This window comes from Pseudoduganella sp. RAF19, assembly GCF_052114165.1.
Classification (GTDB): Bacteria; Pseudomonadota; Gammaproteobacteria; order Burkholderiales; family Burkholderiaceae_D; genus Rugamonas.
Genome location: NZ_JBFREF010000002.1, coordinates 224,903 through 340,245, shown reverse-complemented (window position 1 = coordinate 340,245; position 115,343 = coordinate 224,903). Strand labels below are relative to the sequence as shown.

Annotated in this window: 97 protein-coding genes and 1 tRNA gene (2 of these 98 running past the window's edge); 46 read left to right on the top strand and 52 right to left on the bottom strand. The window is 62.0% G+C overall.

Annotated elements, in window-relative coordinates; translation table 11 throughout:
- Positions 1-105, top strand: partial view of a helix-turn-helix domain-containing protein gene (locus tag AB4Z19_RS06180; RefSeq protein ID WP_442026938.1) — the 3' end only. It extends 471 nt beyond the left edge of the window; only the last 105 of its 576 coding nucleotides appear in the window; its start codon lies off the left edge, out of view; the stop codon is at positions 103-105.
- 60 nt (positions 106-165) lie between these two features.
- On the opposite strand, the gene AB4Z19_RS06175 is transcribed toward AB4Z19_RS06180, so the two are convergent.
- From AB4Z19_RS06175 to AB4Z19_RS06160, 4 genes are all read right to left on the bottom strand, one after another.
- Positions 166-2,634, bottom strand: coding sequence for a zinc-dependent metalloprotease (locus AB4Z19_RS06175; RefSeq protein WP_442034673.1), 2,469 nt, complete (start codon positions 2,632-2,634; stop codon positions 166-168).
- Positions 2,634-4,868 (bottom strand): prolyl oligopeptidase family serine peptidase, encoded by a 2,235-nt coding sequence (locus AB4Z19_RS06170; protein WP_442034671.1) that lies wholly within the window; start codon positions 4,866-4,868, stop codon positions 2,634-2,636. The genes AB4Z19_RS06175 and AB4Z19_RS06170 overlap by 1 nt, the downstream gene beginning before the upstream one ends.
- A gap of 118 nt (positions 4,869-4,986) precedes the next feature.
- Positions 4,987-7,371, bottom strand: a complete 2,385-nt coding sequence (locus AB4Z19_RS06165) for an EAL domain-containing protein (RefSeq protein ID WP_442034669.1) — start codon at positions 7,369-7,371, stop codon at positions 4,987-4,989.
- Between the two features lie 8 nt (positions 7,372-7,379).
- A complete protein-coding gene (locus AB4Z19_RS06160; protein ID WP_442024432.1) occupies positions 7,380-8,012 on the bottom strand; it encodes a methylamine utilization protein in 633 nt (210 codons plus the stop codon).
- 119 nt (positions 8,013-8,131) lie between these two features.
- Between AB4Z19_RS06160 and AB4Z19_RS06155 the strand changes: the two genes are divergently transcribed.
- On the top strand, positions 8,132-9,958 hold the full coding sequence (locus AB4Z19_RS06155) for a GGDEF domain-containing protein (RefSeq protein ID WP_442024430.1): 1,827 nt from the start codon (positions 8,132-8,134) through the stop codon (positions 9,956-9,958).
- Here the strand turns inward: AB4Z19_RS06155 and AB4Z19_RS06150 are convergent.
- The 6 genes from AB4Z19_RS06150 to AB4Z19_RS06125 all read right to left on the bottom strand — a co-directional run bounded on the left by AB4Z19_RS06150 (position 9,955) and on the right by AB4Z19_RS06125 (position 15,752).
- Positions 9,955-10,311 carry a hypothetical protein gene (locus AB4Z19_RS06150; protein ID WP_442024428.1) on the bottom strand — a complete coding sequence of 119 codons (357 nt, stop codon included), beginning with the start codon at positions 10,309-10,311 and terminating at the stop codon, positions 9,955-9,957. The two genes, AB4Z19_RS06155 and AB4Z19_RS06150, sit on opposite strands and share 4 nt — an antisense overlap.
- A gap of 70 nt (positions 10,312-10,381) precedes the next feature.
- Positions 10,382-11,308 (bottom strand): SEL1-like repeat protein, encoded by a 927-nt coding sequence (locus AB4Z19_RS06145; RefSeq protein ID WP_442024426.1) that lies wholly within the window; start codon positions 11,306-11,308, stop codon positions 10,382-10,384.
- An 87-nt stretch (positions 11,309-11,395) separates the two neighbouring features.
- Positions 11,396-13,387, bottom strand: coding sequence for a TonB-dependent receptor (locus tag AB4Z19_RS06140; protein WP_442024424.1), 1,992 nt, complete (start codon positions 13,385-13,387; stop codon positions 11,396-11,398).
- A 90-nt stretch (positions 13,388-13,477) separates the two neighbouring features.
- Positions 13,478-13,828: a DUF2946 family protein gene (locus AB4Z19_RS06135; protein WP_442024422.1), complete on the bottom strand. Its 351-nt coding sequence runs from the start codon at positions 13,826-13,828 to the stop codon at positions 13,478-13,480.
- A gap of 30 nt (positions 13,829-13,858) precedes the next feature.
- A complete protein-coding gene (locus tag AB4Z19_RS06130) occupies positions 13,859-14,491 on the bottom strand; it encodes an exonuclease domain-containing protein (RefSeq protein ID WP_442024420.1) in 633 nt (210 codons plus the stop codon).
- Positions 14,492-14,501: 10 nt separating this feature from the next.
- Positions 14,502-15,752, bottom strand: coding sequence for an Hsp70 family protein (locus AB4Z19_RS06125; RefSeq protein WP_442024418.1), 1,251 nt, complete (start codon positions 15,750-15,752; stop codon positions 14,502-14,504).
- 151 nt (positions 15,753-15,903) lie between these two features.
- Between AB4Z19_RS06125 and AB4Z19_RS06120 the strand changes: the two genes are divergently transcribed.
- Positions 15,904-16,998 carry a LacI family DNA-binding transcriptional regulator gene (locus AB4Z19_RS06120; RefSeq protein ID WP_442024416.1) on the top strand — a complete coding sequence of 365 codons (1,095 nt, stop codon included), beginning with the start codon at positions 15,904-15,906 and terminating at the stop codon, positions 16,996-16,998.
- 51 nt (positions 16,999-17,049) lie between these two features.
- Here AB4Z19_RS06120 and cphA read toward each other — a convergent pair whose 3' ends face one another.
- Both cphA and AB4Z19_RS06110 read right to left on the bottom strand, forming a co-directional pair.
- Positions 17,050-19,623 (bottom strand): cyanophycin synthetase, encoded by a 2,574-nt coding sequence (gene cphA / locus AB4Z19_RS06115; protein ID WP_442034667.1) that lies wholly within the window; start codon positions 19,621-19,623, stop codon positions 17,050-17,052.
- A gap of 16 nt (positions 19,624-19,639) precedes the next feature.
- Positions 19,640-21,817 carry a cyanophycin synthetase gene (locus AB4Z19_RS06110; protein WP_442027621.1) on the bottom strand — a complete coding sequence of 726 codons (2,178 nt, stop codon included), beginning with the start codon at positions 21,815-21,817 and terminating at the stop codon, positions 19,640-19,642.
- A 107-nt stretch (positions 21,818-21,924) separates the two neighbouring features.
- Here AB4Z19_RS06110 and AB4Z19_RS06105 point away from each other — a divergent pair, with 107 nt between their 5' ends.
- Positions 21,925-24,210 carry a cyanophycin metabolism-associated ABC transporter gene (locus AB4Z19_RS06105; RefSeq protein WP_442034665.1) on the top strand — a complete coding sequence of 762 codons (2,286 nt, stop codon included), beginning with the start codon at positions 21,925-21,927 and terminating at the stop codon, positions 24,208-24,210.
- On the top strand, positions 24,197-24,667 hold the full coding sequence (locus tag AB4Z19_RS06100; RefSeq protein ID WP_442034663.1) for a cyanophycin metabolism-associated DUF1854 family protein: 471 nt from the start codon (positions 24,197-24,199) through the stop codon (positions 24,665-24,667). Before AB4Z19_RS06105 ends, AB4Z19_RS06100 begins: the two co-directional genes overlap by 14 nt.
- On the opposite strand, the gene AB4Z19_RS06095 is transcribed toward AB4Z19_RS06100, so the two are convergent.
- Positions 24,664-25,575, bottom strand: a complete 912-nt coding sequence (locus AB4Z19_RS06095) for a PhzF family isomerase (RefSeq protein ID WP_442028112.1) — start codon at positions 25,573-25,575, stop codon at positions 24,664-24,666. The two genes, AB4Z19_RS06100 and AB4Z19_RS06095, sit on opposite strands and share 4 nt — an antisense overlap.
- A 95-nt stretch (positions 25,576-25,670) precedes the next feature.
- Between AB4Z19_RS06095 and AB4Z19_RS06090 the strand changes: the two genes are divergently transcribed.
- On the top strand, positions 25,671-26,564 hold the full coding sequence (locus tag AB4Z19_RS06090; RefSeq protein WP_442028114.1) for a LysR family transcriptional regulator: 894 nt from the start codon (positions 25,671-25,673) through the stop codon (positions 26,562-26,564).
- On the opposite strand, the gene fnr is transcribed toward AB4Z19_RS06090, so the two are convergent.
- The 4 genes from fnr to AB4Z19_RS06070 form a co-directional block, all read right to left on the bottom strand.
- Positions 26,565-27,299 carry a fumarate/nitrate reduction transcriptional regulator Fnr gene (fnr, locus tag AB4Z19_RS06085; RefSeq protein ID WP_442028115.1) on the bottom strand — a complete coding sequence of 245 codons (735 nt, stop codon included), beginning with the start codon at positions 27,297-27,299 and terminating at the stop codon, positions 26,565-26,567.
- A 99-nt stretch (positions 27,300-27,398) separates the two neighbouring features.
- Entirely contained in the window at positions 27,399-28,034 is a 636-nt protein-coding gene (locus AB4Z19_RS06080; RefSeq protein ID WP_442034662.1) for a response regulator, read from the bottom strand.
- Positions 28,027-29,478, bottom strand: a complete 1,452-nt coding sequence (locus AB4Z19_RS06075) for a PAS domain-containing sensor histidine kinase (RefSeq protein WP_442034660.1) — start codon at positions 29,476-29,478, stop codon at positions 28,027-28,029. Before AB4Z19_RS06075 ends, AB4Z19_RS06080 begins: the two co-directional genes overlap by 8 nt.
- Before the next feature lie 41 nt (positions 29,479-29,519).
- A complete protein-coding gene (locus AB4Z19_RS06070) occupies positions 29,520-30,422 on the bottom strand; it encodes a hypothetical protein (RefSeq protein WP_442034658.1) in 903 nt (300 codons plus the stop codon).
- 164 nt (positions 30,423-30,586) lie between these two features.
- On the opposite strand from AB4Z19_RS06070, the gene AB4Z19_RS06065 reads away from it, so the two are divergent.
- Positions 30,587-31,063, top strand: a complete 477-nt coding sequence (locus tag AB4Z19_RS06065) for an outer membrane beta-barrel protein (protein ID WP_442029935.1) — start codon at positions 30,587-30,589, stop codon at positions 31,061-31,063.
- 123 nt (positions 31,064-31,186) lie between these two features.
- Here AB4Z19_RS06065 and AB4Z19_RS06060 read toward each other — a convergent pair.
- The 4 genes from AB4Z19_RS06060 to AB4Z19_RS06045 form a co-directional block, all read right to left on the bottom strand.
- Positions 31,187-31,261, bottom strand: a tRNA-Val gene (locus tag AB4Z19_RS06060).
- A gap of 36 nt (positions 31,262-31,297) precedes the next feature.
- Complete coding sequence (gene dnaQ / locus AB4Z19_RS06055; RefSeq protein WP_442034656.1) at positions 31,298-31,999, bottom strand: DNA polymerase III subunit epsilon; 702 nt, start codon at positions 31,997-31,999, stop codon at positions 31,298-31,300.
- A 46-nt stretch (positions 32,000-32,045) separates the two neighbouring features.
- Positions 32,046-32,486, bottom strand: coding sequence for a ribonuclease HI (gene rnhA / locus AB4Z19_RS06050; RefSeq protein WP_442030045.1), 441 nt, complete (start codon positions 32,484-32,486; stop codon positions 32,046-32,048).
- On the bottom strand, positions 32,473-33,258 hold the full coding sequence (locus AB4Z19_RS06045) for a class I SAM-dependent methyltransferase (protein ID WP_442030043.1): 786 nt from the start codon (positions 33,256-33,258) through the stop codon (positions 32,473-32,475). Before AB4Z19_RS06045 ends, rnhA begins: the two co-directional genes overlap by 14 nt.
- A 17-nt stretch (positions 33,259-33,275) precedes the next feature.
- Between AB4Z19_RS06045 and gloB the strand changes: the two genes are divergently transcribed.
- Positions 33,276-34,061, top strand: a complete 786-nt coding sequence (gene gloB / locus AB4Z19_RS06040) for a hydroxyacylglutathione hydrolase (protein WP_442029167.1) — start codon at positions 33,276-33,278, stop codon at positions 34,059-34,061.
- A 10-nt stretch (positions 34,062-34,071) separates the two neighbouring features.
- Positions 34,072-34,728, top strand: coding sequence for a 2-hydroxychromene-2-carboxylate isomerase (locus tag AB4Z19_RS06035; RefSeq protein ID WP_442029165.1), 657 nt, complete (start codon positions 34,072-34,074; stop codon positions 34,726-34,728).
- Here the strand turns inward: AB4Z19_RS06035 and aceB are convergent.
- On the bottom strand, positions 34,725-36,314 hold the full coding sequence (gene aceB, locus AB4Z19_RS06030) for a malate synthase A (protein ID WP_442034655.1): 1,590 nt from the start codon (positions 36,312-36,314) through the stop codon (positions 34,725-34,727). The genes AB4Z19_RS06035 and aceB overlap by 4 nt on opposite strands.
- Positions 36,315-36,426: 112 nt before the next feature.
- On the opposite strand from aceB, the gene AB4Z19_RS06025 reads away from it, so the two are divergent.
- On the top strand, positions 36,427-37,344 hold the full coding sequence (locus tag AB4Z19_RS06025; protein WP_442026286.1) for a LysR family transcriptional regulator: 918 nt from the start codon (positions 36,427-36,429) through the stop codon (positions 37,342-37,344).
- Between the two features lie 93 nt (positions 37,345-37,437).
- Here the strand turns inward: AB4Z19_RS06025 and AB4Z19_RS06020 are convergent, their stop codons facing one another.
- The 5 genes from AB4Z19_RS06020 to AB4Z19_RS06000 all read right to left on the bottom strand — a co-directional run bounded on the left by AB4Z19_RS06020 (position 37,438) and on the right by AB4Z19_RS06000 (position 41,184).
- Positions 37,438-37,641: a cold-shock protein gene (locus AB4Z19_RS06020; protein ID WP_442026287.1), complete on the bottom strand. Its 204-nt coding sequence runs from the start codon at positions 37,639-37,641 to the stop codon at positions 37,438-37,440.
- A gap of 208 nt (positions 37,642-37,849) precedes the next feature.
- On the bottom strand, positions 37,850-38,200 hold the full coding sequence (locus tag AB4Z19_RS06015) for an Hpt domain-containing protein (RefSeq protein ID WP_442026288.1): 351 nt from the start codon (positions 38,198-38,200) through the stop codon (positions 37,850-37,852).
- A gap of 4 nt (positions 38,201-38,204) precedes the next feature.
- Positions 38,205-38,855, bottom strand: coding sequence for a uracil phosphoribosyltransferase (upp, locus tag AB4Z19_RS06010; protein ID WP_442026289.1), 651 nt, complete (start codon positions 38,853-38,855; stop codon positions 38,205-38,207).
- Between the two features lie 62 nt (positions 38,856-38,917).
- Positions 38,918-39,502 (bottom strand): TetR/AcrR family transcriptional regulator, encoded by a 585-nt coding sequence (locus tag AB4Z19_RS06005; RefSeq protein WP_442026290.1) that lies wholly within the window; start codon positions 39,500-39,502, stop codon positions 38,918-38,920.
- Positions 39,499-41,184 (bottom strand): isovaleryl-CoA dehydrogenase, encoded by a 1,686-nt coding sequence (locus AB4Z19_RS06000; RefSeq protein ID WP_442026291.1) that lies wholly within the window; start codon positions 41,182-41,184, stop codon positions 39,499-39,501. The genes AB4Z19_RS06005 and AB4Z19_RS06000 overlap by 4 nt, the downstream gene beginning before the upstream one ends.
- A 294-nt stretch (positions 41,185-41,478) precedes the next feature.
- Here AB4Z19_RS06000 and AB4Z19_RS05995 point away from each other — a divergent pair, with 294 nt between their 5' ends.
- Both AB4Z19_RS05995 and AB4Z19_RS05990 read left to right on the top strand, forming a co-directional pair.
- The gene (locus AB4Z19_RS05995) at positions 41,479-43,164 is read left to right on the top strand and encodes a putative bifunctional diguanylate cyclase/phosphodiesterase (protein ID WP_442034653.1); all 1,686 of its coding nucleotides are present in this window, start codon (positions 41,479-41,481) and stop codon (positions 43,162-43,164) included.
- Positions 43,161-44,654, top strand: coding sequence for an HDOD domain-containing protein (locus tag AB4Z19_RS05990; protein ID WP_442034651.1), 1,494 nt, complete (start codon positions 43,161-43,163; stop codon positions 44,652-44,654). The genes AB4Z19_RS05995 and AB4Z19_RS05990 overlap by 4 nt, the downstream gene beginning before the upstream one ends.
- Here the strand turns inward: AB4Z19_RS05990 and AB4Z19_RS05985 are convergent.
- Both AB4Z19_RS05985 and aroC read right to left on the bottom strand, forming a co-directional pair.
- On the bottom strand, positions 44,621-45,799 hold the full coding sequence (locus tag AB4Z19_RS05985; protein ID WP_442025758.1) for an MFS transporter: 1,179 nt from the start codon (positions 45,797-45,799) through the stop codon (positions 44,621-44,623). The two genes, AB4Z19_RS05990 and AB4Z19_RS05985, sit on opposite strands and share 34 nt — an antisense overlap.
- On the bottom strand, positions 45,799-46,899 hold the full coding sequence (gene aroC, locus AB4Z19_RS05980) for a chorismate synthase (RefSeq protein WP_442025757.1): 1,101 nt from the start codon (positions 46,897-46,899) through the stop codon (positions 45,799-45,801). The genes AB4Z19_RS05985 and aroC overlap by 1 nt, the downstream gene beginning before the upstream one ends.
- A gap of 216 nt (positions 46,900-47,115) precedes the next feature.
- Between aroC and AB4Z19_RS05975 the strand changes: the two genes are divergently transcribed.
- Positions 47,116-49,377, top strand: a complete 2,262-nt coding sequence (locus AB4Z19_RS05975; RefSeq protein ID WP_442025756.1) for an EAL domain-containing response regulator — start codon at positions 47,116-47,118, stop codon at positions 49,375-49,377.
- Between the two features lie 63 nt (positions 49,378-49,440).
- On the opposite strand, the gene AB4Z19_RS05970 is transcribed toward AB4Z19_RS05975, so the two are convergent.
- Positions 49,441-49,899 carry a CBS domain-containing protein gene (locus AB4Z19_RS05970; RefSeq protein ID WP_442025755.1) on the bottom strand — a complete coding sequence of 153 codons (459 nt, stop codon included), beginning with the start codon at positions 49,897-49,899 and terminating at the stop codon, positions 49,441-49,443.
- Between the two features lie 175 nt (positions 49,900-50,074).
- Here AB4Z19_RS05970 and AB4Z19_RS05965 point away from each other — a divergent pair, with 175 nt between their 5' ends.
- Positions 50,075-51,385: an O-acetylhomoserine aminocarboxypropyltransferase gene (locus AB4Z19_RS05965; RefSeq protein ID WP_442025754.1), complete on the top strand. Its 1,311-nt coding sequence runs from the start codon at positions 50,075-50,077 to the stop codon at positions 51,383-51,385.
- Positions 51,386-51,387: 2 nt separating this feature from the next.
- The gene (locus tag AB4Z19_RS05960; RefSeq protein WP_442034929.1) at positions 51,388-52,179 is read left to right on the top strand and encodes an alpha/beta fold hydrolase; all 792 of its coding nucleotides are present in this window, start codon (positions 51,388-51,390) and stop codon (positions 52,177-52,179) included.
- Here AB4Z19_RS05960 and AB4Z19_RS05955 read toward each other — a convergent pair.
- Positions 52,176-53,525, bottom strand: coding sequence for a YihY family inner membrane protein (locus AB4Z19_RS05955; RefSeq protein WP_442034649.1), 1,350 nt, complete (start codon positions 53,523-53,525; stop codon positions 52,176-52,178). The genes AB4Z19_RS05960 and AB4Z19_RS05955 overlap by 4 nt on opposite strands.
- Before the next feature lie 58 nt (positions 53,526-53,583).
- On the opposite strand from AB4Z19_RS05955, the gene wrbA reads away from it, so the two are divergent.
- From wrbA to AB4Z19_RS05905, 10 genes are read left to right on the top strand one after another with little or no spacing between them, the layout of a single operon-like run.
- Positions 53,584-54,192, top strand: coding sequence for an NAD(P)H:quinone oxidoreductase (wrbA, locus tag AB4Z19_RS05950; protein WP_442034647.1), 609 nt, complete (start codon positions 53,584-53,586; stop codon positions 54,190-54,192).
- Positions 54,192-54,593, top strand: a complete 402-nt coding sequence (locus tag AB4Z19_RS05945; protein ID WP_442029144.1) for a DUF2069 domain-containing protein — start codon at positions 54,192-54,194, stop codon at positions 54,591-54,593. Before wrbA ends, AB4Z19_RS05945 begins: the two co-directional genes overlap by 1 nt.
- A complete protein-coding gene (locus AB4Z19_RS05940) occupies positions 54,593-56,002 on the top strand; it encodes an FAD-binding oxidoreductase (protein WP_442034927.1) in 1,410 nt (469 codons plus the stop codon). Before AB4Z19_RS05945 ends, AB4Z19_RS05940 begins: the two co-directional genes overlap by 1 nt.
- Entirely contained in the window at positions 55,999-56,421 is a 423-nt protein-coding gene (locus AB4Z19_RS05935) for a DUF4124 domain-containing protein (RefSeq protein ID WP_442029143.1), read from the top strand. The genes AB4Z19_RS05940 and AB4Z19_RS05935 overlap by 4 nt, the downstream gene beginning before the upstream one ends.
- Positions 56,409-58,973, top strand: a complete 2,565-nt coding sequence (locus AB4Z19_RS05930) for an FtsX-like permease family protein (RefSeq protein WP_442034645.1) — start codon at positions 56,409-56,411, stop codon at positions 58,971-58,973. The genes AB4Z19_RS05935 and AB4Z19_RS05930 overlap by 13 nt, the downstream gene beginning before the upstream one ends.
- A complete protein-coding gene (locus tag AB4Z19_RS05925) occupies positions 58,973-60,031 on the top strand; it encodes a lipocalin-like domain-containing protein (protein WP_442023386.1) in 1,059 nt (352 codons plus the stop codon). The genes AB4Z19_RS05930 and AB4Z19_RS05925 overlap by 1 nt, the downstream gene beginning before the upstream one ends.
- Positions 60,032-60,054: 23 nt before the next feature.
- Positions 60,055-61,896 (top strand): ABC transporter transmembrane domain-containing protein, encoded by a 1,842-nt coding sequence (locus tag AB4Z19_RS05920; RefSeq protein WP_442034926.1) that lies wholly within the window; start codon positions 60,055-60,057, stop codon positions 61,894-61,896.
- Positions 61,897-61,909: 13 nt separating this feature from the next.
- A complete protein-coding gene (locus AB4Z19_RS05915; protein WP_442023384.1) occupies positions 61,910-62,989 on the top strand; it encodes a threonine aldolase family protein in 1,080 nt (359 codons plus the stop codon).
- Positions 62,986-64,809 (top strand): DEAD/DEAH box helicase, encoded by a 1,824-nt coding sequence (locus AB4Z19_RS05910; protein WP_442023382.1) that lies wholly within the window; start codon positions 62,986-62,988, stop codon positions 64,807-64,809. The genes AB4Z19_RS05915 and AB4Z19_RS05910 overlap by 4 nt, the downstream gene beginning before the upstream one ends.
- A 56-nt stretch (positions 64,810-64,865) precedes the next feature.
- On the top strand, positions 64,866-65,837 hold the full coding sequence (locus tag AB4Z19_RS05905; protein WP_442023381.1) for a thymidylate synthase: 972 nt from the start codon (positions 64,866-64,868) through the stop codon (positions 65,835-65,837).
- On the opposite strand, the gene AB4Z19_RS05900 is transcribed toward AB4Z19_RS05905, so the two are convergent.
- Genes AB4Z19_RS05900 through carA form a run of 3 tightly spaced genes read right to left on the bottom strand, consistent with a single transcriptional unit; the run spans position 65,838 to position 72,523 of the window.
- A complete protein-coding gene (locus AB4Z19_RS05900; protein WP_442034643.1) occupies positions 65,838-67,589 on the bottom strand; it encodes a methyl-accepting chemotaxis protein in 1,752 nt (583 codons plus the stop codon).
- Between the two features lies 1 nt (position 67,590).
- The gene (gene carB, locus AB4Z19_RS05895; protein WP_442034641.1) at positions 67,591-71,403 is read right to left on the bottom strand and encodes a carbamoyl-phosphate synthase large subunit; all 3,813 of its coding nucleotides are present in this window, start codon (positions 71,401-71,403) and stop codon (positions 67,591-67,593) included.
- The gene (gene carA, locus AB4Z19_RS05890) at positions 71,396-72,523 is read right to left on the bottom strand and encodes a glutamine-hydrolyzing carbamoyl-phosphate synthase small subunit (protein ID WP_442034924.1); all 1,128 of its coding nucleotides are present in this window, start codon (positions 72,521-72,523) and stop codon (positions 71,396-71,398) included. Before carA ends, carB begins: the two co-directional genes overlap by 8 nt.
- A gap of 263 nt (positions 72,524-72,786) precedes the next feature.
- Here carA and AB4Z19_RS05885 point away from each other — a divergent pair, with 263 nt between their 5' ends.
- From AB4Z19_RS05885 to AB4Z19_RS05865, 5 genes are all read left to right on the top strand, one after another.
- Positions 72,787-73,275, top strand: coding sequence for a dihydrofolate reductase (locus AB4Z19_RS05885; protein WP_442029089.1), 489 nt, complete (start codon positions 72,787-72,789; stop codon positions 73,273-73,275).
- 25 nt (positions 73,276-73,300) lie between these two features.
- The gene (locus AB4Z19_RS05880; protein WP_442034639.1) at positions 73,301-73,903 is read left to right on the top strand and encodes a DUF4337 domain-containing protein; all 603 of its coding nucleotides are present in this window, start codon (positions 73,301-73,303) and stop codon (positions 73,901-73,903) included.
- A gap of 96 nt (positions 73,904-73,999) precedes the next feature.
- The gene (locus AB4Z19_RS05875) at positions 74,000-76,252 is read left to right on the top strand and encodes an Orn/Lys/Arg decarboxylase N-terminal domain-containing protein (protein ID WP_442034637.1); all 2,253 of its coding nucleotides are present in this window, start codon (positions 74,000-74,002) and stop codon (positions 76,250-76,252) included.
- A gap of 323 nt (positions 76,253-76,575) precedes the next feature.
- The gene (locus tag AB4Z19_RS05870; protein WP_442034635.1) at positions 76,576-78,279 is read left to right on the top strand and encodes a DUF1800 domain-containing protein; all 1,704 of its coding nucleotides are present in this window, start codon (positions 76,576-76,578) and stop codon (positions 78,277-78,279) included.
- An 11-nt stretch (positions 78,280-78,290) separates the two neighbouring features.
- Positions 78,291-79,712, top strand: coding sequence for a DUF1501 domain-containing protein (locus tag AB4Z19_RS05865; RefSeq protein WP_442034633.1), 1,422 nt, complete (start codon positions 78,291-78,293; stop codon positions 79,710-79,712).
- Here AB4Z19_RS05865 and AB4Z19_RS05860 read toward each other — a convergent pair whose 3' ends face one another.
- The 3 genes from AB4Z19_RS05860 to AB4Z19_RS05850 are packed head-to-tail and all read right to left on the bottom strand — an operon-like array spanning position 79,713 to position 81,898.
- Entirely contained in the window at positions 79,713-80,597 is an 885-nt protein-coding gene (locus AB4Z19_RS05860; protein ID WP_442025936.1) for an intradiol ring-cleavage dioxygenase, read from the bottom strand. It lies immediately after the preceding gene.
- A gap of 11 nt (positions 80,598-80,608) precedes the next feature.
- The gene (locus AB4Z19_RS05855; protein WP_442025935.1) at positions 80,609-81,283 is read right to left on the bottom strand and encodes a hypothetical protein; all 675 of its coding nucleotides are present in this window, start codon (positions 81,281-81,283) and stop codon (positions 80,609-80,611) included.
- A 45-nt stretch (positions 81,284-81,328) separates the two neighbouring features.
- Positions 81,329-81,898: a Spy/CpxP family protein refolding chaperone gene (locus AB4Z19_RS05850; protein WP_442025934.1), complete on the bottom strand. Its 570-nt coding sequence runs from the start codon at positions 81,896-81,898 to the stop codon at positions 81,329-81,331.
- Positions 81,899-82,056: 158 nt separating this feature from the next.
- Here AB4Z19_RS05850 and AB4Z19_RS05845 point away from each other — a divergent pair, with 158 nt between their 5' ends.
- Positions 82,057-82,746: a response regulator transcription factor gene (locus AB4Z19_RS05845; RefSeq protein ID WP_442025933.1), complete on the top strand. Its 690-nt coding sequence runs from the start codon at positions 82,057-82,059 to the stop codon at positions 82,744-82,746.
- Between the two features lie 4 nt (positions 82,747-82,750).
- Positions 82,751-84,472, top strand: coding sequence for a HAMP domain-containing sensor histidine kinase (locus AB4Z19_RS05840; RefSeq protein WP_442034631.1), 1,722 nt, complete (start codon positions 82,751-82,753; stop codon positions 84,470-84,472).
- 1 nt (position 84,473) lies between these two features.
- Here AB4Z19_RS05840 and dcd read toward each other — a convergent pair whose 3' ends face one another.
- From dcd to AB4Z19_RS05805, 7 genes are all read right to left on the bottom strand, one after another.
- Positions 84,474-85,040 carry a dCTP deaminase gene (gene dcd, locus AB4Z19_RS05835; RefSeq protein ID WP_442025931.1) on the bottom strand — a complete coding sequence of 189 codons (567 nt, stop codon included), beginning with the start codon at positions 85,038-85,040 and terminating at the stop codon, positions 84,474-84,476.
- 67 nt (positions 85,041-85,107) lie between these two features.
- The gene (locus tag AB4Z19_RS05830) at positions 85,108-85,944 is read right to left on the bottom strand and encodes an alpha/beta fold hydrolase (RefSeq protein ID WP_442034629.1); all 837 of its coding nucleotides are present in this window, start codon (positions 85,942-85,944) and stop codon (positions 85,108-85,110) included.
- A gap of 57 nt (positions 85,945-86,001) precedes the next feature.
- Complete coding sequence (locus AB4Z19_RS05825) at positions 86,002-88,686, bottom strand: DNA internalization-related competence protein ComEC/Rec2 (protein ID WP_442034627.1); 2,685 nt, start codon at positions 88,684-88,686, stop codon at positions 86,002-86,004.
- Between the two features lie 59 nt (positions 88,687-88,745).
- Positions 88,746-89,546 carry a TatD family hydrolase gene (locus tag AB4Z19_RS05820; protein ID WP_442028191.1) on the bottom strand — a complete coding sequence of 267 codons (801 nt, stop codon included), beginning with the start codon at positions 89,544-89,546 and terminating at the stop codon, positions 88,746-88,748.
- Positions 89,547-89,549: 3 nt separating this feature from the next.
- Complete coding sequence (gene lolD, locus AB4Z19_RS05815; RefSeq protein ID WP_442028192.1) at positions 89,550-90,230, bottom strand: lipoprotein-releasing ABC transporter ATP-binding protein LolD; 681 nt, start codon at positions 90,228-90,230, stop codon at positions 89,550-89,552.
- Positions 90,223-91,482 carry a lipoprotein-releasing ABC transporter permease subunit gene (locus tag AB4Z19_RS05810; protein WP_442034625.1) on the bottom strand — a complete coding sequence of 420 codons (1,260 nt, stop codon included), beginning with the start codon at positions 91,480-91,482 and terminating at the stop codon, positions 90,223-90,225. The genes lolD and AB4Z19_RS05810 overlap by 8 nt, the downstream gene beginning before the upstream one ends.
- 1 nt (position 91,483) lies before the next feature.
- On the bottom strand, positions 91,484-92,752 hold the full coding sequence (locus AB4Z19_RS05805) for a lipoprotein-releasing ABC transporter permease subunit (protein WP_442034623.1): 1,269 nt from the start codon (positions 92,750-92,752) through the stop codon (positions 91,484-91,486).
- An 88-nt stretch (positions 92,753-92,840) separates the two neighbouring features.
- Here AB4Z19_RS05805 and AB4Z19_RS05800 point away from each other — a divergent pair, with 88 nt between their 5' ends.
- Both AB4Z19_RS05800 and recJ read left to right on the top strand, forming a co-directional pair.
- Positions 92,841-93,845: a hypothetical protein gene (locus AB4Z19_RS05800; RefSeq protein WP_442034621.1), complete on the top strand. Its 1,005-nt coding sequence runs from the start codon at positions 92,841-92,843 to the stop codon at positions 93,843-93,845.
- Positions 93,842-95,536 carry a single-stranded-DNA-specific exonuclease RecJ gene (gene recJ / locus AB4Z19_RS05795; RefSeq protein WP_442027211.1) on the top strand — a complete coding sequence of 565 codons (1,695 nt, stop codon included), beginning with the start codon at positions 93,842-93,844 and terminating at the stop codon, positions 95,534-95,536. Before AB4Z19_RS05800 ends, recJ begins: the two co-directional genes overlap by 4 nt.
- Here the strand turns inward: recJ and AB4Z19_RS05790 are convergent, their stop codons facing one another.
- The 3 genes from AB4Z19_RS05790 to AB4Z19_RS05780 are packed head-to-tail and all read right to left on the bottom strand — an operon-like array spanning position 95,537 to position 98,451.
- Complete coding sequence (locus tag AB4Z19_RS05790) at positions 95,537-95,992, bottom strand: YybH family protein (RefSeq protein WP_442027209.1); 456 nt, start codon at positions 95,990-95,992, stop codon at positions 95,537-95,539.
- Between the two features lie 12 nt (positions 95,993-96,004).
- Positions 96,005-96,844 (bottom strand): type VI secretion system baseplate subunit TssG, encoded by an 840-nt coding sequence (gene tssG / locus AB4Z19_RS05785; protein WP_442027207.1) that lies wholly within the window; start codon positions 96,842-96,844, stop codon positions 96,005-96,007.
- Entirely contained in the window at positions 96,811-98,451 is a 1,641-nt protein-coding gene (locus AB4Z19_RS05780; RefSeq protein WP_442034619.1) for a type VI secretion system baseplate subunit TssF, read from the bottom strand. The genes tssG and AB4Z19_RS05780 overlap by 34 nt, the downstream gene beginning before the upstream one ends.
- A 134-nt stretch (positions 98,452-98,585) precedes the next feature.
- Here AB4Z19_RS05780 and AB4Z19_RS05775 point away from each other — a divergent pair, with 134 nt between their 5' ends.
- The 3 genes from AB4Z19_RS05775 to AB4Z19_RS05765 are packed head-to-tail and all read left to right on the top strand — an operon-like array spanning position 98,586 to position 100,047.
- Positions 98,586-99,023 (top strand): antitoxin Xre-like helix-turn-helix domain-containing protein, encoded by a 438-nt coding sequence (locus AB4Z19_RS05775; RefSeq protein WP_442029315.1) that lies wholly within the window; start codon positions 98,586-98,588, stop codon positions 99,021-99,023.
- The gene (locus AB4Z19_RS05770; RefSeq protein WP_442029314.1) at positions 99,024-99,707 is read left to right on the top strand and encodes an RES family NAD+ phosphorylase; all 684 of its coding nucleotides are present in this window, start codon (positions 99,024-99,026) and stop codon (positions 99,705-99,707) included.
- 19 nt (positions 99,708-99,726) lie between these two features.
- Positions 99,727-100,047, top strand: a complete 321-nt coding sequence (locus tag AB4Z19_RS05765) for a DUF2288 domain-containing protein (protein WP_442029313.1) — start codon at positions 99,727-99,729, stop codon at positions 100,045-100,047.
- Here the strand turns inward: AB4Z19_RS05765 and AB4Z19_RS05760 are convergent.
- Positions 100,044-102,002 (bottom strand): bifunctional 2',3'-cyclic-nucleotide 2'-phosphodiesterase/3'-nucleotidase, encoded by a 1,959-nt coding sequence (locus AB4Z19_RS05760; RefSeq protein ID WP_442034617.1) that lies wholly within the window; start codon positions 102,000-102,002, stop codon positions 100,044-100,046. The two genes, AB4Z19_RS05765 and AB4Z19_RS05760, sit on opposite strands and share 4 nt — an antisense overlap.
- A 234-nt stretch (positions 102,003-102,236) precedes the next feature.
- On the opposite strand from AB4Z19_RS05760, the gene AB4Z19_RS05755 reads away from it, so the two are divergent.
- From AB4Z19_RS05755 to lysS, 8 genes are all read left to right on the top strand, one after another.
- Positions 102,237-102,866 (top strand): PEP-CTERM sorting domain-containing protein, encoded by a 630-nt coding sequence (locus tag AB4Z19_RS05755; protein WP_442029303.1) that lies wholly within the window; start codon positions 102,237-102,239, stop codon positions 102,864-102,866.
- Positions 102,867-102,944: 78 nt separating this feature from the next.
- Positions 102,945-103,454, top strand: a complete 510-nt coding sequence (locus tag AB4Z19_RS05750) for a phage tail protein (RefSeq protein WP_442029304.1) — start codon at positions 102,945-102,947, stop codon at positions 103,452-103,454.
- 23 nt (positions 103,455-103,477) lie between these two features.
- Positions 103,478-104,014, top strand: coding sequence for a phage tail protein (locus AB4Z19_RS05745; RefSeq protein WP_442034615.1), 537 nt, complete (start codon positions 103,478-103,480; stop codon positions 104,012-104,014).
- 10 nt (positions 104,015-104,024) lie between these two features.
- Positions 104,025-104,546, top strand: coding sequence for a phage tail protein (locus AB4Z19_RS05740; RefSeq protein WP_442034613.1), 522 nt, complete (start codon positions 104,025-104,027; stop codon positions 104,544-104,546).
- 7 nt (positions 104,547-104,553) lie between these two features.
- Entirely contained in the window at positions 104,554-105,033 is a 480-nt protein-coding gene (locus AB4Z19_RS05735) for a GNAT family N-acetyltransferase (RefSeq protein WP_442030369.1), read from the top strand.
- A 39-nt stretch (positions 105,034-105,072) separates the two neighbouring features.
- A protein-coding gene (prfB, locus tag AB4Z19_RS05730) for a peptide chain release factor 2 (protein ID WP_442034611.1) occupies positions 105,073-106,177 on the top strand; the annotation gives its coding sequence in 2 pieces (ribosomal slippage) (positions 105,073-105,153 and positions 105,155-106,177; 1,104 coding nt in all).
- Entirely contained in the window at positions 106,177-106,857 is a 681-nt protein-coding gene (locus AB4Z19_RS05725) for an HAD family hydrolase (protein ID WP_442034609.1), read from the top strand. Before prfB ends, AB4Z19_RS05725 begins: the two co-directional genes overlap by 1 nt.
- A gap of 27 nt (positions 106,858-106,884) precedes the next feature.
- Complete coding sequence (lysS, locus tag AB4Z19_RS05720) at positions 106,885-108,420, top strand: lysine--tRNA ligase (protein ID WP_442034608.1); 1,536 nt, start codon at positions 106,885-106,887, stop codon at positions 108,418-108,420.
- Positions 108,421-108,510: 90 nt separating this feature from the next.
- On the opposite strand, the gene ppnN is transcribed toward lysS, so the two are convergent.
- Entirely contained in the window at positions 108,511-109,881 is a 1,371-nt protein-coding gene (ppnN, locus tag AB4Z19_RS05715) for a nucleotide 5'-monophosphate nucleosidase PpnN (protein ID WP_442034606.1), read from the bottom strand.
- A 184-nt stretch (positions 109,882-110,065) separates the two neighbouring features.
- Between ppnN and AB4Z19_RS05710 the strand changes: the two genes are divergently transcribed.
- Complete coding sequence (locus tag AB4Z19_RS05710) at positions 110,066-111,571, top strand: peptide MFS transporter (RefSeq protein ID WP_442028309.1); 1,506 nt, start codon at positions 110,066-110,068, stop codon at positions 111,569-111,571.
- Between the two features lie 78 nt (positions 111,572-111,649).
- On the opposite strand, the gene glpD is transcribed toward AB4Z19_RS05710, so the two are convergent.
- The 3 genes in view from glpD to AB4Z19_RS05695 are tightly spaced (at most 56 nt apart) and all read right to left on the bottom strand, a layout consistent with a single transcriptional unit that may run on beyond the window.
- The gene (gene glpD / locus AB4Z19_RS05705; protein ID WP_442034604.1) at positions 111,650-113,176 is read right to left on the bottom strand and encodes a glycerol-3-phosphate dehydrogenase; all 1,527 of its coding nucleotides are present in this window, start codon (positions 113,174-113,176) and stop codon (positions 111,650-111,652) included.
- 56 nt (positions 113,177-113,232) lie between these two features.
- A complete protein-coding gene (locus AB4Z19_RS05700) occupies positions 113,233-114,513 on the bottom strand; it encodes an amidohydrolase family protein (RefSeq protein WP_442034602.1) in 1,281 nt (426 codons plus the stop codon).
- 14 nt (positions 114,514-114,527) lie between these two features.
- Positions 114,528-115,343: the end of an OPT family oligopeptide transporter gene (locus AB4Z19_RS05695; RefSeq protein WP_442034600.1), read on the bottom strand. The gene runs 1,455 nt beyond the window's last position; only the last 816 of its 2,271 coding nucleotides appear in the window; its start codon lies off the right edge, out of view; it ends in the stop codon at positions 114,528-114,530.

Sequence of the window (115,343 nt, the reverse complement as noted above, 5' to 3'; positions counted from 1 at the left end):
ATCAAGCTTGGCTCCACCGCGCGTTATCCGGCGGACCAGCACCACGCTATCCGCAATCCCGCCAAGACCGAAGCCAAAGGGCTCCTGGTCGTCATCCACCGCTAAACCGTAACCCGAGTGGCAGGCACGATGTGCCTGCCACTCGCTTTTACCGGTTTTGGCTGATCAAATAGGCGCACCCGGCGGAATCGTCGGCAGCGCACGCAGTTTGACGCTGCGCGGATCAGCCAGATATCGCGTGATGTAGTCCGCCGCCTGCGCGCGGCTGTCCGCAGTCACGCCTTTGCCCGGATTTTTCTTCATCCAGACCGCCAGCTCGCGCAGCTGCGCACGCACCTCGGCTTCAACATTCGCGTGCAGCCCGCCGTCATCCACGACCTTGAGCAGCGTATCCAGCACCACCCAGTCCGACGCCAGCTGCACCGCCTCGCCGCCAGTCAGCGACGAAGGCACCGCATCGCGCTTCCAGGTCTTCGCCAGCGTGGCACTGAGGACCTCCTGCACACCCGGCTGCGCAGCGTCGCGTGCGTGCTGCCACGCCACGCGATTCATGCGCGTCGCATCGAACAGGAATTGCGCAGTCTGCGCGGCGCCCGTCTCCGCAGCGGACAAGGCATCAAACACGCTGTTCATGCGGGTGCCGAAATACTCCTTGCTGCGTTCGTATCCTTGCGCGGGCGGTGTCAGCATGTCCAGCACGGACTGCGGCAGCGCCAGATACTCGGCGCGCAGCGTATCAGCCATCCGCGTCAATGCGGCACGCTGCGTGGCCGCCGGCACCAGGCGCACGCCGGGCTGCGCACGGCCCGCTTTCACGTCACCGCTGGTGCTGTAATCGAACTCGCCGCCACCGATCAGGCGCGCGACAGCTTCACCCTGGTAACGCTGCAGAAGATACACCGGCACCAGACGCGCTTCGATTTCGCCGGTCTGGCGGTCATTCGGCAGCACGTCGAGCGAGAAGCTATCCAATGCTTTGCGCCGGATGGCGCCAAGCTGATCCCAGGTTTTCAGCGAGTCCGGCCCAAAGTCCCACAGCAGACCATTCGGATGCACAGATCCCGGCGAGCGCGCGTCCGCATCGCTCACGTACTGCATGCCTGCTGCATTCGCGTCGGCACGGAGCTTGGCCAGCGCAGTCTCTTCGTCGGCGTATTGGCCGTAGATGTATTTGACGATGTACTCGTCCCACGGACCGACACCGGTGCCATAAGCGTCACTTAGCTCGATGCGTCCATCGGCGCCAAGCTTCAGTACCGGATGCGGGTAGTCCATCACCGAACCATTGCCATGGCGGCTGGCGGCAAAGTTGTGCGCAAAGCCGAGCGTGTGCCCGACTTCGTGCGCCGCCAGCTGGCGCAGGCGTGCCAGCGCCATTTGTTCGGCGGCCCGCTTGCGCTCGGCCGGCGTCGATTTGCCATACGGCGCCAGCAGGCTTTCGGCGATCAGGATGTCCTGACGCACGCGCTGCGAGCCCAGCGTGACGGCGCCGCGGATGATCTGGCCGGTGCGCGGATCGGTCAGTGCGTTCCCGTAAGACCAGCCGCGCGTGGCGCGGTGCACCCAGGTGATGACGTTGTAGCGCACGTCCATCGGATCGGCGCCCTCGGGCATCAGCTCGACACGGAAGGCGTCCTTGAAGCCGGCCTTCTCGAAGGCTGCGGCCCACCAGCGGGCGCCATCCAGCAGCGCAGAGCGCACCGGTTCCGGCGCACCGCGATCAAGGTAATAGACGATAGGCTTTTTCACCGGACTGACGGCGGCCGCTGGATCGGTCTTTTCCAGCCGGTGGCGCACTTGCCAGCGCACGTCAAGGCTCGATGCCAGCGGTTGAGCGTAGTCGTAATAACCCGTATCGAAGCCACCGGATGCGGGATGGTAGCTGCGCGGCTGATAGCCCGCATCCGGCAGGTGCACCATGCTGATATGCTGGCGCAGCGTGAGGCTGGCCGGGTCGGCGGCGACCTGTTTGACGAACTCGCCCTGGCCAGGGCCAGCAAACGTCAGCAGCGCTTCCAGCTCGATGTTTTCGGGGAAGGCTTTGGCTTCCTGCGGCAGGATGGCGCTGCGCTTGCCGTCAACGCTGTATCCGCCCTGCTTCGCGTCCTGCAGGCGCTGCACGATGCCGTGCTGGTCGGCCAGCAGGAAGCTGGAGAAATCGACCAGCTGACGCTTGCCGTCGCTGGCCAGGATGTCGCCCGACCACAACACTGCGCTAGGGAAGGACTCTTCCACCGCGCGGCGCTCTTCCGCATCTTTCGAGTTGGCGATGAAGCGCGTGTTGACCTGCACCAGGAACAAGCGCTTGTCGTGCTTCTCGAAACGCACCAGTTTCATTTCGCCTGGCTGGCGGCGGTCCAGGCCGACGTCATTGCTGCCCAGCGCGTATGGCAGCGAACTGACCAGCAGGAAGGGCTGATCCAGCTGCGACACCGCCAGCAGCACCCTGCCCTTGTCGGCATCGCGCCACAGATCAATAAACCCGGGCTGCGCTTGCAGGGCCTTGGTTTGCTCGGCGAACGACGCTGGCGGCGCGTCAGCTGCATGCACGAACGGCGCGGCCAGCAGCGCGCCCACCAACGCCACGCCGTGCCACTGCGCGACGCGCGCCGGCGCGGCTGTGCGGGCGGCCATCAGTGCGCGCCCGCTGCGTTGCTCGCGCCTGCGGCGGAGGGAACGGACGGTGCCGCCGGCGCCGCGGAAGCAGGCACACTTCCGGCCATGCCGGAGGTACCCATGCCCAGCGTGCGGTACAGGAAGCCCCACTTGTCAGCCACTTCGTCGATCTGCTTGGACGTGGGCTTGCCAGCACCATGGCCAGCTTTAGTTTCGATGCGGATCAGGATCGGCGCCGGGCCGGCCTGGTCGGCCTGCGCGGTTGCGGCGAACTTGAAGCTGTGCGCCGGCACGACGCGGTCATCGTGGTCAGCGGTGGTGATCATGGTGGCCGGATAGCAGCTGCCTGGTTTCAAGTTATGCAGCGGCGAATACTTGACCAGCGCCTGGAACTCGTCCGCGTTGTCGGACGAACCGTAATCCGACGTCCACGCCCAGCCAATGGTGAACTTGTGGAAGCGCAGCATATCCATCACACCGACCGCAGGCAGCGCCGCTGCAAACAGGTCAGGACGCTGAGTCATGGTTGCGCCAACCAGCAAGCCGCCATTCGAGCCGCCGCCAATCGACAGCCTGGATGGCGACGTCACCTTGTTCGCGATCAGCCATTCCGCTGCACCGATGAAGTCATCGAACACATTCTGTTTCTGCAGCTTGGTGCCGGCCTTGTGCCATGCCTCGCCATACTCACCGCCACCGCGCAGATTCGCCATCACGTACACGCCGCCCATTTCAACCCAGGCCAGATTGGCCACGGAGAAGGAAGGCGTCAGCGAGATATTGAAACCACCATAGCCGTACAGATAAGTCGGATTGCTGCCGTCCAGCTTCAGGCCCTTCTTCGACACGATGAACAGTGGAACCCGGGTGCCGTCTTTGCTGGTGAAGAATTCCTGGCGCGTTTCATAGGCGCTCGGATCGAAGTCCACTTTCGGCTGGCGGAACACGCTGCTCTGGCCAGTCTTCATGTCATAGCGGTAGATGGTCGACGGGGTGGTGAAGCTGGCGTAAGAATAGAAAGTCTCCGTATCCGCGCGTTTGCCGCCAAAGCCACCCGCCGAGCCGATGCCCGGCAATGAAACTTCGCGCAACGGCTTGCCCTTCAGGTCAACGATCTTCACGGCGCTGTGTGCGTCGGTCAGATAATTCAGCACCAGCTCCTTGTTGACGATGCTTGCGCCAGTCAGCGTCTGCGGCGCTTCGGCCACAATTTCCTTCCAGTCAGCCGGCGCAGGCTTGCGCACGTCGACCGCGATGATGCGCGATTTCGGCGCATTCTTATCGGTGCGGAAGTAGAACACGGGACCGTCATTGTCGATGAAGTCGTAGTCCGCATCAAAGGCTTCCAGCAGGCCAACCACCTTCGCATTCTTTGCTTTCACATCCTTGTAGAAGATGCGCTTTTTAGGATCGGTGCCTTGCGAGGAGCTGATCACCAGATAGCGGCCATCGTCGGTCACGCTGGCGCCAAAGCCCCAGTCCTTCTGGTCCGGACGGTCGTACACCAGCACGTCCGCGCTCTGGTCGGTGCCCAGCTTATGGAAATACAGCTTCTGGAAGTAATTCACGCCTGCCAGCTTGGCCGCCTCGGTCGGCTCGTCATAGCGGCTGTAGTAGAAGCCGGAGCCGTCATGCGCCCAAGCCGTATTCGAGAATTTCACCCACTTGATATGGTCGGTACGATCCTGGCCGGATTCGATATCGCGCACCTTGATTTCATTCCAGTCCGAGCCGGAAGCAGCGATGCTGTAGGCGAGATATTTACCGTCCGGGCTCACGGCCAGGCCTGCCAGCGCCACGGTGCCGTCAGCAGCCAGGGCATTCGGGTCAAGCAGCATGCGCGGCGTGTCGCCCAGCGACTTCACCGTGTAGAGTACGGACTGATTCTGCAGCCCGTCGTTACGGCTGTAGAAATAGCGGCCGCCTTCCTTGAACGGCACGCTGAAGCGCTCGAAATTCCACAGCTTGGTCAGGCGCGTCTTGATCGCCTCGCGTTCGGGAATCTGCGACAGGTAAGCCTGCGTCACCTTGTTCTCGGCCTCCACCCAGGCCTTGGTGTCGGCGCTATTGGCGTCTTCCAGCCAGCGGTAAGGATCGGCGATGGTCGTGCCGTGGTAGTTGTCCTGCTGGTCGACCTTCTTGGTCAGCGGATACTGGAAGGCGGAAGCGCCACCAGGGCAATTTTGAGCGATGGCGCTGCCACCAAAGGCAGCAAGCAGGGACAGGGCGAGCGTGGCGCGGCGAATATGCATACTGTTTTAATCCTTATATGAAGGTCGTCGCAGCGGACGTCTCCTGCCGCTGCGGTCGAGCGATCATAGCGCGGATTTTGACAAATTTGAAAGCTTCCGCAGGGGCCTGCGGCGCTTTTTATTCGGCGAAAGTGGCCGTTGCGTGCACCGGCGAACGCCAGGCTTCAACCCAGCCCGCCAACTGATCGGCTGCGATCGGACGGCTCATGAAGTAGCCCTGGCCCTGGTCACAGCCCAGGCGGGCCAGCATGTCCCAGGCTTCCTGGCTTTCCACGCCTTCCGCCACCACACGCAGGCCCATATTGTGGCCAAGGTCGATGGTGGAGCGCACGATCTTGGCATCGCCCACGTCTTCCACCATATTCAGCACGAAGCTCTTGTCGATCTTGAGTTCATCGACCGGCAGGCGCTTCAGATAAGCCAGCGAAGAATATCCGGTACCGAAATCGTCAATCGACAAATCGCAGCCCATGGCGTGCAGGCGCTCCAGCGTTTGCTGCGCGCGCACCGGATCGTCCATGATCGCGCTTTCCGTGATCTCCAGGCAGAAGGAGCCCGGCGACACCTGATGGCGCGCGAAGATGCCTGCGAACTTGAAGGGCAGTTCCTGGTCCAGCAGGTCGCGGGTGGACAGATTCACCGAAATCTTGAGGTGGATGCCCTTCATCGCCAGTTCGTGGCACAGCTCCGCCGAACGCTCCAGCACCCACTGAGTAAGCACGCGAATGAAGCCGGTCTGCTCCGCGAACGGAATGAACTGGTCGGGGAAAACGTTGCCGCGTTCGGGATGCGCCCAGCGCACCAGCGCTTCCGCGCCCACCACGTGGCCGTTGCCAAGCGCGATCTTGGGCTGCACGAACAGGCGGAACTCGTTACGTTCGACTGCATGGCGCAGTTCCGTCATCAGCGACAGGCTTTGTTCACTGCCCTTGTCGATATCCGCGCTGTACACGACTGCACCATCGTGGCGCTGCTTGGCGGCGTACATCGCCACCTCGGCCATGCTTAGCAGCGTTTCGCCATCCTTGCCGTGATCAGGGAAGCCTGCAATACCAATGYCGGCGCCGATGTCCACCATCTGCTCGTCCAGCGACAGCGGCGTTTCCAGCGCGGTCAGGATTTCGGAGGCAATGACGATGGCATGATCCAGTTCCGCGCCCGGCAGCAGCACCGCGAATTCGTCCCCACCGAGTCGCGCCACTTGCGCCGCAGTGTGGCGGCGGTTGGCCAGTTGATGCAGCAGGCGGCCTGCCACCTGCTTCAGCAAGGCATCGCCGAAGCTGTGGCCCATGACGTCGTTCACGTGCTTGAAACGGTCCAGGTCCATCATCAGCACGTACAGCGATTCGCCGCGCTTGCGGGCCGCCGCGATGGAGTCGTTCAGCAACAGCAGGAATTGCGCGCGGTTCGGCAGATTGGTCAGCGTGTCCCAGTATGCGAGACGGCGAATCTCCTGCTCGCGCTTGGCGATACCGTCACGCATGCTGTTGAAGGCCGTGGCCAGGTCGCCGATTTCGTCCTCGCGCTTCACTTCAATCTGCGCCTTGTAATCGCCCTTCTCCAGCTTTTTGGCGGTGTCGGCCAATTCGGTCAGCGGCTGCGCAATGCGCTTCGCGGTCAGCACGCTCGCCACGGCGGATACCACCAGCCCGGCGATCGTCAGCGCAATCAGCCAGCGCTCCAGACGCGCGTATTCGGCGGTCGCTTCATCGATCGAGCGGCCCAGCACGACCACGGCGCGCTGGCCGTTGTCTTCGCCGATCGGCAGCAATCGTACCCGGAATTTGTCGCCGCCAATATCCAGGTCGAAGCTGTCGCCGTTGGCGCCCGCCATCTGGCGCGTCACATCGGCCACGCTGGCAGGCGGCAGCGTCGACGCCACCGGCAGCCAGCCACCTTTCTGGTCCATGGTCAGGATGGTCGTCTGCAGCGAAGTGATCTCGTGCATCTCGCGCGCCAGGCGTTCATCGATCGGGAAGGCCATGACGACCCAGCCGATCGTGATCGGTGCCTTCACCGGAATCACCACCACCTGGTAGGGACGCTGGTCCACCATGGCGATGCCGCTGGCGCCTTCGTCCTGTTCCGCCTTATCCAGCAGGCCGAGCACCATTTTTTCCAGCGCTGCGGATTGCGCATCGTTGGTCGACGCCACGATCTTGCGCTCCCCGCTGACCAGCATCGACAGCGATGCCTTGATGCGGCGGCCATGATTGGCCAGCGCCGACACAATGGTCGCGCGGTCGCTTYCATCCGTATTGCCGATGGCTGCCAGCAGACCCGCATCGCGCGTCAGCAGGCGCGCACCGAAGCGCAGGCTTTGCGCATTCTGGTCCATCAGGCGCGTGAACACCTTGGCGCCGTTACCCAGTTCGGCACTGATCGAATTGCGCGCATTGGTGTTGATGCCGCGCTGGATGACCAGCAGGCCCACCACCTGCACTACCACCAGCAGTACAAGGAACAGCGTAACAATCCGGCTCTCAAGGCTACGGAAGCGCATGGGCACTCTCAATAGTTGCTCGTTGTATCCGCGTCACGCACGGGCGGTTTAAGGGTGATTTTGAAGTTGGCACTGGATGCGCCGTCGGCTTTCACAGCCACTTGCTGCTCCAGCGGGTGTCCGCCGGTAATGTCGGGATGCCAGGCTTTCAGCACGTATCTGCCTGCTGGTGCATCGACCGTGGCCGAACCGCTTTCATCGGTCTTGGCGAAGTACGGCGTATCGACAACGCGCACATAAGCGACCATCTTGTCGTGGATATTGCAGCCCAGGACCACCGTGCCTGGCTTGTCGAAAGTCTGCGGATCGGCAGTCGTGCCGCTATACAGTTTCTGGTCGAATTTGTGCGCCGGCGAGAAAGAGTAAATGTGGTGGCGCACCTTGTCGTTATTCGGGAAGTAGATCTTGCTGCCAGTCTGAACCACGGTTACCAGCGGAATGAATTTCAGGCCCTTCTGGCTGATTTCGCCCGGCTTATGAGTGGCGGGCAGCGCCGCGCCGCCATCGGCTTCCGCATAGACCACGGCATCCTGCACTGGCTTGCCTGCGGCATCGGTCACCTGGACCACGATGTTTGCGCTGGCAGCAGCGCTCACGCCACAGAAAATTGCCATCGCAGCAACGTGTAACAATTTCGGCATCGGGATTTCCATCTGGTAAAGGATTTCCCTATTGTAGCGCCCCGCGCGCGGCTAAGGCAGGGAAATTCTCTTGCTGCAAGTCATTAAGTTGTCACATTCAGAAATTAACATTCTGCGCCATGACCCCGCCCTCTGCCCTTCTTCCGTCCAACGTGAGCTATCTGCGACCTACACCGGATGAGCAGCTGGGCCAGCATTTGCTGGACATTATCGCCCGCCGCCAGCTGACCGCCCTCTTCCAGCCTATCGTGGACATGAAGACGGGCGACATCATCGCTTACGAAGGCCTGATCCGCGGCCCGTCCGACAGCCCGCTGCACGCGCCGATCAATCTGTTCCGCGCCGCCCGTGCCAACAATCTGGCGCGTGAAGTCGAATATCTGTGCCGCCGCGTGGTGCTGGAGCGCTTTGCCGAGCTGAAGCTACCAGGCAAGCTGTTCCTCAACGTCAGCCCGGAAAGCCTGGTGCTGCAGGATGGCAGCAGCGGCGAAACTTTGGGCTACATCGAAGAAATCGGCATCAATCCGGCCAACGTCATCATCGAGCTGACCGAAAACCAGCCGACCTACGACTACGAGCTGATGCGCGAGGCGGTGCTGCACTACCGCAAAATGGGCTTCAAGATTGCGATTGATGATCTGGGCGAAGGCTTCTCCAGTCTGCGCCTGTGGTCCGAGCTGCGCCCGGAATACGTGAAGGTCGACATGCACTTCATCCAGGGCATCAATGCCGATCCGGTAAAGCTGCAGTTTGTGCGCTCCATTCAGGAGATTGCGGACAAATCCAACACCCTGGTCATCGCCGAGGGCATCGAAAAGCAGGCCGAGCTGCTGGTGCTGCGCGACCTGGGCGTGGCTTTTGCGCAGGGCTATCACCTGGGACGCCCCCACGCCGCACCTGCCAAAGCTGCGCCTGCCGAAGTGGTGAAGGCTTTGGCGCGTAATGGCGTCGCGGTCTATCCGCAGCGCCAGGCCAAGAACGCCGCCAGCATCCAGAAGCTGCTGCACCAGGTGGACGCTGTTCCGCCAAGCATGAACAATAATGAAGTCTACGAGATTTTCCTCGCCGATCCGAAGCTGCTCATTATTCCCGTGGTGGATCGCGATAAGCCAATGGGCCTGGTGTCGCGCTTCGAAATGATCGACCACTTCGCGCGTCCTTACCAGCGCGAGCTGTATGGCAAGAAGCCCTGCACCCTGTTCATGGACAGCAAGCCGATCATCGCCGACAAGGACACCAGCCTGCAGGATCTGTCCTGCCTGATGGCCGAGTCCGACGCCCACCACCTGTTCAACGGCTTCATCATCACCGAGCAAGGCCGCTATCTGGGCATGGGCACCGGCCACGATCTGATGCGCGAAATCACGCAGATGCAGATCAACGCGGCGCGCTACGCCAATCCGCTGACCCAGCTGCCGGGTAATGTGCCGATCAACGAACACATCGACCGCTTACTGGAAAGCGGTACGCGCTTCTGGGTCTGCTACGTGGACCTGGACCACTTCAAGCCCTTCAACGATGTGTACGGCTACCGCCGCGGCGACGATGTGATCCAGCTGACCGGACGCATCCTGACCCGCCATTGCGATCCCAACCGCGATTTCGTAGGCCACATCGGCGGCGACGATTTCATGATCCTGTTCCAGAGCGAAGACTGGGAAGAGCGCAGCCGCGCCGTGCTGGACGAGTTCGGCGCCGGCATCGGCGAGTTTTACAGCCTGGAGGATCAGGAACGCGGCGGCTATATCAGCGAAGACCGCCAGGGCAAGAAAGTGTTTTATTCGCTGATGAGCCTGTCACTGGGCGCAATCAAGGTCGAGCCGCATCAGTTCTACTCGCATCATCAGATCGCCACCTGCGCGGCCGAAGCAAAGAAGCAGGCCAAGAAAATCCACGGCAACAGCCTGTTCCTGGACCGCCGCCGCGAACCGCACAACGCACGCTAGCGCCCGGCGCTGCGGCCGGCCATCGTTTCCTCCAGCCGGCCGGTTTCGACCCAGCCATGCGATTCGCGCCCCGTTTTCGGGTGCGTGTACACGACTTCAGTGAAGGTGCCGTATTCGTAGAACGCCGTCAGCGCATCGCCCGGCACCACAAATAGCTCACGCTGGCGGCAGGCGCTGTCCGGCGCGGAATGAAAATACAGCCGCTCATGCCCCTTCACGCGACGGCCTGCCTGCCAGTCAGGCACCTTCACCTGCTCAGCTCGGCTGGCCACCAGCACCGCGCCACAATCCACCGGCGCAGCACTCACCACACCCGACGCAACCGCAAGCAATAAAAGTAGACGAAAAGACATTTCGCAATGCTGCCATGGAATGGACTGACTGGCAACGATTTAGTCATCGTTCCAACTGCCGGGAGCGCCTTCAGCTACGGGAACGCTCGTCGCTGGACTCGGCGGAGCGGGCGAGCCACATGCGGGAGCGGACAGGGTCGCGGCGGACGCCGCGGCCGCTGCCGTACATGCCGCCCAGGTTGTATTGGGCCAGCGGATGGCCCTGCTCGGCCGCTTTACGATACCAGCGCACCGCTTCGGCGTCGTCCTGGTTCACGCCCTGGCCGTTGGCGTACATGACGCCGAGATTGTTCTGGGCGCTGGCGTCGCCTTGTTCGGCGGCGCTGCGGTACCAGGCGACGGCTGCGGCTTCATCCTTCGGCACGCCATCGCCATTGGCGTACAGCACGCCCACGCTGAATTGGGCGTTAGGTGCACCCTGCTCCGCCGCCAGCCGATACCACGTCAGCGCTTGCGAAGGATCACGCTGCACGCCGGTGCCGCTCGCGTACATCGTCCCAAGCAGATATTGGGCCGCCACCTCGCCCTGCACAGCCGCCTTGCGCAGCCACGCCGCCGCCAGCTGCACATTGCGCACCACGCCGGTGCCATTGAGATAGGATTCGCCCAGCAAGGACTGGGCACTGGGCACCCCCTGCTCAGCCGAGCAGCTGAACCAGTTGGCGGCGATTTCGTCGTTCTGGGGCACGCCGCGGCCCTTGCGGTACATCTGCCCAAGATTCTGCTGCGCAGAGGCTTCACCCTGGCGCGCGGCACGGCGGAACCAGTGGACTGCCTCGGCGTCGTTGCGGCGGGTGCCACAACCGTTGTAGTACATCGCACCGAGGTGGTTTTGCGCGAAAGCGATGCCCTGATGGGCCGAGCGGCGCATCCACGTAAAGGCCTTGCGCTCGTCCTTCGCGACAGCCTGGCCCCGCTTGAAACACAGGGCCAGGTTGAACTGGGCGTAGGGATCGCCGCGTTCCGCTGCTTCCAGGAACCACGAATACGCACTCATGGCTGCCTCCCTTTAAACAACCAACAAAACGTTATCTAAAGTTTAATTTTGAAGCTCCGGCAGCCTTTGCGCGGCGTCAAACGTGGATCAGAACTTGGCTCTCACACCGAAAGAAACACCGCGGCCAGCCAGTGGCGACACATCCTTCAGCAGCGAAGTCGATACGCGAATCTCTTCGTTCAGCAAGTTCTTGCCGATCAGATAGTACGTCAGATCATAGTTGGCAAACTTCTGGGTGTAGCTGAAGTTGGCATCGAGCTTGTTATACGAAGGCGTCGGCGTGGTTTCCCAAACAGCCAGGCGGTCCTGCGACTGCGCGTGCGTGAGCGACATACCCGCACGCCACACGGCAGTGCGATAGCCAACGCTGGCGCCGACGCGGGTCGCTGGTTGCAGCGGCAGGCTGCCGCCCTGGTCCAGCGAGCCGTGCGAGTTGTCCGCAAACACGCGGCCGTTCCAGCCCATGCCGTGCGGGTTGTACTCCACCTCGCCTTCCGCGCCGCGCACGGTGGCATTGGCTTGCTCGAACAAACGCTGGCGGAAGTCGCCGCCCGGATTGCCTTCATCATCCAGCATCACATCGGTGATATGGCCATAGATGAAGTCATGCACCTTGTTCTGGAAGACGTTGAGCTTCCATTGAATCAGCCCGGTGTTCTTTTGCAGATCCAGTTCGACATTGTTCGAGGATTCCTTGCGCAGATTCGGATTGCCGATGTCGAAGGTGATGGTCGCATCGTGCGGGCCGCCGGAATACAGTTCTTCCGTTGCCGGTGCGCGCTCAGCGTGCGAGAAGGTCGCGCCGACGGCATAGCCGGGCATGAACTTCCACATCGCGCCCACCGAACCGGAATTCAGGTCAAACGAGCGCTCGATATTGTTGACCGGCGTGCGCTTCACGTTTTCAAAACGCAGGCCCGCGTTGACGCGCACAGGACCGAAGTCCTTCTCTTCAACGATAAAGCCCGCATACGATGTCGAATGCGTGGTCGGCACGGTATCGGGACCGCCGTCAACGCTCAGGGCGGAGAAATGGTTGTTCTCTGTCTGCGCACCGAACGTGCCGTGCCAACCCAGCACTTCCTTATGCGCCAGCTCAACGCGCGACTCCAGCGAACGGTTGGTGAACCTGGTGGCAGGCGTGCCGTCCGTCTCCAGTTCGGTGTGCTTATAGTCGGTGTAGCCCGCTTTTACGCGCACGGAATCGAAGCCGGCGAATGGCGACTTGACCAGGCTGTCGAAGTCATAGCGGTTCTGCTTCTGGTCGATCTTTGAACCTTCTTCGGTCGGAATGCCGTACAGGTTCTTCAGCGTGCTGACGGACACGCCGGCATAACCCCAGTCGTCAACATAGGAAGTGCCCAGGCCCGCAGTCTTCTCGCGCGTTTCGGAGTGCGGCAGGCGGCCGCTGCCCGAAGCCGGATCATTGGCGATGCGGTAGCCGGGAATCTCGTAATCGCTGGTGTAGCGGATGCTGCCATCGGCATGCAGTGCGAATTTGCCTGCGGTGCCATCGACCGTGCCATTCACGCTGCGGCCTTCATCGACCGTGCTGTAGCGGGTTTCGATCTGGCCGGTAGGCTTCGGTTCGAGATTGGTCGGAATGCGCTCATTGACCACATTGACCAGGCCACCAATCGCGCCGGAGCCATACAGCAGTGCCGCCGGACCGCGCAGGATTTCAATCTGGTGCGCCACCGTGCCTTCAGCCGCCACCGCGTGGTCGTTCGACAGGCCGGACACGTCCGACACCGCCATGCCGTTCTCCAGCATCTTCACGCGCGAGCCTTCCATGCCGCGGATGATGGGGCGCGATGCGCCGGCGCCAAAGGCGGACGAGGAAACGCCCAGCTCATTCGACAGCGTCTCGCCCAGCGAGTTGCCGACCTTGTCGCGCAGCTCATCGCCGGCCAGCACTTTGGCCGGTGCGAGAATCTGATCGCCTTCGTTGGTGCGGAATGGGCTGGCCGTTACGACAACCTTCTGAACATCGGCATCGGCCGCGCCGTCATCGGCGTAAGCGAGCGTGGAAATAGCGGAGAGAACGGCGCTGGCCAGCAGCGTGCGTTGGATTTTCATTCAAATACCTCAAGCAATAGGAAATAGACAGGCTGCGCTTTCGGACGAGCAAACGCTGTCCGGCAAACGCGGAATTACGTGATGCAGCTGTCAGGCTTGAGGTGGCGCGCGGGAACGGAAGACGCAGACGGTACGCTCACAGGCGGGAGCGGCGTCGGCGACGATGGCCACGGGAGCTTTGTGCTCCATGGCCGGGAAAGTAAAGGAAGGGGTATCAAGCGCGGTCGCCAGCTGGGCGAAAGCAAGACACTGTCCGCAATTCTGATCGAGGGCAATGCCGCCGCGCGAAGTGCGCGAATCATCGCTGTCCTGCGCCTGCTCAGTCGAACCGTGGTGCAGATAGCCGGAAATGTGCGACACCGCGTGAATAGCCCCCAGCTGCTGGGACAGAACCAGCAGAAGCGCGACTAAGACGTGAACGATGTTGCGGCGAAACTTCATCCCGCTATTGTAAGCATGTTTTTACATTTGTCACAAGGTTGCCTGTGTTGCGCATTGTTTCTGCAACCAGGCAGGCACCTTCGCGGCGGCTTGCTTGTTCACGCCGGCCAGCAACTCCGGTGTCACCTCAACAATGCCATACGTCGATGCGATGTGACGTCCGATATGCAGCAGCACTTCCGCGGTCACCTCCGCGTCAGCCTCGGCGCGGTGAGCCGCGCTGCGGAAGCTGATGCCCAGGCGTCCGCTGAGCTGACCCAGCTTGTAGCTGCCCAGTTCAGGGAAGACGCGGCGCGCCAGCTTGAGCGAACAGATGGTGCCGACGTGCGCGGGCGCGCGCCCTACGCGTTCCGCTTCCGCGCGCAAGAACTTCTCATCGAAACTGGCGTTATGCGCGGACAGCGGATCGCTGCCGATAAAGTCCAGCAGCTGCGGCACTACTTCGCTGGCAGACGGTGCGCTGTCCACCATCTGCTGCGTGATGCCAGTGAGTCCGGTGATGAAGGATGGAATGCGCACGCCGCAATTCACCAGCGATACAAAGCGCTCGGTGATGCGGCCGCCTTCAATGCGCAGCGCCGCGACTTCGGTGATACGGTCGCCCATCGCTGGCGACAGGCCGGTGGTTTCAAAGTCAAGCATGACGACAGGTCTGGACAGCACGCTCGTCTCCTCAACCGAATTTGCGTACGGCGTCCAGCGCGAGGCCCGCGCCGATACTGCCAAACAGATCGCCTTCCACCTTGCGCGCGCCCGGCACCAGGGCCGCGATGCGTTCGCGCAGCAGACGCACGCCGCTGGAACCACCGGTGAAGAAGACGGTGTCGATCTGGTCCGCGTGCAAACCCGCATCGGACAGCAGCTTTTGCACCGTCTGCTCGACCGAACCGACCAGGTGATTGATGGCGCCGTTGAACGTTTCGCGCTGTAGCTCCAGCGTGACGGCGGGATGCAGGCGCTCCAGATCCAGCTTGACGGTGTCGGCATCGGACAAGGCGATCTTGCCTTCCTCAACCTTGATCGCCAGCCAGTGGCCAGCGCGCTCTTCGACCAGATTCTGCAGGCGCATCAGCTTGTCCTGCTCGCGCGAATCGCGCACCAGCTCATTCAATTGCGCCTGCATCTTCTTGGTGTAGGCCAGATTGATGGTGTGCCAGGTCGCGAGATTGAAATAGTAGCTGGACGGGATCTCGGCGCCGCTCAGCAGCTGCGAGCCGTAGCCAAGCAGCGGCATTACCGCCGCAAGGCTCAAGTATTTATCGAAGTCCGTACCGCCGATGTGCACACCGCCGGTGGCGAGAATATCCTGCAAGCGCTCTTCGTGCCTGGCGCGTTCCGGCGACAGGCGCACCAGCGAGAAGTCCGACGTACCACCGCCGATGTCGGCAATCAGCACCAGTTCTTCGCGATCGATCTGCGACTCGTAATCGAATGCCGCGGCAATCGGCTCGTACTGGAAAGCGATATTGCGGAAACCGACGCTACGCGCAATTCCGGCCAGCGTATCTTCCGCCAGTTGATCGGCGGCTTTGTCGTCGTCGATGAAATGCACCGGACGGCCCATCACCACGGATTCGAACTTGCGGCCCGCCGCATGCTCCGCGCGGTGCTTCAGTTCACCGATGAACTGGGACAGCAGCATTTTGAACGGCAGCGCGCGTCCGCCGACTTCAGTCTGTCCCTCCATCAGGCTGGTACCCAGCAGGCTTTTCAGGGAGCGCATCAAGCGGCCCTCATAGCCCGCCAGATATTCGGCCAACGCGGCGCGGCCGTAGGTGACCTCGTCGTCATCGACGTTGAAGAAGACCACGGAAGGCAGCGTCACTTTGCCATCCTCCAGCGGCAGCATGAGGGACTCGCCGGGACGTACCCAGCCCACGGTGGAATTGGATGTGCCGAAGTCGACACCGCAAGCGTTCGCCATGGATTACGGTCCTTAATGCTGAAGGGGCGGTATTTTAGCACCGACGCGACAGTTCGCCGCCGAAAACCGGGAATTTAATTGCCATGCGACAAGTTATGTCTTATTCTCAGAAAAACATATTTATTACAGACAACATGCCGGAAAGGCAGGAATGCGGAAGACGAAACCCTCACCAGCACTCGATGCAGCGGAACACAAAGCGGCCATTCTTCAGGAAGGCCGCCGCGTTACGTCGTATGACGTCGCGCTGCTGGCTGGCGTGTCGCAGTCTGCCGTCTCCCGCTGCTTCAAGCCGGGCGCCAGCGTTTCGCCGGAGACCTATGCCCGCGTGATGAAGGCCGCCGAAGGGCTGGACTATATTCCGAATGCCGCCGCGCGCAGCCTGATCACGCGCCGCTCGAATATAGTGGCTGTCATTATTTCCAATGTTGCCAATCTCTACTACCCGGAAGCGCTCGCTGAACTGAGCCAGCAACTGAGCCGGCGCGGCAAGCGCGTGCTGCTGTTCACCATGCAGCAGGAATCCGATGTCGAACATATCCTGGCTGACGTGTGGCAGTATCAGGTGGATGGCGTGGTCGCAGCGGCGCGCCTCACCGAAGCGCAGATTGCAGAATTCGCACGGCGGCGCATGCCGGTGGTGGTCTTCAACCGCAACCAGCGTGAAGGCGGCGTGAACAGCGTGGTGTGCGACCAGTACGAAGGCGGACGCATGCTCGCCTCGCGCCTTGCCGGGACGGGACACCGCCAGTTCGGCATCATCGCAGGGCCGGTCGATTCTTCCGTTGGACGCGAACGCCTGCGCGGCGCCAGCGATTATCTGGCCGAATTCGGCTTGCCCGAACCAGCCATCGTCACTGGGCAATTCGATTACAGCAGCGGCGCGCGCGGCTTGCGCGAGCTGATAACGCGCCTCGGCAAGGCGCCGGACGCGATCATCTGCTGCAACGACATCATGGCCATCGGCGCGCTGGATTGCGCGCGGCATGAGCTGGGGATTGATGTGCCCGGACGCATGTCCATCGTCGGCTTCGACGCGGTGGAGCCGGCCTCGTGGGCCAGCTACAAACTGACCACCTTGCGGCAGCCGATCCAGAAGATGGCACTCTCGGCAGCCGACCTGCTGTGCACGCTGATCGAATCCGAAGCCACCGGCGCCCCCGAATCGCGCGTCTTCGCGCCCCAATTCGTCGACGGCGAAACAGCCCGCCTCATCCAACTCCCCGAAGCCATCCTCGCCGCCTAAGCGGATCAGATCCGGCCCAAATAAAAAAGCCCGCCGGAGCGGGCTTTTTGTTTAGCCGGCGGCGATGCGCTTGGCGATGTGGTTGAGTGATTCCTCGACCTGGTCGACCAGGATCAGGCACAGGTCGCCCTCTTTCAGACGGTCCATCGCGGTGTCGATGGCGATGAATTCACCCGTGATCTGGTCGATCTGCCTGGTGCGCGTTGCACCTTCCAGTCCCTGGCGCAGCAGGCCTACCACTTCACCGTCAGCGCGGCCGCGCTGGCAGGCGTCCTGGTATAGGATCACGGAGTCGAAGGACTTGCCGAGAATCTGAGTCTGCTCGCGGATGTCTTCATCACGGCGGTCGCCCGCGCCCGAAATCACCACGGAACGCTGGCCAGCAGCCGGCATCGCCTCCACCGCCTGCACCAGTGCCAGCATCGCATCCGGATTATGACCGTAGTCCGCAATCACAGTCGCGCCGCGGTAGTTGAAGATGTTGAAGCGGCCCGGCGCGTTGTGGCTGTCGGTGGTGAAGGTGCGCAGGCCTTTGCGGATCGAATCCCAATCGATGCCCGCCGCCCATGCTGCGGCCACCGAAGCCATGGTGTTCTCTACCTGGAAGCCGATGGTGCCGTTGAACGTGATCGGCACATCCGCCAGCGGAATGCGCTGTTCGAACTTGCCTTCGGCAGCCACCAGTTGACCATCTTCCACATACACCACGCGGCGGCCCTGCGCCTTGTGGGTGGCGACCACGGGATGATAGCGGTCGGCGCCGAAGAAGGTCACCTTGCCGCGGCACTTGGAGGCCATCGCCGCCACGATAGGATCGCAGGCGTTCAGCACCGCCACGCCGTTTTCGTCCACGTTCTGCACGATCACGCGCTTCAGCACCGCCAGGTCTTCCACGGTGGTGATGTAGTTCAGGCCCAGATGGTCGCCCGCGCCGATATTGGTCACAACGGCGACCTTGCAGCGGTCGAAGGCCAGGCCTTCGCGCAGGATGCCGCCGCGAGCGGTTTCGAATACCGCCGCGTCCACGTCCGGATGCGTCAGCACATTGCGGGCGGAGCGCGGACCGGAACAGTCGCCGGAATCGATCTGGCGGCCGTTGACGTACACGCCGTCGGTATTGGTCATGCCCACGCGCAGGCCGGAAGCAGCGATCAGGTGGGCGGTCAGGCGCACCGTAGTGGTCTTGCCGTTAGTGCCGGTCACCGCCACCACTGGAATGCGGCCATCTTCACCGTCCGGGAACATGGCGTTGATGATCGCTTCGCCAATCGGACGGCCCTTGCCGTAGGAAGGCGACAGGTGCATGCGCAGGCCAGGCGCGGCGTTCACTTCCACCACGCCGCCGTTCTGGTCTTCGATAGGACGCAGCACGGAATCGCACACCACGTCCACGCCACAGATATCGAGGCCGATCATCTGCGCCGCTTCCACGGCGCGTGCCGCCACTTCAGGGTGCACATCGTCGGTCACGTCGGTTGCAGAGCCGCCGGTGGACAGATTGGCGTTGTTACGCAGGATCACGCGCTGGCCGTGCGACGGCACGGAATCGGCAGCCAGTCCTTGCAGGGCCAGGCGCGCCAGGGCGATATCGTCGAAACGGATCTTGGTCAGCGAAGTCGCGTGGCCGGAACCGCGGCGCGGGTCGGCGTTCACGATGTCGACCAGTTCGCGCACCGAGTGCACGCCATCGCCCACCACATGCGGCGGATCGCGGCGCGCAGCAGCCACCAGCTTGTTGCCGATGACGAGCAGGCGGAAGTCGTGGCCGGCCAGGAAGCGCTCAACCAGGATATCGTCGCGGAATTCGCGCGCCGCGTTGAAGGCGGCGATGGTTTGTTCGCGGGTCGTCACGTTGACGGTCACGCCCTTGCCCTGGTTGCCGTCCTTCGGCTTCACCACGACCGGCAGGCCAATTTCCTGTGCAGCGGCCCAGGCGTCTTCCGCGCTGTCCACGGAACGGCCGATCGGTACCGGCACGCCGGCGGCGTCCAGCAGCTTCTTGGTCAGTTCCTTGTCCTGTGCGATGGATTCGGCAATCGCGCTGGTGGAGTCCATTTCAGCAGCCTGAATGCGGCGCTGCTTGCTGCCCCAGCCAAAGCTCACCATGGAGCCTTCCGTCATGCGGCGGAACGGGATCTTGCGCGCCACGCCGGCATACACGATGGCGCCGGTGGACGGGCCAAGGCGCACGTCTTCATCCAGCTCGCGCAGCTCGTGCAGTGCGGCAGCCAGGTCGAATGGTGTATCGTCCATGGCGGACTTGATCAGCTTTTCGGCCAGTTCAACCGCCAGGCGGCCCACCGCTTCTTCCGTGTATTCGACCACCATCTGGTAGATGCCATCTTCCACGGTTTGCGTGGTGCGGCTGAAGGTCACCGGGCAGCCCGCTTCGGCTTGCAGACCAAGCGTTGCCAGTTCCAGCACGTGGGCCATCGGGATATTGTCCGCATGGCCGTCCGGCTGCAGCTGAGCCAGACGCGGGAAGCGCTTGCGCAGGCGCACTTCGAAGCCGGAGATCTTGTCTACTGCGCGCTCTTCCGGCGGGCAGGACACGATCGCTTCAACGGCGGTGTGGTGGCTCCACAGATTAGGACCGCGCAGGGCGCGGAGGCGAATGACTTCCATTTAAGGGTGTTCCTGTTCAGTTTTTCTTGGTGTTCCACTCGTAGGTGCGCAGCGCCGCGCCGATCAGGTCCGGCGACAGGCCCATGGCCCACCCGGCGCCAATCGCGGCCAGCACAGCCTCGCGGCTTTCCTCGTGCCCCTTCGGCAGGCAGGACAGCGGCAGGGTCGCGATTTCATCGTTACCTTGCGCCATCACGAAGCCTTTCTCGCTCAGGAAGACTGCACGTTCGCCATCTTCGCGGTGCGCAGCCAGGGCAGGCACTTTGCCATCCAGGCCGTAGAAGATCACGTCGCCGTCGCACAGTTCGGCCAGTTCGGCCACTTGCGCGTCGGATGCGTTCAGCACCGCATGGCCTTCCGGCAGCACCACGTCTACTTGCGTACGCAGCACGTTGTACATCTGTTCCGGGCTGTTGATGTAGAACTCGGCCAGGTCCTCATGCCCCTTGGCGTCGGTCACAATGCCGATGGTGCACTTATCGTAGGAGAAGCCGTCGGTCAGGATCATGCGATTACCGTTGGCGAACACTGCCGCTTCCACGTTCTTGTTCAGCAGCAGGCGCTGGCCGGACTCCCACTCAGCCAGCGGGCCGCGCGCCACGTGGCGGCCGTTCAGGTACACGCCTTCTTCGCAAGCGGTGCCAACATAACGGCCGCTCATTTGCAGCAGCCAGGAAGTCAGACGCGCGATCAGCGCGGTGTGGCGGCTGCCCGCGACGCCGATGATCGGAATGCGGCCATCTTCTTCCGGTGCGAACAGCTGGTCCACGATCGCGGCGCCAACGTTGCGCACCTTGCCACCCGCTGCAGGCTTCAGGTGGGCCAGCAGGCCAGGGCTTGCGTTCACTTCGATGATGGCGCCGCCCTGCTCTTCCAGCGGACGGGAAATGTCTTGCGCGACCAGATCGATGCCGGCGATGTCCAGGCCCACTACGCGAGCGGCCAGCGCAGCCATCTCGGCCACGGCCGGGTGCACATTGTCGGTCACGTCGTTGGCCACGTTGCCGTTCAGCTGAATCAGCACCTTGCGGCCCGCTTCCGGGACGGAATCCGGGGTCAGACCCTGGCGCTGCAGGTCCAGCAGTACCTCTTCGGACTCGCGCGGCTGCACGATATTCAGCGGATGTTCTTCGGTAGTACCACGGCGCGGATCGGTGTTGATCTGGGTATCCACCAGCTCCTGCACGCTCAGCTTGCCGTCGCCATTCACCCACAGCGATTCGCCCATGGAGGCAGCGACTACGCGGCGCCCCACCACCAGCAGGCGGTGCTCGTTACCGAGGATGAACTTCTCCACGATCACGCTCTTGCTGCCGCCACGCGACACGGCGATGTCATAGGCTTGCTTGACGTCGGTTTCGGACATCAGGTTCAACGACACGCCACGGCCATGATTGCCGTCATACGGCTTCACGGCGACCGGCAGGCCGATATCCTGGGCTTCTTCCCATGCCTCGTCGGCGCTCTTGACCAGCGTGCCTTCCGGAATCGGCACGCCTGCCGATTTCAGCAGGTCCTTGGTCATGTCCTTGTCGGAGGCGATGCCTTCGGCAATGGCGGAAGTAAAGTCGGTTTCCGCAGTCCAGATGCGGCGCTGGCGTGCGCCATGGCCAAGCTGGACGAGATTACCATCGGTGAGACGGATATGCGGGATCTTGCGGTCGGTTGCGCCGTCCACGATATTGCTGGTGCTTGGACCGAGGCACAGCGACTCGACCATTTCCGTCAGCTTGGCGACGGTCGCGGCGAGGTCGTAGGGCTGGTCTTCGATGGCAGCCATCATCAGATCCTTGCCGGCGACCAGCGCGGCGCGGCCAACCTGTTCCTGGCGGGTGCGGAACGCCATCTTGTAGATGCCGCTGCCTTCGGCGGTCTGGCGCGTCTTGCCAAAGCCGGTACGCATACCAGCCAGGTTTTGCAGCTCCAGGACCACGTGTTCCAGAACGTGGCCAACGTAGGTGCCGTCGCGCAGGCGTTCCAGGAAGCCGCCGCGCTCGCCGACACCGCAACGGTGTTCCAGCAGTCCGGGCAGCATGGCGGTCAAGCGCTCGTAGAAACCGGGAAGTTTATTGGACGGCAGGTTTTCGAACTCACCGATGTCCAGCCAGGTTTCGATCACAGGCCGATAGGTCCAGATGTTAGGACCACGCAGGTGCGTTGTGCGGAGAAACTCGATATCTTTCTTCTTTGTCATGTTTTTGCTCTACTACCTCTTGCGGTATACTCCGCCCGTCCACTATTTTCCCACTGTTTTGCGATTCTTGCCACTTGGCAAAGCTGTCGCATGGAGCAAGTCACATAATGATAACAAACCAACTTTCCTCTGAACTGAGTTTGACCGAACTGCCGGAAGTCTGGCGCTCCGAAGCTCAGTTGCAGCTTTCTTCAGGGGAAAACGTTTTGAGCGCCCTCGAGGTTGACCTTGACGCCAAGCTACACTTCAACAAAGGTCTGGTTATCCTCACAGAGCGCCGCATTATGGCACGCGCACCGGGGGAAACGGTATGGCGTGACTGGACTTATCGCCGCGGTATGTCGCTCAAACTGCACGATCACGCCGGCGTAGGCCATCTGGAACTGGTCGATGATATGGGCCGTCTGGCGTCCTGGCGCTTCACTCTGGGCCAGAATCTGCTGGCGCAGCGCCTGTCCGAAGCCTTCGTACGCCTGCAGGATGCCTTCGTCAACGGCCAGCCGCCGGTCAAAGTTGAAGATCACTCCTGCCCCACCTGCAAAGCGCCGCTGGAACCGGACCAGGAAGAATGCCCGGTCTGCACCAAGGTGGTTTATACGCCGCCTTCGACCTGGACCCTGTTCCGCCTGTGGCGTTTCGCCAAGCCTTACCGCTGGCCGCTGGGCTTCGGCTTCGCACTGATGCTGCTGTCCACCGGCGCGCACATGATCCCGCCTTACCTCAGTAAGCCGCTGATGGACGATGTGCTCATTCCGTATCAGAACGGCAAACCGGTCGATGTGAAGCTGGTCGCGATGTATATGGCGGGCCTGACCGCATCCGCCGTGCTGGCCTGGATTCTGGGCTGGGGCAAGACTTATGTGCTGGCCCTGGTGTCTGAACGTATCGGCGCCGACCTGCGCACCACGACCTATGAACACTTGCTGCGCCTGTCGCTGGAATACTTCGGCGGCAAGCGTACGGGCGATCTGATGTCGCGTATAGGTTCCGAATCGGACCGCATCTGCGTCTTCCTTTCGCTGCACTTGCTGGACTTTGCCTCCGACTGCCTGATGATCATCATGACGGGTGTGATCCTGTTCAGCACCGATCCATGGCTGGCCTTTGTAACGCTGGTGCCGCTGCCTATCATCGCCTGGCTGATCCACCTGGTGCGCGACAAGCTGCGCACCGGCTTCGAGAAGATCGACCGTGTGTGGGGCGAAGTGACCAACGTGCTGGCCGATACGATTCCCGGCATTCGCGTGGTGAAAGCCTTCGCGCAGGAATCCCGCGAAGCGAACCGCTTCCGCATGGCGAACAAGCACAACCTGGCTGCCAACGATAAGTTGAACAAGGTGTGGTCGCTGTTCTCGCCAACCGTGTCCTTCCTGACCGAACTGGGCATCCTGGTGATCTGGGTGTTCGGTATCTGGCAAGTATCGAAGGCCAACATCACCGTTGGTACGCTGACGCTGTTCGTGACTTACTCGACCCGTTTCTATGGCCGTCTGGATTCGATGAGCCGCATCGTGTCGGTGACGCAGAAATCCGCCTCCGCTGCCAAGCGTATCTTCGATATTCTGGACCACGTTTCGAGCGTGCCGGAACCTGCACAGCCGCAGAAGGTGACCAAGGTGGAAGGCAATATCACCTTGCGCGAAGTGGGCTTCCGTTACGGGAACCGCTCCGTCAACCGCGGGGTGAACCTGGATATCAAAGCCGGCGAAATGATCGGCCTGGTGGGCCATTCCGGCTCCGGCAAGTCCACCCTAGTCAACCTGATCTGCCGCTTCTACGACGTCGCGGAAGGTGCGATCCTGCTGGATGGCGTGGATATCCGCAACTATGCGGTGTCCGACTACCGCCGCAATATCGGCCTGGTGCTGCAGGAGCCTTTCCTCTTCTTCGGCACCATCGCCGAGAACATCGCTTACGGTAAGCCGGAAGCCACGCGCGCCGAAATCATGGCTGCCGCTCGCGCGGCCCACGCGCACGACTTCATCCTGCGCCTGCCGCAGGGCTACGATTCGATCGTGGGCGAGCGCGGACAGGGCTTGTCCGGCGGTGAACGCCAACGTATTTCGATTGCCCGTGCACTGCTGATCGATCCGCGCATCCTGATCCTCGACGAAGCCACAGCGTCCGTCGACTCCGAAACCGAAAAAGAAATCCAGAAAGCGCTGGACAATCTGGTGGCGGGCCGCACCACGATTGCGATTGCGCACCGCCTATCCACGCTGCAGCGCGCCAACCGCCTGGTGGTGATGGACCGCGGCCAGGTTGTAGAAGAAGGCCCGCACGAAGAATTGATGGCGCGCGAAGGCGCCTACTACCGCCTGTATCAGGCACAGGCACGTAACGTCGATACCGACCTGGATGACAAAGCAAACACCCGCCATGACGATAACTAATTTCACCCTGCACCGCGACAGCTTCGGCCGCCTGAACCTGACCGACGCCGCAGGCACGCTGTACGAAAACGTGGCGCCGGTACGCGCTTTCCCGATCCAGGCGCCGGAAGAAGGCCTGTCCCTCGTCAACACCGATGGCAAGGAGATCGCATGGCTCGATCACCTGTCCGACCTGCCATCCGAGCAGGCGGACATGGTGCGCGAGGACCTCGCGGGCCGCGAGTTCATGCCGGTAATCCAGACGATCCAGAGCGTGACCAGCTACGCCACACCCTGCACCTGGAAGGTCAAGACCGACCGCGGCGACACGGAATTCGTGCTGCGCGGCGAAGAAGATATTCGCCGCATTGGCTCGGTGTCGCTGCTGGTGTCCGACACCCACGGCATCAACTTCCTGATCCGCGACCAGTTCAATCTGGATAAGCACAGCAAGAAAATCCTCGACCGCTTCCTCTAAATTTCTGTTCGAAACAGGATGACGGCGTCGCCGGCAATGGTGACGCTTTTCGGCGCGCCGCCGCTTACGGCCACGCGCACATACACGATGCCGTCGCGGCGCATGGCGTGGCCCTGATGTCCCTCGAAGTTCAGTTCGTGCTCACCGTGCGGCATCAGACTGTGCTTCACCAGGTAGGCGCCCAGCGGGCCGTTGGCGTTACCCGTGACCGGGTCCTCGGCAATGCCGATCGCCGGTGCGAACATGCGGCCATCCGTGCGCTGCGCGCCGCTGATCACAAACGGAAACCAGCCGTTGCAGCCAAGTTCAGCGCTTAACGCCGCCAGCGCTTGCATGTCGGGCTTGATGGCGTCCAGCGGATAGTTGTCGCGCAGCGGCACCATGACCTTTGAATGACCAGTCGACACCACCTGCACCGGCTGTCGGCCGGGCATCGGCGCCAGGGCTGCTGCGCCGACTTCCAGCCGCAGCGCGCGCGCAATCCTCTCGCGCCACGTATCGTCCAGCGGCGGACCAAAGCTGATTGCACCCTGCTCGATCTCGATCCGCCAATCGCCGCCATCGCGCACAGCAGTTACGCGTTGCAGTCCCGCGCCGGTGCGCTGGATAAGGCTGGGCTTCGCCGCCGATCCGGCCACGGCACTACGAACATGCGCCAGAGCGTAGTGCGCTGCGATGGTCGCATGCCCGCACACCGGCACCTCCACAGTCGGCGTAAAGAAGCGCACCCACACGTCGTGATCCGGCGCGGTTGGACGAAGCACGAACGCCGTCTCCGAATGTTTGAGTTCGCGCGCAATGTCCTGCATCTCCGCTTCGGACAGCCCATCCGCATCCAATACAACGCCAGCCGGGTTGCCGCGGAAGCGCGTACGAGTGAAAGAATCGATATGAAAGAGCTGGGGCATGACATCTCCTTATGCAAAGCCCCAGCATAATTGTGCTCATGACTAGCAACAATACTGATGATTATTGATACACTCTCTCGTAAATCGGGAGAATCATGAGCACTCTAGACGACTATGCGACATTCATCGCCATCCTGGACGGCGGTTCGCTGACGGAGGCCGCCAGGCGTACCGGCCGTTCGCTGCAAGCGGTAAGCCGCTCGCTGGCCGAACTGGAAGCGGAAATCGGTACACAGCTGATTCAGCGCACCACGCGCCGCCTGCAAGCCACGCCTGCCGGCGCAGCCTTCCTTGAGCGTATTCGGCGCGCGCTGGCCGACATCGAAGCGGCTCGCGAATCTGCCCGCCGCGACGGCGACAACCCGCGCGGCAAGCTGCGCGTGGCAGCGCCTGTGCTGTTCGGCGCGACATGGCTCACGCCAATGGCCGCCAGTTTCATGCAGCGCTGGCCTGAAATCGACGTGGAATTAGTGTTGAGCGAACGGCATGCCGACCTGGTCGCCGACAAGCTGGATCTGGCAATCCGCGTCGGTGAACTTCCGGATTCTTCATTAAAAGCGCGCAAGCTGGCGCAGCTACGCCGTGTGTTCTTTGCATCGACGGCGTGGATTCAGCAACACGGCCGTCCGCCACACCCGGACGAACTCGCCGCCCTGCCCTGCGTCCTGCGCAACACAGGCGCAGACCGCAAGCAATGGCCCGCCACGATCGGCGGCAAAATTCATCACATCAAGGTAAAAGGCCCATTCAGCGCGAACGATGCCGCCGCAGCCAACGAAGCTGTCGCCTGCGGACTCGGCGCCGGCATGGCGCCTTTCTGGCAAATACGGAAAATGCTGGACGAAGGCCGCGTCGAAATCATTCTGCGGGAATTTGAGCCGCCGCCAGTGCCGATTCACGCGCTATGGCCGAGCGGCCGCGCGCTCCCTGCACGTACACGGCTATTCGTCGACCACCTGGCCGTGCAATTTAGTGCAGTACGCTGGTAATCAGGCTGCCCGTGCCACCGGGATGACGTCGGCTGCCATACCGCTGGACAGCGCCTCAAGGCGTGGACGATCAAGAATCTGAAGATCGCGGTTATTCAGCGCGATCAGGCCATCGCCGCGCAAACGCGCCAGCTGACGGCTCACGCTTTCCACGGTCAAGCCAAGATAGCCCCCGATGTCCTCACGCGACATGCGCAGCTGGAAGGTGGTGGACGACAAACCGCGCTGCGCATAACGGCCGGAGAGATTCAAGAGGAAAAGCGCCATGCGCTGCTCGGCGCGCATATGGCTCAGGAACAGCATCACCGACTGCTCGCGTTGAATCTCGCGGCTCATCGTGCGATGGAACTGCTGCAGCAGCACTGGCACCTGCATGACCAGCTCCTGCAGCCGGGCGAATGGAATCTCGCAGACTTCACTGTCCTCCAGCGCCACTGCATCGACCGTATGCATGCCACCGCCGATGGCTTCCATTCCCAGCAAATCGCCGGCCATGTGAAAGCCGCCAATCTGCTGCTCGCCGCGCTGATTGACCTGCGAAGTCTTGAAATGACCGAAACGCACCGCAAACAGGCTGTTGAAAGGCTGGCCGGCGGCATACAGACGCTCATCGCGCGGCACACGGCGGCGTCGGGCAATGATCTGGTCCAGACGGGCCACATCATTGTCATTCAGGCCTTGTGGCAGGCAAAGCTTATTAAAACTGCACAGCGAGCACTTCGCGACGGTCTTCATTTTGCGGCTCCAGATAATCGGCACCGCCAGTATCGCCGCTGGCCGCCCGGAAGAATATCGGGCTCCCCATGCAGTTCATGTAGGGCTTCCCCTACAAACTCAAATCAGGCCGTGTTCCAGAGCGTAGCGCGTGAGCTCCGCATTGCTCGCCATACCCATTTTGTCAAGAATGCGGCTGCGATAAGTCGTCACCGTATTGGGGCTCAGGTGCAGCAGTTCGCCGATGCGCACCAGGGATTCACCTGCCGCGATCATCTTCAGCACCTCCAGCTCACGGTTGGACAGATTTTCGTGATCGCCGGTCGCACCGCCGCCGACCAGGCTTGCCAGCTTTTCCAGCAGCGCCGGACTCACGTGCTTGCCACCCGCCGCCGCCTTGCGCACCGCTTCAATCAAGGTGGACGTCGGCGCGTCCTTGGTCAGATAGCCCGACGCGCCGAGCTTCAGCGCGCGCACTGCGTAAATCTCTTCGGAGTAGGTACTCAAAATCAGCACCGCCATGCGCGGGTATTCATTGCGCAGGCATTTCAGCAGATCGAGTCCATTCTTGCCCGGCATTTTGATGTCGACCAGCGCCACATCAAACTTGCGCTCAGCCACGCGCTCCATGGCCTCCACCGCATTGCTTGCCTCGCCATCGACGCTGATGTCCGCAGCAGTACCGAGCATCAGGCGTACGCCGTTGCGTGCGATGGCGTGGTCGTCCACCAGCAGAACGCTGATCTTGTCAGTCATGGTGCGCCTCCAGCGGCAGACGCAATTGCAGCAGCGTGCCTTGTCCCGGCGTCCCGGTGATGGTCAGTTCGCCGCCAAAGCCGCGCGTCCTTTCATGCATACCCAAAATTCCCCACGATTCCTTATCCAGCAAGCGCGTCTTGTCGATGCCTTTGCCGTTGTCTTTCACCGTCAGCAGCACTGCGCCGCCATCACGCGCTGCGGACACGCGCACTTCCGTCGCTTGCGCATGGCGCACCACATTGGTCAGCGCTTCCTGCGCGATGCGGAACAGCATGGTGCTGCGCTCCGCATCGACGGCGAGATCCGACAGCTCCGGTGCGATATCGCATACGCAGCGCAAGCCTGTGCGCTGCTGCACTTGTTCCGCGTACCATTCCAGCGCCGCCCACACGCCCAGTTGATCGAGCACGCTGGGGCGCAGGTCCGTGATCACGCGCCGCACCGTATCGATGGCCTCCTGCGTCAGGCCTTGCACTTCACCCAATAGCGGATCGGACTGCGCGCCCGCACGTTCGATCAGCACATTGACATAAGCCTTCATGCCGGTGAGCAGACCGCCCAGCTCGTCGTGGATCTCCTGTGCGATGCGCGTGCGCTCGTGCTCCTTGATCTTCTCTTGATGCGCAGCGAGTTCGCGCAAGCGCGCCTGCATTTCCCTGCCCTGGGCTTCGGCTTGTTTGCGCTCGGTGATGTCGCGCACCAGGCCTGTGAACATGCGGCGACCGCCGATTTCCATTTCCGCCACGGCGAGGTCCATTGGGAACACCGAGCCATCGCGCCGCAAGCCCTCCACTTCGCGGCCCTTGCCGATAACGCGCTTCTCGCCTGTCTGCGCATAATGCGCCAGATAGCCATCATGCTGCTCACGATGCGGCGATGGCATCAACATGGACACATTCTTGCCGCACACCTCAGCTTCGGAATAGCCGAACATGCGCTCCGCCGCTGGGTTCACGCGCTCCATGATGCCGCGCTCATCGATCGTGATGATGGCGTCAACCGCCGTTTCGAACACGGCACGCATGCGGCGCTCGCTGTCCTGCAAGGCGCGTTCGGCCTGTTTGCGGGCGCTGATGTCGTAAATGGTGGCCATGACGACCGGCTGCATGTCGGAGCTTTGCAGCGGAGACAGGCTGACTTCCACCATGAATTCGCTGCCGTCCTTACGCACCGCGAACAGCTCCATGCCCGCGCCCATTGCGCGCGGACGCGGATGGCCAATGTAGTGACTGCGCAGGCCGGTGTGCTCCTGGCGGAAGCGTTCGGGAATCAGGGTTTCCAGCGTTTTGCCTGCCAGCGCGCCATGTTCGTAGCCGAACAGGCGCTCCAATGCAGGATTGGCGAGGACGATCTGCCCTTGCTTGTCCACGATCAGCATGGCGTCGGTTGCCGACGCCAGCAGCCATTCCAGGCTGCGGTCGGCGATGGTCAGGTTTTTCAATCCACGATCCGGTTGGGTGACTTGCGTGCGATTGTACCCGCTCAGAGTTTCAATTTGTTGATGTGGCGGCAGGCCGGTCCCCTGCCCTCGGCGCCATTGCAGATGTGTTTGCGGCATTCCAGCGCGCCGTAAGCGCCCGGCGGCGGGCAACGGCGAAACACTTCCGCGTACAGGTCGCGCGTAATGCGCTCTTTGCGCGGCGTACGTGGACGGACTTGTGCGGCCGATGACGCCACACCGGCCCTGCCCGATTGTACGAATTGCTTGCGTGGCGTTGGGATAACCGGCGCCGCAGCAAAGCCTTGCATGCGCGGGGAAGCTGCGTCAGGGCCACTGCCCGACTCGCCCGCTTGCCCCGTACCGGAAGCAGGCGCAGGTACCGGCGGTGTTTCCGTAACCACCGCAGCATCTTTGGCGCTCGGCTCCACAGCGGCGATTTCCGGCGCCGAAGCCGCCTGACGGAAAGCTGGCAGCGAGGCATGGCGCGCCAGCGTAGCCAGGTCGCGCTCCACCGACACGTTCCGGAACATCCACATTCCCACCAGCACCAGTGACGCGCCGATCAACATCACGATGGCCCACAGCGTAGATCGGCGAACGCTGCCGGCAGCAGCGGCCTCCTCGTTTGGATCGCCCCAGTGCTCGGCGCCCGGCTTGAAGTCCGGATGCGTGGTGGCGCCGACCGGTGTGGCCCAGTTGGCATGCATTCCCGCGCCATGTGCTGAATCCGCTGCCGCAGCGGCGGCCGCCTCCGCCACGCGCCTGCCGCCCGGCGGCAACGTCGCGTACGGCGACGCCGAATGCTTCGGCGCAGGAGGCATACGCGCTCCGGGCGGCGGCACATCATGCTGCACCGTCGGCGCATCGGCCGGACGTGGCGACGCCTCCGGCGCTGGTATGCCGCTCAGAGGCGAAAGAGTCGGATCAATTCGCTGGTCATTCATGCAAGAACATTAACGCAGACGGGGAATCCGTGGCGCGAGCTAGCGCGGCAGGAAATCAATGTCTATCCGCATGGAAATCAATCTTGCAATACTTTTTGGCAATTGGTAAAATGCTATGTTGCCTCAGATCAATGATGGCAACGTAATAATTATCAAGGAAAAAAATGAACAAGAATTTCATCGCCGCAGCAATCCTCGCCGTTACCTCCATCGCCGCTCAAGCCGCTGACGCGGGCTTCTACATCGGCGCAGACGTCGGCCGCACCAAAGTGGACGACTTCGGCAAAGAAACCAGCGTAGGCGGTTTCGCAGGTTACCAATTCAACCAGAACGTAGCAGTGGAAGTGGGCTACCGCGACCTGGGCACCTTCAAGATCATGGGCTTCGACGCTAAGACCAAGCAGGCCGCTGTGTCCGTAATCGGTTCCGTACCGTTCAGCAACGGCTTCTCCGCATTCGGCCGTCTGGGCTACAACAATCTGAAAGTAGACGTGCGTGGCTACTCTGCCGACGACAATGGCACCCTGGCTGGCATCGGCCTGGGCTACGCCTTCAACGCCAACGTATCCGCTCGCGTCGAGTTCCAGCGCGTTGCCAACGACACCAAGAACCTGTCCGTAGGCGTAGCGTACAAGTTCTAATCGAACTTCCCGCACCACAAAGCCGCCACGCGCAAGCCCGGCGGCTTTTTTATTCGGGGTCAGATCTGACCCCGCATTGGAAATGAAAAAGGCCCGCGATGAACGCAGGCCTTTTGAGAATTCTGGTGGGAAGTGCAAGTTTCGAACTTGCGACCCCTGCAGTGTGAATGCAGTGCTCTACCCCTGAGCTAACCTCCCGAAGAAGCAGCATTATAGATGCCGCCATAGAGCACGTCAAGCAGCGGGGGTGCGCCAGACGCAGCTGCCTTTGACGGCTTTGTCGAGACCGTTCAGCAGGTCTTCGTGGGCGGCGATTTCGTCGTCGGAGGCGCGCATGACGATGATCTCGCCCAAGGCCACCTGCTCCAGCTGGATGCCGCCACCGCTGGCTTCCACCACGATGTCCATCCCTAGCGAATTCTGGCCCCGGGTCATGGCCAAGTACACATCGGCCAGCAGCTCGGCGTCAAGCAGCGCGCCGTGCAGTTTGCGGTGGGCGTTGGAGATGCCGAAGTGGTCGCACAGCGCGTCCAGCGAGTTGCGCTTACCGGGACGCATTTCCTTCGCCTGCACCAGCGTGTCAATCACGCCGCCGATGTGATCGTCGAAAGACGGCAGTTTCAGCATGCCGAATTCGTGGTTCAGGAATCCGAGGTCAAACGGTGCATTGTGGATGATGACTTCCGCATCGCGAATGTATTCGCGCAGTCCTTCCACGATTTCATGGAAACGCGGCTTGTCGCTCAAAAATTCCGTGGTCAGGCCGTGTACCGCCAGCGCGCCCTCTTCCGAGTCGCGCTCAGGATTGATGTAGCAGTGGAAGTTATTGCCCGTCAGCGTGCGGTTGACCAGTTCGACGCAGCCGATTTCGATGATGCGATTGCCCTGTTTGGGATTGATGCCGGTGGTTTCTGTATCGAGGACGATTTGGCGCATGGTTCTCATTATTTCTGGTTCAACGCGAGCTCAGCAGTATAGCAGGTCACTTGCGGCGAACCGATTCCACGCCCAGGTTCGCCAGCTGGTCGGCGCGCTCGTTGCCCGGATGGCCGTTGTGGCCGCGCACCCAGCGCCAGTCCACCTTGTGCACGGCCTGGGCTTCGTCCAGCGCCTGCCACAGGTCGGCATTCTTCACCGGCTCCTTGGTCGAGGTTTTCCAGCCACGCGCCTTCCAGCCGTGTATCCATTCGCTGATACCCTTCTGGACGTATTGGCTGTCCGTGTGCAGCACCACTTCGCAAGGGCGCTTCAAAGCCCGCAGCGATTCGATCACCGCGGTCAGCTCCATGCGGTTATTGGTGGTATTCAGCTCGCCGCCGAACAGTTCTTTTTGCGCGTCGCCCGCCATCATCAGCGCGCCCCATCCGCCGACGCCGGGATTACCCTTGCACGCGCCGTCGGTAAAAATCTCAACCTTGTCCATCCAGGAATTCTCTATGTTTGTTTGCGGCCGGCACCGCCACCGGTGCCTTGGCCTGTTTTTTGGCCCAGGCCGGACCGATCAGGCGCATGCCCTTCACCCGCTTGATCGCCTGCACCATGTACACCGCGCCGAAATACGGCCAGTAGCGCTGGCCCGCTTTATCCATGAAGGAGAAGCGCGACAGCCAGCGATCGGTGCGGGCAGCAGGCGCGTAGCAGCCGAAGTGGCTCTGGCTGACGCCCATATTCAGCAATTTTAACCAGTCCTTGATGCGCGGCATAGAGATGAACTCGCCCGCTTCCGGCAGATAGTGGGCGCCGGTCACGCGCGCCGTCACCTGGCGCATGCCCCACAGGCTGCGCGGATTGAAGCCGCAAATGATCAACTGCCCTTCCGGCATCAGCACGCGCTCGACTTCGCGCAGCAGCTGGTGCGGTTCGGCGGCGAATTCCAGCACATGCGGCATCACCACCAGGTCCAGGCTCTGGGCCGCGAACGGCAGTTCGGTGTGTTCAAAAGTGACGGAAACGGGACGCAGGCCCTCAATGCCGAGCGGACGCACACGCGTATCGGCCAGCCATTTGTTTTTCATGCGGTTGGCGGCCAATGCATCGATCTGCGGCATGCCGATCTGTACCGCATTGAATCCGAAGATATCGGCCACCAAACTGTCGAGACAGGCTTGCTCCCAGGCACGCACATAAGCGCCAGGCGGGGTTTGCAGCCAGCGGTCCAGCGCTATAATGGATTTTTCGGATGTTGCGCTATCCATGCGATACCCTTGAGCCAATGAGCAATTCAGTCTCCGTTCTCACCGTTCCTGCTTTCCAAGACAACTACCTGTGGCTGATTCATGACGGCCAGCACGCCGCAGCGGTCGATCCCGGCGACGCGGCACCAATTCTTGCTGCTTTGAACGCCCACGGACTGGTTCTTACTGCCATTCTACTCACCCACCACCATGCTGACCACATCGGGGGCGTGCCTCAATTATTGCAGCATTATCAGGTCCCCGTATTTGGACCTGAAAACGATGGCATTGCCGCAGTGACCGATCCGCTGGCCGAGGGCGACCATCTGAAGGTGCCCGGCCTCGATCTGGAGCTGCGCGTGCTGGATGTACCGGGCCACACCAGGGGCCATATCGCCTATGTGCGCGACGGCGCCGAGCCCTGGGTGTTTTGCGGCGACACACTGTTCGCGGGCGGCTGCGGCCGGCTGTTCGAAGGCACGCCGGAACAGATGACCGAGTCGCTTGGCAAGCTGGCCGCCTTGCCTGCCGAGACCAAGGTGTTTTGCGCACACGAGTACACCTTGTCCAATCTGCGCTTCGCTTTGACCGTGGAGCCGGGTAACGAGTTCCTGCAGCAGCGCATGCATAACGAAACCGCCAAGCGCGAACGCGGCGTGCCGACCGTACCCAGCACCATTGGCCTGGAGCGCGCCACCAATCCATTCCTTCGCAGCTGGGAGCCCGCCATCGGCGAGCTGCTGGCCGCTGAAGGACGTGTGTCCGCCAACGCTTCGCCGCTGGCGGTATTCACAGCTTTAAGACAGTGGAAGAATACCTTCTGAAGGGAGTCTTATGCAGCGCAAAACAGTCCGTTTTTATTACGATCCCATCAGCCCTTTCGCGTGGCTGGCCACCAAGCAAATTGACCGCATCGAAGCAACCGGTGTGCAGGTCGAAATGCAGCCAGTGCTGTTCGCAGCCATGCTGAATGCGAACGGCCAGAAAGGCCCGGCCGAGATTCCCTCCAAACGTGAGCTGACCTTCCGCGATGTGATGCGGCTGGCCGACGCTCAGGACTTGCAGTTTGTCGGCCCACCGGGCCATCCCTTCAATCCCCTGCTCGGCTTGCGCATGACGACGGCGATCAGGGACCGCCGCGCGCGTATCCGCTTTGTGGTGGCGATGATGAGCGCAGGATGGGAAGGCGGGCAGGATATATCCGATGCTTCCGTGCTCTCCAATGTGGCGCGCGTTTGCGATCTGGATGGCGAGGCCCTGCTGGCTGCTGCGGCAACGCCGGAAGTCAAGCAGTCCCTGGCGGCGGCGACCGAACAGGCGCTAGCGGCTGGCGTATTCGGTGTGCCGACCTTTGAATTCGAAGGTGAATTGTTCTGGGGCGCGGACCGCATCGATACCCTGATGCGGCGCATTGCGGGGCACCGCATCGACGAAGAGCGGCTGCAGCGATTCCTCGCCCAGCCGCCCCTGGCGCAGCGGCGCGGTGTTTAGATTTCTTCGTACAGCGGCAGGGTCAGGAACTCTTCGAACGATTCCGAGGTAGACATCTTCTCGAAGATCTGCGCGGCGCGTTCGTAGTTGGTGCTGCTGCCGTCCGGAGCGGCTGCCTTTACTTTCGGCAGCTCTTCCGGAATCATGGCGCGGACCATGTCCGCAGTCACTTTGCGGCCATCTTCCAGCACGCCTTTCGAGGAGCGAATCCACTGCCAGACTTGCGAGCGGCTGATTTCAGCGGTCGCGGCGTCTTCCATCAGATTGTGGATCGGCACGCAGCCGTTACCACCCAGCCAGCTGCCCAGGTAGTGGATGCCCACGTTGATGTTGTAGCGCAGACCTGCTTCGGTGATAGGCGTTTCCGGCTTGAAGTCCATCAGGTCGGCAGCCTTCACTTCGACGTCGGGACGCTGCTTGGAAATCTGGTTCGGTGCATCGCCCAGCACTTTCTTGAACTCGGTCATGGCCAGGTCGACCAGGCCCGGGTGGGCCACCCAGCCGCCATCGTAGCCGTCGGTCGCATCGCGCGCCTTGTCGTTGCGCACACCGCCCATCGCTACTTCGTTCTTCTCCGGATCGTTCTTGATCGGGATCAGCGCGGCCATGCCGCCAATCGCCGGTGCATTGCGCTTGTGGCAGGTCTTCAGCAGCAGCAGCGCGTAGCAGCGCATGAACGGCGACGTCATGGTGACCTTGGCGCGGTCGGCCAGGCAGAAGTCCTTATCCAGCTTGAATTTCTTGATGCAGCTGAAGATGTAGTCCCAACGGCCGGCGTTCAGGCCGGAGCTGTGCTCGCGCAGTTCGTACAGGATTTCATCCATTTCGAAAGCGGCGAGAATGGTTTCGATCAGCACGGTGGCCTTGATGGTGCCTTGTGGCAGACCCAGTTCGTTCTGGGTCATCACGAAGATCTCGTTCCACAGGCGGGCTTCCAGGTGCGATTCCATCTTTGGCAGATAGAAGTATGGACCGGCGCCGCGCGCCAGCTGCTCTTTCGCGTTGTGCACCATGAACAGGGCGAAGTCGAAGATGCCGCCGGAGATGCGCTTGCCGTCCACCAGCACGTGCTTTTCGTCCAGATGCCAGCCGCGCGGACGCACCACCAGGGTGGCGACCTTGTCGTTCAGCCTGTAGGACTTGCCGTTCTGTTCCAGCGAGATGGTCTTGCGCACCGCGTCCATCATATTGAGCTGGCCGGTGATCTGGTTGCTCCAGTTCGGGGTGTTGGAATCCTCGAAGTCGGTCATATAGGAATCGGCGCCGGAATTCAGCGCATTGATCACCATCTTGCGGTCGACCGGACCGGTGATTTCCACACGGCGGCATTCCAGCGCTTTCGGAATCGGGGCAATCTTCCAGTCGCCTTCCCGGATATGCGCGGTCTGCGGCAGGAAGTCGGGACGCTCGCCTGCGTCGAGGCGCTTGGCGCGCTCTACGCGCACAGCCAGCAGTTCCTGGCGGCGCGGCTCGAAGGCACGGCTCAGCTTGGCCACCAGGGCCAGCGCTTCCGGCGTCAATACGCGTTCGTAACCGGGCGCAATGTCACCCTTGATTTCCATACCTGCTGGCAAAGTGATGCTCATATTATTCTCCGTGGTAGTTGGTGATGGTTTTTTCCAGTATATTGACTAATTAGATATGCAAACAAGACTAAAACGCACTTCATCTGTGCGTTTTAGTCATAAATGGGGATGTATGGGTCAGTTCAGGCAGATTTCAACTTTCGTAGAAGTAGTGAACCGAGGCAGCCTCTCAGCCGCAGCGCGCGCGGAGGGCATAGCGCCCGCCGTTATTGGGCGCAGGCTCGATGCGCTGGAGCAGCGACTGGGCGTCAAACTCCTTCAGCGTACCACGCGCAAGCTCGCTTTGACGGACGAAGGCGCGGCATTTCTGGAGGACTGTCAGCGCATTCTTTCAGAGCTCGAAAGCGCGGAAGCTGCCGTGGCCGAGCGTAGCGCGCGCGCCACGGGCCACTTGCTGATCTCCGCGCCGGCGGGCTTTGGACGCCAGCATGTGGCGCCGCTGATTCCTTCGTTTGTGGCGGAGCACCGCGAAGTGTCGGTCACGCTGAACCTGAACGACCGCGTGGTGGACATCATCGGTGAAGGTGTGGACGTGGCCATTCGCATCGCGTCGATGTCCGATTCCAACCTGGTGAGCGTGAAGCTGGCGGACAATCACCGCGCCGTGGTCGGCACACCCGCTTATCTGAAACGGCATGGCATTCCCAAAACGCTGGACGATCTGAGCAAGCACAATTGCATGGCCATCAGCAGCGAAGGCAGCCAGCGCGGCTGGACCTTCCTGAACGGCGACAAGAACGTGACTTTGAAAGTAGCGGGCAATATGAGCTGCAACGACGGCGCCGTGCTGCACGACTGGGTGCTGGCGGGGAAAGGCCTGGCCTGGCGCTCAATGTGGGAAGTGGGCGGCGACATCGAAGCGGGCCGCCTGCGCACGGTGCTTGACGAATACTCGGCGCCGGGCAACGACATCTACGCCGTCTTCGCCCAGCGCCGCCACCTGCCCCTGCGCATTCGTGCCTTCGTCGACTTCCTGCGCCACACCTACGCCCAACCGAATTATTGGGGTCAGGCGCCGAATGCAACATGAGCTTGTGTCGCGTTTAGTGCCTGACCCCAAAATGTAGGGGCGAAAAAAAATCCTCGGGTCCCGAGGATTTTTTGACGTTTAGTCCAGCTGATCTTACAGCGGTTGGATGTTCGAAGCTTGCTTACCTTTTGGGCCAGCGGTTACTTCGAAGGATACGCGTTGGTTCTCTTGCAGAGACTTGAAGCCAGTGCTTTGGATCGCCGAGAAGTGGGCGAACAGGTCTTCACCGCCTTCATCAGGGGTGATGAAACCAAAACCTTTTGCGTCATTGAACCATTTTACGATACCAGTTGCCATTACAATTCCTATTACAGTTAAAAGAGCTTTCGCTCGTGATATCGCTTGAACCCAGCAATTAGCTGAATCTAAACGATCCCGCATTATACCCAATCAGGCGTCAAAAACACGTTCCTACGAAAATAAAAGCAGTTCTGTGCAAATTCGACGCATGCAGAGCACATGTGTGTCACTATAGACAATATTCTTTGGCCCCGTTTGAGAAATATCAATCGTGCGGTCGCAAAGACAGTTGTTTGTATGACAATTGCAACAACTGCTTCACTTCTGCATCAATTCCTTCCCATTCTCTCTGGCCCGCCATCATCGCGCGCAGCATCTGTTCGACACGGCGTGCGTCGTCACCTAGCGCTTTGAAACCGAAGGAACCGGCGGAACCGGCTATCGAATGAAGTGAATGGTGCAGCTGGTCGATGTGCTGCGGAGCGGGCGTGGCGCTGGCGCAGAGGGCCAACGCATCAGCTACTGCTTGCAGGCGCTCCGGTATGCTTGCTGCATATTTGTCGCGCAACGCCTGCAGCCGGTCCTGGAATGCTGGGTCGACCGGCCTGGTAGTCATGGTTTTATTTGGTGCCGAAGATGCGGTCGCCCGCATCGCCCAGGCCCGGAATAATGTAGGCGTGGTCGTTCAGGTGGGAGTCCAGCGACGCGCAGTACATCTTCACGCCTGGATGCGCTTTCTGGAATACTTCGATGCCTTCCGGTGCCGCCACCAGCGCCAGGAAGATGATCTGGTCGTCGGATACGCCGCGCTTCTTCAACACATCCACCGCGTGCACCGCGGAATTGCCGGTCGCAACCATCGGGTCGCACAGGATGAAGGTACGGTCGACCAGGTCAGGCAGACGCACCAGGTATTCCACCGGCTGGTGGGTTTCAGGATCGCGGAACACGCCGATGTGGCCGACGCGAGCCGATGGCACCAGGTTCAGCAAGCCGTCGCTCATGCCGATGCCGGCACGCAGGATCGGCACCACAGCCAGCTTGCGGCCCGCGATCACAGGCGCGTCGATGGTCATCAGCGGGGTTTCGATTTCGCGGGTGGTCAGCGGCAGATCGCGGGTGATTTCATACCCCATCAGCAGGGTGATTTCCTTCAGCAGTTCCCGGAAAGTGCGCGTGGACGTGGCCTTGTCGCGCATGTGGCTCAGCTTGTGCTGGATCAGCGGGTGGTCGGTGATGAAGAGGTTCGGGAAGCGCGGATCTTGTTTCATGTGCTGTTTTAATAAGAATTCGGTTGGTATGCCGCATTATCCCAGCCAAGGGGAAGGCCTGTCTATGGCTCCGGCGGCAAAAACAGCTTGCCGACCTTGTGCGCCAGCTGGCGGATGCTGCCATCCTGGCTGGGCTGGTACCACTGCACGCTGTAATTCAGCGCACCAAGCAGGAGCAGCCGCGCCGACTTGGCGTCCGTTTGCAGCAGGCCCGCCGCTTCCAGCTCGGTAATCACGATTTGCCAGAGTGCGTCGTAGCGCTCCTTCTGCGCCCTCACCTGCTCCTTGTGCTCGGGACTCAGGCAGCGCCACTCATACAAGAGCACAGGAATAAAATCGTGGCCTTTGCCCAGCACCATTTCCAGATGCGCACGCGCCATCGCTTCGAATTTCTCGCGCGGCGGCAGGCTGCCGGACGCGATCTTCTCCGCTGCGGGCAGGCTGGCCAGCAGCCCTTCTTCCATCACGGCCGCCAGCAAATCCTGCTTGCTCTTGAAGTGGTAGAAGGGACTGCCGGAACGCATGCCGGCGGCATCGGCGATGTCGCGCGTGGTCGTGCCGTCGAAGCCTTTTTCGCGGAACAGGCGCGCGGCCACGCGCAGCAGCTCGCCGCGCCGGTTGGCGTCGGTGGGCGGCAAGGTGGTCATGCGTTCTCGATCAGCGCGCGCTGCAAGATCGCTTCGCATTGGATGCTCGCTGGCAGACGGCCGAAGGCGCCGCCGGGTTCGCGCTCCAGTCGCGTGGCGACAAACGCTTCGCTCACGAACGACGGCGCATGGCGCAGCAGCAGGCCGGCCTGCACTGACAGCACGATGCGTTCAGCCAGCACGCGCGCGCCGAATTCGTCGCCGTGAGCGCTGGACAGTGCGTTCAGCAGATTGTCGACGAAGCGCGTGTAGGCTGGATTGCCATGTCCCGCCTGCGCCAGTTCGGCCGCCAGTACATCGCGTGTTTGCGGCGACTTGCTCAGCGCACGCAGCATGTCCAGGCACATCACGTTGCCCGAACCTTCCCAGATCGAGTTGACCGGCAGCTCGCGGTACAGGCGCGCCAGCGTGCTTTCTTCCACATAGCCGCTGCCGCCCAGCACTTCCATCGCTTCCGCACCGAAAGCCGGACCGCGCTTGCAGATCCAGTATTTGCCGGCCGGTGTCAGCAGACGCGCCAGCATCGATTCGGCGGGATTGTCCGGATGGTCGAAACAGCGCGCCAGGCGCATGGCGAATACGGTTGCCGCTTCCGATTCCAGCGCCAGGTCAGCCAGCACGTTCTGCATCAGCGGCTGTTCGGCCAGCGGTTTGCCGAAGGCGCTACGGCGCCGCGCATGATGCAGGGCATGGGTCAGCGCGCAGCGCATGATGCCTGCGGAGCCCAGCACGCAATCGAGGCGCGTGTGGCTGCCCATTTCGAGAATGGTCGGAATGCCGCGGCCTGGCTGGCCAAGCAGCCAGCCATAAGCACCGGTGAACTCCACCTCGGATGAGGCATTGGAGCGGTTACCGACTTTGTCCTTCAGACGCTGCACGCGGATCTGATTCCGGCTGCCATCCGGCAGGAAGCGCGGCATCAGGAAACAGGACAAGCCGGCGCTGCCGCCCTCCTCGGTCTGCGCCAGTACCAGGTGCGCATCCGATTGCGGTGCGGAGAAGAAGAATTTGTGGCCGGTGATGCGAAAGACCTGTTCGCCATCGGCGCCAAACAGATCACGCGCTTCCGATGGCGGCACCGGCTCGGCGCGTGTGGTGTTGGCACGCACGTCGGAGCCGCCCTGCTTCTCCGTCATGCCCATGCCGATCAGGGCGCCGCGTTTCTGCTCGATCGGCAGCGGGCGCGGGTCGTACACGCGCGAGATGATCTTCGGCAGCCAGCGCGCAGCCAGCGACGGCGACTGCTTCAATGCCGGCACGGAGGCGTAAGTCATGGTGACCGGGCATTGCGAGCCATTTTCCACCTGCCCGAACAGGATGTAGCGCGCGGCCCGCGCCACCTGGGCGCCGTGATGCTTGCCCTCCCACGGCGAGGCGTGAGCGCCGTGCTCGACCAGCATTTCCATCAGCGTGTGCCAGGACGGGTGGAATTCCACCTCGTCGATGCGGCGGCCGTTGCTGTCGAAGTTGCGCAGCTTGGGTGGATTCTCGTTGGCCTGGCGCGCCAGATCCAGCACGTCCGAGCTGCCCAGATCGGCGCCTAATTCCATCAGAGAGGCCATGGCCGAACCGCCGCCTTCACGCTCCAGCGCCTCGCGCAGCGCCACGTCGCAGGTGAACAGGTTCACATTTTCAAACGGCCGGACCTGGTTGAACACTTCATGGGTATCAAAACGGTTCATTGCGTCCCCTTGTGATTAGTCTCCCTGATCTGAAGGCTAGCCCATGCACTACCACAAAGCAAGCAGTTGCTTGGTGCAATTAATTCCACATGGAAATAAATTCAATTTAAAAGAGGAGTTTTACCGGTATGGGACAACAATTTCCTCAAAACATTGGTCGATATTGTTTTTTTTCATGTAATTAATGGGCGTTAAGTGTTACATTTCTTTCTGGTTTGTACCTCAGCGAAAGAATAGAGCGCAACAATGCTTTCCAGCTCACCGTCAGTACCTTTGCAACAGCCCCGACAGGACATGGACTTTGTCCTGGAAGAGGCTGGCGACATCGTCTTTCGTCTTAATATGCTGGGCCAGATCCTGTTCGCCAATCGCCGCAGTGCCGGTCTGTTTGGCCGGGGCAAGGAGCTCGATGGCCAGCCGATCCTCTCCCTGATTTCCGACCTGGACCAGGCCGCGATGAAGTCCACGATGGCCGAGTCTGTCCTGGCCAAAGGCGCGGTACGGGTCGAAGTGCGCCTGAAGTCCCCCGAGCGTGACATTTGGTATGAACTACGTATTTCGGTCTATCCGAATGCCGCCCGTGCCTACGAGGTACTGGTAGTCGGTCGCGACATGACCGACCAGCACGCCACCGAAGAGCGCCTGCGCCATATGGCGACCCATGATGCGCTGACCGAGCTGCCGAACCGCCTGCTGCTGTCCGACCGTATCCGCATGACCATCGCCCAGGCCCGCCGCTCCGGCCAGGGCTTTGCCGTGGCCACCATTGGCCTGGACAGTTTCAAGAAGGTGAACGATGGCCTTGGCCATCCGATTGGCGACGCCGTGCTGCGCATGGCTGCGCAGCGCCTGCGCAAGACCCTGCGCGACAGCGATACCCTGGCCCGCGTCGGCGGCGATGAATTCGTGGCCGTGCTGCCCGGCACTTATAACGAAGCCCAGATCAAGCTGGTGACCGGCCGCCTGCTGGCCACGCTGCAATCGCCCTTTGAAGTAGATCAACATACTATATATGTCGGCGCTTCCGTCGGCGTGTCCGTTTATCCCCAGCACGCCGAAGATGAAGTGCGTCTGGTGGCGATGGCCGACGCGGCCATGTCGCGCGCCAAGGAAACCGGCAAAGCCCGCTGTATCGTGTACAGCCCGCGCCACGGCGGTCCGCCGGAACACGATATTTCGCTGGAAGCGGCCATGTTCCAGGCTGTGCGCGAGGGCGAATTCCTGCTGTATTACCAGCCTATCGTGAACGCCCGCACCCGCGAAATCGAGGGTTTCGAAACACTGATGCGCTGGAAACACCCGTCTCTCGGCATGGTGCCGCCTGCCCGTTTTGTGCCAATTGCGGAAACTAATGGCTTAATTAATCTGCTCGGCGCCTGGGCGCTGAAATCGGCTTGCGTACAATTAAAGCAGTTTGAGGAAGTTGCCAAGCGGCCACTTTATATTTCTGTTAATATTAGTCCACGGCAATTCCGAAACGATAAATTCCTCGATGTGCTCGACGACGCAATTTCTTTCTCTGGCCTGCCAGGCGAAAAACTCGTGCTTGAAATTACTGAAGGCACGCTGATGATCGACCCGGTCCACGCCGAAACGATTTTGAGCAAAATGGCTGACCGCAAGGCCCGTATCGCCATCGACGATTTCGGCACCGGCTATTCCTCGCTGGCTTATCTGAAGCGCTTCCCGATTTCGGTACTGAAGATCGATCGCACCTTTATCCGCGACCTGCCTGCGTCCGAAAAAGACGCGGCGATCTGCAACGCCGTGCTGGATCTGGCCAAACACCTGGATCTGTCCGTGGTGGCGGAAGGCGTGGAAACCGAAGAACAATACGCGCACATCGAACAGCGTGGCTGCCAATACATCCAGGGCTACCTGACCGGCAAGCCGATGGCTGCCCACACCGCACTGGCGGCACTGAAAGAGCGCACCTACGCCTCGCTTATGCCCGGCGAACATACCCAGGTGGTGCAATGAGCGAACTGGCCCACGGCCCGCTGGGCGAACAGACCTTGTCCCTGATGTGGGAGCGCACGCGCCTGCAAGGCGATATGCCCGGTTTCGCCAAAGCCATCACCTCCATCCTCGGCGCCATGCGCGGCGAGGATGAATCCGAATTCGATATGGCGCGCACGGTGCTGTCCGATCCTGTGCTGACGCAGAAAGTGCTGCGCCTCGCGAACAGCGGCATGTATTCGGCTTTCGGCCAGCATGTGAACACGGTCAGCAAGGCCGTGCTGGTGCTGGGCACCGACGCCATCGGCCATCTCGCGCTGGGCCTGAAACTGATCGAAGAATTGTCCGTGGCATCGCCGGATTCCAGCCTGGCGCACGTCGAAATGGAAAAAGCCGTACTGGCCGGCATCGTGGCGCGCGAAGTGTCGACTACTGCGGAAAGCCGCCACGCTGAAGAAGCCGTGGTGTGCTCCATGCTGCAGACGCTGGGCCGCATGATGGTCACCTTCTACATGCCGGAGCGCTGGACCGAGATGCAGCGCCGCGCCGGCGTTGGCAAGGAAGATGCCGCGGCCGACGAACTGCTGGGCATTTCGCTGCAGGATATCGGCCGTGCCGCCGCCCAGCACTGGGGCCTGCCGACCAATCTGTTGTCCGGCATGCGTACGGTGGAGCCACCGGAGCCGGGCGAACCGGTGAGCCACGAAGACTGGATTGCCGGCGTGTCCACCATGTCCTGCATCTGCGCAGGCGCGCTGTGGCACGACGATGAAGAAGGCGCAGAAATCGTCAAACACCTTACCGAACGCTATTCCAGCATGATCGGCGTTTCGACCGACAAGCTGGCGCAAGCCATCGAGCAAGCCAAGGTCGCCGCGGCGGCCGACCTGTCCATCGCGCCCCTGTCCAAGCCAGCCGAACGCCGCGCCAAAGCGCTCGCCAAAACCCGCCAGCGCGTACAGGGCAACAATGTGCTGCTTAGCGGACTGGCCGATATCCGCGATGTCATCGACACCGCCAGCCCCGGCCAGATCGTGCAGATCGCGCTGGAAAGCGTGTACAAAGGCCTGGACTTCTCGCGCGCCGTCGCCTTCGTGCGCAATCGCCGCGAAGGCAAGTACGCCGCGCGCATGTGCTTCGGCGAAGGCATACGTGAACGTCTGGCGGAGATGAACTTTGAAGACAACTACGAGCCGAACGTTTTCCACGCAGCCCTGAACAGCGACCGCGTGATCTTTATCGAGAACGCACGCGATCCGAAATTTGCAGCCAAGCTGCCGCAGTGGTGGCGCAGCACCTTGTCCGATGCGCGCAGCTTCGTGATTCTGCCGTTATGCTCCAACGGCCAGCCGACCGGCTTCCTGTACGGCGACTGGGACGACAGTTTCCCGCCGATTCAACTCAGCCCGACCGAGTTCTCGCTGTTGAACGATATGCGTAATCTGGTGATGAAGTCGGTCGAACGCCGCCACCAGGCTCAGACCGAACCTGCCAGCAAGACCGCAGCCTGAGCATCCTTCCGCTGCCAGCGGAAGGACAGCGCTGCCGCCACGGCGCCCGCCGCCACCAGTCCCGCAGCCACAAAGTAGACCGACTCCGGTCCCATCGCGTCCCAGCATTTGGTCAGGAACAGTCCGCCCAGCGTGCCGCCAAGACCATAGGAAACGCTGATGTAAAGCGCTTGGCCGCGCGCCTGCAAGGCACCTGCGAACCAGCGCTGCATGGTTACCACCGAGGACGAATGATGCAGGGCGAACGTCGCCGCATGCATGGTTTGCGCAATCACCAGAATGGCCAGCGATTTCGGCGCCGCGCCCATCAGGTTGAAGCGTACGATGCCAATCGCAAAGCACAGGAACATCAGCCGCTTGGGGCCAAAGCGCTTCAGCACCGGCGCCTGCCAATAGAACAGCATCACTTCCGCCACCACGCCCAGCGACCACATGACGCCCGTCACGGCCTTGCTGTAGCCGTGATGTTCCAGGTACAGCGAGTAGAAGGTGTAGAGCGATGTATGCGCCGCCACCATCAGCGCAGTCGACGCGAAGAAAGCAATCACCTCGCGCTTGCGCAGCACGGCCATCAGTGAAGGCTTTTCACCGGCATGCGTCATGCGCGGCACTTCGCGCAAATGGAAAGCCGCGCCGATCACGCACACCAGCAGCGCGCCAGCGACGGGCAGCAGCGCTTCGGTGCCGAACCAGTCCATCGCATAGGAGGCCAGCATGACCGTCACGATGAAGCCGATCGAGCCCCACAAGCGCAAGCGCCCGTAGTGCGTCAGGTCGCCGCGCATTTCGGAAATCATCAGCGCTTCGCAGATCGGGCCTTGCGCGCTGGTGAAGAGATTGAGCAGCACCATCGCCGCGAAATAAGCGGCGAAGGTAGAGCCGATATAGAAACCGGAGAACGCGGTGAGCGCGGCGCAGCCGGTCAGGCGCAATACGAAGACGCGGCGTTCGCTATGGTCCGCAACATAACCCCAGACGTTGGGACCGAAAATGCGCAGCACCTGAATCAGGGACATCAGTACGCCGATTTCCGCCACCGACATCCCCCTGCCCCGGAAGAACAGCGAGGCATAGGAGGAAAAGGTGCCGGCGTATGCGTAGTAACAGAAGAGGAAAAGCGCGAAACCGAAAGACTGAGCGGGCATTACTTCCTTGCGATATCCGGCGTCGAAACACTGACGTCGCCGCACTGGGCACGGTTCATCAGCGCGTGATCCATCAGCACCAGGGCCAGCATGGCCTCAGCGATCGGCGTGGCGCGGATGCCGACGCATGGATCGTGGCGGCCGAAGGTTTCCACCATCACCGGATTGCCGTCCTTGTCGATGGAGCGGCGCGGCGTACGGATCGACGAGGTCGGCTTGATGGCGATGGACACCGTGATGTCCTGGCCGGTCGAAATGCCGCCCAACACACCGCCTGCGTTATTGCCGATGAAGCCATCCGGCGTCAGCTCGTCGCCGTGCTCCGAGCCGCGCTGGGCGATGCACTTGAAGCCTGCGCCAATCTCCACGCCCTTCACCGCATTGATGCCCATCATGGCGTAAGCGATATCGGCATCCAGCTTGTCGTAGATCGGCTGGCCCAGGCCAACCGGCACATTGCGCGCCACCACATCGATGCGCGCGCCGATCGAGTCGCCCGCCTTGCGCAGATCGTCCATATAGGCTTCCATGCGCGCGATCAGTGCTTCGTCCGCTGTCGCGGCGAAGAAAGGATTGGCTGGTACATGTTCGAAATTCTGGAACGGCACTTCAATCTCGCCCAGCTGGCTCATGCAGCCGGCGAACTCGGTGCCGTACTGGTGATTCAGCCACTTCTTGGCGATGGCAGCTGCGCCGACAATCGGTGCGGTCAGACGTGCCGAAGAACGGCCGCCGCCGCGTGGATCGCGCACGCCGTACTTATGCCAGTAAGTGTAGTCGGCATGGCCGGGCCGGAAGCTCTCGGTGATGTTGCCGTAGTCCTTGCTGCGCTGGTCTTCGTTCTTGATCAGCAGCGCGATCGGGGTGCCGGTGGTCACGCCCTCGTACACGCCCGACAGAATCTGCACAGTGTCCGGCTCCTGGCGCTGCGTCACGTGGCGCGAAGTGCCTGGCTTGCGGCGATCCAGTTCGGGCTGGATATCGGTTTCAGAGAGCGGCAGGCCCGGCGGGCAACCGTCAATAACGCAGCCAATTGCGGGACCGTGGGATTCGCCAAACGTGGTGACGGTGAACAGCTTGCCAAAGGTATTACCGGACATATCGTGGAATCGCTTGAGATGGGAAATCTCCCTATTCTACCGTGTTCCCCATTGTCTAACCAGACACGGTTTTGATGGCATGAAACCACAGAATTGTTAAAAGTTGCATACAGAAAGCCGTTAGCAAAGGGTAAATTGTTTAAATGGTCGTTCTATTGAACAATTCGCTATATACTTAATTCCGTAAGAACACCGATACCCTTGGAGAAGCGACACATGCCCCCATCGATCTCGCCCCTTGACCACGGCAAGGACGATCAGGATGATCTGGTATTCTTAGAAGAGCACCCCGCTCAACCAGCCAGCACCGCCCAGCGCAAAGTATGGCGCGTGATGATTATCGATGACGACGAGGACGTCCACTCGACGACCACGTTCGCCCTCGGCAATCTCGACATGCAGCACCGTCCCCTCGAATTCGTGCACGCCTATTCGGCCGCACAAGCGCGTGAACTACTGAAGCATGAACAGGAAATCGCCGTGATCCTGCTTGACGTAGTCATGGAGCAGGATGACGCCGGTTTGCACCTGGTGCGCTATATCCGCGAAACGCTGAAGCTGACCGATGTGCGCATCATTCTGCGTACCGGCCAGCCAGGCTATGCGCCGGAGATCGACGCGATCCGCGATTTCGACATCAACGATTACAAAACAAAGTCTGAACTTACCCGCATCAAGCTATTCACCACGGTGACTGCGGCCATCCGCTCCTACGAGCAAATCCGCAATATCAACGAAAGCCGCCGCGGCTTGAACAAAGTGGTGCACGCCAGCACGGAGTTGATGGCGCTGCACGGCGTGAACAATTTCGCTGCGGGCGTCCTGACTCAGGCTGCCGAATTGCTCGGCCAGACGGCCAATGGACTGCTGTGCATCCAGGAGTGCCCGGATGCGGGCTTGCATGAATTGATCGTGGTGGCAGCCAGCGGCAGCTATCACGACCTGTCGAACGTCCATCTGACCGAAGCCGACAACGATCGTGTGCACGCCGCGCTGGAGCAATGCCTGGCTGCGCGCAGCAATATCTTCGGTCCGGATTATGTGACCCTGCATTTTGCAGGCAAAGCGAGTCACACTTTCGTCGCTTTCCTCGACGTGAGCCAGCCGGCAACCGAGCTGCAAAAAGGCCTGCTCGATGTCTTCTGTAGCAATGTGGCCGTGGGTCTGGAAAACGTGGAGCTGGTATCGCATCTGCATACGGCGGCCTTCTACGACAACCTGTCCAAGCTGCCGAACCGCACGCGCCTGATTGAAATTCTCGACGCCACGCTGGCCGGCCCTGCAAAACAGGATGCTACGCTGTCGCTGGTCGACCTCGATCACTTCGCAGAAACCAATGACGCGCTGGGCCATGAATTCGGCGACTTGCTGCTGTCCGCCGTTGCAAGCCGTCTGCAAAACAGCCTGGGGCAGCAACTGACCGTTGCACGCATCGGCGGCGACATCTTCTGCGTGCTGGGCGATTCCGCGCAAGTCAATCCAGCCAATATTCTGACGCTGTTCGCCAAGCCATTCAGTATTGAAGGCCAGGATGTACAGCTGTCCGCCACGCTCGGCCTGGTGCGCCTGTGCGAACACGATGGCGGCGGCGCCGATGCATTGAAGGATGCCGACATCGCCCTGAAGCGCGCCAAGAGCCAGCAGCGCGCCGGCCACTTCTATTTCTCGCGCAGCATGGGCGTCGAAATCCGCGAACGCGTGCGCATGATGCACGCGCTGCGCACAGCCTTTGGACAGAATCAGCTTTTCGTGGTGTACCAGCCGCAAATCGATCTGGTCACGCGCCGCCCGGTTGGCGCCGAGGCTCTGCTGCGCTGGCAGACGCCGGACGGCAAATTCGTGTCGCCGGACCGCTTCATTCCGATTGCCGAGTATTCAGGCCTGATCATCGATCTGGGCGAATGGGTGATGCATACGGCTTGCCGCGAGCTGGTCGAATTGCGTGCAGCCGGGCATCAGGACTTCACGATTTCGATCAACGTCTCGCAAGTGCAGTTCCGCCACCCGCTGTTCCTCGACACGCTGAAGCGCGCGCTGAGCGAAACCGGCGCGCCGCCGGAATACGTGGAGCTGGAGATTACCGAATCGATGGCGATGGAAGAGCCGGACATGCTGATCAAGATGCTGGCGCAGATCAAGCAGACCGGCGTCGCGATTGCGATCGACGATTTCGGCACCGGCTTCTCTTCCCTCTCCTACCTGCAGCGCCTGCAGATCGATCGCCTGAAAATCGACCGCGCCTTCGTCACCGAAATCACGCAATCCGCGCGCGGCAGCAGCATCGCCGAAATGGTGATTCAACTGGGCCGCAACCTGGGCCTGCAAGTGATTGCGGAAGGTGTGGAAGACGAACGCCAGGCGCAGATCCTGGAAAACCTCGGCTGCCCGCTAGGCCAGGGCTTCCTGTTCGCCCGCCCGATGACCGGCAGCGCGCTGGAAGGATGGCTCAGTAACGACGCCCTAGCCGGCGTCGCATAAATTAAATGGGGACGTAACACATTTGGCGCCCTGGGCGGTAAATGTGCTACGTCCCCATTTGTTTTAGCTTTCGGACTTCTCCTCTTCCTCGGCGGGCCAGTCGCGGATGTAGGCTTTCAGCATGCGGTTCTCGAAGCTTTGCGCTTCCAGCACGGCACGAGCCACGTCATAGAAGGAAATCACGCCCAGCAGGGTCTTGGCGTTCATCACCGGCAGGTAGCGCGCGTGCTTCTCAAGCATGATGCGGCGCACTTCGTTCACTTCGGTGTCCGGAGTGACGGTAATCGGATGGTCTTCCATGTGCTTGCGCACCGTACCACCACCGACCGAACCCTGATTCGCATGCAGGGCCTTGAGCACTTCGCGGAAGGTCAGCATGCCGACCAGATCGCCGTACTCCATCACGACCAGCGAGCCGATGTCCTTCTCGGCCATCGTATTGGCTGCCTCTACCAGCGGCTGGTCCGGGGAAATCGTGTAGAGGATGTTGCCTTTGACCTGGAGAATTTCGGAGACTTTCATTTTGGGCCGTCCTGTCCGCTGTGAATGGATTTTGTTTTATTGTAAGCCTTACCAGGGAATGTAGCGTAAGCGGGCTAAAAAATCCAGTTTTGAGCATAAGTAAATTACAACACTATTCATGCGTGTGATAACACGGTAGGATCGGGGCCATTCCAGAAACCCGACGAGACAATCCATGAGCGGTCCCAAGTACCCCGGCTTTGATACCCTCTCGCTGCATGCGGGCGCCACGCCCGATCCGTCCACCGGCGCGCGCGCCACCCCGATTCACTTCACCTCCGCTTACGCCTTCCGCGATTCCGATCACGCCGCAGCGCTCTTCAATATGGAGCGTTCAGGCCATGTGTATTCGCGCATCTCGAATCCGACCAATGCGGTGCTGGAGGAACGCATCGCGGCGCTGGAAGGCGGCGTGGCCGGAATTGCTACTGCCAGCGGGCAGGCGGCCATGCATCTGGGCCTGTGCACGATTGCCGGTGCCGGTTCGCACATCGTGGCGTCACGCGCGCTGTATGGCGGCTCGCACAATCTGCTGGCTTACACGCTGAAGCGCTTCGGGATCGAGACGACCTTGGTCGATCCGCGCAACCTGGATGCGTGGCGCGCGGCGATTCGTCCATCGACCAAGGTGCTGTTTGGCGAAACGCTCGGCAATCCCGGACTGGACGTGCTGGATATCCCATCGGTTGCGGCGATCGCGCATGAAGCGGGCCTGCCGCTGATGATGGATTCGACCTTCACCACTCCCTATCTGCTGCGTCCTTTCGATCACGGCGCCGACCTGGTGTTCCACTCCGCCACCAAGTTCCTGTGCGGCCACGGCACGGCGGTTGGCGGTCTGCTGGTCGATGGCGGCACGTTCGACTGGCAGGCAGCGTATGAGCGCACTGGCCGCTTTGCAGAGCTGTGCGAACCGTATGACGGCTTCCACGGCATGGTGTTCGCGGAAGAGTCCACTGTGGCGCCGTTCGCCTTGCGCGCGCGCCGTGAGGGCTTGCGCGATTTTGGAGCAGTGATGTCGCCGCACAATGCGTTCGCCATCCTGCAGGGCATCGAGACTCTGGGCCTGCGCATGGACCGCCACGTTGCCAACACGCGCAAGGTGCTTGAGTTCCTGCTGTCGCAGCCTGCGGTCGAGTCGATTGCTTACCCCGAACTGGATTCGCATCCCGACCACGCACTGGCCCAGCGCCTGATGCCGCGCGGCTGCGGCGCGGTGCTGTCGTTCACGCTGAAGGGCGACCGCGCCGCAGGCAAGCGCTTTGTCGACAGCCTCAAAGTGTTCTCGCACTTGGCGAACGTGGGCGATGCCAAGTCGCTGGTCATTCATCCGGCATCGACCACGCATTTCCGCGTGCCCACAGACCAGCTAGCGGCATCCGGCATAGCCGAGGGCACCATGCGCTTGTCGGTCGGACTGGAAGATCCGGACGATCTGATCGAAGACCTGGCGCGCGGCCTCAAAATGTCGCAGAAAGGAGCGTAATGATGCTGCTGAATGGCTCCTATTGCTATACCGGCGGCAAAGCCTTTGACGCTTCCCTGCCCTGCGTGGTGTTCCTGCATGGCGCGCAGAACGACCACTCCGTGTGGGCGCTCCAGTCGCGCTACCTGGCTCATCACGGCTATGGCGTACTGGCGGTCGACCTGCCCGGCCACGGCCGCAGTGCCGGCGCGGCCTTGCGCACGGTCGAGGAAATGGCCGGCTGGGTGCTGTCGCTGCTGGATGCCGCTGGCGTTTCACAGGCTGCGCTGGTCGGCCACAGCATGGGCTCCCTGATCGCGCTGGAAGCCGCTCATCGCGCGCCGGACCGCATCACAGGCCTGGCGCTGCTGGGCTCCACCTGGCCGATGAAAGTGTCCGATGCCCTGCTGGACGCCGCGCTGAATGYCGAGCAGACGGCCATCGACATGGTCAACATCTGGTCGCATTCCTCGTATGCGCAGAAACCGTCCTGCCCCGCGCCGGGCTTCTACGTGAGCGGCATGTCGCAGCGCCTGATGCAGCGGATCGCATCGCGTGGCGAGCCCCGGCTGTTCCACACCGACTTCACCGCGTGCAACAGCTATGCTAACGGCGAAACCGCTGCGCAATCCGTGAAATGTCCGGTCCTCTTCATCAACGGCAGTAAGGACATGATGACACCGCCCCGCTCCGCCAAAGCGCTGGTCGCGGCCCTTCCTCACGCCCGCACCGTAACCGTGGACGCCGGTCACCAGATGATGGCCGAACAGCCCGATGCCGTGCTGGATGCGCTGTCAGGCTTCCTGCGTCCTTAGCCGCCGAAGTGCCGAGCGAGCGGCGTGTTGAGACCTGACTCAACGGCGTCCTCAACCTGGCGGGCGAGGATGGCGGCTTCGCGGCTGATCTGGCGGTCGCTGTCGCTACCGTTGTCCGCTGCGGCGCCGGCATTGATGGCCATGCCCGCGAAGACAAATAGCCGGTAGACGTCGGCCAGCGTGAGCTTGTCGAGGTTTGCCAGCAGCACCCAGTTGTCGCCGCCTTCGCTCGCGCGCTTGCCCATCTGGACGCGGTTGGGCGGCGCAAGCTTCACGCGCCCCACCCAGCCCTGCGCCAGCATTTTCTCCAGCAAGCCGTCCAGCTCGTCGAAGCCCAGCCGCGTGCGGTAGCGGATGAAGGATGCACTGACCAGCGCATTGTCGGCCCGCTCGCGCGCCTCGTGCAGCACCTTGAGCACGGCCATGGCGTCGATAAACTCGCCACCTGGCTGCGCCTCATGCCACCAGCGCTCGTACTTCACGACCGGCAATGCAGCCGTCAGCAGCGCACCGACCAGCGTAATCAGCCAGGAAAGATAAATCCACAGCAGGAACAAAGGCAGCGCCGCCAGCGCGCCATAAATCTTCGAGTAAGTCGGCACCTGCGAAATGAAGACCGCAAAGCCGCGCTTCGCGAGTTCGAAGCCAATTGCCGCGACCACACCGCCGCAAGCCGCGTCGCGCCAGTCCACATTGCGGTTCGGGACCGCAATGTAAAGGAAAGTGAAGGCCAGCGTCGTCAGCACCACCGACAACAGGCTATAGAACAGCTCACCGAAGATATTCCCCACCAGGCTGGTGGTGGCCGAGAACAAATGGATCGACATCGTAATCGACACGCCCACCGACAAAGGCCCCAGCGTGATCAACGCCCAATACACCAGTATGCGCTTGGTCAGGCGGCGCTCGGCCTTCACGCGCCAGATGCGGTTGAACACGCGCTCGATGGTGGCCATCATGGTTACCGAAGTCACCACCAGGGCAATTGCGCCGACTGCGGACAATCGCGTGGCCTTGCTGGCAAAAGTCGTCAGATAATTCAGGATCGTGTTCGAAATCTCCTTCGGCATCACGCTCTTGATGAAATACGCCTCCAGCGCGGTGCGGAAGGTATTAAACATCGGGAAGGTGGTGAAGATGGCCAGGGCGATAGTCAGTACCGGCACCAGGGCAAACACGGTAGTAAAAGTAAGGCCACCCGCCACCTGGGGCAGGCTTTCTTCACGCAGGCGGCGGCGCGCGAAGCGGAACAGGTCCCGCAACTCGGCCCAGGTCAGGGCGCGCAGCTCGGCCACAGCTTTGCTGCAGCGGCGGGTAACACGATTAATTGCGGACTTTAAAACCATTATTCGACTTATTTGTGGATCTTTATGCTTATTAGTAAAGGGCCATATAATAACAACGATGAACCGACCTAACCTGATTATTCTCGTACTGTTTTATTCCCGGCACGGCTCCACACGCAAACTGGCCGAATTCATCGCCCAGGGCATCGAAAGCGTGTCCGGCTGCGACGCGCGCCTGCGCACAGTGCCAGCTGTGTCCACTGTGGCCGAGGCGACCGCGCCCGCCGTGCCGGACGAAGGTGCGCCGTATGTGGAACTCGACGATTTGCGCGAGTGTGCCGCAATTGCCGTCGGTTCGCCGACCCGCTTCGGCAATATGGCATCAGCCATGAAGTATTTCTGGGATGGCACCTCGGCCGAATGGCTGTCCGGCACCCTGGCCGGCAAGCCTGCCTGTGTGTTCACCTCCACCGGCAGTCTGCACGGCGGCCAGGAATCAACCCTGCTGTCGATGATGATCCCGCTGCTGCACCATGGCTTGATGATTCTGGGCCTGCCTTACACGCATCCTGAGCTGATGACCACATCGAGCGGCGGCTCGCCCTACGGCGCCAGCCACTGGTCCGGCCTGGATGGCAAGAAACCAATTACCGACGATGAGAAGCGCCTGGCCGTGGCCCTCGGCCGCCGCCTCGCCGAAACCGCCGTCAGAATGCAGGGAATGTGATGGAATCCAGCAAACATAAATTCTTCCATTGGGGCGCTATCGGCAGCATGGTGGCGCTGATTATCTGGTGCCTGCTGTGGGAGCTGCTGATTTCGCCGCTGCATCCCGGCGGTTCCTGGCTTGCGCTGAAGGCCGCGCCGCTGCTGATTCCTCTGGCCGGCATCATCAAGCGCGATATCTACACGCTGCAGTGGACGTCGATGATGATCCTGCTCTATTTCACTGAAGGCGTGGTGCGCGGCTGGAGCGATAAAGCCATGCCGTGGCTGGGCTGGGGCGAGGCTGGCATCGTCGTGGTGTACTTCCTGTGCGCGATTCTGTATGTGGCGCCGTATAAGCGCGCCGCCAAGAAAGCCGCCAAAGACCTGCTGGATAAGATCAATTCCAATTCCGTGAAATGATGCAATCGGCCTTCCTCGAACACTGCCGCCAACTGCTCGGCGATGCGCATGTGCTGACCGGGGAAGCCGACATGGCGCCCTTCCTGCGCGACTGGCGCGGACGTTTTACGGGCCGCGCGCTGGCAGTGCTGCGTCCCGGTTCGGTACAGGAAGTGGCGGTACTGGTGCGCGCCTGCGTGGCGGCACATGTCCCCATTGTGCCGCAGGGCGGCAATACAGGCCTGGTGCTCGGCAGCGTGCCCGATGCGAGCGGCAGCGCGGTGGTACTCTCGCTCGCCCGGCTGAACCAAGTGCGTGCTGTCGATCCGGTCAACCGCACCATGACTGTCGATGCGGGCTGCATTCTGCAATCCGTGCAGGAAGCGGCGGCAGCGCATGGCTGCCTGTTCCCCTTGTCGTTGGCGGCCGAAGGCAGTTGCACCATCGGCGGCAATCTCTCGACCAATGCCGGCGGCACGGCGGTTCTGCGTTACGGGAACACGCGCGAGCTGTGTCTCGGCCTGGAAGTGGTGACGCCGCAAGGCGAGATCTGGTCCGGTCTGCGCGGTCTGCGCAAGGACAATACCGGCTACGACCTGCGCGATCTGTTCATCGGCGCCGAAGGCACACTGGGCATCATCACTGGCGCCGTGCTGAAATTATTCCCGCAGCCGAAAGCCAGCATCACCGCCCTCGCCGCCCTCGCTTCGCCAGCCGACGCCTTACGCCTGCTGTCCGTGATGCAGGACCGCTGCGGCGCCAGCCTGACGGGTTTTGAGCTGATGTCCGCATTCTGCCTGCGCCTGGTCCACAAGCATTTCCCGCAACTGCCGCAACCGTTCGCGCAAGAGCACGGGCAGTATGTGCTGCTGGAGCTGTCCAGCAGCGAATCCGAGGAACATGCGGTCGGTCTGCTGGAACGCGCCATCGGCGCCGCGCTGGACGACGGCGTGATCGAAGACGCCGTTGTGGCCAGCTCGGTCGCCCAGTCGCAGGGCTTGTGGCAGATGCGCGAGCACATTCCTCTGGCGCAGGCGGCGGACGGCAAGAACATCAAGCACGATATCTCGCTGCCGGTATCGGCCATCGCCGACTTCATTGCAGACACCGAGCCGCTGCTGCAGCAGGCTTTCCCCGGCTGCCAGTTGGTCTGCTTCGGCCACCTTGGCGACGGCAACCTGCATTTCAATGTCGCGCCGCCGGTTGGCATCTCGAACGAAGACTTCCTGAGCAATCAGGACGCCGTGAACCTCCTGGTGCACGATAACGTCGTCGCATTCGGTGGCTCGATTTCAGCCGAACATGGCATCGGCGCGCTGAAACGCGACGAACTGGCGCGCTACAAGTCGCCAGTGGAGCTGCAAATGATGCGCGCGATCAAAGCCGCACTTGATCCCCTCGGTATCATGAATCCGGGGAAGATCATATGAAACCACTACTTCTGCTACTCGCCGTCGCCTTGCCCGCCGCCGCGCAGACCGTGAACAAATGCACGGTGGACGGCAAAATCACCTACAGCCAGCAGCCCTGCGAACGGGGACAGGCGGGCGTGGTCGCCGTTCCGGAAGCTCCCGTGTCCAATCCAGCTGCGAAATCCGATCTGGCGCGCCAGCAGAATGAAGCGGCAAAACTGGAAAAGGCCCGTCACAAGCGCGAGGCGCAGCAGGAGCGCGAGGATGCAGCAGCAAGCCGCGCGGCAGGCGTCCGGCAGCGCAAGTGCGCAAAGCTGAAGCAGGATCAGAAATGGGCTGAAGAAGACGCCCGCGACGCCACACTCCAGAATACCGAGCGAACGCGCATCAAAGCCAAACGCGCAGCTGAGCGCTACAACCTGGAATGCAGCAGTTGACGCAAGACGCGTCGCTACGGCGCCTGTCCCGCTGGCTGCTGCTCGGCGAATGGCGCGCGCATCCGGTACGCGCACTGGTCGCGATTGCGGCCATTGCGGTTGGTGTAGCGCTGGGCTTCGCGATCCATTTGGTCAACGCCGCTGCATTCAATGAGTTTTCGTCCGCCGTGCAATCGCTGTCCGGTCAGGCCGACGTCCAGGTCAGCGGCACAGAGCCCTTTATTGAGGAAGCAATCTATCCGCAGCTGGCCCAGCGGCCCGGTGTGGAGACGGCATCGCCGGTACTGACTTTTGACGCATCCATGCCGGGCAGCAGCCTGCCGCTGAAAATTATTGGTCTCGACGTGTTCCGCGCTGCAGCCGTCACACCGGGCCTGATTGGCGCACCGGAGGCGGACTCGCCTTACGATACCGTGGCTGACGACGCGATCTTCCTCTCGCCGGCAGCGATGTCGTGGCTCAGGGTGCAGGCTGGCGGCCTGGTGGAGTTCCAGTCCGGCACACAGAAACTGTCCTTACGCGTGGCAGGCGCCCTGCCCGGCGCGCGTGCAGGTCAGCGTATTGGTGTGATGGACATCGGCGCCGCGCAGTGGCGCTTCCAGCAGCTGGGCAAGCTGTCGCGGGTCGATCTGCGCCTGCGCGATGGCGAGAACCGTGCCGCATTCAAAGCCGCTTTGACACAAGAGCTGGAGCGCGCATTCCCCGGCCGCTTCCGCGTCGGCAGTCCGAACGACGAGGCTCAGGAAAGCCGCAGCGGCAACGTCAGCCGCGCCTACCGCGTGAATCTGAGCGTGCTTGCACTGGTGGCACTGTTCACCGGCGCCTTCCTGGTATTTTCCTCGCAGGCCCTGTCGGTGCTGCGCCGGCGCGGGCAGTTCGCGCTGCTGCGCGTGCTGGGGCTGGAACGCCGCCCGTTGATGCGCCAAGTGCTGCTGGAGGGCCTCTTCCTTGGCGTTGCAGGTTCCTTGATCGGCATCGCGGGCGGCTATGCAATTGCCGCCGCGGTGCTGCGCCTGTTCGGCGGCGATCTCGGCGCGGGCTATTTCTCGGGCGTGCGGCCGCAACTCCAATTCACGCCGGTCGCAGCTTTCCTTTACTTCGGCATGGGTGTCGCCGTGGCGGTGCTGGGATGCGCCGCACCAGCCTTCGAGGCGTCACGCGGACGGCTTGCTGTCGCGCTGAAGTCCGGTACCGACGAAGTGGCGCTGGCGCGTCTCGCACGGCCCTGGCCAGGGCTGGCCTGCCTCGCCATCGCTGCCGTATTGACGCAGGCGCCGCCGGTCGCGGAACTGCCGATCTTCGGCTACCTGTCCATTGCGCTGATGCTGGTCGGCGCGATTGCGTTGATGCCGCGCCTGTCCGCATTGGTGTTCCGCGCCGCCGAAGCGCGTCTGCATCCCCATCGCACGGTTGCCGCGCTGGCACTGGCGCGGCTGGCGAATGCCTCATCGCAGGCGGGCATCGCGCTGGGCGGCGTGCTCTCCAGTTTCAGCCTGATGGTCGCGATGGCGATCATGGTGTCCAGCTTCCGCGTCTCTGTGGACGAATGGGTGCAGCAACTGCTGCCCGCCGACCTGTACGTGCGAACCGCCAGCGCGGGCAGTACGGCCCTGCTCAAGCCCGCAGAGCAGAATCAACTGCGCGCTGTGCCGGGCATTGCGCGCGTCGACTTTCTGCGTACACGCCCTCTTTCGCTGGCCGCAGAGCGCCCTAACGTCCTGCTGCTGGCGCGCGACATCGACCCTGCGCAGATCGAGCGCACGCTGGTGCTGTCCGGCCCCGCTGTGCGGCCGCCGCGTGGCAGCAAGCTGCCGCAAGCCTGGGTGACAGAGGCGATGGTCGACCTGTACAGCGTCCGCGCTGGCGGAACGCTCCGCCTGCCACTTCAGGGCGCCCAGCACGAATTCTTCGTCGCAGGAGTGTGGCGCGACTACGCGCGTTCTACCGGCGCCGTGATGATCAGCCGCGATGATTACATAGCCATCACGGGCGATCGCGAGGCCGGTGATGCGGCAATCTGGCTGGCGCCGGATGCGAAGCCGGAGCAAATACAGGCCGCACTGCGCCAATTGCCTTTCGGCGGGCTGCTGGAGACGACCGCGCCCGGCGAAATCCGCCAGCGCACACTGACCATTTTCGACCGCAGTTTCGCCGTCACCTATCTGCTGGAAGCCATCGCCATCGTGATCGGTCTGTTCGGGGTGGCAGCGACTTTTTCGGCGCAGACCCTGGCGCGCGCCAAGGAATTCGGCATGCTGCGCCACGTGGGCCTGACGCGGCGCCAGATTCTGGGCATCCTGGCCTTCGAAGGCGGCGCATTGACGGGCCTCGGCATCGCCACAGGATTCGCGCTCGGCTGGATCATCAGCGTGGTGCTGATTCGCGTGGTGAATCCGCAGTCCTTCCACTGGAGCATGGAGATGCATTATCCCTGGCCACTGATCGCGACCGTCGCCGGCGCCCTGCTGCTGTCCGCTGCCGCGACGGCGCTGATTTCCGGCCGTCAGGCACTGTCCGGCGGCCCGATCCGCGCCGTGCGAGAGGACTGGTGATGCGCGCCCTTCGTCTTCTCCTGCTTGCACTGAGCGTCGCCGCGCTGACCGCGTTCACGCCCGTATTGCCCGGCGTCGCGCTGCAATTCCCGCGCGACTTCGGCGCCCACCACGGTTTCAAGACGGAGTGGTGGTACGCAACGGGCTGGCTCACCACACCCGATGGCAAATCCGTCGGCTACCAGGTCACCTTCTTCCGCGCGGCGACCGGTCAGGGAGAACAGAATCCGAGCAGGTTCGCCGCCAAAGACCTGATCCTCGCCCACGCCGCGCTGTCCGATCCCGCGCAGGGCAAGCTGCTGCACGACCAGCACACAGCGCGCGAGGGCCTCGGCCTGGCCTACGCCGAGCAGGGCAACACCAGCCTCAAACTGGACAACTGGCGCATGGAACGTGACGCCGCTGGACATTATCGGATCGACATCCCTGCCCGGGACTTCACGCTGCGCCTCACGCTTGCACCGACCCAGCCAGTGCTGCTGCAGGGCGACCAGGGCTACTCGCGCAAAGGCCCCAAGCCCGAACAGGCCAGTTACTACTACAGCGAGCCGCAACTTCGCACAACGGGCGCGATTGTGGGGCCAAATGGCCGCGAACAAGCCGTCACCGGCGTCACCTGGCTGGACCACGAATGGTCCACGCAGGTGCTCGATCCGGATGCGGCGGGCTGGGACTGGATTGGCGTGAATCTCGACGATGGCGGCGCCCTGATGGCATTCCAGATAAGGAGCCGCCAAGGTAGTAAAATATGGTCCCACGCGACATGGCGCGACGCATCCGGTAAGATTTCGCACTATGCGCAGGACCAGGTCAGTTTTAGCCCGCAAACGCGGTGGCGGTCGCCCCGTACCAATGCTGAATATCCCGTTGCGACGATGATTACTACGGGCGATGTCCAGTGGCAGGTCACGCCATTGCAGCAGGATCAGGAACTCGATGCGCGCCAGTCCAGCGGCGCCGTGTACTGGGAGGGCGCCGTGACGGTGCGGCGCAACGACCAGCCTGCTGGACGAGGCTATCTGGAGCTGACGGGTTACGTCCGCCCGATGAAACTATGAATACGAAGAATACTGCCAACACGATGAGCACCAGCACGACGAGCACCGCCAGCACCGCAGGCAATCCGCAGACCGAAGCGCGCGAACTGAAAAAAGGCAGTCTGGCTGCGCTAAAGGGCCTGGCCCCTTTCCTCAAGCCCTATCGCAACCGCTTCATCGTCGCCGGCATCGCGCTCGTGGTTGCCGCCGGTTCGACGCTGGCCATTCCCTATGCCTTCAAGCAGATGATCGACCTGGGCTTCGGCACCCACGCGGGCATCAGCAGCGCGCGCAATGTGAATATGGTGTTCCTGGCGCTGTTCGCGGTGGCGACCATCCTGGCGCTGGCGACGGCGGCGCGTTTTTATTCGGTGTCCTGGCTGGGCGAGCGCGTTACAGCCGATATCCGCAGCGCGGTGTATGCCCACGTGGTTCAGCAAAGCCCTGAATTCTTCGAGACGACGCAGACCGGCGAGGTCCTGTCACGCATCACAACCGATACGACGCTGATTCAATCGGTCGTCGGCACCAGTATCTCGATGGCGCTGCGCAACGTGCTGCTGTTCCTCGGTGGTCTGGGCATGCTGTTTGTGACCAGCGTCAAGCTGTCGTCCATCATTATTGGCCTGCTCGTGCTCACCGTGCTGCCGATCGTGATGTTCGGCCGCCGCGTGCGCAAGCTGTCGCGCGATTCCCAGGACCGAATTGCCGATGCTTCAGCCATGGCCGGCGAAATTCTGAATGCCATGCCGACCGTGCAAGCCTTCACGCACGAAAACATGGAAAGCAAGCGATTCGGTGCGTCCATCGAAGGCGCTTTTGTTACCGCCATGCGCCGCATTCAGGCGCGCGCTTTCCTGACCGCGCTGGCGATTGTGCTGGTGTTCGGCACCATCGTGTTTGTGCTGTGGCTGGGCGCGCACGCGGTTCTGGAAGGCACCATGACGGGCGGCGATCTGGGCCAGTTCATTCTGTACGCGTCCATCGTGGCGGGCGCAATTGGCGCCTTGTCCGAGGTGATGGGCGAGGCGCAGCGCGCTGCCGGCGCCACGGAACGCCTGCTGGAACTGCTGTCCGTGAAGTCCGAAATACAGAATCCTCAACATGCGCTGGCGCTCCCGCCGCGCGCGGCCAATGGTGCAGCATTGAGTTTGCAGGACGTGATCTTCTCCTATCCTTCGCGTCCGGATACGGCCGCCCTGTCGCAGCTGTCGCTGGACATCAAGCCGGGTGAAACCGTGGCCGTGGTGGGTCCATCGGGCGCAGGCAAGACCACCCTGTTCCAGCTGCTGCTGCGCTTTTACGATCCGCAGCTGGGCACTATCCGTCTGGATGGCGTGGATATCAAACAGCTCGATCTGCATACCCTGCGCGACGCCATCGGCATCGTGCCGCAGGATACGGTGATCTTCTCGGCCGATGCGATGGAGAATATCCGCTACGGCCGCGCCGATGCAACCGACCAGGAAGTGATTGCCGCCGCGCGCATGGCCGCAGCCCACGAGTTCATCGAGCGTCTGCCGAACGGCTACAGGTCCTTCCTCGGCGAGCGCGGTGTGCGCCTGTCCGGTGGCCAGCGTCAGCGCATCGCGATTGCCCGCGCGCTGTTGAAGAATCCTCCATTACTGCTGCTGGACGAAGCGACCAGCGCGCTGGATGCTGAATCCGAGCGCCTGGTGCAAGGGGCTCTGGAAGTGGCGATGGAAGGCCGCACCACTCTGATCATCGCGCACCGCCTCGCAACCGTTCAGCGCGCGGACCGCATCATCGTTATGGAAGACGGCAAGATCGTCGAAACGGGCACACACCAGTCCCTGGTGGCACTGGGTGGCATCTACGCCAACCTCGCGGCCCTGCAGTTCCATAACGTCCAAGTGACCCACTAAGGGAGGATTGCCTGTGACCGACGCCGAACTGCGCCAGCGCTGCCATACCGTCCTGCCGGGTCATCCGCAACCTACACCTGCCGCCATGTTTGCGGCGATGGCGTCGTGGTGCGAACAGAATGAAGTTCAGCACGATGTGTATGGCGAGGGCGAGCTGCTGCAATCCTTTGAACGCAAGATTGCGGATCTGCTGGGCTTTGAAGCTTCGACTTTCTGCATTACCGGCACCATGACCCAGGTGACGGCGCTGCGCCTGGCCTGCATGGAGCGCGGCAGCCGCATCGTGGCGCTGCATCCGACCGCCCATATCTTCAAGCATGAACGCGGCAACCATCAGCTGCTGGGACATTTCGATGCGCTGCAATTGGGCGACCTGCATCGTCCTTTCTCGCTCGATGAACTGAAGTCGCTGCCGGACAAGCTGGGCGCCGTGTCGCTGGAGCTGCCCGCACGCGAGATGGGCGGCCAGGTGCCGTCTTGGGACGAGCTGGAGGCGATCAAGGCTTACTGCCGCGAACAAGGCATCCATTTGCACATGGATGGCGCGCGCTTGTGGGAAGTAGCGGCGTATTATGGCCGTCCGCTGCACGAGATTGCGGCAGGTTTTGATTCCGTGTACGTGTCGCTGTACAAGGGCATTGGCGGCCTGGGTGGCGCCATGCTGCTGGGTAGCCGCGCGTTTGTCGCCAAGGCGCAGGAATGGTTCCGACGCCAGGGCGGCAATGTGATTCATCGTTCGCCTTATGTGGTTGCGGCAGCCATGCAGTTCGATGCACGTCTGGCCGCGATGCCGGATTACTTCCGCCGCACGCAATGGCTGTTCGATACGCTGCGCGATTTCCCCGCACTAGTGCCGAATCCGGCGCGGCCGCAGGCGAATATGCTGCATCTGCATATGGCCATCAGCCGCCAGCGGGTGCTGGACCTTCGCAACGAGATCGCGGAGAAGCACGGTATCTGGCTGTTCAACCGCGCCAGCCACTCGCTGCTGCCGGATCATAGTTTTATCGAGTGGTATGTTGGCGAGAATATGTTGAATCTGAGCGATGAAGCCGTGCGCAACGCGCTGACTGTATGGAGCGATGCACTATGAGTTTCGCTTCGCTGAAATTGATCGACGCGTTGCTTGGCACGCTGGAGTCGCTGGGTTATGCAACACCAACGCCCGTGCAGAAGCAGGCCATTCCCGCTGTTCTTGCGGGCCGCGACCTGATGGCCGCCGCGCAGACCGGCACCGGCAAGACCGCAGCTTTCGCCCTGCCCTTGCTGCAGCGCCTGACGATGGAGGGCGCCGCCAGCCCTGGCGCAGCACGCAGCCTGGTGCTGGTGCCGACGCGCGAGCTGGCCGAGCAGGTGCACGAGAGCTTCCGCGCTTACGGACGCAATGTCCCGCTGCGCTTTGCCGTGGCTTATGGCGGCGTGCCGATTGAGCCGCAGATTACCAAGCTGCGCAAAGGTGTGGACGTGCTGGTTGCAACGCCGGGCCGCCTGCTCGATCTGCTGCGCCAGGGCGCTTTGTCGCTCGCCCAGCTGCAAACGCTGGTACTGGACGAGGCGGACCGCATGCTTGATCTGGGCTTCGCGCACGATCTGGACGCGGTCTTCGCCGCCCTCCCCGCACGGCGTCAGACTTTGCTGTTCTCGGCCACATTCTCGGATGCGATCCGCGCGATGGCCAAGCAGCTGTTGTCCGATCCTTTGTCGGTGCAGGCCAGCGCGCCGAATACAGCCGCGCGTACCGTGCGCCAGCTGGTCTACACGACCGATAAGAAAGCGAAGCCTGAACTGTTCCTGCACTTGCTGCAGAAGCTCGGCTGGTCGCATTTGCTGGTGTTCGTCAAAACGCGCAAGGGTGTGGAGGCGCTGGTGTCTCTGCTGAAGGCCGCAGGCATAGCTGCCGATTCGATCCACGGAGACAAGCCGCAGCCTGCCCGTCTGAAGGCGCTCGAACGCCTCAAGGCCCGCGAAGTGCAGGTGCTGGTCGCCACCGACGTTGCCGCCCGCGGCCTGGACATCGAAGCGCTGCCGCTGGTCGTCAATTTTGATTTGCCGACCGTGGCCGAAGACTATGTGCACCGCATTGGCCGCACCGGCCGCGCCGGCGCCGAGGGCGAAGCCATTTCGCTTGTCTGCGCGGACGAAGTCGAGCTGCTGCGCGCAGTCGAAACGCTGACGAAGCAGGTCTTCCAGCGCCTGGAGGAGCCAGGTTTCGAAGCGGACCATCGCGTCCCTTCGACCGGCGCGCCAACCCAGGCCGCCAGCAAGCCAGACGCGCGCGCAGGCAAGCCAACGCCATCAGGCACGCCAGCCGGTCCGGCGTCCCAATCGCGCCGCGGCAGCTCGGCAGAGCGGGGCGCAGGCCCAAGCACCAAGGGCGGCCCTGCAGGACGTGTTACGGGCAGCAAAGGTGGCACGCCAGCGCCCGACGCCCGAGGCGGTCGTGGTGCGAGCGGTGCAGTTGACTCGGAGGCGCACCGCGCAGGACGCACAGGCGGCAAGTCGCCGCCGGACGCGCGCGGCGGCCGTGGCGCAACGGCTCCTGTTGGGCGAAGCGAGGCAGCTGAGGCGCCGCGACCGGCGGGCGGATACGGCTCGCTGGGAACGTACGATGAGCCGGAACCCAAGCGCCGCGGGACGCCGCGCGGCGAAGGTCGCCAGCAGCCAGGCAACGAAGGACGCAGCGCAGCGACGCGGAGCGCTGGACGCAATGCTGGTGGCGCGCGCAGTGCTGGCGGTGGAGATGCGCGCGGCGCTGGTGGTGCGCGCGGTACTGGTGGAGGAGATGCACGCGGCGCGGGCAAGGGTAACGTGATCGTGGTGGCTGGACGCGGTGCGAAATCCGCCGCAAAGGCCGCAGGCAAGGCTGTACGCCAGGGCGGCGGAAAAACCGGCGGACGCGGCTCGAAGCGCTAAGCGAGGCGCGAGGAACCGCAGGCATCCAAAGAATCTGAATACGGAGAGACAAAGAAATGCAGCAATACCAGGAACTGATCCGAACCGTCCTCGAACAAGGCAGCTGGCAGGACAACCGCACCGGCATTCGCACTTTGAGCGTGCCGGGCGCGATGATGCGTTTCGACCTGAAAGATGGCTTCCCCGCCGTAACGACCAAAAAGCTGGCGTTCAAGTCGGTGGTCGGTGAACTGTGCGCCTTCATGCGCGCCTCGCGCAGCGCAGCAGACTTTCGCGCGCTCGGCTGCAAGGTCTGGGACCAGAACGCGAATGAGAACGCTCAATGGCTGGCCAACCCATACCGCAAAGGCCTGGACGACCTCGGACCGGTCTACGGCGTGCAATGGCGCCAGTGGCCCGGCTACAAGCTGCTGAACGCCGATCAGGGAGAGCAGATCGCCGACGCCAAGCGTAACGGATTCCGCGAAGTCGCGCCGTTGGAGGAAGACGGCGTGAAAAAAGTCCTGCTGTACAAGGCCGTCGACCAGCTGCGCGAATGCCTGGACACCATCATCAACAACCCAGGCAGCCGCCGCATCCTGTTCCACGGCTGGAATCCAGCCGTGCTGGACCAGGTAGCCCTGCCCGCCTGCCACCTGCTGTACCAGTTCATCCCGAACGCAACGACCAGGGAAATCTCGCTCTGCCTCTACGTGCGCAGCAACGACATCGGCCTGGGTACACCGTTCAACATCGCCGAAGGTGCGGCCCTGCTTGCACTGGTAGGCCGCCTGACTGGCTACACGCCGCGCTGGTTCAGCTACTTCATCGGCGACGCGCACATTTACGAGAACCACCTGGAGATGGTGAAGGAACAGCTCACGCGTGAACCATTCCCTCTGCCACAACTGAAGATCTCGGACCGCGTGCCGGACTTCGCGCAGACCGGCAAATACGAACCCGAGTGGCTGGAAAAGGTCGAGCCTTCCGACTTCACGATGGAAGGCTACCAGCATCACGCGCCGATCACGGCGCCGATGGCCGTTTAATCAGAACTCTTCCCACTCCGTATTCGGGCCGTTCACCACGGCCTTTTTCTGGGCTGGCTTGAACGGCGCAGGATTGGCAGGACGCGCCGAAGCAGCCAGTTTACGCACCGGAGCCTTGGGCGCCGGCTTGCTGCGCGCGGCCTGAATCGCGGCCCGCGCTGCGCTCTCGGCGCTGTCGTGCACCTGATCCAGCTGGAACACGCTGACGATGCGCTGCAGGCTGCCTGCCTGTTCCTGCAGGGCGCCCGCCGCCGACGCGGCATCTTCGACCAGGCCCACGTTCTGCTGGGTGATCGAATCCATTTCCACGATCGCGTTGTTGATCTGTTCCAGGCCCGAGGTCTGCTCCAGCGTGGCGGATGTGATCTCGCCCATGATGTCGGTCACGCGCTGAATGCTGGTGACGATTTCCTTCATGGTTGTGCCGGCCTGGTCAACCAGCTTGGCGCCGCTGTCCACCTTACCCACCGAATCGTCAATCAGCGCCTTGATCTCTTTCGCAGCGCCTGCCGAGCGCTGCGCCAGGTTGCGCACTTCGGACGCCACCACGGCAAAGCCACGGCCCTGTTCACCGGCGCGTGCCGCTTCGACTGCAGCGTTCAACGCCAGGATATTGGTCTGGAACGCGATGCCATCGATCACGCCAATGATGTCCTTGATCTTCTGCGACGACTCGTTGATGGAGCCCATGGTGTCCACCACCTGCGCCACCACATCACCGCCGCGAATCGCCACCTGCGATGCCGACACGGCCAGCTGGTTGGCCTGGCGGGCGTTATCCGCGTTCTGCTTCACGGTGCCGGTCAGTTCTTCCATCGACGCAGCGGTTTCTTCCAGCGATGCCGCCTGTTCGCCGGAGCGCTGGGACAAGTCCATATTGCCCGCCGCGATCTGGCTGGATGCGCTGGAAATCGTGTCGCTGCCATGGCGCACTTCCAACACGATGGACGCCAGATTGTTCTTCATCTTGTCCAGTGCCTTGAGCAGCGCGCCGAATTCATTATTGCGATAGGTGCCCACGCTGCCTTTCAGATCACCTTCCGCCACACGGTTCGCGACATCCATTGCCTGATCCAGCGGACGGGAAATCGCGTTCACCAGGAAGGCGCCGATCACCGCACCGGCGATCACGCCCAGCACCAGCACGACGATCACGGTAGTCGCAGTGTTCTCCAGACGGCTGGAGACAGCGGCTTCATTGGCCTTCGCAGCCTTGTCGCTGAACTCCGAGAGCGTCTTCAGCGCCACATCGCCAACGCGGTACGACGGGTTGATATTCTTGATCAGCACCGTCTCAGCGTCGTCCCAGCGATTGTCCCTGATGGCGTCCGCTGCCTTGCGGATATGCTCGATGCCCAGGCCCTGGCTCTTTGCGTACCAGTCTTCCGCCAGCTTCTTTTCTTCCGGCGAGGTGATCGCGGAGAAATAAGTCTCCCAGCGCTTACCCACGCGGTCCGTCACCTCATTCACGATATTGAAGTGAGCGGTCAGCGGATGGTCGTGCAGCTTGGCCCAGCCCAGGTCCGGGTTGTGCTGCAAGGCTTGCAGGATCTGGCTGCGGCCAGTTTCCATGTCCAGCCGGATGGCATTGCGCTCGGTAATATTGTGCTGGTCAACCAGCGTGACATCCTTGACGAGAGCGATGGAACGATCGGCGCTGACGATACCCAGTACGCCGATCGCCAGCATCAGGCCGATCAGCAAACCTAGCACGCCGATCACGAGGGTTTTGATTTTCAGGTTAGCGAACATTTCATGCTCCTTCATGTGAAATGGTGTTGAAGAAGCGATGCAGGCCGCCGCGCAGCTCTGACACTTCGTCGAATTCGATATAAGTCACGTCGCACAGATCATCCAGTTCGCGCAGCAGCGTGGTCTTGATCGGAGCGCCTTTCCACACCAGGAAGAGGATCGGCGTGCGGCGGCCTTTGAAGATGTGGTAGCTCAGCTCGAAGGCGCTGCTCTCGCTCATGCCGACGCGGATATTGATCAAAGCATCCGCCTCGTCCAGCAATGCCAGCCGGTGGCCGCGGAAATTCTTCGGCGTGAAAGGCATGCCTTGCCTGCGTTCGAAGGACTGGCGGAAGGTATCGGCGCTTTCGGCCTGGGTTCCGGTCAGGTATTCGAAGGCATGCGGCAGTCCATTGGCGGTGTCGATCATGGACAGGATTTCCGCGATCATGCGCTGCTCGCGATCATCCGACTCCGTGAACGGCTGCCGGATGAACAGTTTCAACGGCTTCACGCCCACGCTGCGCTGGCGCGGACGTGCGCGGCGCTCCGGCAACTCGATCGCAGCGGCAGCGTAATCGCGTTCCTGAGGCTCGCCCCGGCCACCGCGTACGCGCAGCACGCCTTCCCCCCCGTGCAGCTCCTGCAGCGACAGCACTTCGCAGCGGCCCAGATGGCGAATCGCCTCGCTGGCCGCTTCCGCAGCAGCGATGGTGGTCATTACGACAGCGCCGGATGCCAGAGCGGCGATGCGCGCCTTGCGTGACTGGGCGATCGCCGTGCGGCGCTCATCCACGGTCATTACAGCCATGGCAATCTCGCGCAGGGCCAGCATACCGAGCAGCGTTTCCTCGTCGATGGCGCTGACAGGCACTTCACCCGCGCCGATGACCAGCGCCGTCACTTCGCTGGCGCACAGCGTAAAACCAGCTTCGTGCAGGCCGCGCGCCAGCGCCACGGCGCGCGCCTGATCGGAGCGGCGTACACTCAGATAAACATAGCCCTGGCTTGGCAGACGTACGCCCGCACCCAGTTCGGCTTTCAAAAACGCTTCGCCAAACGTGGCGCCAGTGCCCATTACTTCTCCGGTCGATTTCATTTCGGGGCCAAGAATGCAGTCCACACCGGGGAACTTCGCGAACGGCAGAACGGACTCCTTCACGCTGTAGTAAGGCGGAACCACCTCGGCATGAACGCCCTGCTCCGCCAGCGACTGGCCCGCCATGCAGCGCGCTGCCACCTTGGCCAGCTGGCGTCCCGTTGCCTTGGACACGAAAGGTACCGTGCGCGAGGCCCGCGGATTCACTTCCAGCACGAAGATACGGTCATGCAGGCGGCCATCCATGCGCTGACGCTGCACGGCAAACTGCACGTTCATCAGGCCAACCACGTGCAGACCACGCGCCAGGCGCCCGGTCTGGCGCTTGATTTCGGCCACTGTGGCGTCGGCCAGCGAGTATGGCGGCAGGCAACAGGCGGAGTCGCCGGAGTGGATGCCGGCCTGCTCAACGTGTTCCATCACGCCGCCGATCACCACATCCTTACCGTCGCTGACGCAGTCCACATCAACTTCAATGGCATCGTCCAGGAAGCGGTCCAGCAGCACGGGCGAATCATTGGACACCTTGACCGCCTCGCGCATATAGCGCTCCAGGTCTGCCTGTTCATGCACGATTTCCATGGCGCGGCCACCCAGCACATAGGATGGGCGCACCACCAGCGGATAGCCGATTTCCTCGGCCATGCGCACGGCATCCGCCTCCGTGCGTGCGGTGCGGTTGGGCGGCTGGCGCAAGTCCAGTTCGTGCAGCAGCTTCTGGAAGCGCTCGCGGTCTTCGGCGGCGTCGATCATGTCCGGCGAAGTGCCGATGATGGGCACACCGTTGGCTTCCAGCTCCAGTGCCAGCTTGAGCGGCGTCTGGCCGCCGTACTGCACGATCACGCCGGCAGGCTTTTCGAGGTGGACGATTTCCAGCACGTCCTCCAGGGTCAGCGATTCGAAGTAAAGGCGATCCGAGGTGTCGTAGTCGGTCGACACAGTCTCCGGATTGCAGTTGACCATGATGGTTTCATAGCCATCCTCACGCATCGCCAGCGCGGCATGCACGCAGCAGTAGTCGAATTCAATGCCCTGGCCGATGCGATTCGGGCCACCGCCCAGCACCATGATTTTCCGGCGATCGGTCGGCGCGGCCTCGCATTCATCGTCGTATGTCGAGTACATATAGGCGGTGCGCGTCGCGAATTCGCCGGCGCAGGTATCCACCCGCTTGTAGACAGGACGCAAGCCGAGCGCATGGCGATGCTCGCGCACTTCGCGTTCCGTGACGCCGACCAGCGCTGCGATGCGGCGGTCGCCGAAGCCTTGCTCCTTCAGGCGGCGCATGATGTCGCGGTCAAGCTCGGCCAGCGCTTGCTCGGCCACCCACTCCTCGACTTCCACCAGATCCTGAATCTGCGCCAGGAACCAGGGATCGATACGGGACAGCGCATGCACTTCTTTCAGCGACAAGCCCTGCGCGAAAGCATCGCCGACATACCAGATGCGCTGCGGACCGGGCTGGCTCAACTCCTGAGCGATCACTTCGCGGCCCGTGAGATTGCGGCGCAAGCCATCTACGCCGATATCCAGGCCCCGCAAGGCCTTCTGGAATGACTCCTGGAAGGTGCGCCCCATGGCCATCACCTCGCCCACCGATTTCATTTGCGTGGTCAGGCGGTCATCCGCGCCGGGGAATTTCTCGAACGCGAAGCGCGGCACTTTGGTGACCACATAATCGATCGATGGCTCAAACGATGCGGGCGTGGCGCCGCCGGTGATATCGTTCTGAAGCTCGTCCAGCGTGAAACCGACGGCCAGCTTGGCGGCCACGCGGGCAATCGGGAAGCCGGTTGCCTTGGATGCCAGTGCGGAGGAACGCGACACACGCGGGTTCATCTCGATCACGATCATGCGGCCATTTGTCGGGTTCAGCGCAAACTGGACATTGGAACCACCCGTGTCCACGCCGATCTCGCGCAGCACAGCCAGCGAGGCATTGCGCATGATCTGGTATTCCTTGTCCGTCAGCGTTTGGGCCGGCGCGACCGTGATGGAGTCGCCGGTGTGGACACCCATTGGGTCCAGGTTTTCGATGGAGCAGACGATGATGCAGTTATCCTTGCGGTCGCGCACCACCTCCATTTCATATTCTTTCCAGCCCAGCAGCGATTCTTCAATCAGCAGCTCGCTGGTTGGCGACAGCTCCAGGCCGCGCAGGCAGATGGCATTGAATTCTTCCGCGTTGTAGGCGATGCCTCCACCACTGCCGCCCATCGTGAACGAGGGACGAATAATGACCGGGAAGCCCAGCTTGGCCTGCTCCGCCCAGGCCTCCGCCATGCTGTGCGCCACGCCCGAGCGGGCGGACGACAGGCCGATGCGGGTCATCGCTTCCTTGAATTTGGCGCGGTCCTCAGCGCGGTCGATGGCCTCCGGCGTGGCGCCGATCAGCTCGACGCCAAAGCGTTCCAGCACGCCGTGGCGATGCAGGTCCAGCGCGCAGTTCAGTGCCGTCTGGCCGCCCATCGTCGGCAGCACGGCCTGCGGACGCTCTTTCTCGATGATGCGCGCCACGGTTTCCCAGGTAATCGGCTCGATGTACGTGACGTCGGCCATGCCGGGGTCGGTCATGATGGTGGCCGGATTGCTATTTACCAGAATGACCTGGAAGCCTTCTTCGCGCAGCGCCTTGCAGGCTTGCGCGCCGGAGTAATCGAATTCGCATGCCTGGCCAATCACGATGGGGCCGGCGCCGATAATGAGAATGCGTTGAATATCGCTGCGCTTAGGCATGGCGGGCTCCTTCCATCAGGCTGATGAAGCGGTCGAACAATGGCGCCAGGTCGTGCGGACCGGGCGAGGCTTCAGGATGGCCCTGGAAGCAGAATGCCGGACGGTCGGTACGTGCAAAACCCTGCAGCGAACCATCAAACAGCGAGATGTGGGTGACCTTGCAGTTGGCGGGCAGCGAGTGCGCATCGACCGCAAAGCCATGGTTCTGGGAGGTGATCATCACCCGGCCCGTTTCGACTTCCTGTACCGGATGGTTGGCGCCATGGTGGCCGAACTTCATCTTCACGGTGCGTGCACCGGAGGCCAGCCCCATGATCTGATGGCCGAGGCAAATGCCGAAGGTCGGCAGGCCGCGTTCAATCAGCTCGCGCGCCGCTTCGATGGCGTAATCGCAGGGCTGAGGATCGCCGGGGCCATTGGACAGGAAGATGCCGTCCGGCTTCAGTGCCAGCGCCGCCGCGGCGCCGGCTTGCGCGGGCAGCACGGTCACGCGGCAGCCGCGTTCGGCCAGCATGCGCAGGATATTCGCCTTCACGCCAAAGTCGTATGCCACCACGTGGAAACGCGGCGCCAGCTGGCGTCCGTGGCCCTGGCCCAGACGCCATTCGGTTTCGTGCCACTCGTAGGCTTGCGGCGTGGTGACGGTCTTCGCCAGGTCCATACCCGACAAGCCGGGGAAATCGCGCGCCAACGACAACGCCAGCCCGGCATGGCCGCCGGTCAGGATGGCGCCGGCCTGTGCGCCCTTGTCGCGCAGGATACGGGTCAGCTTGCGGGTATCGATGCCGGCAATCGCCACAACGCCCTGCTCGCGCAGCCACGCCGGCAAGGTCAGCTCGCTGCGGAAGTTGGAGGCCAGCAGCGGCAGGTCCTTGATGATCAGGCCTGCCGCGTGAATGCGTGGAGATTCGCCGTCTTCCCGGTTCACGCCCGTGTTGCCGATGTGCGGGTAAGTCAGCGTGACAATCTGGCGGCTGTAGCTGGGATCGCTCAGGATCTCCTGGTAGCCGCTCATGGCCGTGTTGAACACGACTTCGCCCTTGGTGCTGCCGGCGGCGCCAATCGCGACACCGTGGAAAATGCTGCCGTCGGCAAGGGCCAATACTGCGCGCTCAACCATCCCCAAGGCATGCTGGAGTGGATGTTTCATTATTCCTCCTACTTCAGGATTTGATTAACAAAGTCCTATTGGTTGTTTCTGTATTGCATGTATGCTGCGCGCATTTCTAACGATAGGACATGAGGGTCAGCAACAAACTCTCCAATCGTCACAAGGCCCTAAATAAAGTTGGCTCGCGGCAATTCCACAACATGCAGGTTTGGAAACGTGGAGAAACAGTGCGGTAACAGAGACGTAAACTTCGTCGATATATAATGGCGGCCATGACACTATTGACTATCATCGTCGCCGCCGATCAGGACAACGGCATCGGCATCGACAACACCCTGCCCTGGCGCCTGCCGGAAGACCTGGCGCACTTCAAGCGCCTGACCACGGGCCACGCCATCATCATGGGCCGCAAGACTTTCGACTCGATCGGGCGTCCCCTGCCCAACCGCCGCAATATCGTCGTCACCCGCAACGCGGACTGGCGCCACGACGGCGTGGAAGCCGTCACTTCGCTGGACGCCGCGCGCAAGCTCGTCGCTGCCGATGCCCAGGCTTTCATCATTGGCGGCGCGAATATTTACGAGCAGTCGCTGAGTTTTGCGGACGAAGTCGTACTGACCCGCGTTGGCGGCAAGTTCCAATGCGACGCCTTCTTCCCGGCGCTGCCCGCCGGAGACTGGCAGGAAACTGCACGCGAAGAGCATGTGTCGGCCGATGGCCTGCCTTACGCTTTCATTACCATGCGCCGCACGAAGCGCTGATTCATTAATCTAGGAAGAGAGACAAATGTCCGGACACGGTTTTCACGTCCACGGCCCGCATGACCACGCGGTGGAACACGCAGCCCATAGCACTGACAAGTTTTCCGGCAACATCGCCGTGACCACCGCCATCCTGGCGACCATAGGTGCGATGTTCGGTTATCAGGGCGGCGCCACCCAGAACGATGCGGCCCTGTTCAAGAACAATGCGGCAATCGCCAAGACGGAGGCGTCCAACCGCTGGAATTACTACCAGTCCAAGTCCGCCAAGCAGAACCTGGYCGAACTGGCCATGACCCTGCCCGGCGTGGACCCGGAAAAGTACAAGGCCGAAGTGGCCCGCTACAAGTCCGAAAAGGACGAGATCAAGAAAGATGCCGAGTCCTGGGAAGCCAAGTCGTCGGAGTGGGACAAGAAGTCGGACAACGCGCTGCATCAGCATCACCAGTGGGCGCTGGCGACCACCGCGGAACAGATCGCGATTTCGCTGGCCGCGATTACCCTGCTGACCAGCCGCAAGTGGCTGCAGATCGCCACGTATATTGTGGCCGCGGCGGGTATCGCGCTGGGTGTCTTCGCCTGGTTCCATATCGATCCGATCAGCGCTTTGATGGGTGGCGGGCACTAAGCAAGCCCGTTGCAACTTTTTTTACCGGGATTCCGCAAATTCTGCGACAATCCCGGTCTTATTTTTTTGGCGCCCGGTACGCGCCTGGAGAACTTCATGAAATTCCGTTTCCCCATCGTTATCATCGACGAGGATTTCCGTTCCGAGAACACGTCTGGTCTGGGCATTCGCGCCCTGGCCGCGGCGATGGAAAAGGAAGGCATGGAAGTGCTCGGCGTGACCAGCTACGGCGACCTGTCCCAGTTCGCCCAGCAGCAGTCGCGCGCCTCGGCCTTCATCCTGTCGATCGACGATGAAGAATTCGGCGGCGGCAGCGTCGAAGAAACCGACTCCGCGCTGAAGGCCCTGCGCGCCTTTGTGGAAGAGATCCGCTACAAAAATGCGGACATCCCTATTTATCTGTACGGCGAAACCCGCACCTCGCGCCACATCCCGAACGATATCCTGCGCGAGCTGCACGGCTTCATTCACATGTTCGAGGACACGCCGGAGTTCGTGGCGCGCCACATCATCCGTGAAGCCAAGTCCTACCTGGACAGCCTGGCGCCGCCCTTCTTCCGCGCCCTGGTGCATTACGCGAACGATGGCTCCTACTCCTGGCACTGCCCTGGCCACTCCGGCGGCGTGGCGTTCCTGAAGTCGCCGATCGGCCAGATGTTCCACCAGTTCTTCGGTGAGAACATGCTGCGCGCCGACGTCTGCAACGCCGTGGAGGAGCTGGGCCAGCTGCTGGACCACACCGGTCCGGTCGCCGCCTCCGAGCGCAACGCAGCACGCATCTACAACGCCGATCACGCCTACTTCGTGACCAACGGCACCTCGACCTCGAACAAGATGGTCTGGCACTCCACCGTGGCGCCGGGCGACATCGTGGTGGTGGACCGCAACTGCCACAAGTCCATCCTGCACTCGATCATCATGTGCGGCGCGATCCCTGTGTTCCTGATGCCGACCCGTAACCACCTCGGCATCATCGGCCCGATCCCGCTGGAAGAGTTCACGATGGAGAGCATCGAGCGCAAGATCGCCAACAATCCGTTCGCCCAGGCGGCCGGCAACAAGAAGCCGCGCATCCTGACCATCACCCAGTCGACTTACGACGGCGTGGTGTACAACGTGGAAGTGCTGCGCGAAATGCTGGACGGGAAAATCGACACCCTGCACTTCGACGAAGCCTGGCTGCCGCACGCCACCTTCCACGATTTCTACAAAGACATGCACGCGATCGGCAAGGACCGTCCGCGCGCCAAGGAATCGCTGATCTTCTCGACCCAGTCGACCCACAAGCTGCTGGCGGGCCTGTCGCAGGCTTCGCAGGTGCTGGTGCGCGATTCCGAATCCGTGAAGCTGGACAAGGATGCCTTCAACGAGGCTTACCTGATGCACACCTCCACTTCGCCGCAATACTCCATCATCGCTTCCTGCGATGTGGCGGCAGCCATGATGGAAGCGCCGGGCGGCACCGCCCTGGTGGAAGAATCGATCCTGGAAGCGCTGGACTTCCGCCGCGCCATGAAAAAAGTGGACGAGGAATTCGGCAACGACTGGTGGTTCAAGGTCTGGGGTCCCGAGAACTTTGCAGAAGAAGGCATCGGCACCCGCGAGGACTGGATCATTCGCGCGGAAGACGACTGGCACGGCTTCGGCAAGCTGGCGCCGGGCTTCAATATGCTGGACCCGATCAAGGCCACCATCGTCAATCCGGGCCTGTCGCTGGACGGCGCGTTTGCCGAAACCGGTATTCCTGCGTCCATCGTGACCAAATACCTGGCCGAACACGGCGTGATTATCGAGAAGTGCGGCCTGTACTCCTTCTTCATCATGTTCACCATCGGTATCACCAAAGGCCGCTGGAATACCCTGCTGACCGCGCTGCAGCAGTTCAAGGACGACTACGACAAGAACGCTCCGATGTGGCGCATCCTGCCGGAGTTCTCGGCCGCGAATCCGCGCTACGAGCAAATGGGCCTGCGTGACCTGTGCCAGTCGATCCACGACTTCTACAAGGCCTACGACGTGGCGCGCCTGACCACCGAAATGTATCTGTCCGATATGGTACCTGCCATGAAGCCGTCCGATGCCTTCGCCAAGATGGCCCACCGCAAGATCGAGCGCGTAGCGATCGACGAACTGGAAGGCCGTATCACCTCGATCCTGCTGACGCCATACCCGCCAGGCATTCCGCTGCTGATCCCGGGTGAGCGCTTCAACAAGACCATTGTCGACTACCTGCGCTTCGCACGCGACTTCAACGAACGCTTCCCTGGCTTCGAAACGGATGTCCACGGCCTGGTGAAACGCGAAGTGAACGGCAAGCGTGACTACTTCGTGGATTGCGTAAAGCAGTAAGACTTTTCTGCTTCAAACAAAAAACCGCTCTCCGGAGCGGTTTTTTTATTCCGATTGCCACAGCGAATCAATTGCGCCCGCTTATACGTATGCAATATTACGGATTTCGCAATTGACACAACAATGTGAAAAAATTTCCTGCTATCAAAATACTACCAGGAATTTACCCTGTGGAACTAGTCTCCAATGTCGGCTAACTTGCATCCAACTTCGCTCAAAAAGATTCCACATCGTCAATATTGACTCAGAATAAGTCACATTTCCACCCCTCAAGTGTAAATCGCTGACTAGACTTCCGCCTGTCAATTTTCATGTGTGAATCAATGAACAGACTAAAGCTCATCTCTTCCTCGGCCATTCTGTGCACACTGACCGCCTGCGGCGGCAATAGCAATACGGAATCCGCCGACACGGCCGCTCAGCCACAGGCCGCAGTACGCCTGGCTGCAAGCACCACTACCTCAGCGGTTTCGCAATCTGATGCGGCCCGCTTCCTCACGCAGGCGAGCTTCGGCCCGACTCCGTACGAAATCGGCAGAGTTGCCGGCATGGGCCCGCGCGCCTGGATGACCTCAGAGTTCTCGAAAAACCAGTCGCTCACCAAACCTTACTTCGACCAGTGGGCCGCCCAGAACAAGGGCAAGAAACCCAGCGATGTGCAGTTCTACGAAATCTTCTGGCGTAATGCCGTGCTGGGCGACGATCACCTGCGCCAGCGCGTGACGTATGCGCTGTCGCAGATCTTCGTGGTGTCCTTCCTGGATTCCGACGTGTCGGGCTATCCGCGCGGCGTGGCCAGCTACTACGACACGCTCGGCAAATACGCCTTCGGCAATTTCCGCGACCTGCTACAAGCGGTGGCCCTGCATCCGATGATGGGCATCTACCTCTCCCACATGCGCAACAAGAAAGAGGACGGCACCCGTACGCCGGACGAGAACTTCGCGCGTGAAGTCATGCAGCTGTTCTCCATCGGCCTGTATCAGCTGAATCAGGACGGCACCCGGCAGCTGCGCAGCGGCCAGCCGATTGAAACCTACACCCACGCCGATGTGGCTGGTCTGGCCAAGGTCTTCACAGGCTGGGCGTGGTACGGCCCCGATACCACCACCAACCGCTTCGAGAACGGCGCCGCCGATCCGAACCGCGACGTGCTGCCGATGATTAACTACGCGCAGTTCCACTCCAACAGCAGCAAGAGCTTCCTCGGCACCAGTACCAATGGCAGCGGCGCGGCGGACATGAAGGTGGCGCTGGACAAGCTGTTCAACCATCCGAATGTCGGTCCCTTCATCGGCCGCCAGCTGATCGAGCGTCTGGTGACAAGCAATCCAAGTCCGGCGTATGTGAGCCGCGTGGCGGCCGCCTTCAACAACAACGGCAGCGGCGTGCGCGGCGACATGAAAGCCGTGCTGCAAGCCGTGCTGCTGGATGCGGAAGCGCGTACCCAGACCGTGGATGCGGACAGCGGCAAGATCCGTGAGCCGATCCTGCGTTTGTCGAACTGGATGCGTGCGTTCAATGCGCGTTCGACGTCAGGAAAATTCCTGATGTGGAGTCTGGAAGATCCGCTCAACGGACTGGGACAACAGCCGATGCGTTCACCGTCCGTGTTCAACTTCTATCGCCCGGCCTACACGCCGCCTGGGACCAGCATTGCCGCCGCCGGCAAGGTGTCGCCCGAAATGCAGATCACGGGCGAGCCATCGGTAGTGGGCTATCTGAACCTGATTCAGGCCGCGATCCAGTCCGGCATCGGCGATAACCACGACATCCTGCCGAACTACAGCGCGGAGATCGATATGGCCGCGACGCCGGACAAGCTGCTGGACCGCCTCAACCTGCTGCTGCTGAGCGGGCGCATGTCCACTAGCTTGCGCAACCAGATCAAGACTGTGATGAATTCCATTGCCATCCCGGCCGCTAACAACGGTTACAGCGCAACCGGACTCGCAGCACGCAAAAACCGGGTGTACGCCGCCATCTTCCTGACGATGGCCTCTCCTGAATACATCGTTGAACAATAAGGATCTCCTGTATGAAGAGTGAACAGTTCTCGCGCCGGCGATTCCTCGGCGCCCTGCTGTCGGCTGCGGGCACCAGTGCCGCGCCTTTCGCAATGAACCTGGCGGCCATGGCGCCCGCAGCTGCCGCAACGAGTGATTACAAAGCCCTGGTCTGCATCTTCCTGCACGGCGGGAATGACCACTACAACACGGTACTCGCCACCGACCCGTCCTCCTGGAATGCCTACAATTCGCTGCGCAATACCGGCGACGCCAGCTCCATCCATCTCGCCAGCGTTGGCCAGGGCAGCGGCGTGCTGCCGATTACGCCGGCCACGGTGCAATCGGGCCGCAGCTTCGCACTGCACCCGCAGCTTGGCTCCCTGAAGAACCTGTTCGAGAATGGCCGCGCCGCGGTGGTGGCCAATGTCGGCACGCTATTGGCGCCGACCACGCTGGCGCAGTACAAGAGCGATGTGAACCTGCCGCCCAAGCTGTTCTCGCACAACGATCAGCAATCCATGTGGCAGTCCTGCCAGCCGGAAGGCGCCAGCTTCGGCTGGGGTGGACGCATGGGCGACCTGCTCGCCTCCAGCAACAGCAATACGACCTTCACCTGCATTTCCGCGGCAGGCAACGCGGTGTTCGTCTCTGGTCGCCAGATCCGCCAATACCAGATCAGCAATGCTGGCGCGGTGCCCGTCAACCACATCGACGATTACATGTTCGGCACCTGGTCGAATCCGACGCGCGCCATCATCACCGCCGGCAGCGGCAATATGTTCGCGCAGGAGTATGCGAATGTGATGAAGCGCTCGCTGGACAATCAGGCAACGCTCAGCAGCGGTATGGCGAAATCCGGCGCCGGCGGTGTGCCGGTGCCTTCCATGTTCAGCAATCCGAAAACCGGCGCAGCGGACGTGAACCCGCTCGCCATCCAGCTGCAAACCGTAGCGCGTGTGATCGCGGGCCGCGGTACGCTGGGCGCGCGGCGCCAGGTCTTCTTCGTCAGCATCGGCGGCTTCGATACCCACGACGGCCAGCGCGTCAACCACGCTGTGCTGATGGCCAAACTGAATCACGCACTGGCCTGGTTCGACAGCACCCTGTCCAACCTGATGGGCAGCGATATGCGCAACAGCGTGACCACCTTCACCACCTCCGACTTCGGCCGCACACTGACCAGCAATGGCGACGGCACCGACCACGGCTGGGGCTCGCATCACTTCGTCGTGGGTGGCGCGGTACGGGGCAATAACATCTACGGCAGCTTCCCCACCATCGGCCTGAATCATTCGCTGGATGTGGGCCAGGGTGCGCTGCTGCCCACGATCTCCGTGGAGCAGTACGGCGCAACCCTGGGCCGCTGGTTCGGCCTGAGCGACGCGAACCTGGCCGACGTGTTCCCGACGCTGTACCGCTACAGCAATCAGAACCTCGGCTTCATGGGCTGATCAGGCGGCGACCGCCAGCGTCAGCGTGGCGACGTAGCCGTCGGTAGCGTTGCCGGTCATGGACACCAGCTGCAGCGAGTAGCCGTCGCTGAAGACCATGTCGGTGGCGTAGCTGATGCGGGTCAGATTGGAGGCGCTGGAGCTGTAGCCAGTGGTCGCATAGACTTCGTTCAGCGTCGCCATCGGGAAGGTGAACTGCGAAGTCTTGATGCGGTTCGAGGCGCTGACACTTTGCGCCAGCGAGCGGTACACCTCGAAGTGCACGTGCGGCATACGGCCGTCGTAGCAACCGGGGAAGATGGTCTTGAAGGTGATGTCGCCGTTCGCATCCGCTTCCTGCACGCCGCGCAGGTAGTTCTGGTTGGTGACGCCGGACGAGTACAGCGAGTAGTTGCCGTTCTGGTCGCAGTGCCACAGGTAGATGGCGAAATTGCCCGCCGCGCCACAGCTGTTGTTCGCGTTGTTGATGTGCAGCTTGATCGTCAAGGGAACCCCGGCGGCGGTCGCCGTAGCGCCGCCGAAGCTGCTGCGGATGTCCTGTCGTACGATGCCCGACAGATTCAGCACGTTGACCACGCCGGCGCTGGTGCTGTTGGTGCCGTCGGCCGGATATGGGCCGCCGGTTTCCTCCGGAATCACCGTGCAGCTGCCGGTCGTGGTGCCGGTGCTCGTACCGGTGCCAGTGCTGGTGCCCGTATTGGTGGTCGTGCTGGTTTCGCCGCTGGTGGTGCTGGACGTGGTGTCGCTGCTATCCGAACTGCCGCCGCAACCCATCAAAGGCAGCGCGGCGCCGGCCAGCAGCCAGCGCAGGGACTGCCGGCGGCCGGTGGTCATTTCCATCATGGCCGCCAGGTCGGCGGCAAGGCCGTGATCGTGTGCTTCCATATGCCCCTACCTCACGCCGTGGTGTTAATCAGGTTGCCGCTGCTGCCGGAGTTGGGCAGCTTGCTGGACAGCGCTTGCAGGAAGCTGGTCAGCTGATCCGAAGAATTGCTGGTGTCGCTGCCCAGCGATTGCAGCAGGTCCTTGAATGAGCTTTCAAGCGAAGTAACGCTATCGTCCGTGCTGTCGGTGCTGTCGCTATCGGAAGTGGAATCGGTGCTGCTGCTCGAACCCAGCTTGGAGATCAGGCTTTGCAGGTCTTCGGCCAGCTTGCCCGGACCGCCAGCGCCGCCTGGACCACCCACGCCGCCCGGACCGCCCTGTCCCTGCTCGCCATATGGCGGCGGACCGGATTGATCACCGCCTTGTGCGTGCAGTGCGCCCATCAGATTTTCCAGGAAGCTGCCCAGTGCCTGCGCCGCGTTGCTGGTAGTGGTGGTGGAGTCCGTGCTGGTGCTATCGGTGGAGGTGGTGCTGGAATCGGTGCTGCTGGAGCTGCTGTCCGTGCTTACCCCGATCGATTTCAGCGCATCCGCAATGGCGCTGATGAAGCCACCGCCGTCGCGCGGTGGCGGGGGACGCACACCATCGGTCTGGCCGCTGCTGCTGGTCGAATTGGCCGAATTCAGCTTGCTCACGTAGCTCAACTGGCTGGCCGCGCTGCTGGAAGTCAGGGAATTGATGGTCATTCTTTTCTCCTTATGCTCTTGATGCTCTTTGGTGGGGACAAAAAATCAGGGACGCGGCGCGCGCGGCTTGCGCTCGTCCAGTTGCTTGCGCTGCTCAGGCGTCAGCACGGCCAGCAGTTTTTGCTGGGTGCGGATTTCCTGCAGCGTGATGTTGGCATGGGCCTGTGCGGCGGCCTGCGCCAGTTTCACGGCAGCCGCATCGTCGTATTTGTCGGCGTTGCGCAGCTCGTGCAGCGCGCGCATGGCTTTCTCTTCGGCTTTGTGCTGCTCGCGCAGATAAGGGACCTGGCCGTACAGGATGTTGAAGACCTTGTCCTGTTGCGCTTCCGTCAATTCGATCCCGCGCAGGAAGTGCGGACCATGGCCCATGCCCGGACCAAATTCAGGGCCAGGGCCAAACTCCGGACCGCCACGGCCAGGACCTTCGTGTTGGCCACCGCGCTGCTCTATGCCGGCCACCATCGGAGGCGGCATGCCTGGACCACCTTCCGCCATCGGCCCGCGCGGACCGCCATCGCCCATCGGCGGCGCTTCGTCCGCCGCGTACGCCGCCAGTGGCAACGCCATGGCGGCTGCGAGCAATAGTTGGGGAAGGTTTTGTTTTGTCTTTTTCATATTCACTCCAGGTTGAAGAAATCAGGAGTGGCCATTGTCTGGCTGGGGCGTGTAAAGCGCCGTAAGGAAGGCGTAAATCCACGTAAAGACGGAAGGCTGTGCAGGGGCGGTTTTGTTATGATGGCCGCATTCCCCCTTATTTTTCAGACAAACAGGCAATGAGCAAGGTACTGCTGATAGACGACGACGTAGAACTGGTAGGCATGTTCCAGGAATATCTGGAGCAGGAAGGCTTCGAGGTGAGGACGGCCAACGATGGCGAGTCCGGCACCGCGGCCGCCCTCACCGGCCAATACGCCATCGCGGTACTGGATGTGATGATGCCGCGTATGAACGGTCTGGAAACCCTGCGCCGCATCCGCGCCGCCAGCCGCATGCCGATCCTGATGCTGACCGCGCGCGGCGACGATACGGACCGCATCGTCGGCCTGGAACTGGGTGCGGACGATTACGTTGCCAAGCCTTGCACACCGCGCGAGCTGACGGCGCGCATCCGCGCCATCCTGCGCCGCACGCAGGCTGCTCCTGCCGACAGCGCGCTTGGCTCGCCCATCGTCGTTGGCCAGCTGACCATGTGGCCGGAACAGCGCCGCGCCGCATGGGCTGGGGCGCCGCTGGAATTGACGAGCACCGAATTCAATCTGCTGGAAGTCCTGGCGCGCAATGCGGGTAAGCCGGTCAGCAAGAACATCCTGTCCGAACAAGGCCTGGGACGTCCGATGGCGCGCTTCGACCGCAATATCGACGTGCACCTCAGCAGTCTGCGTCACAAGCTGGGCACCATCGCCGATGGACGCTCCTGCCTGCAAACGGTCTACCGCCTGGGCTACCAGCTGATCAAGGAGTAAGGCTGTGGGCCGCTTGTTCTGGAAATTCTTCCTTTCGATTTTGCTGGCGCAGCTGGCCGCCACCTTTGCCATCGGCAGCGCGGTCTGGCTGAAGAATCGCGATGCCGACAAGGTCAAGCGCCCTGATATCGACACCAGCCCACCGGCCGAACTGGCGATTGAAGCCGCCGCGTCCACGCTGGCCTATGGCGGCACGCAAAGCCTGCGCCCGATGCTGGAGAATATGCCGCACCATCGCGTATTCGCGGTGGACGATGCCGGCCATGAGCTGCTGGGCCGCATTGTCAATCCGACCATGCTCAATGAAGCGCAGGCCATGATCAACAAAGGCGACCAGCGCGTGGTGCGCCATGTGACGTCGCCGGACGGTCACCGCTACATGCTCTTCCTGCCATCGCGCGAACGCCAGCGCGGACTGGAAAGCGAGTCGCGCATGCTGCTGGCCGGCGCCGGCATGCCGGGCATGGAGATGCCAGGCTATCGCCGCGACCGCCGCCCTCCTCCTGGCTTCGACGGCCCGCCCCCGCCGCAAGGCGCCTCCATCCAGCCGTCCGCACCGCCTGCCATGGCGCTGGGTGACGCCAGCGCGGCCACCTCCGCCCCCGCCGCGGAAGTGCTCACCGCTGGCAGTACCGCCTCGGCCGCTGCGCACGGCCGTGCGGGTGCGGCAAACCCCGCCTACGCATCGGCGTCCAGCCCCGTTGCCGAGCCGCCGCCTGGCGGACCTGGCGTTGGCCCGGGCATGGGTCGCGGCCCCGGTCCGGGCATAGGTCCTGGCCCCGTTCCGGGTATGCCGGGCGGCCCGGAGGGGCGTCCGCGCTTCCAGCCGCTCGCGCCCTACGTGCCGGTGGTGGCTGCCGTGCTGGCCAGCCTGCTGTTCGCGGCGCTGCTGGCCTGGTACTTCTCCCGTCCGATCCGCTCGCTGCGCGATGCTTTCGAAGCGGCCTCGCAAGGCGACCTCGCCCCGCGCTTCGCCAACACCAGCAAGCGTGGCGACGAACTGAATGCCCTCGGCCATGACTTCGATCGCATGACCGCGCGCCTGCGCAGTCTGATCGACGGCCAAACCCGCCTGCTGCACGATGTGTCGCATGAACTGCGCTCCCCGCTCGCGCGCCTGCAGGCCGCCATTGGCCTCGCCCATCAGCAGCCCGACAAAATGCGCGCCACCCTGGAGCGCATCGAGCGCGAAAGCATCCGTATGGACAAACTGGTCGGCGAACTGCTGACCTTATCCCGTCTGGAAGCCGGCGCAATCACCACCTCGCGCGAAGAAATCAGCATGGCCGATCTGTTGGACGGCATCGTCGGCGACGCCGAATTCGAAGCCGCCACGCACGGCCGCGCAGTTGTTCAACATGGCGACGCCGACGGCCACATCGTCGGCCAACCCGACCTGCTGGCGCGCGCCATCGAAAACGTGGTACGCAACGCGATCAAGCATAGCCCTGTCGGCGGCACAGTGGACGTGGAAATGGCAAGGGATGAAGCGCAACGCCAGCTGCGCATTCGCGTGCTGGATCGCGGCCCCGGTGTTCAGAAAGAAGATTTGAAGGCGATCTTCCAGCCCTTCTACCGCAGCAGCACTACGCAGAAGGACGTGGAAGGCCATGGACTGGGTCTGGCAATCGCCCAGCAGGTGGTGCAGCAGCACGGTGGCAGCATCAATGCCGCCAACCGCGAAGACGGCGGCTTGTGCGTGGAGATCGCGCTGCCGCTGTCCTGATTTACGCCTTCGGCAGGGTCACGCCGTGCTGGCCCTGATACTTGCCGTTGCGGTCCTTGTAGGAAGTCTCGCAGATTTCATCGCTCTCGAAGAACAGCACCTGGGCGCAGCCTTCGCCGGCGTAGATCTTCGCCGGCAGCGGCGTGGTGTTCGAGAACTCCAGCGTCACATAACCTTCCCACTCAGGCTCGAACGGGGTCACGTTGACGATGATGCCGCAGCGTGCATAGGTCGATTTGCCCAGGCAAACGGTCAGCACATTGCGTGGAATGCGGAAGTATTCGATGGTGCGGGCCAGCGCGAAGGAATTCGGCGGAATGATGCAGACATCGCTCTTTACGTCGACGAAGGAATTCGAATCGAAGTTCTTCGGATCGACAATGGTGCTGTTAATGTTGGTGAAAACCTTGAATTCGTCGGCGCAGCGGATGTCGTAGCCGTACGAGGAGGTGCCGTAGGAAATGACCTTACGGCCGTCCACGGAACGGACCTGGCCCGCTTCAAAGGGCTCGATCATGCCATGCTCTTCCGCCATGCGGCGTATCCATTTATCGCTTTTAATCGTCATCGCTTGGAATTTTCTCTGGATTGCTAGGAAGCGCGCACCGTGAGGCTGGCGCCGTTCCGGTGCGATTTTACGCGAAAGCCCGCTCTTTGAACATTTTTACATCGGCTTCCTCGCCCACCATCTGGAAAATCAGGTCGCGCGTGAGGTTTGCCGTCAGCTGCGGCGACTCCATCGGATACAGGTGTCCGCCGAAAACAGTGCGGAAATGGCGGCCGACCAGAGCCCTGGTCGCATCCAGGCCCGCCTGGCGGTTTTCTTCCGAACGGTCGCCGGCGATGTACCCAACCGGCACAGGGAATTTGCCCGCTACCAGATTGCCGATATGGTGCGGCAGGCTGCGATAGATGGCGGTTTCAATTTCGCGGGTGAAGCGCAGCTCGAAGCCTTCCGGATGCGGCTTCAGGCCGGCGTCCAGATAGTCCATCAGCACGCCGGGCGCCCATTTCGCGAACACTTCCTTGCTGGCGAAGTGGCGCATCGCCTCTTCCTTGCTGGGCCAGACGTTTCGGCGCTTGGCCGAAAATCGCGCCGGGGAGTAGCGATCGGCCAAAGGCGTATTCTTGAACAGGCGCCAGGCCATGGCGCGCCAGCCCGCAACGACGGGCGAATCGAGCATCACGACACAGCGCACCAGCTCCGGACGTTCCGCCGCGGCCATGAGGCTCAGCATGCCGCCCAGCGAGTGGCCGACCAGGATTACCGGCTCATCATAACGTTTTTGCAATTCGACGATCAGTTCCTTCACGAGCGCATCCCAGCCATCCTGTACAGGATAGGCCGGATTATGTCCGTGCATGTCGAGGGCCTGAATGTCGAAATCCCTACCAAGGAATTCGAAGAACTGGCGGTAGGTTCCCGACGGGTAGCTGTTCGCGTGCGAGAAGTGGATTTTCGGCTTAGTCATCTACTTATTCTAAAAACAATGGCAGCAAATGTTTAGTGCAAAGCCTCGAATTATCGCCTACCTTCCGTACCAGTAGCGCGCGTGCTGCTCACGATATTTTGTAACAGTGAGCGTTTGGCCTAGCTGCAGGATGATGGCGCCCGATTCGTCGGTGCGGTTCAAGGTGGCGCCCAGCTGGCGATAACGCTCCACCACGTCGGCGCGCGGATGGTGGTAGCGATTGCGGTAGCCCAGCTGGAATATGGCCTGCTGCGGCTTGACCGCGTTCAGGAACACCGGCGTTGACGAAGTCCCGCTGCCGTGATGCGGCACCAGCAGAACGTCGGCGCGCAGACTGTCTCCCTCGCGCGCCACCAGTGCGGCTTCCTGTGCGGCCTCAATGTCCGCGGGGAGCAGGATCGCGTGGCGAGCGCCGCGGATCATCAGCGTGCAGCCGCGTGCGTTGGGCTTGAGCGAGCGGTCAGCATAGCTGTCCGGCATGGGGTGCAGCATGTCGAATCGGACGCCGTCCCACTCCCAATGCTGGCCGGCCTCGCAGTGACTGTGATGCGGCGCTGCCTTTACGATTGGGTGGCCTTCGCTCAGCGACGAAAGCAGCCAACCGGTGCGCACGCTTTCCATGACGGTCAGCGCGCCGCCGGAGTGATCGGCATCGCTGTGCGTGACGATGATGCCGTCCAGCCGGTTGATACCGCGCGCCTTCAGGTACGGCACGATGACCCGGTTGCCGCCGTTCGCTTCCGGCGCGTAGTATGGGCCGGTGTCGTATAGCAGACGATGGTGCCCGGTTTCGATCAGCAGCGCCATGCCCTGGCCCACGTCAAAAGCCGTTACCAGCAGCTCGCCTTGCGGCGGATGCGCAGGCTCGGCGGCCAGCAACGGCAGCCAGGTGGCGATACCCAGCCAGCGCGTGGGCCATCCGCGCGGCGCCAGTAGCCAGGCAGTTCCTGCGAGTGCGAAGGCGAACATCCACCAATCCGGCGTGGGCGCCGACCAGATGGCAAATGGCCGTGCGCTGCACCAGGTCAGCGCTGCCGCCAGCCAGTTCACCAGTTCATGCGCGACGAGCAGCAACGGCGCATCGAGCGGTGCCGGCATCGCACATCCCGCCAGCGCGAGTGGCGTGACCAGCAAGCTGACGAGCGGTATGGCAAAGGCATTTGCGATCGGACTGATGATCGATATCTGGGAAAACAGCAGCATCGTCAGCGGCACCAGGCCGACCGTGACGGCATACTGCGTCGTTGCAGCAGCGCTCAGCTCCCGCATCATTTTTTCGCGCCGGGTGAACGGCACGCCACGCTTCGCAGGCGGATCGCGCGTAACGTGCCCGCCCTGTCCGCCTGGACCGTCCTCGCCGCCGTCGCCGTCGCCGCTGCCCTCGCCGCTTGCGGTGGATGTTGCGCGGCTGTCGCTGCGCTCTGGCCGCTTCGCGCTGTGGCGTTCTGGGCGGCCGATGGAGGCGTACAGAATGGTGGCGACAGCGCCAAACGAGAGCCAAAATCCCGGCCACATGACGGCCCAAGGATCGAGTAGCACCGTAACACCCGCAGCAAGCAGCAGCACGTGGCTGATGCTTGTCAGCCGGTCGCACCACACCGCGACCGCGACCACGCTGAGCATGTACAGAGTCCGTTGCGCGGGCACGCCAAAGCCAGCAAGCGCTACGTAGCCCAGCGCCGCGAGCATTCCGACAACTGCGCCCAGCTTTTGCGCGGGCAGCATCAGGGGTAGCGCGGCGCCGCGTACAAAGAAGGAATGCCGCCACAGCCAGGTCGCCAGCAACGCCACCAAGCCGGCAACCATCGTGATGTGCAGCCCCGAGATGCTAATGAGGTGGCTGATGCCCGTTCGATTGAACACCTGCCAATCCGATTGCGGAATGCCGCGCTGGTCGCCAATCGCCAGCGCGACAATCACGCCCGCGTATGGCTTGCCCTCCAGCGTGCGCATGATCTTGCTGCGCAGTGCAGCGCGCGTGCGCTCGACGGCATTGTGGAGCGAGAACTCGAATCCGCTCAAACGCTCGTTCGGGCCTTCAGCACGGACGTAACCTGTAGCGCGGATGCCCTGCTCCAGCAGCCAGATTTCGTAGTCAAAGCCGTAGGGATTGGCGTTGCCGTGCGGCCGCTGAAGGCGCACCTTGAGCCGCCAGCGCTCGCCGGGTTGCACCTCCGGCACCGGTCCGGTGCCGCCGCGCATGCCCGAATACCATGACAGCGCGATTAATGGCGGCGCTGCGCTGGTGCCTTCAACCGCGAAATTGAAGCGCACGCCGCCTTGGAAGCGGAATGGCAGACTGTCGACGGTGCCGACGACGTCGAAATCGCGGCCCTCGTCCGCCCGCGCCAATTCCGGCGCCAGCGCGCAATGCGCCAGCCAGGCGGCCCACAGAAAGCCCAGCGCCGCCCCAGCCAACGCATCGGCCAGCCCAGAAGCCAGCACCGCCAGGACTGCGCCGCCGGAAGCTGTCACGCCGAAAGCTGTCACACTGGAAGCTGTCACGCCGGAAGCCATGGCCGCCGCGCCGGAAGCGCCCGGCCCCTCCATGACGCCAGACGTCCCGCCGCTGACCGGCAAGGACGGGGCGGTGGATGAGACAGGCGCGCGCACAACGCGCCGCATCGCCCACGCGGCCAGCAACGGCAGCGGCGCCAATGCGAGCGTCCAGAGCGGCGGGAGCGCGGGCTGCGTTTGCAGCAGGGCCGCGCCGGCGACGAAGCCGATGATTGCCATGCGCATGGCATGTCCCGATACGGTAACCGCTCAATGTTACCGTCGGACGCAAGCGCCGATTTGATTTAGCTCAGTAAGCCTTGCAGGCGTGGGATGATGGCCGCCGCGTTGGCCGTCGTGACAGACTGCACCTCGTCCAGGTCAGCAACGCGCAATTCGGCCATCACCGCCGCAATGCGCGGGATCTGGTCCGGTGTGTTGCGGCCCGGATGAATCCAGGACGGCGCGATATCCGGCGCATCCGTCTCCATCACGATGGACGACAGCGGCAGCTCCGCCGCCAGGCGCCGGATCTGCAGCGCGCGGGTGAAAGTCAGATTGCCGCCAAAGCCAAGCTTGAAGCCCTCGCCGATATAAGCCTGCGCCTGCTGGAAGCTGCCGTTGAAGGCATGCGCAATCCCGCCCGCCGGTCCAATCTGGCGTACATGCTTGAGCACCTGGTCCTGCGACTTGCGCACATGGCACAGTACCGGCAGCCCGAAATCGCGCGCAATCTTCAGCTGCTCGCGCAGGAAAAACACCTGCTTCTCGCGCATGTCCGGCTCGCACAGCAAGGGAATAAAGAAGTCCAGCCCAATCTCGCCAATCGCCACGAAGCGCGGATCGGACATGGCGGCGGCCACGGCCTCGCGCATGAATTCCAGATCCTCTTCTTTCGCCTGCGGCACAAAGATAGGGTGAATGCCCAGTCCATAGCAGCCATTGGGCGCCTCGTGCGCCAGTTTGCGTACGATCTCGAAGTTGCCGCGATCGACGGCGGGAATGACGATCATCCCAACGCCCTGCTCCGCCGCCTGTGCCGCCACATCCAGCGATTCATCGCCGAATTCGTGGGCATCCAGATGGCAGTGCGTATCGATCCACATGGCTTACTCCTGGCGCAATCCTTCGTCGGTCAGACGCAGCATACGGTCGCAGCGCTTGGCCAGCGCCGGATCGTGGGTGACGATCACGAAGGCCGTGCCGAGAGTGCTCGACAGCTCCAGCATCAGATCGAATACCGATTCCGCAGTCGTATGATCCAGATTGCCGGTCGGTTCGTCGGCCAGCACGCAAGCAGGCTGCGTCACCAGCGCACGCGCCAATGCGACGCGCTGACGTTCACCGCCGGACAATTCGCCCGGCACGTGCGTCACACGCTTGGCCAGCCCAACGCGCGCCAGCATGGCCTGCGCCTGTTCCAGCGCGTCCGCACGCTTCGTGCGGCGGATCATCAGCGGCATCGCCACATTGTCCAGCGCCGAAAACTCCGGCAGCAGATGGTGGAACTGATAGACAAAGCCCAGCGACTGATTACGCACGTCGCCGCGTTGCGCCTCGCTCAGTGATGCGAAATCTTTGCCCTGCAGCGTCACGGCGCCATTGCTTGGCGTATCCAGCCCGCCCAGCAGATGCAGCAGCGTGGACTTGCCGGAGCCGGACGCGCCAACAATCGCCACGCGCTCGCCGCGGTGCACTTCGAAATCAATCCCCTCCAGCACCTTGACCTCGTAGCTGCCTTCCTTGAAGGTCTTGCCGAGATTGCGGCAGCTCAGCACAGCATCATTCATAGCGCAGTGCCTCCGCAGGTTTGACCGACGCCGCCCAACGGCTCGGGTACAGCGTGGCAGCAAACGCCAGCAGCACGGAAACCACGGCGATCACGCCAACGTCCGCCCAGTGCATATCCGACGGCACGGTGCTGATTTGGTAGATATCCTTCGACAAGAACTGCACTCCCAATAAGTGTTCGATAAACGGGACGATAACATCAATATTCAAGGCCACAAGCACGCCGCCCGCGACACCCAGCAGCGCGCCCAGCACGCCCACCAGCGCGCCCTGGATCACGAAAATCTTCATGATCGAACGCGGCGTGGCGCCCAGCGTGCGCAGAATGGCTATGTCGGCCTGCTTGTCCGTCACCGTCATCACCAGCGTGGACACCAGATTGAAGGCGGCCACCGCGACGATGAGTGTGAGGATGATAAACATCATGCGCTTTTCGGTCTGTACGGCAGCAAACCAATTGGCGTTCAGCCTGGACCAGTCACGCACGGTAAGATTGGACGGGAACAGTTTCTTCAACTCTTCCGCAACTTCGGGCGCGCGGTGCATATCGGCTAGCCGCAAACGCAGACCTGCCGGAGCATCCATGCGCAGCATCTTTTCCGCATCCTGAATATGGATGAAGGCCAGGCCTGAATCGAATTCCGGGTGTCCCGCGACGAATACGCCCACCAGTGTGAAGCTGCGCATGCGCGGCACCACGCCGGCCGGGGTCACCGTTCCCTGGGCCAGCGCCATGGTCACCTTGTCGCCAAGATTCAGCTGCAGCGAGCGCGCCAGGTCAATCCCCATCACGATGCCGAACTCGCCGGGCCGCAGATCCTTGAAACTGCCGAATTTGGTGGTCTTGGCCAGATCGGACACATTCGGCTCCTGATCCGGCAGTACGCCGCGCACCACCGCCGGGCGCAGGATTTCGCCACCGTGCAGCAGCATGGCCTGCGTCTGCACGAAAGGCGCCGTACCCTTCACCGCCGGATTCGTCATGGCGCGGCGGGCCTGCTCCTGCCAGTCCGGCATCGAGCCGTTCTTGTCGAAGACTTCGACGTGGGCCAGCACGGACAGCATGCGGTCCGTAACCTCTTTGCGGAAGCCGTTCATCACCGACAGGATGATGATCAGCGCAGCCACACCCAGCGCGATGCCGCTCATCGAAATCAGGGAGATAAAGGAAATGAAGCTGTTGCGCTTATCGCGCTTGCCTGCACGGGTGTAGCGCAGGCCGACCAGCCATTCGTAGGGGAGATTCTTCATATTATTCGTAACGCAGGGCGTCCGCCGGACGCACACGGGCTGCCGACCAGCTAGGGTACAGGGTCGCCACAAAGGCCAGCGCCATCGAGGTGATACCGATAATGGTCACATCATGCCAGCGCAGGTCCGACGGCACGGCGCTGATGAAGTAGATGTCCTTGGCCAGGAACTTCACGCCAAACAGATGCTCGATGGCGGGTACGATCACGTCCACGTTCAGGGCCAGCGTCACACCGCCCACCACGCCCAGCGCGGTGCCCAGCACGCCAACCAGCGCTCCCTGTACCATGAAAATCTTCATGATCGAACGTGGCGATGCACCCAGGGTGCGCAGGATGGCGATATCGGCTTGTTTATCGGTCACCGTCATCACCAGCGTAGCGACCAGGTTGAAGGCCGCAACAGCGATGATCAGAGTCAGGATCACAAACATCATGTGCTTCTGCGTGGTCACGGCGGCGAACCAGGTCGTGTTCAGCTTCGTCCAGTCGCGCACCAGCAGTTTGCCCGGCATGGTCTGCTTCAGCTCAAATGCCACTTCCGGCGCTTTCTGCAGGTCCTGCAAGCGCAGGCGCAGGCCGAACGGCGCATTCAGGTGCACCAGTTGTTCGCCGTCTTCCAGATGTACATAGCCCAGACCGGAATCGAATTCGTTATGCCCGGCTTCGAAAATGCCGCTGACGGTAAAGGTGCGCAGTGTCGGCGCCACGCTGGTGAAGGACGAGCCCTCGGCCAGCGCAATCGCCACCTTGTCGCCAATCTTCACCTCCAGCTGGCGCGCCAGCTCGATGCCCAGAATGATGTTGAACGAACCGGGCTGCAAGCTATCCAGACTGCCCTCTTTCATCTGCCTGCCGATGTCGGAAACCTTGGTCTCCTCGCCTGGCAGGATGCCGCGCACCACGGCAGGACGCAGAATGTCGCCGCCATGCACCAGCATGCCCTGCGTTTCGACGAAAGGCGCGGCGCCGCGCACTTCCGGATTCACCGACGCCTGCTTCGCTGTCGCGTGCCAATCGGCCATACCCAGGCCGCTGATGTCGTAGATCTCCACGTGTCCCAGCACGGACAGCATGCGCTCTGTGACTTCTTTCTGGAAGCCGTTGTACACGGACAGCACCACGATCAGCGCCGCTACGCCCAGGCCGATGCCTGCCATCGACGTTGCGGAGATAAACGATATAAAACTATTGCGCCCACTGCGTTTGCCGGCGCGCGTGTAGCGCAGGCCGACCAGCCATTCGAATGGCAATTTTTTTAAGAGACCCATGTATTGCGTTGGCAGGAAAGACGCGAAAGCCCGCAGTTTGCCATATAAACAGCATTTCATGTGGACCGCCTATCCTCTACAATGCCGCATGGCTTCTACTACCGTCGTAATCCCCTTCGCTCTGCCGCCCGCCGAACTGGCCGCGGACATCGCCCGCGCCCTGCAGGCGCCGTCGCTCGCAGCATTGCTTTCGCGCAACAATTTGCATGAGCGCCGCCGCTTCGACTCGGACGCCCGCGTCCTGCCGCACGAAAACTGGCTGGCGCCGGGTCCCGACGGTGCGCCGCTGGCCGCCGCTGTGATGAATGGTTTCGGCACGCCGCCGCAGGACGGTTACTGGTTCATCGTGCACCCCGTGCACATCCAGCTGGCGCGCAACCACCTGACCATGGCCGATCCGCGCAACCTGGGCCTGAACGAAGCCGATTCGCGCGCCCTGTTCGAACTGGCCAAGCCCTACTTCGATGACCTGCGCTACGGCGACGCAAACACCTGGTTCATGCGCGCCGACGGCTGGTCCGAATTGGATACGGCGTCGCTGGACGCCGCCATCGGCACCAATCTGGCCGACTGGATGCCGACCGGCCCCAATGCGTTGGGCTTCAAGAAGCTGCAGAACGAAGTACAGATGCTGTGGCACGAAAATCCGGTCAACGAAGTGCGCGAGGCGCGTCGCCTGTCGCCGGTGAATTCGTTCTGGATGTGGGGTGGCGCCCCAGCTTCCGGCGCCACCGCGCCTGCCGCGCCGCTGCTGGTGTCGTCAGCGCCCAGCTGGCTGACGGCGCTCGGCACACCGGAACTGCGGGACGGCGATGTGGCGCGCTTGCTGGCCACGCCGGGCGAGCGTAAGACCGCCGTGCTGGGCCACCTGCTGCCGCATGGCCTGGCCGGTGACTGGTCCGCATGGCTGATGGAGATGCAGCGTCTGGAGCAGGAATGGTTCACGCCTTTGCTGGGCGCCCTGCGCGAAGGCCGCATCGGCGAGCTGAAACTGGTGCTGACGGACCGCGACGGCGTCACCACCTTCCGTACGACCAAAATGGTGCTGCGCCAGTTCTGGCGCCAGCAGAATCTGAAGAATCTCAAGTCATGACCCGCATTGCCATCCGCCCCTGCCCTGCCCGCGAATCCGAAATGCTGCGCCAGGGCGGCGTCCATCCTGTGCTGGCGCGCCTGTACGCCTCGCGCGGCCTGGTGGACCTGAATGAACTGTCCAGCGAACTGGCGGCGCTGATGCAGCCCGCCGGCCTGCTGCACATCGACGCGGCAGCCGTGTTCCTGGCCGACGCCATCGCGGCGCGCAAGCGCATGGTCATCGTCGCCGACTACGACTGCGACGGCGCCACCGCCTGCGCCACCGCGCTGCGCGGCCTGCGCTCGATGGGCGCGGATGTCGATTTCATTGTCCCCAACCGCTTCGAATACGGCTACGGCCTCACGCCGGAAATCGTGGCGCTGACGGCGCGCGAGAAATCGCCGGACATCATTATCACCGTCGATAACGGCATCGCCAGCATCGAAGGCGTGGAAGAAGCCAAACGCCGCGGCATCGAGGTCGTGGTGACCGACCACCACTTGCCCGGCGATGCGCTGCCCGACGCACGTGTGATCGTCAATCCAAACCAGCCTGCCTGCGGTTTTCCGTCCAAGCATCTGGCTGGTGTAGGTGTGGTGTTCTATGTGCTGCTGGCCCTGCGCGCTGAGCTGCGCCGCCGCGGCGTGTTCGATGCGCAGACCCAGCCCAAGCTGGATTCGCTGCTCGACCTAGTCGCCTTGGGCACCGTGGCGGACGTGGTGAAACTTGATCCGAACAACCGCATCCTCGTCGCCCAAGGCATCAAGCGCATGCGCATGGGACGCATGCACGCCGGCGTGGCGGCGCTGTTCCGCGTATCCGGCCGCCAGGCGCGCACGGCCTCGCCGTTCGATCTGGGCTTTGCGCTGGGACCGCGTCTGAACGCGGCCGGTCGCCTGGAAGATATGTCGCTCGGTATCGAGTGCCTGATTACGGATGACGAACAGCGCGCCTGGGAACTGGCCCAGCAGCTGAACGACATCAACCTGCAGCGCCGTGAGATCGAAGCTGAGATGCAGGACGCGGCCTTGATACATCTGGAGGATTTTCAGCCTGCGAACAGCACCACCATCTGCGTGTTTGACGAAGGCTGGCATCAGGGCGTGATCGGCATTGTGGCCTCGCGCCTGAAAGAGAAGTTCTATCGGCCGACCATTACGTTCGCACCGGCGGGCGATGGCATGATCAAGGGTTCCGGCCGCTCAATCCCCGGCTTCCATTTGCGCGATGCGCTGGATCTGGTGTCCAAGCGCGCGCCAAGCCTGATCGACAAATTCGGCGGCCACGCCATGGCGGCTGGCCTGAGTCTGCGCGCCGAGGCTTTCGGCGCGTTCTGCGAAGCGTTTGAAGCCGTGGGCCGCTCCTGGCTGTCAGAGCAGCAGCTGGAGCGTGTGATCGAGACGGATGGTCCGCTGGAAGACGCTTACTACACCACCCAATTCATCGAACTGATGGACGGCCAGGTCTGGGGCCAGGGCTTTGCGCCACCCGTGTTCTGCGACGAGTTCCGCGTGATGAGCCAGCGCATCCTGAAGGAGCGCCATCTCAAGCTGCTGCTGGAGAAGAACGGCGCCCGCTACGACGCCATCTGGTTCGGCCACACCGATGCGCTGGGCGAGCGCGCCCGCGTGGCCTTCCGCCTCGACGCCAACGAATATAACGGCGTCACACGCGTCCAGCTGCTGGTGGAGCACGCCGAACCGGCTTGATTAAGGCTGGTCGGGCTCACGTTTGCAGTTGCAGACTTCCTGGCCTTTGTCGAACACGATGCGCCATTTTCCCGGCGCTTCCTGGCGCCATACGGAATTGAAGCGGCCAATCAGCTTGCCCTTCGGGTCGTGCACCGGCCCGGAGGAATGGGCGAGCGTGCCGGAGTCCAGCACTTCCACGTCATCCGGCTCCCAGGAGAACGGCGCGTCCGGCTTTTCGTAGAACTTCTTCCAGAAATCGGACACGGCTTGCTTGCCACGCAGCGGCTTGGGGCCGGAATGGAAAACTGCTTCATCGGACAGGAAGGTGGTGAAGGCCGCGAAATCACGCTTGGCCATGGTCGCCGCGAAAGCGCGCTCGGTGTCGGCAACTTGCTGCTTTAATTCGGCGTTACTTGGCGCGGCGCTTGCGGCTGTGGCCAGGGCCAGGACCGCTGCGGCGATCAGGGTCTTCATGGGGTCTCCTTATTATTCTGGATACCCGATCTTATAACACAGCTCTCCTTCCCCAGCCCTGGCCAGCAGCGCGTCGTAGCCAAGCCGCGCTTTGGCGTCCAGCGCAGCTGCGCCAACGGACTCCAGCTGAACATGCGCGACGGCTTCAATGCAGCCATCCATCATCGCTGCAAGCATTTGCGGCAACGCCCTGGCCGCCGGACCGCGCGGCAGAAATTGTTCGCGCGCCGCCGCGTCCACCGGTCCGATATGGATATTGATGCCCAGATCGCAGCGCCACTGCCGGCCACCCAGCGCCGTATCGCTGCCCAACGTCGCGTTGGCGCGTCCAAGCGCATTACGGTGCGGCGGCGCCAGCATCTGCCAGTTGCCGGCAAACTGCTCCACGTGCAGCGGCACGCCGAAATAATCACTCAACGCCTTTCCCAGTGCTTCGGCGGAGGTTGCGGAGCGGCGCATCATCGCCGCATATTGCGCCAGTGCCGGTTCGCGCGTGCCGCCAAGGTCCATCAGCATCGGCAGCAAATCCGCCGGCCGGTGCTTGTACCAGGCCGCGTCGAACTGTTCGAGCGCGCGGGCGGACAGCATGTCGAGAAATTCGCGCGGCCCGCTGCCGGGCGCTCTGGCGATGCGCTCCGTGTAATGGTAAGGCAGTGCGCCTGCCGCGCCGAGCAGCCCCATGAACGCAGGCCGTACCGCATCGCCTGCGCAGGTTGCGATGTCGCCTGGCGGGAAAGCCAGCGAGGTATCGTTCTCCGCGCGCGGTACTGCGCCCTGCTCGCGCAAGGCCTGCAGCAGCCGAAAATAGTCGTAGCCACCTACAACATCAGATTTCCGTTCCTTGGACGGCATCGCAAGAGCTCCTCGCCGCTTGATGCGGAAATCGCCACCAGCTGCATGAATGTGTTCAGGTGGACGGAGTAAGACAGGTATTGGTCGATCAGATGCACGAATACCGCCACGCTGGCGCCGACCAGCGCACGTTCTTCTATCGTCACGCGCAGCTCGGTGCCATCAACTGGCGCGGCGCCGTGCTTATGGCGCATCCGCATGGTCGCCGGCCTGGTCTTCAAATCGACCAGCGCGTCACGCAGCTTCTGGCCCGTGTCCGACTCCGCCAGGTCTTGCAACGCAAACGCCAGCCTGAGATTCTCCACATTTGCCGGGTTGGCCTCCAGCGCCAGCATTGCCAACAGCCGCCAGCGCAGCGCCATGCCACCCGCGACCTCACGCATGCGGCATGGCGTGCCGATCAACACCGCAGCCGGCTCGAAGCCCGCAAAAGCCTGCGGCAAGGAGCGCTCGCAGCACGTGAGCCCTACGGAAGCCGTCGCCGTCCCCGTCTCGGACGCCGCCCACGCCGGTGCTGGAGCAAAACTGATGCGCATGGGTGGGCCGGGTTCGTCCAACAGCGCGCGGCGGGCGGTCCAGGTGCCGGTGGGCGCGGCGCCGAAGCGCATTGTTTGCGGCGGCTGCAGGACCGACAGGCCATCGGCGGCGAGCAGATGAACGGTGTCGATGGCATGGATGACATGCGAACTGTCCGCAGGCGCGAGGCCATATTCGCTGGAAGTCCGGCTGACGTACACGGGCGCCGCGGCGGCGGCAAACAAATTCGCCCCTGGCGCGCACCCCGTCAACAAATGGCCGGCTTCAACACCGGCCAGCGTCCGCGCCAATTCGCTGTCCGCACGCAGCGGCACGGCGATATCCAGGGAAACGTTACCGTATGCGATGAAGCGCCGCAACGATGCCAGATTCAGCTCCAGAAAGTTGAAGCGCTCCGGGAAGCATTGATATTCGCGCAGCACCTGCCAGCTGTAATCGCCAAGCTCGTCCAGGCCTGCCACGCGCACGGGCACACGGGGCAATAGCTCGGCCGGACCGCCAGGCATTGCAGACCACGCGCTGGAGGCATACAGCAGCAACGCGTTCTGCAACGCCGCGCGCAGCACGGGCTCAGCGTTCACGTAGAGGCGCAGGGTGTCGGGAGTAGACGCACTCAGACCACTGAGGGTCAGCGATAACAGATGCTCGCCACCTGGCCCCTCGCAGGGGCGCCAGCGCAAACTGGTGACGTCTGCGCCTGTGCAGGCGTCACCAGTCAGGCGGAATGACGAGACGCGCCCATCCGCCGCACGCGCCGCTAATGCCGTGCCACGGCGCGCGCTGGCGGAAAGACGAAAGATCGCACTGGCAGGAAATGGTGCGAGCGTGTTTGGGAATAATGCCTCCAGCAGCGCCTCATCCAGAAGCGGGCTGGCGCGATCGAGACTATGGGCGATGCGCGCGTGAAGCACCGCCGCAGCTTGCACCAGCCTGTCCACATGCGGATCGCGCACTCCCTCGCGCGGCGGATTCAAGCTGCCCGCCAGACGGGGATAGCGCACTGCAAACTCCGCGCTTTTTCGCCGAAACTGCTTCAACTCCGCTTCCACCCATGGCAAAAGTTGCTCCATCGCAAACCCTCCCGAAAATGCCATTTCGCAATATTGTCAGCGCCAGCGACGGGCATCATTGAGGAAGCGCAAAGCGGAAAGACTTGTATATTGCACGGAATCGGAGTATAACTAATCCATAAACGGAGGATATGATGAATTCCGCCTACGCCTACCCCAAGAGCAATTACCAGCCCGCCATGCCGGTGGATCTCAGCCACAAGGAAGAACGCGAGCGCCTGTCGCACGCCGCGCTGAAGGGCTTTTTCAAACTGGCCGCGGCCTGGAAACTGCGCGACGAAGATGCGCGCGAACTGCTGGGAGGCCTGTCCAGCAGCACCTTCTACGAATGGAAAAAGAATCCCGACCGCGTGCTGGAAGTCGACCGTATCACGCGTATTTCCTACCTGCTCGGCATCTACAAGTCGCTGCACATTATCTACGGCGACAAGCTCGCCGATGAATGGATCAGCCTGGCGAACCGCAATGTGATTTTCAGCGGCCGCACGCCGCTGGCCTTTATGCTGGCCGGCGGTATGCTCTCCATGCAGACCGTGCGCCAGCTGCTCGATGCGCGCCGTGGAGGCCTGTAATTGACGCCCTTACCGCCGCTGCGCCTGCTGCGCCAATTCGATACCTGCCGCCTGATTCCGTCCCGTTTCGTGGACAAGGAAGATTCCGTCCTTTCGGCGCTGGCCGATAACGACGACGAACTGCGTGACCTGTTCGATCTCGATAACGCGACCAACGCGCGCCTGCTGGCCGAACATGGCGGCGCATCCGGTATCGGCATCGAAGAGCTGGTGTTCTATGTGCCGAACTACCGCAGCATCAACGCCGCCTTTACCTACGCCCGTCCTGAGGGCAGCCGCTTCAACGACGGCCAGCGCGGCGCCTGGTATTGCGCCTTCGATGCGGAAACAGCGCTGGCCGAAGTCATCTTTCATAAGACCGTGGAATACGCCGAAATCGACCGCTTCGACGACAGCGTCAGCTATCAGGCCATGCTGGCCGACTTCTCTGCCGAGTTTCATGATATCCGCGGATTGGCGGAATTTGCGCCCTGCCTCGATCCGGAGAGCTACATCGCTTCCCAGCGCCTGGCCGCGCGCCTGCTGGACGCGGGTTCCATGGGCATCATCTACCCCAGCGTGCGCCGCGACGGCGGCACCAACCTTGGCTGCTTCCGCCCCGCACTGGTGGGCAATGTTCGCAAAGGCCAGGCCTATCGGTTAACATGGGAGGGTTCGCCGGCGCCCCGCGTCGAGCCGATTTAACCGATTCAAGAGATTGACCATGCAGCTTAAGCCCGAAAAAGACGCCGAACTCCGCGACAAAGTGAACCGCGAAACCGCCCGCCTCCCATGGAGCGAGTTGCTCAAGCATTTCGCCCAGGGGAATGTGATCTGGGTTGCGAACGAACTGGATCTGGTGGAAGTGGCCGTACGCATCGCCCACGACGACAAGGCCAACATCACCAAGTGGATGGAGCAAGGCATGGTCGCCAAGGTCTCCGACCAGCAGTGCCAGAGCTGGATCGATTCAGATGCCGCGCTGTGGGCGACAGTCATCAGTCCATTCATTCTCGTGCAGCAGGACAAACCCAAGGTGCATTAAAGCGCCAGGCGGTAGATCGCGTAGCCTTTACCATCGTCGGCCTGGAACTCGGTCACGGGCAGGCCTGCCGCCAGCGGCAGCTTGCCCGGCGCCGAGTGGAATATGACCGGACCTTTTGCATTCAGCGGCGTGAAGCGCCAGCTGCGTGAAAAGCCGTTGGCGCTGCGCGTCAGCGCCTTGGTCTTTTGCACGTAGGCGATGAGGATATCGCGATTGGTGTCCGGCGCGGCCAGGATGACTTGGGCAACGGGGAAGCCGCCGCCGCCGCTGCCGCGGAAGTTATTGGTCGCGATAAGGAATTCCTGCGCGTCGCCCACCGGCACGCCACGATACTCCAGCGATTTGACGCGCTGGCCCGGCGCTTGCGATACATCGATCTCGTAGCGCACTTCGTCGGAGGTGAGCAGGTCGAGATTGAATCCCGCGAAAGCCGTGTTGACCAGTTCCTGCGCCGTCGTGCGCGCAGGATCGATCGTATTGTAGCGCTGCGCTGCGCGTTCCAGCCAGGCTTTCAGCTGGGCGCCATTCACTTTTACGCCATACAGCGTGTTCGGATAGAGATACAGGTCGGCCGCGTTGTTCAAGGCGATCGCGCCCGGCGACACGTCCGTGTAATCGGCGGGACCGGCCGCGCCGGATTTGAACGGCGCGGAGACTGAAAGCACCGGCAGCGCTGCATACTGCGGCAAATTATTCTTCACGTAGCGCGACAGATAATCGGCCTGCGCCTGATTCACCACGTCAATCGCGCTCACGTCGCCCACGTCCGCAAAATAGGTGGACATGCGGAAGTCGGTGCTGCCAATCGGCGTCTTCACGTACTTCACGGCAGCCGCATGCTCGTCAGCGACCAGCCCCGCGATGGCGGGATCAGCCGCCACCGGACGTTTGTCCGCATCGACGATGGCCCGCGTTTCAACGATCGTGTGCTCGCGATCGGCGGACCAGTGCCGACCGTCGTAGCGCAGGCGCAGAGCAATGACGCCAAGCTGCTTACCCCACAGGCCAGCCATCACGGTCGGCACACCATTTACCGTGCCACGCACCTTGTCCACGCCCGGCAGGTTGAATTGCGGGGACTTGCTGGCCGCGTTCGGGAAGACTTCATGGGCATGGCCAATCAGCATGGCGTCGATGCCCGGCACCTGGGCCAGATGCCAGCTGCCGTTCTCCATGGCAGGCGAATACAGCGCCCCGTCAAGCCCCGCATGCGCAATCGCGACCACCAGCTCTGCGCCCTGCGCCCGCATTTCCGGGATGTAGCGCTCCGCCGCTTCGCGCCAGCCTTCCATGCGGACCTTACCTTCCAGCCAGCGTTTATCCCAGCCCATGATGGCCGGTGTCGTAAAGCCGATGATGCCGACCTTCACACTCGCCTGCACCGGTTTGCCATCCGGCCCGGTCGCCGTAATGCGCTTGTCGAAAATGCGGTACGGGGCGAACAGCGGCTTGCCGGTCTTGAGGCTGATGACGTTGGACAGCACGATGGGGAACGCCGCGCCGGCGCAAGCCTGGGTGCGCGGGGCGATGCCCTCTACGTCAAAGCGGCTGCCCGTGACTTGTTGCAGGTAATCCAGTCCGTAATCGAAATCGTGGTTGCCCACCGAGCCGCCTTCCACGCCCAGCGCATTCATGGCTTTGTAGATCGCCGGCGTTTGCGAGCAGGACACTGGCGCAACCAATGCCTGGTAATCGGCCAGCGCCGTGCCCTGGATGGTGTCGCCGTTATCGAGCAGCAGCGTATTCGCAAACTCGGTGCGGGCCTGCCGGATCAGCGTGGCCGTCCGCTCAAAGCCCAGCGTCGCGTCGGGCGCCAGCTTGTAGTAATCGTAGCTCAGTACGTTCGCGTGCAAATCCGTCGTTTCGAGCATCGCCAAAGTGGTGTGAGAACCGGCAGGCACCGTGCCGCAACCGGCCAGAGCGGCGCACATAAAAACGAAAGCAGGAACGCGCATATTGAGTCTATCGGAATGAAATTCACACATCATAACTGTTTGAGGCTTTTTACAACGGCCTTGCAATTTTGAAAAGCCTTTCTATGCTTCACTGTAGCTCAGCCATAAGTTGCACCGGAATAGGTAGTCTTTTGCAAAAAAGATACGTTACAAAACTTCAAGAAATGCGTAAAAAAGCCAAGCGTATGATCAGCCTCAATCCGCAACACATAGTTACCTTACAAGGAAAATTCCATGCAAACCTTACGCCGTACAGCAGTCGCCATGGGCCTATGGTTGACTGTAACGCTCGCACACGCCGCCCCTAATCTGGTATTGGACGGGGACTTCGAATCAAGCTTCGCCCTGCACTGGCAAGACTCGGGGCAATTCACGGTCGGCGCGGACCAGACCGGCTCGCCAGCCGCACACACGACAAACGTGTATGAAGATCTCAGCGTTCCCGGCGTGACCCCCATCGGCATTCTTTCCCAGAACATTTCCGGGTTGACGATCGGCCATAAGTACACGCTCAGCTTCGAGATTCAGCGCGCCTCCTCGACAGGCGCCGACATCGTCGACAACGAAGCTTTCGTGAAATTCGGTGGACTGACCATCTGGGATGAGAATGACGTAACGTTGGACTGGGTGACCAAAACCTTCGTCGATCTCGTAGCGACCGGCACCTCCATGCTCCTGGAATTCGGCAATACCGGCAGCGATCCCATTTTTGGCAATCAGCTCGACAATATCTCCCTGGTCGAGCAAGCTTCGACTGGTCCTAACGATCCGCCGCCCAGCGTTCCCGAACCGGGCACTCTCGCCTTGCTGGCGGGCGGCCTGGGTCTGCTGGGCGCTTCGCGCCGACGCGTTCTGCGCGCCTGAACTTCTCCCTTTTTCCTACCCAACTGATCTTGCCGTGCGATGGCGCCGACGCGCCATCCACAGCTGAGAGGAGGCAGCATGTCTGATCCGTATATCGGTGAAATCCGCATGACCGGCTTCAATTTTGCGCCGCAGGGCTGGGCACTGTGCAATGGGCAGCTCCTGGCTATCAGCCAGAACCAGGCCCTGTTTGCAATTCTGGGCACCACCTACGGCGGCAATGGCCAGACCACCTTTGCCCTGCCTGATTTGCAGGGCCGCGTGCCGGTGCACGTCGGCGCCGGGTTCAACCTGGGCCAGGTCGCCGGCGAAACAGCGCATACCCTGATTCAGCCGGAACTGCCGGGCCATACCCACAATGTGATGGCGTCGACAGCCGCGACCCACGCGTCCGATCCAACCGGACGTGCATTCGGCAACGTGCAGCCCGGCGACCTGAACCTGTTCCGGGTGCAGGACAATTCGGCCACCATGGATGGCCCGACGGTCGGTCCGGCCGGCGGTTCACAGCCGCACGAAAACATGCAGCCTTATACGGTGGTGAATTTCGTCATCGCCCTGGAAGGCATCTTCCCGCCCCATAACTGAGCCGCGCGCAAAGGGAGAACAATATGGATCCATTCCTCGGTGAAATTCGACTTTTCTGTGGCAACTTCGCGCCGCGCGGCTGGGCGTTTTGCGACGGCACCCTGATTGCGATTTCCGCCAACACGGCGCTCTTCTCGCTGCTTGGCACGCAATACGGCGGCAACGGCCAGACCACCTTCGCACTGCCTGACTTGCGTGGACGCGTGCCGGTGCACCAGGGCACGCAGCAGGGCGCGAATTACGATATGGGCCAGGTGGCCGGCGTGGAGAATGTGACGTTGATCTCCAGCGAGATCCCCATGCACAACCACCTCATGAGCGCCAGCACCGAGACGCCCTCCGCTGTCGGCACCGGGATCAATCTTACCGGCAGCACTGTTTATGTGCCCTCCTCGGTGCCCAAGCCGCAATGCTATGCGCCGGATGGCAAGCCCCTGGCGGCCATGTACGCACAAGCGGTCACTCCGTCTGGCGGCAATCTGCCGCACAACAATATGGCGCCGTTCCTGGCTCTCAATTTCATCATCGCGCTGGAGGGGATTTTCCCCAGCCGTTCCTGAGGAGTAAGACATGGCACAACCGTTCCTCGCGGAAGTCCGCATTTTTGCAGGCAACTACGCACCGCAGGGTTGGGCGCTTTGCAATGGCCAGATCTTGCCCATCGCTCAAAACCAGGCCTTATTCTCCCTGCTGGGCACAACCTATGGCGGCAATGGCGTGAACAACTTCGCCCTGCCCAATCTGCAACAGCGCATCCCGCTGCACCAGGGCCAGGGGCCGGGTCTGACGCCGCGCATGCTGGGCGAAATCGGCGGCGAAGCAACCCATCAGCTGACGCTGAACGAAATGGCAGGCCACAACCACAGCCTGAACGGTACCAATACCCCTCCGTCGGTGGGCTCCCCGGCCGGGGCCCTGCTCGCCGCCCCACCTGGCGCCACGCCGCCTTACCACGACCCATCCTCGCTGGCGCCGATGCCAGTGGGCAGCCTGAGCACGACGGGCAACAACACGCCGCATAATAATCAGCAGCCTTATCTGGTGCTGAACTTCATCATCGCGCTCCAGGGCATCTTCCCGTCGCGGAACTGAAGCGCCGATGGACGAAACAGAGGCAATCCGCCTGCGTGCCGCCGAGGAAGCCGATCAGGACTTCCTGTTCGAGCTGCTGGCCAGCACACGGCCGGATTTGTCCCTGATCGACGGTCCGGCCCGCAGCATGCTGCTGCGCCTGCAGCTGGAAGCGCAACACGCCCATTACCGGCAACACTTCCCCCAGCTGGAGGCCAATGTGGTGCTGGTCGGCGATCAGCGCGCCGGCCGCCTCTGCGTCGCACGCACCGACAACGAAATTCGCCTGCTGGACATCAGCCTGCTGCCCGGCTTTCGCAACCGTCACATCGGCGGCCACCTGCTGTCCACCCTGCAGGAGGCGGCCCGCCACCTCGGCCTGCCCCTACGCTTGCATGTTTTGCAAGACAATCCTGCGCGGCACTTGTACGAACGTCATGGTTTCCAGCCCGGCGCGCTGGACGGCCTCCATCTGAGCATGGAATGGAGCGCCGTCTCTAGGGTATAATTCTCGGTTCGATTTCATTACTATCAGACCAAGAAAACCATGGAAGCTGAACGCATCAATGCCCTGTCCTCCCTGCTTGCGGATTTAACCACCCGCGAAGCCGAACTTCGGAGGTATCTTTGACTTCGATCGCAAGTCAGAGAAACTCGAACAACTGAACGGCGAACTCGAAGACCCTGCGGTCTGGAATGACCCGAAAAAGGCCCAGGACATGGGCCGCGAAAAGAAATCCCTCGAAGGCGTAGTCCTCACCCTGCAAAAGGCGGAGAGCGACCTGCGCGACATGAATGAGCTGTTCGAGATGGGCAAGGAAGAAGGCGACGACGACACGCTGGAAGCCGTGATCGCGGACACCGCCGAAATCCAGAAGGTCATCGAGCAGATGGAATTCCGCCGGATGTTCAGCAATCCGATGGACCCGAACAACTGCTTCATCGACATCCAGGCCGGCGCCGGTGGCACCGAAGCCCAGGACTGGGCCTCCATGCTGCTGCGCCAGTACCTGCGCTATTGCGAACGCAAGGGCTTCAAGGTCGAGGTGATGGAAGAATCCGAGGGCGAGGTTGCCGGCATCAAGACCGCCACCCTGAAAGTGGAAGGCGAATACGCCTATGGCCACCTGCGCACTGAAACCGGCGTGCACCGCCTGGTGCGCAAGTCGCCGTTCGACTCGGCCGGCGGCCGTCACACCTCCTTCGTATCCCTGTTCGTCTACCCGGAAGTGGATGACTCGATCGAGATCGAAATCAACCCGGCCGACCTGCGTATCGACACTTACCGCGCCTCGGGCGCCGGTGGCCAGCACATCAACAAGACCGACTCCGCAGTGCGTATCACGCACGGCCCGTCCGGCATTGTGGTGCAGTGCCAGAACGACCGCTCGCAGCACCGCAACAAGGCCGAAGCGATGGACATGCTGAAGGCGAAGCTGTTCGAACTGGAACTGCGCAAGCGCATGAGCGAGCAGCAGAAACTGGAAGACTCCAAGACCGACGTGGGCTGGGGCCATCAGATCCGCTCCTACGTTCTGGACCAGTCCCGCATCAAGGACCTGCGCACCGGCTTCGAAACCGGCAATACCAAGAACGTGCTGGATGGCGACCTGGATGATTTCATCTCCGCCTCCCTGAAGCAGGGCATCTGATGACGCACCGCGCTTTCATCTTCGACATGGACGGTACCATTGTCGATAATATGGCCTTCCACACCAAATCGTGGGTGGCCTTTTTCGAGCAACGCGGCCACGCCATCGACCCGGATGAATTCTTCCGCGCGACGGCCGGCCGCCAGGGCCACGAAATCATGGCCCACTACATGGGCGAGCACCTGTCGAAAGAAGAAAGCGCCCTGCTCGACGCCGAGAAGGAAGCTCTGTACCGCGAGCTGTACGCGCCGCACCTGGAAACGGTGGCCGGTTTCGACCAGCTGATCGAAGAAGCCCAGGAACAGGGCGTGAAGCTGGCCGTGGCGACTGCTGCGCCGCCTGCCAACATCGTGTTCACGCTGGACGGCCTGGATCTGCGCCGCCACTTCGATGCGGTGGTGGGCGCGGCCGATGTCGCACGCGGCAAGCCGAACCCTGACGTGTTCCTGAAGGCGGCCGAACGCTGCGGCACCACACCGGAGAACTGCATCGTGTTCGAAGACGCGCCGCTGGGCGTGGAAGCAGCACGCCGCGCGGGCATGCGCTGCGTGGTGCTGACAACCACTTTGCCTGCTGAAGCGTTCAAGGATTTCGACAACGTGATTTGCGTTGCGCGCGACTTCAGCGAACTGAATATCGACGAGCTGTTTGCCCTCGGTGCGCAAAACTCGGCCCAATAAATAAATCTATCAAAACTTAATCACATCATGACTACGGAAAACCAAGTCCCAGACCAGGCACCAGGCCAGGACGACAACAAGATCATCGCCGAACGCCGCGTCAAGCTGGCCGCGCTCCGCGAAAAAGGCGTCGCCTTCCCTAACGACTTCCGTCCGCAGCACAAGGCGGCCGATCTGCAGCAGCAGTACGGCAGCAAATCCCGCGAGGACCTGGAAGCCGCGCCGGTGACCGTAGTGCTGGCTGGCCGCATGATGCTGAAACGCGAAGCAGGTAAGAAGGCTGCATTCGCCACCCTGATGGATTCCTCCGGCCCGAAGGCCGATGGCCGCATCCAGATCTACGCAACGCTGGACCTGACCGGCGAAGCGGCGATGGAAGCGCTGCACCACTATGACCTGGGCGATATCCTGGGCGTCACCGGCACGCTGTTCAAGACCAAGACTGACGAACTGACCATCAAAGTGTCCGACCTGCGTCTGATCACCAAGTCGCTGCGTCCACTGCCGGACAAATTCCACGGCCTGGCCGACCAGGAAACCAAGTACCGCCAGCGCTACGTGGACCTGATCATGAACGAAGAAACCCGCCGCACCTTCAAGGCGCGTACCGCGGCAATTTCCTCGATCCGCCGTTTCATGGAAAAGAACGACTTCATGGAAGTGGAAACCCCGATGCTGCACCCGATCCCGGGCGGCGCTGCGGCCAAGCCTTTCATCACCCACCACAATGCACTGGACATGCAGATGTTCATGCGTATCGCGCCTGAGCTGTACCTGAAGCGCCTGGTCGTGGGCGGCTTCGACCGCGTGTTCGAGATCAACCGCAACTTCCGTAACGAAGGCGTGTCGGTCCGTCACAATCCGGAATTCACCATGATGGAGTTCTACGCGGCCTACACCGACTACGAATGGATCATGAACTTCACCGAGTCCGTGATCCGCCAGGCTGCGATTGATGCGAAGGGCACTGCGGTGCTTAACTATGGTGGCCGTGAGCTGGACCTGTCCAAGCCATTCCATCGCCTGACCATCGTCGGCGCCATCAATAAGTACGCTCCGCACTACACCGAAGTGCAGCTGAACGATATGGAGTTCATCAAGGCCGAACTGCTGAAGTTTGGCGTGAAGCCGCACGCTCACTCGGGCCTGGGTGCGCTGCAACTGGCGCTGTTCGAAGAAACTGCGGAAGCACAGCTGTGGGAGCCGACCTTCATCATCGACTACCCGGTTGAAGTGTCGCCGCTGGCACGTGCTTCGGACACCCGCGAAGGCATCACCGAGCGCTTCGAACTGTTCATGGTCGGCCGCGAAATCGCCAACGGCTTCTCCGAGCTGAACGACGCAGAAGACCAGGCAGCCCGCTTCCTGGCCCAGGTTGAAGCCAAGGAAGCCGGCGACGACGAAGCCATGTTCTATGACGCCGACTACATCCGCGCGCTGGAATACGGCATGCCGCCAGCCGGCGGCTGCGGCATCGGCATTGACCGCCTGATGATGCTGCTGACCGATTCGCCGAACATCCGCGACGTGCTGCTGTTCCCGCACATGCGCAAAGAGGACTAATCAGCTTCTCATGATCGGCGGATCGATGATCCGCCCTACGAAAGCCGCCCGGCCCAGCGCCCGGCGGCTTTTTTTATCGCAAATGAGGCGTTACTGGATCACGCGGTAGCAAGGCGTGTAGGCCTTGCCGGCGAGTTTCATGCGGCTCTGGGCAACGAAGGAAGCCAGCAGCGCGTCCATCGGCCCCATGATTTCCTTGTCGCCGTGAATCTCGAAGTGGCCATATTTCTCGATGGTGCGAATGCCCTCTTCCTTCACATTGCCCGCCACCACACCCGAAAACGCGCGCCGCAGGTTGGCCGCCAGCACGTGCACCGGCTGCTGCTTGTGCAGGCTCAGATTGCGCATGTTTTCGTGCGTCGGCGCGAATGGACGCTGGAACTCTTCGTCGATCCTCAACGCCCAATTGAAGTAATAAGCGTCGCTGCGCGACTTGCGGAACTCGCGCACCTGCTTGATCCCTTCCTGCATCTCGCGCGCCACCAGCTCAGGATCATCGACGATGATCTTGTAGCGGCTTTGCGCCTCAGGGCCGAGCGTCAGGCCGATGAACTCATTGATCTGCACGAAGTAGTCGCGTGCCGTTTCAGGACCGGTGAAGATCAGCGGGAATGGAATGTCCGCATTATCCGGATGCAGCAGGATGCCCAGGATGTACAGGATTTCTTCGGCCGTGCCGGCGCCGCCCGGGAACACGCAAATGCCGTGGCCCACGCGTACAAAGGCCTCCAGGCGCTTTTCGATGTCCGGCATGATGACCAGGTCATTTACAATCGGGTTCGGCGACTCGGCCGCGATAATGCCGGGCTCCGTGATGCCCAGATAACGTCCACCGGTAAAGCGCTGCTTGGCGTGGCCGATGGTGGCGCCTTTCATCGGGCCTTTCATCGCACCCGGGCCGCAGCCGGTGCAGATATCCAGGCCGCGCAGGCCAAACTGATAACCCACTTCCTTCGAGTAGTTATATTCCGCGCGGTTGATCGAATGTCCGCCCCAGCACACCACCATATTCGGATTGGTCGCAGGCTTCAGCACATTCGCATTGCGCAGAATATGGAAAACCGCGTCCGTGATGCCCTCGGTGCGCGACAAATCGAATTTAGGATTGCCCGTCACCTCATTGCTGACGAAGACAATATCGCGCAGCACCGCGAACAAGTGCTCGTGAATACCCTTGATCATTTTGCCGTCCACGAATGCGATGGCCGGCGCGCCTTTGATTTCGAGCTTGATACCGCGCTCGCGCTGCAGGATGTTGATGTCAAACGACTTGTAGCGGTCCAGCAGTTCCTTTCCATCGTCGATCGTACTGCCGCAATTCAGCACCGCCAGGGCGCAGTTGCGGAACATGTTATAAAGGCCGCCCTTCCCGGAATCCAGCAACTGGCCCACTTCTGCCTTGGACAGGACTTCGAGTTTTCCTTCAGGGGCAATGAGAGTATCGACAACGTTGTGTTCCATGATACGACTTTCCTTTTTCTGATCTTTATTCGGCCTGCACCCCCAATATACGCTCATAACGTTTGGTCTCACAGACACAAGCTTGGCAAACATACCACATTGCTGCACTGCGGCACGCGAATTTACCCTTTAAATGCTTGCGGTGCTTTAAAATGCGGCTTTTTTTCGACCAGGAGAAGTCCGCATGAGCGGTCCTACCCAAGCTACCACTGAAGCGCCAATCCCTGAATTCAAGCAGATCATGGGCCACCCTGCTCCGCTCTGGATGCTGTTCATGTCCGAATTCTGGGAACGCTTCGCGTTTTACGGCATTCGCTGGGCACTGGTGCTATACATCGTTGCGCAGTTCTTCGGCGGCGACGCGGCCGGCCAGGCCAACGCCAATCTGACCTACGGTTCCTATCTGGCCCTGGTGTATGCGGGCGCCCTGTTCGGCGGCTACGTGGCCGACCGGGTCCTCGGCTACCAGCGCTCCATCATCATCGGCGCGATCTTCATGTCGGCCGGCCTGTTCATGATCTCCTACCCGGACCCGAACATCTTCAAGTTCGGCTTGGCCACGATCATCGTGGGTAACGGTCTGTTCAAACCGAATATTTCGACCATGGTCGGCAAGCTGTACTCGCTGGGCGATACCCGCCGCGACTCCGGCTTCACCATCTTCTACATGGGCATTAACGTCGGCGGCTTCCTGGCCCCTATCGTTACCCAGCTGCTGGCGCAGAAAGTCTTCGGCACCGGCGACACGCCAGCATACAAGGTGGTGTTCATGTCCGCCGGCGTGGGCATGCTGATCAGCCTCGTGTGGTTCTCCATCGGCCGCCGCGCCCTGAAAGGCATCGGTGCACCAGCGCCTGAAGCACAGAACCCAATGCGCATGGTGTGGGTCGCCATCGGCGCGCTGGCTGTTGTTCCAGTCGTGTACTCGCTGCTGGCAGTTGGCGCAGAAGCCCTGCAAGGCGTGCTGTCGATACTGTTCATCATCCTGGCCGTGATGCTGGTGGTGGAAGGCATCCGCAACGGCAAGGTCGCTCGTGACAAGACCATCGCCATGATGGTGATCTTCGCCTTCAACATCATGTTCTGGTGCTTCTTCGAACAGGCAGGCAGCTCCTTCACCTTCCTGGCCGATAACATCGTCAACCGCCAGCTGGGCAGCTTCGACTTCCCGACCGCCTGGTTCCAGTCCGTGAACTCCATCGCCATCATCGTGTTCGCACCAGTGATTGCAGCGATCTGGGTCTTCATGGGCAAGCGCGGCAAGAATCCTTCGATCCCACGCAAGTTCGCACTGGGCCTGATCGGCAACGGCCTGGCATTCGGCCTGCTGATGTACGCGCTGACCCAGCTGGTCGACGACCACAACAAGATTCCTTTCTGGACTCTGTTCATGGTCTACGTGATCCAGTCTATCGGTGAACTGTGCCTGTCCCCGATCGGCCTGTCGATGGTGACCAAGCTAGCGCCGACCCGCCTGGTGGGCATGGGCATGGGCGGCTGGTTCCTGTCGACCGGCATCGGCAACAACCTGTCCGGTATCGTGGCTTCGCTGATGTCGGGCGAGCACGGCATGTCGGTGCAATCCGCGCTGACCGGCTACACCCAGGGCTTCTGGATTCTGATCGGCGGCGGCGTGCTGCTGTTCCTGCTGGCACCGCTCATCCAAAAGCTGATGCACGGCGTGAAGTAAAAAAATGGGCCCGCAAGGGCCCTTTCTTTTTAAATGGGGACGCGACACATTTGCGATTTAAATGTGTTGCGTCCCCATTTAATTTGCGGCGAGCCAGGTGTCGAGGCGGGCTTCGGCCCCGGCGGGCAGGTGCAGGCCAAGTTTGGAGCGGCGCCACAGGATGTCCGCCGCCGTCACCGCCCACTCCTTGCTGCGCAGGTAGTCCACTTCGGCCGCATACAGGTTCGGCAGAATTTCTTCTCCCATATCCGCCAGCGATGCGCGGCCATCGAGCAGTGTATGGGTGCGCGTGCCGTAGGCGCGGGCGTAGCGGCGAATCAATTCCGGCGGCAGCCAGGTGTACTTCACCTGCAGGGCCGCCGTCCATTGGCAGAACTCCAGCACGCTGCGGTTCTGCGGCACGGCGCCGAACAAATCACCGCCGGGCAGGCAGGCGTTCTCCGTCCAGCCGCGCTGCGGGTTGCCGAGCGCTTTGCAGATATGGTCTACGGCTTCTTCCGCCAGGCGGCGGAAGGTGGTGATCTTGCCGCCGAAGACGCTCAGCATCGGCGCACCGCCGGCAGTCTCAATCTCGAAACGGTAGTCGCGCGTGACGGCCTTGGCGTCCCTTGCTTCGTCTTCGATCAGCGGGCGCACGCCGGCATAGGTCCAGACCACATCGGCAGGCTTGACCGGCTCGCGGAAATAATCGCTGGCCAGCTTGCATAGATAAGTGATTTCGCTTTCTTCAATCGCCACCTTGCCCGGATCGCCCTTGTAATCGATGTCCGTGGTGCCGATCAGTGTGAAATCGCGTTCGTAAGGAATGGCGAAAACGATGCGGCCATCCTTGTTCTGGAAAATGTAAGCGTTGTCATGCTCGAAGATGCGGCGCACCACAATATGGCTGCCCTTCACCAGCCGCAGCTGGCCCGGCTGCGCCTTGCTCAGCGCCGCTTCGGCAAAAGACGGCGTCCACGCGCCGGCCGCATTGACCACGTAGCGCGCGGTGATGCGCTTCTCGGTGCCGTCGGCTTTGCGCAGCGTGGCGGTCCAGAATTGCGGGCCGCGTTCCAGCGCCGTGCAACTGGTACGCGTCAGCACGCAAGCGCCTTTGGAATCGGCATCCATCGCATTCAGCACCACCAGGCGCGCGTCATCGACCCAGCCGTCGGAATATTCAAAGCCGCGCGCGAACTCCGGCTTGAGCGGACGCCCTGCCGGATGGCAGCGCAGGTTGATGCCGCGCGAGCCAGGCAGCAGCTCGCGCTTGGCCAGCATATCGTAGAGGAAGAGTCCCGCGCGGATCAGCACCGCCGGGCGCTGGCCGCTATTGTGCGGCATCACGAAGCGCAGCGGCCACATGATGTGCGGCGCGGAGCGCAGCAGCACTTCACGCTCGCCCAGCGCCTTGCGCACCAGGCCAAATTCGTAATACTCGAGATAACGCAAACCGCCGTGAATCAGCTTGGTGGAGGCGGAGGATGTGTGCGCTGCCAGGTCGTCTTTTTCGCACAGGACCACGTAAAGGCCGCGGCCAGCGGCATCACGCGCAATGCCTGCGCCGTTGATGCCGCCGCCAACAACCAACATATCGCAATCCACATCCTGTCGTGCTTCCGCCATGCCGTCCCCGTTAAGTTTCCAACAAGATACGACGTCATCGCGTTTCGCGCAACCCTTTACTGCTTGTAGATCACGCCTTCCTTCATCACGAAGCGGACATTCTGCAGCAGGCTGATATCCTGCAGCGGATCGCCGTTGACGGCAACGATATCGGCCGCGAAGCCCGGCTCCAGCGAGCCAAGACGGCTGGACTGGCCCAGCAGGTTGGCCGCGTTCAGCGTCGCAGCGCGGATCGCTTCCACCGCAGGCATGCCGCCTTCGACCATGTAAGCAAATTCCTTCGCGTTCTCGCCGTGCGGGAATACGCCGGCATCCGTGCCAAAGGCAATCTTCACACCGGCCTTGTAGGCGCGCGCGAAGGTGCCCTGGATCTGCGGGCCGATGGCGGCAGCTTTAGGCCGCACCAGGTCCGAGTAGTAATTCGGCTCCTTTGCCTTGTCGGCCACATAACGGCCCGCGCTGATGGTCGGCACGTACCAGGCGCCGGTTTTCTTGAACAGGGCGATGGCTTCGTCATCCATGAAGGTGCCGTGTTCAATGGAGTCCAGGCCCGCACGCAGCGCGCGCTTCATGCCTTCCGCGCCGTGGGCGTGGGCCGCCACCTTGAAGCCGTAATCCTTGGCGGTAGCGACGATGGCACGCAATTCTTCTTCCGTGTATTGCGCGTTCATGCCGCTGATGGCCTGGCTCAGCACGCCGCCGGTGGCGGTCACTTTGATCACGTCGGCGCCTTCCTTGTAACGGGCGCGCACCGCCTGGCGGCCTTCTTCCGGGCTGTTGACAACGCCCTCGTCCGGTCCTGGCGTGCCTTTCAGATGCTGCAGTTCACGCGAATAGCCGTTGCTTGGGTCGGCATGGCCGCCCGTGGTGGCAATCGCCTTACCGGCCGTGAACATGCGCGGGCCAACAATGGCGCCGCTGTTGATGGCACGCTTGAGGGAGATGTTAAGGCCTTCGTTATCGCCCAGATCACGCACGGTGGTGAAGCCCGCGAACAGCGTGCGCTGGGCGTAGGCCACGGACTTATAGGCGCGGTCCTGCACGTCGAGCGTCAGCTGGCTGCGCAGCGATTCAACCTGGGGCTGGGTTTGCGAGGACAGGTGCACGTGCATGTCGATGAAGCCCGGCATGCAGGACATGCCACTCAGGTCCACATCGCCTTTGCCGGCGGTCGGCGCGATCGACTTCACGCTGCCGTTCTCCACCACCACCGTCACCTTCTCTCGCCATACACCGGCTTTCACGTCCAGCAGGCGGCCGCAATCGATGGATTGCGTGGCCGCGCCAGCCGCACCTGCGGCCAGCAACAAGCATGCAGCAGACAGCTCTTTCCTCATCCCCAATCTCCTTGTTAAGGTTGTTTTTTCTCCCGTGCCACCCACAGGAGCAATGCAATCAGCACAAAATACGGCAGCAGCGACAGCGCATTGGCCGCCTCGCCGCTGTAGAACGGATTGCTGTGCTCCGCCCAATTCGTCACCATCGTATCGAAGTCCGTCATCAAGCCGGCAGTGATTGCGATGACGATGCCTGCCAGCGCGCCGCCTGCGATATAGCCTGACGCCAGCAGCACGCCTGCACTGCGGTCGCCTGCGGCCTGCTTCTCATCTTCATTCAGATTTGCGTATTGCGGCAGCTTGCTGTTGCGCCGATCGACAAAGCCGCGTACCAGGCCGCCAATCGCGACGGGCAGCGTGGCCGACAGCGGCAGATACACGCCCACCGCAAACGACAGCGACTCGATGCCCGACATTTCCAGAATCACGGCAATCATCACGCCCAACATCACCAGCGTCCACGGCAGCTTGTTGTCGAGGATGCCCTTGATGATGTAGGACATCAGCACGGCCTTCGGCGCGTCGTACTTCTTCACTTCCGACCCATCCGGGCGCCTGGTGTGCGTGCCGTTGATGCCCGGATCGACCAGATAAACCGCCTTGCCGTCATCGGCCACATAGTATTTGCCGGCCGGCCCGCCCTTGTCGTCCTGCTTCTCCCACACCTTGTAAGTGCGGCTGTCGCTGGCGGCCTGCGGGCCTTGCAGTCTGGCGGTGGCGGTCAGGCGCGAAGCATCGGTCACCAGACCGGGCGCCACTTCGGCAGCAGGCACATACACCGTGCTGGAATTATTCAGTTGAAGCAGGATCGGGCCAAGCAGCAGCGCGGA

Coding starts and splice junctions, on each gene's coding strand:
- AB4Z19_RS06105 (WP_442034665.1), top strand. CDS start 21,925: ATGATAACAAACCAACTTTCCTCTGAACTGAGTTTGACCGAACTGCCG.
- AB4Z19_RS05710 (WP_442028309.1), top strand. CDS start 110,066: ATGAGCGGTCCTACCCAAGCTACCACTGAAGCGCCAATCCCTGAATTC.
- ppnN (WP_442034606.1), bottom strand. CDS start 109,881: ATGGAACACAACGTTGTCGATACTCTCATTGCCCCTGAAGGAAAACTC.
- AB4Z19_RS05965 (WP_442025754.1), top strand. CDS start 50,075: ATGAGCGGTCCCAAGTACCCCGGCTTTGATACCCTCTCGCTGCATGCG.
- AB4Z19_RS05740 (WP_442034613.1), top strand. CDS start 104,025: ATGGCACAACCGTTCCTCGCGGAAGTCCGCATTTTTGCAGGCAACTAC.
- carA (WP_442034924.1), bottom strand. CDS start 72,523: ATGGTTGAGCGCGCAGTATTGGCCCTTGCCGACGGCAGCATTTTCCAC.
- AB4Z19_RS06160 (WP_442024432.1), bottom strand. CDS start 8,012: ATGCCGAAATTGTTACACGTTGCTGCGATGGCAATTTTCTGTGGCGTG.
- AB4Z19_RS06005 (WP_442026290.1), bottom strand. CDS start 39,502: ATGACCACCTTGCCGCCCACCGACGCCAACCGGCGCGGCGAGCTGCTG.
- AB4Z19_RS06120 (WP_442024416.1), top strand. CDS start 15,904: ATGCGGAAGACGAAACCCTCACCAGCACTCGATGCAGCGGAACACAAA.
- carB (WP_442034641.1), bottom strand. CDS start 71,403: ATGCCTAAGCGCAGCGATATTCAACGCATTCTCATTATCGGCGCCGGC.
- aceB (WP_442034655.1), bottom strand. CDS start 36,314: ATGAGCATCACTTTGCCAGCAGGTATGGAAATCAAGGGTGACATTGCG.
- AB4Z19_RS06175 (WP_442034673.1), bottom strand. CDS start 2,634: ATGGCCGCCCGCACAGCCGCGCCGGCGCGCGTCGCGCAGTGGCACGGC.
- AB4Z19_RS05905 (WP_442023381.1), top strand. CDS start 64,866: ATGCAGCAATACCAGGAACTGATCCGAACCGTCCTCGAACAAGGCAGC.
- AB4Z19_RS05995 (WP_442034653.1), top strand. CDS start 41,479: ATGGACTTTGTCCTGGAAGAGGCTGGCGACATCGTCTTTCGTCTTAAT.
- AB4Z19_RS05870 (WP_442034635.1), top strand. CDS start 76,576: ATGAACAGACTAAAGCTCATCTCTTCCTCGGCCATTCTGTGCACACTG.
- AB4Z19_RS06020 (WP_442026287.1), bottom strand. CDS start 37,641: ATGGCAACTGGTATCGTAAAATGGTTCAATGACGCAAAAGGTTTTGGT.
- AB4Z19_RS05925 (WP_442023386.1), top strand. CDS start 58,973: ATGCGCGCCCTTCGTCTTCTCCTGCTTGCACTGAGCGTCGCCGCGCTG.
- upp (WP_442026289.1), bottom strand. CDS start 38,855: ATGAAACAAGATCCGCGCTTCCCGAACCTCTTCATCACCGACCACCCG.
- AB4Z19_RS06025 (WP_442026286.1), top strand. CDS start 36,427: ATGGGTCAGTTCAGGCAGATTTCAACTTTCGTAGAAGTAGTGAACCGA.
- AB4Z19_RS05735 (WP_442030369.1), top strand. CDS start 104,554: ATGGACGAAACAGAGGCAATCCGCCTGCGTGCCGCCGAGGAAGCCGAT.
- AB4Z19_RS05885 (WP_442029089.1), top strand. CDS start 72,787: ATGACACTATTGACTATCATCGTCGCCGCCGATCAGGACAACGGCATC.
- AB4Z19_RS05945 (WP_442029144.1), top strand. CDS start 54,192: ATGGAATCCAGCAAACATAAATTCTTCCATTGGGGCGCTATCGGCAGC.
- AB4Z19_RS05755 (WP_442029303.1), top strand. CDS start 102,237: ATGCAAACCTTACGCCGTACAGCAGTCGCCATGGGCCTATGGTTGACT.
- AB4Z19_RS06150 (WP_442024428.1), bottom strand. CDS start 10,311: ATGTCTTTTCGTCTACTTTTATTGCTTGCGGTTGCGTCGGGTGTGGTG.
- dcd (WP_442025931.1), bottom strand. CDS start 85,040: ATGACGATTAAAAGCGATAAATGGATACGCCGCATGGCGGAAGAGCAT.
- AB4Z19_RS05760 (WP_442034617.1), bottom strand. CDS start 102,002: ATGCGCGTTCCTGCTTTCGTTTTTATGTGCGCCGCTCTGGCCGGTTGC.
- tssG (WP_442027207.1), bottom strand. CDS start 96,844: ATGCCGTCCAAGGAACGGAAATCTGATGTTGTAGGTGGCTACGACTAT.
- AB4Z19_RS05800 (WP_442034621.1), top strand. CDS start 92,841: ATGGCTTCTACTACCGTCGTAATCCCCTTCGCTCTGCCGCCCGCCGAA.
- AB4Z19_RS05920 (WP_442034926.1), top strand. CDS start 60,055: ATGAGCACCAGCACGACGAGCACCGCCAGCACCGCAGGCAATCCGCAG.
- AB4Z19_RS06140 (WP_442024424.1), bottom strand. CDS start 13,387: ATGAAAATCCAACGCACGCTGCTGGCCAGCGCCGTTCTCTCCGCTATT.
- AB4Z19_RS05975 (WP_442025756.1), top strand. CDS start 47,116: ATGCCCCCATCGATCTCGCCCCTTGACCACGGCAAGGACGATCAGGAT.
- AB4Z19_RS06090 (WP_442028114.1), top strand. CDS start 25,671: ATGAGCACTCTAGACGACTATGCGACATTCATCGCCATCCTGGACGGC.
- AB4Z19_RS05830 (WP_442034629.1), bottom strand. CDS start 85,944: ATGACTAAGCCGAAAATCCACTTCTCGCACGCGAACAGCTACCCGTCG.
- fnr (WP_442028115.1), bottom strand. CDS start 27,299: ATGAAGACCGTCGCGAAGTGCTCGCTGTGCAGTTTTAATAAGCTTTGC.
- recJ (WP_442027211.1), top strand. CDS start 93,842: ATGACCCGCATTGCCATCCGCCCCTGCCCTGCCCGCGAATCCGAAATG.
- AB4Z19_RS05990 (WP_442034651.1), top strand. CDS start 43,161: ATGAGCGAACTGGCCCACGGCCCGCTGGGCGAACAGACCTTGTCCCTG.
- AB4Z19_RS05865 (WP_442034633.1), top strand. CDS start 78,291: ATGAAGAGTGAACAGTTCTCGCGCCGGCGATTCCTCGGCGCCCTGCTG.
- AB4Z19_RS06035 (WP_442029165.1), top strand. CDS start 34,072: ATGCAGCGCAAAACAGTCCGTTTTTATTACGATCCCATCAGCCCTTTC.
- AB4Z19_RS06110 (WP_442027621.1), bottom strand. CDS start 21,817: ATGACAAAGAAGAAAGATATCGAGTTTCTCCGCACAACGCACCTGCGT.
- dnaQ (WP_442034656.1), bottom strand. CDS start 31,999: ATGCGCCAAATCGTCCTCGATACAGAAACCACCGGCATCAATCCCAAA.
- AB4Z19_RS05700 (WP_442034602.1), bottom strand. CDS start 114,513: ATGAGGAAAGAGCTGTCTGCTGCATGCTTGTTGCTGGCCGCAGGTGCG.
- AB4Z19_RS05750 (WP_442029304.1), top strand. CDS start 102,945: ATGTCTGATCCGTATATCGGTGAAATCCGCATGACCGGCTTCAATTTT.
- AB4Z19_RS06065 (WP_442029935.1), top strand. CDS start 30,587: ATGAACAAGAATTTCATCGCCGCAGCAATCCTCGCCGTTACCTCCATC.
- AB4Z19_RS05900 (WP_442034643.1), bottom strand. CDS start 67,589: ATGTTCGCTAACCTGAAAATCAAAACCCTCGTGATCGGCGTGCTAGGT.
- AB4Z19_RS05955 (WP_442034649.1), bottom strand. CDS start 53,525: ATGGTTTTAAAGTCCGCAATTAATCGTGTTACCCGCCGCTGCAGCAAA.
- AB4Z19_RS05725 (WP_442034609.1), top strand. CDS start 106,177: ATGACGCACCGCGCTTTCATCTTCGACATGGACGGTACCATTGTCGAT.
- AB4Z19_RS06070 (WP_442034658.1), bottom strand. CDS start 30,422: ATGAATGACCAGCGAATTGATCCGACTCTTTCGCCTCTGAGCGGCATA.
- AB4Z19_RS05940 (WP_442034927.1), top strand. CDS start 54,593: ATGCAATCGGCCTTCCTCGAACACTGCCGCCAACTGCTCGGCGATGCG.
- AB4Z19_RS06155 (WP_442024430.1), top strand. CDS start 8,132: ATGACCCCGCCCTCTGCCCTTCTTCCGTCCAACGTGAGCTATCTGCGA.
- AB4Z19_RS05805 (WP_442034623.1), bottom strand. CDS start 92,752: ATGGGTCTCTTAAAAAAATTGCCATTCGAATGGCTGGTCGGCCTGCGC.
- AB4Z19_RS05875 (WP_442034637.1), top strand. CDS start 74,000: ATGAAATTCCGTTTCCCCATCGTTATCATCGACGAGGATTTCCGTTCC.
- AB4Z19_RS05790 (WP_442027209.1), bottom strand. CDS start 95,992: ATGAAGACCCTGATCGCCGCAGCGGTCCTGGCCCTGGCCACAGCCGCA.
- AB4Z19_RS05970 (WP_442025755.1), bottom strand. CDS start 49,899: ATGAAAGTCTCCGAAATTCTCCAGGTCAAAGGCAACATCCTCTACACG.
- cphA (WP_442034667.1), bottom strand. CDS start 19,623: ATGGAAGTCATTCGCCTCCGCGCCCTGCGCGGTCCTAATCTGTGGAGC.
- AB4Z19_RS06045 (WP_442030043.1), bottom strand. CDS start 33,258: ATGGATAGCGCAACATCCGAAAAATCCATTATAGCGCTGGACCGCTGG.
- AB4Z19_RS05825 (WP_442034627.1), bottom strand. CDS start 88,686: ATGCGCATGGCAATCATCGGCTTCGTCGCCGGCGCGGCCCTGCTGCAA.
- AB4Z19_RS05775 (WP_442029315.1), top strand. CDS start 98,586: ATGAATTCCGCCTACGCCTACCCCAAGAGCAATTACCAGCCCGCCATG.
- AB4Z19_RS05810 (WP_442034625.1), bottom strand. CDS start 91,482: ATGAAGAATCTCCCCTACGAATGGCTGGTCGGCCTGCGCTACACCCGT.
- AB4Z19_RS06135 (WP_442024422.1), bottom strand. CDS start 13,828: ATGAAGTTTCGCCGCAACATCGTTCACGTCTTAGTCGCGCTTCTGCTG.
- AB4Z19_RS06015 (WP_442026288.1), bottom strand. CDS start 38,200: ATGACTACCAGGCCGGTCGACCCAGCATTCCAGGACCGGCTGCAGGCG.
- AB4Z19_RS05935 (WP_442029143.1), top strand. CDS start 55,999: ATGAAACCACTACTTCTGCTACTCGCCGTCGCCTTGCCCGCCGCCGCG.
- AB4Z19_RS05930 (WP_442034645.1), top strand. CDS start 56,409: ATGCAGCAGTTGACGCAAGACGCGTCGCTACGGCGCCTGTCCCGCTGG.
- AB4Z19_RS06095 (WP_442028112.1), bottom strand. CDS start 25,575: ATGCCCCAGCTCTTTCATATCGATTCTTTCACTCGTACGCGCTTCCGC.
- AB4Z19_RS05845 (WP_442025933.1), top strand. CDS start 82,057: ATGAGCAAGGTACTGCTGATAGACGACGACGTAGAACTGGTAGGCATG.
- AB4Z19_RS05820 (WP_442028191.1), bottom strand. CDS start 89,546: ATGTGGATCGATACGCACTGCCATCTGGATGCCCACGAATTCGGCGAT.
- gloB (WP_442029167.1), top strand. CDS start 33,276: ATGAGCAATTCAGTCTCCGTTCTCACCGTTCCTGCTTTCCAAGACAAC.
- AB4Z19_RS06100 (WP_442034663.1), top strand. CDS start 24,197: ATGACGATAACTAATTTCACCCTGCACCGCGACAGCTTCGGCCGCCTG.
- rnhA (WP_442030045.1), bottom strand. CDS start 32,486: ATGGACAAGGTTGAGATTTTTACCGACGGCGCGTGCAAGGGTAATCCC.
- AB4Z19_RS06000 (WP_442026291.1), bottom strand. CDS start 41,184: ATGAACCGTTTTGATACCCATGAAGTGTTCAACCAGGTCCGGCCGTTT.
- AB4Z19_RS06170 (WP_442034671.1), bottom strand. CDS start 4,868: ATGCATATTCGCCGCGCCACGCTCGCCCTGTCCCTGCTTGCTGCCTTT.
- AB4Z19_RS05985 (WP_442025758.1), bottom strand. CDS start 45,799: ATGCCCGCTCAGTCTTTCGGTTTCGCGCTTTTCCTCTTCTGTTACTAC.
- AB4Z19_RS06080 (WP_442034662.1), bottom strand. CDS start 28,034: ATGACTGACAAGATCAGCGTTCTGCTGGTGGACGACCACGCCATCGCA.
- lysS (WP_442034608.1), top strand. CDS start 106,885: ATGACTACGGAAAACCAAGTCCCAGACCAGGCACCAGGCCAGGACGAC.
- AB4Z19_RS05855 (WP_442025935.1), bottom strand. CDS start 81,283: ATGACCATCAATTCCCTGACTTCCAGCAGCGCGGCCAGCCAGTTGAGC.
- wrbA (WP_442034647.1), top strand. CDS start 53,584: ATGAACCGACCTAACCTGATTATTCTCGTACTGTTTTATTCCCGGCAC.
- glpD (WP_442034604.1), bottom strand. CDS start 113,176: ATGGCGGAAGCACGACAGGATGTGGATTGCGATATGTTGGTTGTTGGC.
- AB4Z19_RS05765 (WP_442029313.1), top strand. CDS start 99,727: ATGCAGCTTAAGCCCGAAAAAGACGCCGAACTCCGCGACAAAGTGAAC.
- AB4Z19_RS05860 (WP_442025936.1), bottom strand. CDS start 80,597: ATGGAAGCACACGATCACGGCCTTGCCGCCGACCTGGCGGCCATGATG.
- AB4Z19_RS05780 (WP_442034619.1), bottom strand. CDS start 98,451: ATGGAGCAACTTTTGCCATGGGTGGAAGCGGAGTTGAAGCAGTTTCGG.
- AB4Z19_RS06125 (WP_442024418.1), bottom strand. CDS start 15,752: ATGGCGAACGCTTGCGGTGTCGACTTCGGCACATCCAATTCCACCGTG.
- lolD (WP_442028192.1), bottom strand. CDS start 90,230: ATGAATGATGCTGTGCTGAGCTGCCGCAATCTCGGCAAGACCTTCAAG.
- AB4Z19_RS05910 (WP_442023382.1), top strand. CDS start 62,986: ATGAGTTTCGCTTCGCTGAAATTGATCGACGCGTTGCTTGGCACGCTG.
- AB4Z19_RS05745 (WP_442034615.1), top strand. CDS start 103,478: ATGGATCCATTCCTCGGTGAAATTCGACTTTTCTGTGGCAACTTCGCG.
- AB4Z19_RS06145 (WP_442024426.1), bottom strand. CDS start 11,308: ATGAGTGCGTATTCGTGGTTCCTGGAAGCAGCGGAACGCGGCGATCCC.
- aroC (WP_442025757.1), bottom strand. CDS start 46,899: ATGTCCGGTAATACCTTTGGCAAGCTGTTCACCGTCACCACGTTTGGC.
- AB4Z19_RS05850 (WP_442025934.1), bottom strand. CDS start 81,898: ATGAAAAAGACAAAACAAAACCTTCCCCAACTATTGCTCGCAGCCGCC.